Origin of the sequence: Shewanella sp. 10N.286.51.B8, from assembly GCF_041469325.1 — a bacterium.
GTDB lineage: Bacteria > Pseudomonadota > Gammaproteobacteria > Enterobacterales > Shewanellaceae > Shewanella.
In genome coordinates this window covers 1-115,343 of sequence record NZ_JBFRKG010000023.1, presented here as the reverse complement: position 1 = coordinate 115,343, position 115,343 = coordinate 1, and the positions used below count along the sequence as shown (strand labels likewise).

The following is a 115,343-nucleotide window of genomic DNA, read 5'->3' as shown; positions in this document are numbered from 1 at the left end:
AGAACTCAGACTTAATAGCATCTACATCTTCTGATTTAAATATACCACCTGAGATTAAATAAGCTTGAGATTGGCTATTGTTAACCATGAAATGCTTATCGTCTTTTTTATATAGTTTGAAGGCATAATGGTACTGGCTTGCATAATGGCCTTCTAATGAGAACACATTCTCTATGTTTTTCTCACCCATGAACTGAAAAATCGCTTGAGCAACATAATTGAGTCTGTCATCTCTGCCCATATTCATAGTAAACATTGAATATGAGTCTTGCTCATCAAAAGCTACAAATACTTCTATGATTTCATTGCTGTCCCTAAAAATAAAATTCACAACTCTACCATCTAGCTTAAGATCACCATCGTTATCAACTTGATAGAGCGAATCGGCATCATTATTTACATAAAGAACACTACCATTCTTTACGATAAACATAATATCAACCTCTGCTTCAGTTAAACGCATTCGACCTGAACTCGTTAACTTAGAGTATTCACTGTTAGTTCTACTAAATAGGTCTGAATCAATCCAAATATCATCCTCATCAAAATAACTTAGCCAATCTTTTTGTTTAGCTGTGAGCACTAGCTTTGGATTATCTGATAGGTTTATTTGCGTAAGGTTTTCTAGGTTAACTATTTCATCTGGCAACGAAGATAGGTCATTACCATGTAAATTTAAATACTCTAAGTGCTTAAGATTACATAAAGATCTAGGAATACATTTTAACTTATTATTCCCTAAGTCTAAACTATATAAGTTAGATAGGTTTCCAATTTCGGTTGGCAATTCAATCAAGCTATTTGTATGGAGATACAATACATGAATACCAACAAGGTCAAAAAACTCAGAAGGTAACTCCTTAATGTCTTTGTGAGTAAGATCTACCTCTAAAGAATAATTCTCCTCATAAAAACTGCCTTTAGCGAAACGATTAAAATTCTTCAAGTAAGTGATGGAATCAACATCTGAAGGGAAACCTACATATCGTTGACCGCCAAACATCCCTTCTACCAATTCTCTTTCTGGTAAGTCGTTTATCTTAGCCCATTTAATTAAATTTGAAATTCGGTCTGACTCAGTTTGTGTACTTTGACTGATAAGATTATGGAGTTTATCAAGAATTTTAGTTCTAACCTGAAACATTATGTCTGGATTTCTACTAAAACAACATAAAACACTCTTGAACATTATAAATGCTTTACCAGTGTCTTGCTCAGAACCTACATTTAAAAATTTCTTGTAATCCACACCACAATTCAGAGCATATTCTTGATGAATACCACCCATTTCTTCAAGCTCTTTAAGTTCTTCGTATATAAACTGTTGAGCTATACTAATATCGTTATCTAAAAACTGGCCAAATAAAACTTCACTCCATCTCATGGTGAAATGATCTTCGCCATCTGATGTTAATTGTTCCCTTACTACATCACCAGTTTTCTTCTCAAATTCTATGAAAGGTCGAATACGTTGAATGTTTTGAATTGCAGCAGGAGTGCAAGCTTCTGCATCTATTGATAAACCATTCTTTTCCATTTCTATTGCATAGGAAAAATCGTCAAATGATTCAAGATATCTTTCTTGAATCATAAAACACGCCCCCCTATTTATATAAACAGCAGAGTGGTTAGAGCTGACTTCTATTGATCTTGTGAAAAATTTAATGGCTTCTTGTTGATTACCAAGTTGAGAGTATTGAATCCCTTGACGAAATAGCTTTTCACCTTCAATCTCATTACTGTTGCTAATGCTTTTTTTGTTATCTTTCTTCTTTGAAAATAAATTAAAAAATGACATAAAAATCCCTTACGTTATAAAACCTTACTATTTAATGCGTATTCTCTATTTTGATAGTAAAAAGGATTTATAATTGGTTTTAGTGATAAACCTGCCAATTCATCTGTCTCCTGCTCTACTATGATCGATTGAATGTAATCGCTAGGTATATGACTATTAACCAAAACTTCAGCCTGTGAGTCATACGGGTAACACAACCTAGATTTATTAGTTTGTTGAAAAAACAACCTTTCAAGTGCCTGAAAGCCATACAAAGATTCATCACTAGCCGAAGATATTGAGGCATTTGCCGCATTGGTAGCACAAAATAGACATTCCAGCTCCCATAATACACTCGGTGATATACTCAAAACGGCCCATTTCTGACTAGTATCTATCTGTCGATATCTGTAAAACATTTTATCATTTGGATAAGAGACTGATAGTGAAATCATATAAGTTCTGTAGTCAAACCGCCCTGAATCATTGACTTTATGTTTTTTAGAAATCTCACAATTATAATCTTTACTATTAAGCCCAATGTCTAAAATGCTTCTAACATTTTGAACTTTGGTAAAATGAATCAGCTCAGTTATATCTCGCTCTAGGCAAATATCACGAATTCGCTCTTTGATGTCTTGATTTCCATATTTTCCCAATCCGTGATGTTTCATAACTTCTTCGATAAGCTGTAATCTTAATTCAATTGTTGACTGGAAAGCACCTAATGGTACAAGAAGATTAGAAAGCACTATATTTGGACTATCCAAATCAAGTAGCGGTGGTTCATCAACTACAGTTACCCCACTTGACTTAACAAAGTTTCGCACAACTAAAGAGCTTTTAGACGCAAATGATAGTTCATTAGTTACAAATTCAAGTGCTGTATTCTTATCTGACAACATCAAATTTATAACATTAAAAATTTTTTCAAAATTACGTTCCATAGTTATTAACCAAATAAATTTGCTTGTGCTGGTTCTATAAGTTCACTTGAAACCTTTCCTAATAACGATATAAAACTATCAGGGCTAGACAAACAATCCTCTAATTTTCCCATTTTGACTAACGACACATAAAGAGCGGCAGATCTTGCCTGACAATTGAAACTTTTGTTAGGGTTAAATTCGATATCCGTAAATGCATTAAAATCAACAATATAAGCAGATAAAGATGGGGTTAGTTTAATGGCGTTAAGGTATAGCCAATCGTAAAATATTGTCTTGGGCATTAAAGGCCATGTTTTACCATTGCTAAAAAAGCCTGTTAATTCGCCACTTTCTTTTAAGCGAATGTCAGACTTTGCCTCTCTTGCAGGCATAAAAAGCAAATCTTTAAACGGGCCTCCATTCTTAAAGACTTTTGCAGCATGAAAAATATTTTCCAACGGTACTTCTTTTTTATTTTTTAGCTGAACCATTAAATTAAAAGCACTTAATTGAACTCCCAAAGGGTTATCACTTTTAGTAGAGATCTCTAAGAGAGTCAAATCTTTAAATTGCTCAAGTGCTGCTGCATGCAAAGATTTTATCGATTTTTTCTTTTGAGTCACGGCTAAACCTTTGTGCCACTCAAAATCAATTAATTTCTCTTCAACGAAAGGATATTTATTACTCGATATAAAAACAGGTCTTTGTGCCACCTCTATGATTCCTTTCCCTAATAGCTGAAGGTTGAATAAATATCACTTTCTAAGCAAGCCGTCTTTGATCTCATGCACGCATCTTAAATTTGATACAATTCGCTACACCCCACTAGTGTTTGTTTTTTCAACAAGCATTAGATTGATTCATAGGCAGCACTGACTCTTTCTTTTAGATAGGTCTTTCTGTTTAATGCCTTTGAACCGACCATGATTGCCTTTTCGATAATCCTCTCGCTCCCCATTAATACTAGTATTTCACTTGGGCGAGTTGATGCAGTATAGAGCAATGTTTGATCTATCATTTTATCTGCTTCGTTAGGTAACATAACGAAGCAATTAGGCCACTGGGAACCTTGTGATTTATGGACTGTTATTGCATAGCCAAGATGCAGTTTTTCCAATAGTTCAGCAGTGACATTAATCAAAATATTGTTTACTTCAATAACGGCAACCACACCATCTTCATCAGGTTGTTCAAACACTTCAACAATAAGCCCTAAGTCACCATTTCTAAGGTCTGCGTCTTCATCGTAGTTGTTTGCAATAACTAATACAGGGTCGCCTTTCAATAACCGTGAACCAGTTGATGTAATCCAAGGAATCCAGCCTCTTAATGAATCTTGAAAGTAAATGGCTTGTCTATCATTACCTACAGCTCCTTGAAACTTTAAATTTAGGTTGTCTACACCAAATTCGCCTTTTTTAATGGGCGATAAAACAATGCTCTGTTCAATACCACCAGACTCTTGCCAAAGTGTTATGATCCTGTCGATAGTCGGCTTTGTTTCAATCGAGCAATCACTGCTTTCCCTTAGTGCGTTTTTAGTAAGCTCTGGAAGGTCAAGCAACCCATTTCTAACTGATGTCGAAAACCTGTGTATTCCGCTTTCCTCATTTTGCCGTTTAACCTGCGTTAAGTTAAAAAATGGTATCTGAGCATCCATTAAGGCGTGAAATACCAAGCCATTACCTACAGGTGGCAATTGAGCGGTATCACCAACAAAAATGACTCTAGCAGCGTCTGGCAATATGCCAACTAGTCGATACATAGACAGAAGATCCACCATTGATGATTCATCAATGACTAATAATATTTGTTCAGGTAATTTGGGCTTGTCATCACCTAGATGCTCACCAATGAACTTTGCAATGGTATAGGCTGGATTTTGTGTACTTTCCGCCATACGTTGTGCTGCACGGCCTGCTAGAGCCACTTGATAACATTCTATCCCCTCTGAAACTCGATCATAGACACCTAAAACGGCTTTAAGTATGGTTGTTTTACCAGTACCTGCACCACCTGATATACCGCACACAGGAGATAGCACTGCACCAATAATAGCGTCTCGCTGATCATCAGTTAGGTTAAACTCCAATGTGCTTTCATAATCAGTTAATGCGGCTTGCACTAAGCCCTTCGATAAGCCTATTTCCCAGCTAGCTAGTAAGCAACCATCACCAACTTCTCTTTGATGCGCATCGACAAGAAATTGAGCAACAGATGCCTCCATCAGTGCCTTTCCATAAACTTGATAGCCATCATCTACCTGAACTAGCAGTCCTTGTTCACAAGCTATATCACCAACATTTTCTGGCGCATTCGACTTCATGAGCTTGGCATATTCACTGTGAAGTTCATCATTTGAGATTACCGTTGAGCCTGTTTTGTTTGAATGGTTAATAGCTGCATATTGAGCTATACCAGCAACAACGACTTCATCTTCCAAGGTAAAACCTAGCTTTAACGCCAATTGTGATACCTGTTCGAATGACGCACCCATTGCCACTAACAGAAATGGGTGCTCTTTAACTTTATCTATGGCCTCTTCACCGAATATTGTTACTAGTTTTTCGCCAAAACCTAGTGGTAAGTTCTGTTCTTCAAGCCAGTTAATCGTATTAAAAAGCGCCTCGCTAGGCCAACTGTCGAGTAGGTCTTTAACACGGTTTTCTGTCATACCAGCGATGTTTAGTAGTGCTTCTGAGTCCTGCGTTTCAATAAGGTGCGCTAGTTTTTTAAGTCGAACAAGTCGGTTTGCAATAACACTGCCGATACCTTTGATGTTGTTGCTTATCCAGCGAGATAAAATTCTGCCTGATGGCCTTAAAAATTTAATGTTTCCCGCATCAATGGTGTATTCACTTAATGAAAAGTCATTTATGGTAAAATGATTAAGACGTTCTTTACCTGATACTTCCCATAAGCTACCTGCTGTAGCCGTATCTTTGGCGTGCTCTGGAAACTTAACAACTGTTGTTTTATCTCGCTTTTTGATCGAACCATCAGTATTGATAAGATCAACTGTTGTGTAAGAGTTTGCTCGTTGCTTTTTAACTTGAATAATTTGGCGTAGATGGACAACTTCATTCATAATTTGAATCCTGCTGCACCAGATTGAATTAACATTTGCTGCTTTTTAAACTTGGTCAGTTCACGTTGAAGTTGCCTATTTTCAGCTTCTAATTCTGCAATCCGTTGTGACAGTGCATTGTTGCTCACTGACACCATACCAGATTGCTTTTCAGCTCTTTCTCTTGCAGATTCATGAGATTTTTTATCCTCATCAATTTTGCGAAACCAATAACTATCTGCTTCTTCAATAAGCGATCTTACAGCCTTGTTTTGTGTACACACTGACTTAGCGAAGCCAAGTTCTTCAGCTAATACTCTACGGTTTATTTTTCCGCTATATTCGTACTCATGCCAATCTCTAGCTGCATTGCGCTCATCAACCCAAGCTTGTACTAACTTGATATTTTCTTGGGCAATCTGTTGTCCGTTTTTCCCTTTGATCATCTTCTATCAACCTCAGGTAAAGGCTTATCAAGCTGTTTATTTAAAAGCTTCATATCAACATTAGGCATCATATAAGCGTTATGTTGCCAACGGACAAACTGTTCTAGCAATTTTTCGTTTTGCTTTTCTAAACGTTCAACTTTAGCTTCAAGCGTTGCTATTTGTTGTTTAGCAAAATCAAGCGTTATGTCTTTTTCTTCATCTTTTACTGACTCTTTAAGGCTACCTTTTCTATCGTTGAATGCTTCTACTAAAGCAGGGTAGGAAAGCAGTGTATGCCTACTAATCTTTTCTTCTCCAAGCACCTTTGCAAGCTGCTCAGCAAAACTATTCCATGTTAACTTTCCTGACCATTTATCAAGTTCGTGAAGTGCTAGCGGAAGTGTTTTCTCAGTAATTATTTTTTTAGGCATTTTCGATCCCCAATAACATTGCTACTTCAGATTCTTCAACAAGATCTTGATTACTTGCGGTTATATCTAAATCATTTTGTTCAAGTGCTCTTTTTACAGGGCTAGGATCATGTTTTGGTGGAATCCATAAGATCGCACCTTCTGGTGTATCTTCGGATTCGAGCCGCCCACGTTGTGTGCGAATATGAGCCAGTTTCCAACCTAAATGAGAAACCCATCTATCTGCGCCAAAAACACTGTCAGCTTCATCTTCAGTTGCTTTGTTGAATTGAGATTCAACCTGTTTCTCAAGTCGAATTATACGCTCTAGTGTTTTAGGCATACCTTTAATGCACGCATGCTCTTTACATGTCATGCATTCCCCACCTTTTGTACAAGGTGACATTGCATAATCATGAACACACATACCATATTCGGTAACATCTGCTATACCAATTCGATTTACACCTAAATCTTTATAGCTAACAGGTAAATTCAGTTTAATTGCTTCTAACGCTGTTGGTCTTTCATTATATTCAAGGATGCTTCTAGCTTGTTGCTCACGTTCATCTTCTGTGCGTAAATCATAATGGCGATTATCATTAATACGACTACGGCCAGCCCATCTTGCTAGCTGCCACGCATCCATACCACCACGCTCAGCATTAGTCGATAACCAAACTCTTATCTGATGTGATGTTAAACGAATATCGTTGCCATCTTCATCGACATAGCCCATACGCTGGAATAATGTTTTAGGTGGATTTTTAAGCTTGTCTCGGATCGCTAATTGAGCATTAAGTTCATTAACACTTGGCAAACGCCATGAAAATTCCCTGACTTTAAAATCATTGTGAAACTCACGGTCTCTTATCAATACTAAAGATTCCCAAATCGGACGTTGAATAGAAGGTAGGTTAGGCCAGTCTTCAGTTTGATATTTCGAAGCAACAAATTTCGCTAGTTCTTCATAGGTAGGCTCCCCTTGAGCGCGAAGTTTTTGAACCCACTTAGTATTTTTTGCACCAACCATATTCCACGCAGTTACACCGCTGAATTGGCTCGTTTTATCTTTCATTCTAGTGATAGAGTCTTGCGTGAAACTCATTGCATGAGCAAATTGATAGGCATTTAATGGTTTATTTTCTGCAAAGTCATCAGATGTACAACACTCAGCATGGCGCATGAACATGCTGGGGTTATCGAATGCATGCTTTGCTGCTTCTCTTGCAGGTTTTCCTATCTCCATTAATCTGCTATGTGCTTCTATTACTGTTTGCTCTAGTGCTTCTGGAACCCATTTGATCGTGTGACCAAAACCTTTTTCTGCATACCACCTCACACCAAGCACACCATTTTCACCACGATGCAAACAATCAACAGTTAGTTCTACCAGCTCTCCAGCTCTACCAGGAGCAAACATCAATAATGTAATGACACTTGACCAATATTTATCTTCCAAGGTTTCTGCCTTAGCAAAGCAATCAGCTAAGGCAAGCATCTGGTGCATACTAGGGCAACGAGTGTCTTGCCATTTTCGTGACTCTTCATCTGTTCGCTCAGCTTTAGTTCCCACTTTAGGCCACGGGTTTGTCCACGATTGAAGGGCAGGTACAAATCGCTTTTTCCGAATAAACTCAAGCAAAATCTCTATTTGATATCCGACCTTATTTCTTCGATCTTTATTAGTAACTCTCTGCTTAGTAATTGTTTCTATTTCACTAATCACTAAACCATCAGTTTTCAAAACGTTTGCAACACCATGCACTTCAACTAAAGCATCATGTAACATACGCAGTGCAACCATTTTATTTGTTACACTCGATACTGCTTTAATACTTTGGTTATAACGAATGTAGGCTTTAGCAAAAGATAAAAATGGCTCATCCAACGGTTCAAAATTCGCAGGGTTCGACTTTTCTCTGTATTTAGAGAAAGTCATCGCTATTGAACGGTTTTTCTGTTTATGCTGCCAGTTGTTACTTTGCCACCCACCTTGTTCATCATAGAGTGTTAATTGGTTTTTACAGTGCTCAATAAAGCTATCTAAATTTTGCTTGGCGCTTATTTCATGCCTTGGTTGGAAATGAATAATATCAGCCATTTGCACACTCCTCTTCAGATAGATCTTGTTTGCACATTATTATTATCTGCTGAACGGCCAATAAAAGCCTGTCAGTGGATTGGATGACATTGTTTGATATACCAAGGTCTTTTTGTTTTTCTCTTTCAGCTAAGATTTCATTGAGAACCTCTTCATGAGGTGCTTCAATCCAAGGTTCAAAACTTGAGCAGGTATAACAAGCTCTATATCCAGAAGCACAAAAAGCATAAGTTCCGCAGCTACCTACGTTTTCAGACTTGCCATTCTTTACTCGGCTATTCGGGTCATTTGCTCTAACTGCATCACGCTCTGATGCAATCAATTTCCCTGAAAAAGCTTGAGCTAAAGGCGCAAGCATAGGAGCCATTACTTCATCAATTTGCTTTGCTGTTTCTTCAGTATTTTCTGTATACACACCAATGTTTTGCGTATCGGTGTGATCTAGCGCAGCAGCTAGTGCAACACCACTAATCCCTCTTCGAGCTAAATTCGTTCCCTTTGTATATCTAAAGCGAGAGGCTGTGAAGTTAATGTAATCACCCGTCCTTTCAGAGCAGGCTGTATTTTTAATCGCTACTCCACGTAATAATTCATATGCTGAGTCAGCAGCCATGTGCAAATAATCTGGCGTTTTAGAAAGCCTTGTTTCTAGGTCTTCTGCACTTGATAACCTCTTGACTCTTGCTTCTTCTATAAAAATAGGTATTTGCTCACGTTGTGAAGTTGATAGTTTTTCCCTCAATCGAGATTCAACATATTGAATTGATTGGTTGCGCTGGTTGTGAAGCAGAAGGTATAAATCTTCATTAATTGGCAGTGGTGTAAATTGCTCCCTAAAGCCTACACCACGCTGTTTAGCTCTAGGACAATTGATAACATAGTCGTTACCACTTGAATCTTCCCTAACAATTAAATCAACTGAACGTAAAGAGCGGATTTGAACATATCTGCGACCAGTTAAGACCAACGCCATAAAACAGCTATATTCTGTTAATTTAAGAGTTCCCTTAGTAAAGGCATTTGATGCCCAGTCAATCAAAGCTCCCAGCTCGTTATGCGTTAAAGGGCCTGAATATGGGCAAGCACCTTTAACAGCATTACCTTTTGGGTTTCCTTTTAATGTTAGCTCTTCTAAGTAATCAGCTACTTCCTTGCTGATACCGCTAACCCCCCATTCATGCCAAGCTAATAGAAACCCCTTGAGTGCTCCTAACTTGTACTCAGTATCTGAATCAAATGACGCTCGGTAATTTGTTAAGCCTTGTAATGTTAGCTTGCCTTCTTTTGTGGCCTTCATGTAGGCATTGAAGCGATTAAACATATTGAAAGTATGCATAGCCGAGAGTTCTTCAGCGTAACGACACAAAGCCTTCCTAAACCCTTCTTCCGTTTCTGGTTCAAGAGCGGTCAAACGCTGGAAGTTAATCACTGTTGAACCATCTAGCCTCCATTCAATATCCGAGAAATAAAATGGATAACCACTTTTCGTTGTATGTTGACTGGCTAATGCCTTGCTCTTTTTTAATTGCATACTAGTTATCCTTCTTAGCTCGGTTAGTCCAGTGATCCATATCCTCTCGCATAACCCGATCAGCTTCTTCTCGGATGTGTCTCAAGTTATATGTTTCGGCAGTTTTATCTGAACTCCAACCATTCAGCTCTTTACGGATCTGAATTTCTTTCTTTTCATTAATAGGCTTAATTTTAGGATTTTCCTTGGCGGCTTTATTAACTGCGTCAATCTTCTTTGAAAGCTTATAGTTGAAATTGTGGCGGAAGCCGTGACGGGTAATTTCTTCAAGCATTTCTGGATGGATTGCAACCGCAGGTTTTAGAACTCTATTAACAAAAGTGCTATTCGAGATGGGGCTACCGTGGTATTTGCCATGTTTATGCGTGACAAATACGTATGGGTGCTTTCTAGCCGCTGGTATTTTTGCTCTTCCACCCATGATGTACTCACGCAACCTATCTGTGATAGCTTTAAAAATAGGAATTGTGCGCTCATTGGTTTTCGCCACAGGCTGTTTCTTACGAGGATCTTCAATGGCATCATGCCTACGAACAACTGATAATTTTCCTTTTTGAAAATCAATATCTTGAATCTGCAAAGCCAGTATTTCTCCAGCACGCATCCCTGTAGCTTCCATCACCTCAAATATCACTGCGTTCCGAAACTTAACATCTTCACCTTTAAATGGATTATCAAGTGATGTCTCTTTAACAATACTTAAAATTCGTTCAAACGCTTTAGGAGGCGGGGCTTTAGTATTCGGATCAGCAGTCAGCCCTTTCCTACCACTACCTTTAGGCTTATTCGCTAACAGTAAGCTTTTCATGGCTTCAATATTATTTGAAACCTCTTCTTCAATTAATTTTGTCTTAAGAATTGTTCTTGCTAAAAACTCTAGGTAGGAAGAGACTTGGCTCATTCGGTTTGCTGCATGACCCTTAGATACCTTTTGTATCGGTGCTATGCTAGCTGTCGATGCTGAAGCGAACTTAACAACATTCTTCTCGGATGCTTTTAGCCACTTCTTCAAACTTCTCGTATCTAATGTGCAATGATCACGTATTGAATAAACATCTTTGTCAGTCAAAAAATGACCTAGTTCAAACTCAGAGATAAGATCTCGATCATTTATGTTTTCCCAAAGCTTTAAATGAATCAAATGACCGAGTGAATTGGATATTGCAGATTGTGTATGTGATGTTCTTAGCTTTTCCGTAACATATAATGTCACCCAATAATTAGGTGATCCATTTTCGTCCATTAAGATCGGATACCGCTCACCGTTACTAAAAATCAGATTTCTAATTTTCGACATTGAACACCTCTTTACCAACACTTTATTTATGTATAGTACCTAGCGTCATTATCGTCAACATAAAATATAAAGAAAATAAAAAAGGGCTTGCAAAAGCAAGCCCTTAATGATTTTAATCTACAGATTTTATTTATGTATTCCTCAAAACGGGATATCATCATCCCAATCACCGCCTAAATCAGGTGTAGTATTTTGTGGCTGTGGCGTTGGCGCTGGGCGCTGTGCTGGAGCTGGTTGTTGAAAACCACCTTGCTGCTGCGCAGGAGCAGCTTGCTGATATCCACCTTGTGCAGGTTGGTGAGCTGGCGCTTGTTGGAAGCCACCTTGTGCTTGTTGGGCAGGCTGCTGAGCTGGCGCTTGAGGCTTAGGCGTGTAAGCAGGCTTTTGCGCTTGAGCTGGTTGTTGGAAACCACCTTGAGCTTGTTGCTGCTGACCATAACCACCTTGAGCTTGCTGAGGAGCACTTTGTTGCGGCGCGTTACCGTAACCTTGGTTCATGCCACCTTGCTGACCACCACCTTGACCGCGGCTATCAAGCATTTGCATTTCCATCGCATTGATTTCAGTTTTATAGCGATCTTGACCTGTAGTCTGATCTTGCCATTTACTGGTTTGCAATTTGCCTTCTAAATAAACTTTAGAACCTTTCTTTAGGTATTCGCCAGCAACTTCAGCTAAACGACGGTACATGACGATATTGTGCCACTCGGTGCGCTCTTGCTGCTGACCCTGTTGGTCTTTCCAAGTTTCACTTGTAGCTACAGTAAAGTTGGCTACGGCATTACCGTTTGGCATGTAACGAACTTCAGGATCTTTACCTAAATTACCAACCAAAATTACTTTATTTACACCACGACTGGCCATCGAAAATCTCCTGCGATTTTATCTATTATCTAATCTAAATTACAAAACTGAGCGATCAAAACGATCTAATTGACAGAGCCTAACACAGCTCGCGCTTCACTCAAATCGAATTGATCATCAACTTTCAAATAAGCTGCTCTCTCTTCCATGACGACAATGGCTTCTGCTACCCCAGATAGCTGTGATAGCTGGGTTGCCATGTCTTTCGCCTGATTTCTATCTTTAACTTGTGCCTCAAGGGTATAGCTTTTTAGCAGTACGGGTTTTTCCATGCCTATGGTTAATAATAACCAAATAAACATCAGTCCAAGTGCCACATAAAATACCCCTGCAGCGCCAACCAGCTGATAAGCTCCGCCACCTAGCATACCGCCACAAAATGCCCCTAAAAATTGGCTAGTGGAATAAACGCCCATAGCTGAGCCTTTATCGCCCACCGGACAAAATTTAGCAATTAAACTAGGCAATGACGCCTCAAGATAATTAAAACCAGTGAAAAATAACACCACAGCGGCACTTAATACCCAGAGGTTATCAGCATAAGATCCCATAGCTGCCAATGCCAGCATCATGATCATTAGTGATATTTGGAACATGGTTTTAGTGTTGTTACGTTTAACACCAATAATAATTAACGGCACCATTAAGAAAAACGCGCCGATAAAGGCTGGGAAATACAGCATCCAGTGTTTTTCTTTTACTAAACCTGCATCCACTAAATCTAATGGCAAGGCCACAAATACGGCGGTAAGCACTAAATGCAAAATAAAAATCCCTGCATCGAGTCTGAACAGTTGCGGGTCCATTAACATACGCTTTAATTTAGTGGGCGTAGCAACAGTATCGCCTTTGGGCGCTTGTGAGACTGGGTTAGGTACCAACACCTGCACAATGATCATGCCCACTACCGCTAAGATCGCGGTTAAAAAGAATAGCCCTTCTAAACCTGCATATTGGGCCACTATCGGCCCTGCAAGCAATGACAATGCAAACGAGAAACCAATACACATGCCAATAATAGCCATCACTTTAGTGCGTTGCTCATCGCGGGTTAAATCGGCGGCCAGCGCTAACACTGCAGCGGCAATAGCACCCATCCCTTGAATGGCTCGGCCAAGCACAACCCCATAAATATGATCTGACATTGCAGCAACCACGCTACCTATAGCAAACACCACCAGCCCAGCCAAAATAATCGGCTTACGGCCATATTTATCTGACAACATGCCCATGGGAATTTGTAACACTGCTTGGGTCAAGCCATAAGCACCGATAGCGATACCCACCCATAGAGGTGAAAAACCCTCTAAATGTTGACCGTAAAGCGCGAATACGGGCATGATCATGAATAAGCCCATCATTCGTAAACCAAACACGCTGGCTAACGAAAATGCGACTTTCTTCTCAATGCCTGATAATCCATTGTTGGCCATTCAGTTGCCCTTAAATTGTGTATCTATAGAAAAATGCGAGTTGCGCATATTATCACAGCGTTCTAATTTAGCTCAAAAGGAATAATGAACCAACAGGCAACTGTTTGTCGTATTTGTTAATAAGGTTAAACAAACAGGTTATAATGTGTTTTATATCCCAGTCGTTTTTTTATGGTTTCAGCCGCCATTAGTCTGGCTCCCTGGGTACATTTAGTGTCACCAATACTGTATAAAACACTGTATAAGCTAGTTAATTAACGATACACTAACGGCTATTTACTAAGCTAACTCAAATTTTGCTACTTTGACAAGGTAGCTAAAACAACCTCTAGAGTGATGAATGGATACCATTGAAATTCGCGGTGCACGAACCCACAATCTTAAAAACTTTGATTTAACCATCCCCCGAGACAAACTTATTGTCATCACAGGTTTATCTGGCTCAGGTAAGTCATCGTTAGCCTTTGATACCTTATATGCCGAAGGCCAGCGCCGTTATGTTGAGTCACTATCAGCCTATGCGCGCCAGTTTTTAAGTTTGATGGAAAAGCCTGATGTGGATCATATCGAAGGCTTAAGTCCTGCAATTTCAATTGAGCAAAAATCCACATCCCATAATCCACGCTCAACCGTGGGTACCATCACTGAGATTTATGATTATCTTAGACTGCTGTTTGCCCGTGTTGGTGAGCCGCGCTGCCCAACCCACGGCCAAGCATTAACCGCGCAAACGGTCAGCCAAATGGTAGATAAAGTATTGGAACTGCCTGAAGGCAGTCGCCAAATGCTATTAGCTCCCGTGGTCAAAGCCCGTAAAGGTGAACATGTAAAATTACTCGAAAGTTTGGCTGTTCAAGGTTATGTGCGCGCCAGAATTGACGGTGAGGTTTGTGATTTATCCGATCCGCCAACCCTTGAGCTACATGTTAAACACACCATTGAAGTGGTGGTTGATCGCTTTAAAGTGCGTGATGATTTAAAGCAGCGCTTAGCAGAGTCTTTTGAAACGACGTTAGAGTTATCAGGCGGTATTGCTATTATTGCCGACATGGCCGGAGAAGCAGACGAGTTGATGTTCTCGGCTAACTTTGCCTGTCCATATTGTGGCTACTCCATGGCAGAGCTTGAGCCACGTATTTTCTCATTCAATAATCCCGCTGGCGCTTGTCAAACCTGTGATGGTTTAGGTGTGCAGCAGTACTTTGATGCAGAAAGAGTGATTGCCAATAGCGAGCTGTCATTAGCAGGCGGGGCGATTAGAGGCTGGGATAAACGTAATTTCTATTACTTTCAAATGCTCAGCTCCTTAGCTGAACATTATAAATTTGATGTCGAAACCCCCTTTGAGCAGTTAAGCGCTAAAGTACAAAAAATTATTCTATCTGGCTCAGGTAAGCAAAACATTGCCTTTAAGTACATTAACGATCGTGGTGATGTGGTTATTCGTAATCATCCATTTGAGGGGATCCTCAATAATATGGATCGCCGCTACCGCGAAACTGAAAGTAACTCGGTACGTGAAGAGCTATCAAAGTTTATTAATACCCAATCCTGTAAAAGCTGTGACGGCTCGCGTTTGCGTGAAGAAGCCCGTAACGTATTTATTGGCGAGTTAAACTTACCGCAGCTGACTCAGTGGTCCATCGGTGAAGCCATGAGCTATTTCACTGAGATTAAATTCGAAGGGCAAAAAGCGCAGATCGCTGAAAAAATTCTTAAAGAAGTTGGCGATCGTTTAGGCTTCTTGGTCAATGTCGGCCTTAACTACCTAAGCTTAGACCGCTCAGCAGATACTTTATCAGGGGGTGAAGCCCAGCGTATTCGCTTAGCCAGTCAAATTGGTGCCGGCCTTGTGGGCGTAATGTACGTGCTGGATGAACCTTCAATTGGCTTGCATCAGCGCGATAACGAACGTTTACTGCAAACGCTAATACACCTGCGTGATCTCGGTAATACCGTGATTGTGGTTGAGCATGATGAAGACGCAATTCGCATGGCTGATCATGTGATTGATATTGGCCCCGGCGCAGGCGTTCACGGCGGCGAAATCATTTGCTCTGGGCCTCTGCAGGCCATTCTCGACTGTAAAGAGTCTGTCACTGGCCAATATATTTCTGGCACCAAGCAAATCCACATTAGTGATAAACGCACCCCAATGGATCCGAAAAAAGTCATTGAGCTATGCGGCGCCACTGGTAATAACCTTAAAAATGTCGACTTAACCATTCCTATTGGTTTATTTACCTGTATTACTGGGGTATCAGGTTCGGGTAAATCAACCTTAATTAACGACACCTTTTATAAAATTGCCCACAGAATGCTAAACGGCGCTACCATTGATGAGCCAGCAGCCCATAAAAGCATTACCGGCATGGAGCAATGCGATAAGGTGGTTGATATTGATCAAAGCCCAATCGGGCGAACACCGCGTTCAAATCCTGCTACTTACACCGGCATATTTACCCCTATTCGTGAATTATTTGCTGCAACTCAAGAGTCTCGAAGCCGCGGTTACTTACCGGGTCGCTTCTCTTTTAACGTTAAAGGTGGCCGCTGTGAAGCCTGTCAGGGTGATGGCTTAATAAAGGTTGAGATGCACTTTTTACCAGATGTGTATGTGCCTTGTGATTCCTGTAAAGGTAAACGCTATAACCGCGAAACCTTAGATGTTAAATACAAGGGCAAAAATATTCACGAAGTGCTGCAAATGACCATTGAAGAAGCGCGTGTTTTCTTTGATCCAATCCCTGCGATCGCAAGAAAACTGCAAACCTTAGTGGATGTAGGCTTGGCGTATATTTGTTTAGGTCAAAGTGCGACAACACTGTCCGGTGGTGAAGCTCAACGAGTGAAGTTAGCAAAAGAGTTATCCAAACGTGATACCGGCAAAACCTTATACATTCTTGATGAGCCCACTACAGGCTTGCACTTTGCTGATATTCAGCTGCTACTAGATGTACTGCATCGCTTAAAAGCCAAAGGCAACACCATAGTGGTCATTGAGCATAATCTTGATGTGATTAAAACGGCAGATTGGCTAGTGGATCTAGGCCCTGAAGGCGGCTCCGGCGGCGGCACTATTTTGGCAAGCGGAACCCCTGAAGAGGTGGCAAAACATAAAACCTCCCATACTGCACGCTTTTTAAAGCCGCTATTGACCAAGAAGGCTGCGGCCCCAAAAGGTGTCGCTAATAAAGGTGTCACCAATAAAAGTAGCGTGAAGAAAACTCCAGCAAAGAAGGCCACTAAAGCCAAATAGCGATTACACTGTTAGTAATTGCACAGAATACACCTGCTGCGGTATGCGCACCATTGAGTTAGTTTACTCATCAAGCCAGAGGGATATAAATGGAATTTTACCAAAATACTCTGGCTTATTTATCCTCGGTATTAGCATCATTTCTGCAAAAATATCATGTTCAAAAACCACCCTGTTTCACTGTGTCGATTAGATTGACGCCAGTGGCATTGTGTTTTTTGCTAAGCGGCTGCGCTTCGCAAAACTGTGGAAATGACACTTCCAGTCAATGGGCTGATAAAAATCAACTCATCGAAGATATTCGCATATTAACCAGTGATGATTTGGCTGGCCGTAAAACCAATACCATAGGTGCAGAAAAAACCCGCCAATACCTAAGTGCGCGCTTTATTGAACTGGGGTTATCACCTTGGCAAAAAGAATTTATGCTGCCATTTGTTTATCGGCAAAACTTTGCTGATAAACAGGGTATTAACCTCATTGCCACGATTAAATCAAAGCAAGCATCCCAGCGCTGGCGCATTATTACCGCCCACTATGACCATTTAGGCAGTCGTGGCAGTAAAGTCTTTGCTGGGGCTGATGATAATGCTTCAGGCATTGCTGCAATGTTAGCGATTGCAAAGCAATGGCAGCAAGATGGCGATCCGGCGGTTAACTTAATGCTAGTTGCCACCGATGCTGAAGAGCCGGGGTTATTTGGCTCATACGCGCTAGTTCAGCAACTGTTAACACTGCCAGATATGCAGCTAGAAATGTCGCTAAACTTAGACATGATTGGCCACCCTTCTAGACCCAAAGCCATTTATATTGAAGGGGAGCAAAATGTATCTCAATTTAAGCAGATAAAACACCAGCTCCAAGACTATAATAATCTATGTGTGAGACAGAGTCGTTCAAGGCTAAATGATGGCAGTATGCTCAAAATTAATTGGCTGCGAGCATCAGATCATTACCCGTTCCACAAAGCTGGTATTCCTTGGCTCTATTTAGGCGTGCCAACCCATAAGCAATATCACACTGTTGAAGACACCTTAGATACTATCGATATTAACTTTTTAGCAGCAGTCACTGAAACGGCATTCACGCTACTTAAACTGGATAAACAGCGCATCATTGTAAAGCGCTAGAAATTGAGCACTAAGGCGATTACTGCAACTGCATTTGCGAAAAGGCTTGTTTATCCGCTATAAAAAATGGATTAAATGAATCACGGCCATAAAACAACCGTTTCTGATTTAATTACGTCAAAAGTTACTTAGTTAATCGCTCAGTAAGCGCTACAATAATCAGGCCAATTTTAGTTATTTGTTAAAATTAGATAGTCAACGAGGCCAAAGCTTGCTATAATATCGCCCCTTTGACGCGGGAAATCGACACGGGGTTGATTTTCTGTCTGTGAAACTCTAGTACGAATGCCAATAACTTCGTACGCATCCACAAGGCTACAACTCAATGTCATCCGATGAAAGAACTTTCCGCGAACTTGGTTTATCCGAGAATTTGCTTCGTGCCCTTGACGATCTAGGTTACGAAAAACCAACTCCAATTCAGTCTGCTAGTATCGATCCTTTAATGGAAGGTAAAGATATTTTAGGCCAAGCTCAAACAGGTACAGGTAAAACAGGTGCTTTCGCACTGCCTTTACTAAGTAATGTTGACCAAAAGCTGAATGCTCCTCAAATCCTAGTGCTTGCACCAACACGTGAACTTGCTGTTCAGGTTGCTGAAGCATTTGGTAGCTACGCTAAACACATGAAAGGCTTCCATGTACTACCTATTTATGGTGGTCAAAGCATGCATCAACAATTAAGTGCGCTACGTCGTGGCCCACAAGTTGTTGTTGGTACGCCAGGTCGTGTAATGGACCACATGCGTCGTGGCACTCTTAAACTTGATGCACTACAAGCACTTGTTCTTGATGAAGCTGATGAAATGCTAAAAATGGGCTTCATCGATGATATCGAATGGGTTCTTGAGCACAAACCAAAAGACAGTCAACTTGCCCTTTTCTCTGCGACTATGCCAGAGCAAATCAAGCGCGTTGCGAACAAGCACTTAAACAACCCTGTTCACATTAGTATTGCTGCTAGCCATACTACTGTTGAGTCAATTGATCAGCGTTATGTTCAAGTATCACAACACAACAAACTTGAAGCGTTAGTACGTGTTTTAGAAGTTGAAAATACTGAAGGTATTATCATCTTCGTACGTACCCGTAACAGCTGTGTTGAACTTGCTGAAAAACTTGAAGCGCGTGGCTATGCATCTTCACCATTACACGGTGATATGAACCAACAAGCTCGTGAACGTGCTGTTGACCAACTTAAACGCGGCAAGTTAGACATCCTAATTGCTACTGACGTTGCGGCCCGTGGTCTTGACGTTGAACGTATTGGTCACGTAGTTAACTACGATATCCCATATGATTCAGAAGCTTATGTACACCGTATTGGCCGTACAGGTCGTGCTGGTCGTACTGGTATGGCAATTCTTTTCGTTACCAACCGTGAAATGCGTATGCTTCGCACTATCGAGCGTGCAACGAACAGCCGTATCTCGCCAATGAAAGTACCTAGCCCTGAAACTGTTGCTGAGCGTCGTTTATCACGCTTAGGTGAGCAAATCCAAGAAACCGTTAACGGTGACTTAGATTTCATGAAAAATGCAGTGGCTCAGTTATGTCAGCAGCTTGAAATTGACACTGACTTACTCGCAGCAGCATTACTTCAACAAGTACAGGCTGAGCGTCCATTACAACTTCCTGCGATTCAAGAGCGTCAACGTGATTCACGTGACCGTGATGATCGTGGTCCTCGCGACGCTGGTCGTGAGCGTCCTCGTCGTGATTCACGCGGCAGCCGTCCATTGCCAACAAGCTTTGGTAGCGCTGAAGGCCTGAAAGATAAGCCTGATGTTAAAATGTGCCGTTACGTAATCGATGTAGGTCGTGATAACGGTGTTGGTGTAGGTAATATCGTTGGCGCCATCGCTAACGAAGCAAACATTGACAGCCAGTTCATTGGTCAAATTCAATTATTTGATCAAGTTACTTCAATTGACTTGCCAGACGGCATGCCAAAAGATGTACTAGGCCACTTAAGAAAAGTACGTGTTTGCGGTAAAGCATTAAACATTCGTGAAGCGAGTGATGCCTCTTTCCCAGCTGAAGCACCACGTCGTCCACGTAGTGACCGTCCTCGTAGCGACCGCCCTCGTGGTGATCGTCCACGTAGTGACCGCCCTCGTAGCGACCGTCCACGTAAGCCACGTGACAGCGAGTAAATACTTGCAGTCCAACTAACGTTGGTTTAACGCATAAAAATGGAGCCTTGTGGCTCCATTTTTTATGGCTGAAATAAAACTCATCCTACAAGCACTAATAACGCTAAAGTTATTGCGATAAACGCTTTGGTCTTAAACGCTTTCGCCTTCGACATGGGCTTGCCGCTTTTGCTTGTTGCCCACATACAAGGGCCATAGTTGCATGGTAAACACAGCGCCAACAATCAATACAATCCCCAGCAGCGACCACAGATCAATCACATCAACCTTAAACACCTCAGGCCACCAGCCTAAATACACCACTAAAGCGTTAACGCTAAAACTGAGCACTGGCGTCAGCGCGAGCATGGCACTCACTTGCGCCGTGGGCCAGTACTTCATCGCCTGACCAAAACAGCCATAAGCAATTAAGGTATTGATGGCACAAAAACCGACGATCAACCAATGGCTGCTATCCATAAGCCCAAAGTGACTAAACTCGCTAAAAGGCGCCATCACAAGGATCCCTAAGCCATAGATACATAGCAACACATTATTGGGTGTTAGCTTAGTAAACAATGACTTTTGCAGTAAGGCATAACTCGTCCACGACAACACTGAAAACTGCACAATCAGCACCCCAAATAGAATTTGACTGCTATTTTCTGCCGACACATCAAGGCTTGGGTGAAAGAACAGCAACACCCCTAATGCCAGAGCTGCAAAACAGCTTAGCTGCACCGCCGTGAGCCGCTCTTTAAAAAACAGTGCGCCACCAAAGGCTAAAAAGAACGGTGCAGTTTGAAAGTTAAGTTGCGCAGTACCTGGTGATAAGTAATCCAGTGAATACACAAAAGAGGTGTAATTGAGCATCAGTAAAATACCTGCAGCAGCAAGCTTTAGCCAATCACCCCCCTGTAGTTGACTAAATTGCTTCAAATTACCAAAGCGCCATAGCAGAATAAAGGTCACCACAAAGGCCACTAAAAACCTAAACCAAGTTAACGTAACCGGATCAATAAACCCTCCGGATAACTTAAGCGCTATGGGTAATATCCCCCAAAACACAACGGCAACGCTGACAAACATAAGACCTAAACGGGTATGGCTCACAAGATATTCGCTCTTTAATGGTAAAGCTGCAGAAAATTCATTCTAAAGAGCTATGCCAATAAAGCCAATGGCGAATAGCGAGTTTAATTTGCCTCAGTATTCGCTATACAGGATTAAGAGTTTAGCCGCCTGATAAGCATGGAAATCTGCCTTAATACAGGTAAAATAGCCGCCATAAAAATACCTAACTATCCTTATCAATAAAGGATATCTCCCTACACTCAATTTCTTAAGGAATACTGGCCATGAGTCTTGCTGATTCAGTTCTCGCTATCAATAACGATTTGCCGATCCGAACCGATAAGCCAGTACACAGCGGTAAAGTTCGCAGTGTATATTGGTTAACTGAGGCTGATAGCCGCCGCTTAATTGCCGATAAAGGCTATAACGTGCCAGCTGATACCCCATTAGCGATAATGGTGATCAGCGATCGCATTTCAGCATTTGATTGTATTTTTCATGGTGAAGGTAATTTACAGGGCATTCCAGGTAAAGGGGCGGCACTTAACGCTATCTCTAATCATTGGTTTAAGTTGTTTGCTGAAAATGGTTTAGCCGATAGCCATATTCTTGATATCCCACACCCATTTGTATGGATTGTGCAAAAAGCGCGTCCAATTAAAGTTGAAGCGATTTGTCGTCAATACATTACCGGTTCAATGTGGCGCGCTTATGCCAAAGGCGAACGCGAATTTTGCGGTATCACACTGCCTGAAGGGTTAACCAAAGATCAAAAACTACCAGAGTTATTGATAACCCCTTCAACCAAAGGCATTTTAACCGGTATTCCAGGTGTGCCTGAGCAAGATGATGTCAACATTAGCCGCGCCGATATTGAAGCCAACTACCAAGCCTTTGGCTTTGAAAAACCAGCCGATATCGACTTATATGAAGTATTATTAAAGCAAGGCTTTAAGGTCATCTCAGATGCGCTAGCCACCCACGACCAAATGTTTGTCGATACTAAATTTGAATTTGGCTACGTCAATGACAAAGACGGTAACTCCAAACTGATTTACATGGATGAAGTGGGCACACCAGACTCGTCACGTATTTGGGATGGCGCAGCGTATCGTGATAGCAAGATTGTTGAAAACTCCAAAGAAGGCTTTCGTCAATTTCTGCTCAATCATTTTGACGATGCCGATATTCTGCTTAACAAAGATAGAATGCCTGAGCGTGAAGCCCTCGCCCGTGATAACGACTTACCATTAGATGCGATGATGAATGTCTCTCGCACATACACTGGCGTGGCAGAAAAGGTAACCGGCACTAGCATCTCGCTACCTGACAACCCAAAAGCGGATATTATTAACGTTTTAGCCGAGCAATATGACTTAATCGACTAATCCTAAATCCACACATAAAACGAAAAAGGCGCTTAATGCGCCTTTTTACTATCTACTGATTAACCACAACATTTTGGTTAACGCCATTGTCTAGAAATACTTAATCCAGCCCTGTTTACTTTGATGCTTGTACTGACTAAACCACTTAGTTGGAAAGTACAACAGCAGCGCCAATATCACCGTCACCGCCCACACCCAGCTTATATCGGTAAAGCCATATAAATCGCCATAGTTAGGCCCAATGACATTAACGGCAAAGCGGTACATAAACAGTAATAAATATAAGTGCACAATATAGAAAAACATTGGCGCTGATCCAAAGGTTGATAACACTTTACCATAGCGCGGGTTCAGCTTTTCAAGCGTCCGTAAACACAATAATGTGCCGCCAAGAGTCACCAGTAAAAAGTCCAATGAAGGTGGATATTTGGTTAAGTTAAATACCGACTTTAATGTCATTACTAGGGTTTCACCTTGCTGCCAATCAAGTGTTTCGCCGTAAATATTAAAACCGCGTAAGACTGCAAAAATCGCAAAGCAGCTTAAGCCAAGCCCAATGAGCAGGTTATGACGTTTGTTATCATCAAAGCTTGCACTGTAAATCGGTGCTATCACATAGCCTAACAAAATCACCCCAATCCAAGGTAGTACCGGATAACTGGCTCTAATGCCGATAAAGTCATTGGTTAAGATATTGCCGCGGTCATGCAATATGGCCCATAACGTATAACCCCACTCCCCTGGCGAGAAGCTAATGGGCGTAAGCATGTTATGACCAAATACGATCACTAAGCCAATAAGCCCAAGCCAAAATCTTGGTAAGCCGATTAATAACGCTAGCGCCAACATACTGATGCCAATTGCCCACATGACTTGCAGCCAAATCATCTCGTAATTGCCCATCCACTGAAACGTAATCACTGTGCACTCTAATGCGATAATAAACAGGCCACGCTTGATTAAAAATGACCTTGCGGAGCGCTGTGGGCCAAATTGCGGATGGCTATATAACCACGCTGATACTCCGGTTAAAAACACAAAAGTAGGCGCACAAAAATGCGCAGCAAATCGGCTTATAAATAATCCGGTACTGGTGCTATCCAGTGTCATCGGATCGGTGACTTGCTCATGAAAGAAAAACCGCTCTCTAACATGATCCAGCAGCATGATAAGCATTACAATGCCGCGCATAATATCGATACTATCAATTCGCTTTTTTAACATTGGAGCGGTTACGGTATTCAACTTTTCGACTCTCTTTAACACTCAAAAAACACAGCCATTAAATGGTGCAATTACTAGCACAACACTATAACAGGCGTTTTTTTTATCACGGTGATTTAAAGTAAATTGCCTGTAAAGCAAGCACAAAGCGCAATAAAATACGCTCAAAAAATTTACAAACCACCACCGATTTTAAATGATAATAATTTCTATTAAATAATACATCGATTAGGCTTTAGGGCGAAAACCTAAAGCAGACAAGAGCAATAAGCCTAAGTAACCTAAGCTACCGCCATCATCTTTGGCTGTCATTATAGCATCTGCATCTTTAGTATCCTGTACTTCGGGATATGCCAGGGCGATGATCACCGGATCGTGATCTGATGATGAATAGCCATTGTCAGACTTAACTAAATCGCCGGTGTATTTGCTACTGTATTCAAACAAGCTCGATTCAACCGCATTGATATGCCAGTCTTCAATCGCCACTAGCCGAGCCGCTAAGCTTGTATTACCTAAAGCATGGTCTAAATTACCTAACTCACCACCATAACTGTACGAGTATGTAGCAGGCCCATGTGCTTGGGTGTTTAAGTTGATTAGCCCATAGCCCTTATCAATCACACGTCCTTGTGCATCATGCTCTGCGCCATTTAAGCTGGTGTGTGAGGCGGTTTTTATCACATGTTCAGTTAGGCTGGCATCATAGTCAGTGAGTACTGCTAACGGATCTTCTTTGCCATAGGCATTTAAATCGCCAATCACCAGCACATCACCGTCTAAGCCGGTTACCGACTCACCGATCACTTTAGCAGCAGAAACGCGAAAGGCATTACACTTGCCCTGTAAATCTACAGGCTCTGAATCTTCATTAAAGCTTAACCAATCTTCTAAACAGCCTGAGCCTTTAGATTTAAAATGATTAACCACAATCGTCAGCTTGTTACCATTAATGCTAAAGCTTTGCATTAGGCTGTGGCGCTGATATTTATGGTAGGCGGGATTTGTTTCTGTTACGCCCTCATTGATACGGGTTAGCGCTCCTTCTGCCACGTGTTGCTCAGGGGTCGCGATTATTTGAGCTGCGTCAGCTAAAGCAACAACGGCGGGTCGATATAATATGCCGACTGCGATAGCATCAGTGCCGATGAAACCGTCATTGTCAGTGACTTTAACAAATTGATAAGCCTGCTCAGGTGCCAGCTTGGCATTAAGGGCATCAACTAGATTTTGAATGGCACTTAACTTACCAAAGCCATTATTTTCAACTTCCATTAAGCCAATAATATCGGCATTCATCGCCGCCATCGCATTCACGATTTTTGTGCGCTGCAGCAGCATTTCAGACTCAAGCTTTGCCCCGCGATTGTGGCCTAATGGGTTTTTATCACCGCCAAACTCACTATTAAAGAAGTTCAGTACATTAAAACTTGCTACCCGTAAGTCACCTTGGGCCGCAATGGCTGGCGCTACGGTGCGATCATGATGGCGAATAAAATCACTGGCACTAATGTCATTGGTTGGCATAAAGCGATATTGCTCATAACTATAGCCAATCACACCTTCAATATTGGTCAACTGATCGCCAACCCGAATATAGCCGTTATCGGCATTAAAGCTTGGGAAATACGGCACCTCGCCATGTTCAGCTTTATAGTCTGACTCAACCACCAGCTGGTTGGCGATATTGGCGCGATTCAATGCTATCGCCTCTGCTGATAATGGTGCATAAACCTGCGTGGCTTTCATCAGTGGCGCTTTATGTGATAACACCATGTTGTTGCGATATGAGTCATAATCTAGGCTAAATGAACGGGTAACTTTCATGTCACTTGCAGTGTCTAATAGCACTTTCATGCCTTCAACACGCTCCAGCGCTTCGGCAAGTGATTGACCATCAGCAATATGTAACGGGGTCGCTGGCAACTCACCAACATAGTTACCTAAGTGAAATTGTTGCTGCTGTGCAATATTGATTTGGGTAAAGCCTGCATATTCTTGTACTTTACCAGTGACGCAAATCTGCATCCCCGGGACAATTTCTGCTGGCGCAGTGTCTCCCCAATGGACAAAAATACCATCAGATGTCAAAGGCGAGCCGTCACCTTGGGGATCTTGAATAAAAAAACCTTTATATAATCTTTCTGCCCGCGCAGTAACCACACCTTTAGTGATCACTTCATGAATGGATTCATCCGCGCCTGCAGCGATAAATGGACTCATCTCACCAGCGCCTTGGATCTCATAGATAGGAACAGTGGTTTTGCCTTCACATGAAAACTCATTCGCTGTCACGTCTTGTGTCGTTACGGCTTTGGCCTGTGCCTGCATACTCATAACCAATGTGATGGCTAACGATATTGCAGATAACTTGCTTACTCTCATTTAACACTCCAACTTATTATTCTTATGCTTATTGAAGCCATATTACAACGGACTATTTAATCGCTAATTGGTTAAATTACAATCTTAAAATGGCATTGTGCACACAGCTATTTATTCGCATTCATTTCGCTGAGTTTAATATCGAAAAAGGAGCCGAAGCTCCTCTTTAATCAATAGCTCAGCCACCTAAAATGAGTGCGACTTTGCTATTTTTAAACATTAGCAGTTAATATTTTGCTGCCGCATCTTCTTTTGGCAAACTGTTCTCAATAAACTCACGTAAGTCTTGATTTGATTGCTTTAAATCTTCGGCACGTAAATACATCATATGACCGCTGCGGTAGCCTTTAAAGCTAAGGCGTTGTTTCATTTTGCTGCTCGGATCTAATTGCCACATGCTATATTTGGCATCGAAGTAGTTCGTCGCGCCGTCATAGTAACCCGCTTGAAATAACACATTTAAATATGGGTTTTGCGCCATCGCCTGACGTAGGTTTTCACCGGTTTTATTTTCGGTGCGATCCCACGGGTGTACATCACCCAGCATGTAATATTTTACATCGGTTTTGTAATTTAGCTCTTCACGCATGTAAGCATTAATTGCAGGGGTAAAGGAGTGTAACCAAGACATAAGTTCAGCGTTAAAGTCTGGGCTATCACCGACATCTTGTTTATCTATGCCAATATAACGTGAGTCTAAACGGCCAATGGTTTGCCCACGCTCACGCAGTAACTCTTTCCAAAAGTATCGAGTTGACACATCAAGGTTTGATTTCAAAATAACATCAACACTGAGGCCTGAATACAGCGCCACTTTCTCTGCAATTTTTTGTTTATGATCTGGAGCGATAAAGCCGCCCATAGCTAGTGCAGGGATATATTCATTAATGGTAAAGGCTTCAACTTCAGGCAAAAAATCAGCAAGGTCGGCTTGTTGAAGTTCAGCAGTTAAGGCTTTGTGATACCAAGCCGCTGCTGCGAAATACGGTAAGCGGTTAGCTGATTTAACCGGGCCTTTGCGCTCAATACCCATGTCAGTCGGCGAGACTAAAATAACCCCATTCACATACATCCATTGGCGATTTTGTAACTCAAGTGCCAACCCAGCAACTCGGGTGGTGCCATAGCTTTCACCAATCAGATATTTAGGTGAGCGCCAGCGTTCAGTACGGCTAACAAAGGTATTGACCCATTCAGCTAAATATTTGATGTCAGTGTTAACCCCAAAGAACATCTCTTGCTGCTCATCTTTGCTCGGCATTTCGCCGTCTTTATTAGCTAGCACTCTTGAATAACCAGTATTAACCGGGTTTACATAAACAATGTCTGCAATATCTAAAATCGAGTATGGATTAGTTTTCACCCCATAAGGTTGTAATGGATAACCCTCATCATCGACATTAATCGCACGCGGGCCGGTATAGCCAATATCCATCCACACAGAAGCAGAACCAGGGCCACCGTTAAATGAAATCAGTAGTGGTCTTTTGGCAGTATTTTTTACATTATCTCTTTGATAATAGGTATAACTTAATGTCGCAACCGCCTCGCCTTTTTTATTCCATACTGGCTGTGTTCCAACCGTTGCAGTATAGGAGAAGCTATTACCGTTAACTTTGGTTTTATGGCTGGTGACAACACTACTGTCGACAGGAATGTGACGACTATAATCCTGCTTTTTAGCTGTAGCTTGCTCTTCAGCAAGCGTCATTGTAGATACAGAACATAACAATAAACTTGCTATGATGGCTGTAATCATCTGTGTTTTCATACCTTCTCTCTTATTATTGATATTGTCGATTGATAGTTGCTTGTGGCAATTAAAGATTCAATGATACATTTATGTAAATATATTTAATGTCTATATGATTAAAAGTGCAATACCAGTGTGTGGAGCGATAAAGAAAACCCTTAAAGTACTCATACTTATCAATTACTTAATCGTTAACATTAATCGTAAGCAAACGTATATTCACATTTTAGATATCGGTAAGGCTATGCTAAAAGCAACAATAACAACAATAGAATCCAAATAATGACTTCCCCCATAGCGCAAAAGCGTCTGCAACAGAATCAACAAACACCTCATCAACTCCCCTTGCAAACATGGCAAGCTTCAAGTTGGCCTAAAGCAGCAAACCTTTGGGTAACATCTGTATTGGCAGCTCATAATATTGAGCCAATAGGTGACCTTGTAGAAATAAAGTGCTGGTCTCTAGGGCAGGTTTTACAGCAAGCAACCACTCAAGGTGATGTGTATTTTAAAGCGACGGCTTATTTACCATTATTTTCAAATGAAGCGAAACTTTGTCAAAAGCTGGGTCAATTATTTCCGCAACAGTCGGCCAAAGTGATAGCGATTGATGAAGCAAAGCAATGGATGCTGACAGAGGATTTTGGCGTAGCCTATGAAGATACTGTGCAGCTCACCGCATGGGCTGAGGCTTTTGCTTCGTTTGCACAAATGCAAATACACAGTGCTGATCATATTGACGCAATAGCTCAATCAGGTTGTTTAACTCGCGATATACACAACTTACCGCTACAACTCAAAAGCATATTTGATGATGACAGTATTTTAACAAGGCTGCCAACGTCGATGGCGCTTACCCATCAACAATATCAGGCGATATTAATCTCACTTCAACACTCAATTACAGCCTTGGCGCAATTCAATTTACCCAATACGCTAGTGCATAGTGATTTACACATTGAGAACATCGCTAAGGTAAACGGTCGGCATATTTTCTTTGACTGGAGTGATGGCTGCATTAGTCACCCATTTATTGATGGCACTTACTTATATCGAATGAAAACCACTAATGAACAACAGGCTGTAGTTCATCAGTACTTATCACAATGGCGCCATTTACTCTCAATAGAGCAATTACATGACGCATGGAATATCGCTGAAGTCGTTTGCTATGCCCATCAAGCGGTGTCTTATGCACACATGATCAATCAACTACCGCCACAGGGTGTTGAGGATGTACAAACTGCTTTTAAAAATGCCTTTAAGCGATTGTTTAATACGGCGTTAACGGCAACTTGAATGACATAATTAATTGCTGTTAAAGCTCGCAGCGAGACTCAAATTTAAAAAAATGCCGATAATATTTATCGGCATTTTGATTGATTTACTGTTTTTATGACTCTCAATAACTAAAGCTGTACCAAGTTATACCCAAAAGAGCTGCTGCTATCTGGCATTAATACAAAGCTGTAATTACTTTCACCGTCAAAGCTAATAAAATCAGATTGATATAATAAGGTTTTAGTACCGTTATCTGACTCATAAACCACATTAACTTCATAATTATCATGGAGTAATACTAAGCTATCTTGATCGGTAAAATCCAAATCCGTGATGCTATATTCTGCCGACTCAATCGTCTCCGAGCTGCGAACAAAATACACGCTTAAATCATCATAATCCTGCGATAAATTCACGATATCAACGTTGTTTTCAAAGGCTCTTGGGCGCAAATCATGTTCAATGACCATGCCTTTAATTGTGTCATCTTGGTATAGCAATAAGGTACGGACATCATCTTGATTAAAGGTCACTAGTACATTGTCTAACAGTATTTCTGCAGTGGCTGAATCTGTGACACTGACGCCATAATCATTAAAACCGGTTTGTTGGTAATCGCTTACAGTAAAAGGAGCGATATCAAGTAAGTAATGCGACTCAGCTTTACTGATCACATCGACATCTAAACTACGTTGCTCTAGCCCGTTAAAGACCCGAAAATCTGCAGTAGCATCGATGTTAGTGTAAGACGTTGGCGTTGTGGTTGAATCGACACTGTCGATCACCACTTTTAAATCACCTGAACCAAAACTGTTTCTAATCATAAATTTATAAACAGTTTCTGTGGTTAAGCTCATACTGCTTGTGGTGTAGACCACATTATCTGTACCCTTGTCGGTGAGATAAACAATATAGTCATCAGTGTCGAGCATCAATTCTGAGGTGACCCCACGGTAATCGACACTACCAATCATAGTGGCATCGGCGTATGAGTCAGTGTCGAGGGAAATGTAAGCATCAAATGCCATTTCCTCTGCAGTAACATTGGCAACCAGCACCTGCATTTTACTGTATTCATTATCTTCATCGCTATTGAGGTCATCCATATCCGCGCGGTCATAAATAACCTTGAGTAGCTCCGGCGAGTGATAATCACCATAAAGGACAAATAAATGATTCTCTTCTTTATCTAGATCCATGTCCTCAGAATAAATACTGCTTGAATCACCATTTTCATCTGAACCATAGATCTCCATGGTGACACTACCAGTAGCGTAACTATAGCGGGGCATACTGTCGCTAAACGCCACCGAAGTGTATTCATACTCGTCCATCACCAATGATGTGGCTGTGCTGTTAGCCGACGCATTATAAAACTGGATATAAGCACTATCAGTTTCACTGTTATCATCACTATCAGAAGAATCACAGCCCATCAGAGTTAAGGAGCTCAGTCCCAACATCATTAATCCACACATTTTTTTATCAAACATAACAACTCCATTAACGATTTAACTACATATTAATGGATAGGACTAAGCTTGAGCGTAATCGATTGTCAAGAAGTGTAAAGCTCATAAAGACTATGTAAATTAGAGGGTTCCATTACTCTGACAAAAACAAAAAAACACCGACAAGTCGGTGTTTTAAAGGTTAAGACAGTAAACTTATTACTGCAGCGCAGCGCTTAGCTACCGGCTATTTTCATTTCACTCAGTAAGATACCGCCAGTGCGAATAGATGAACGTAAGTCTCTATCCTTAGCCACACCTTGAATGCCCATGAACATGTCTCTTAAATTGCCTGCAATGGTGATTTCTTCTACTGGGAACTGAATTTCACCGTTCTCAACATAAAATCCAGCAGCGCCGCGAGAGTAATCGCCTGTGACCATATTGACACCTTGGCCCATCACTTCTGTGACGATAAGACCTGTGCCCATGGCTTTTACTAATTCATCAAAGGTTTGGCCGCTATGACTTAAGGTCCAGTTATAAATGCCACCAGCATGACCTGTATTGACTAAATCTAACTTGCGCGCTGAATAACTGGTTAGCAGGTAAGTGGATAAATGGCCAGCATCGATAATATTACGCTGCTGGGTAGCCACACCTTCACTATCATAATTTGCACTGGCTAAAGCGCCAATAAGATGTGGGTTTTCCTCGATGTTAAACCATTCAGGAAACAGCTGCGTATTAATCGAATCTTGTAAAAAACTCGATTTACGGTACAGACTGCTACCACTTATCGCACCGATCAAATGACCCATTAAACCAGTGGCGATTTCAGGCGAAAATAGTACAGGCAGTTTAGCCGTGGGAATTTTACGGGCATTGAGACGACTAGCCGTTTTGTTAGCGGCTAAAATCCCCACTGACTCAGGCGTCATTAACTCATTATATTTACGTGCAATGGTGTAATCATAGTCACGCTGCATGTTGCCATCGTCTTCTTCACCGATCACCACACAACTTAAGCTATAGCGTGAGCTGCAATAGCCTTTTAAAAATCCGTGACTATTGCCATAGACCTTGGCTGCAGTATGAGCATTAGCGGTCGCGCCATCAGAATGCTGCACCCGACTGTCTACTGACAAACTGGCTTCTTCGGCGCGAATGGCTAATTGAGCTAGTTCATCAGGAGTAATATCTTGAGGATGGTATAAATCTAAATCGCGGATGGTTTGCGCCATTAACGCTTTATCAGCAAGGCCACTAAAAGGGTCTGATGAGGTATAACGGGCAATATCATCAGCGGCTTTAACGGCAACGGCAATGGCTTCAGGACTAAGGTCAGAAGTTGAAGAGCTGCCCTTACAACCATCACGATAAACCGTAATACCTAAAGCACCATCTTTATTAAATTCAACGGTTTCAACTTCTTTTTCACGGGTTGAAACCGACAAACCTTGTTGTTTGCTAATGGCAACTTCAGCCGCACTCGTGCCTAACTTTTTTGCATGCTCTAATGCGACAGCAACGGCATCTTGTAACGCCGTTAATTCAGTATCAATATTATTGGTAGACACAAATTTACTCTTTAGTTTCCATTGTTAGGCTTAGCATATCAAATTCAAAACTGTATTGATAACCATCAAAACAAGGATTTACCCACCACAATGGCGCTAAATAAACTAACCTTAAGTTAATCAGTGAGTATCATATTGAATTCTCGCAGATTGATTCTATGAAGCTGGTTGATAAATCGGTCTCTACAGGCTTGCTCTTTTGGCAAGCTGAAGACGATGGTAAGCATCAAAGATTGACCAGCCTTAACATATTTAAAAAATATTCATCGGCTTAAGCTTGAAAACCCGTTATACAGTGGCCTACACCACCCTGAAAGTGCTATTATTCGCCGATATTTATGAGAGGTTTATTACTATGAAAATTGTCGGCGATTCAGATCACTTTAAACAGCCATACGACAATGACGATGAATACGTCAGCAGAACAGAATTTAAAAAAGAAAGCGAAGAAGCTCAAGAGCTTGGCATGCGCTTAATTGCATTAAGTAAAACGCAGCTTGATAAAGTCGAGCTAGAAGAGTTTTTATACGATGCAGTATTAAAAGCCAAAAATATTAAGCAAAAAACAGAAGCCTATCGTCGTCATTTACAATACATTGGCAAACTAATGCGTGGCTATGATCATGAGCCAATCATTAAATCAATCGATAATGTATTGAATAAAAACAATAATGAATCTGCACAGGTTCATAAAATTGAGAAGTTACGTGCCCGCTTATTAGAAAATCCAAACGAAGAAGTTGAAGCTTTACTGGCTGAATACGCAAGTTTTGAGCGTCAAAAGTTACGTCAATTAATCAGACAAACCAATAAAGAACTCGCTAAAGGCCCTGAGTCAAAATCATTTATCGAGTTGTTTAAATATTTACGTGCTGGAATAACCGAATAAACACCACTTACAAGGATGTTGCTGATGCCACTAAATACAATAATACGTGCACTGCCTTTTTCTATTGCTTCACTATTTTTAATGACCGCTTGTAATGGGCCTTCTGATGATAACGATACTGGCAGTGGAGGCGAAGGCAGTTACAGCATTAGCCTAAGCTACCAAAGCGTTGTTAATGGTCAATGCGCTGAAACCACAGATGAATTACGCTTTGATGTCACTGAGCGCTTTTGCGCAGTAGCCCAGTTAAAGCAATCCAATAGTAATGTCAGTGGCGCCATTGTCAGCTTTACCCCAAGTTTTGGTCAAGCCAGTGTCGATAGCACACTAACAAACAGCAGTGGTATCGCCAGCGTATTCATCAGCACCACAGATAATACTGTCGGCGCAGGTACCTTAGTGGTGTCTCATACCCCTACAGATACTGAATCCGAAACTGATGACAGTGTTTCTGCCTCGCGTAATTTTGAATTTATTAATTCAACCACCACGCCAACACCTGAAACCATCACAATCAATGCCAGTATTACTCAGGCAGGGCAAACGGTAACCCGTTTTAAGATTGATCAAGCCGTATTGCTTACGGCAGCAGTTTTAGATGGCAGCAATCAACCAATAGCGGATCAATTAGTGAGCTTCCAGGCTGGCAGCGCCAGTTTATCGCCAAATACCGCCTTAACCTCTACTGATGGTATTGCTACTGTTAGCTACACCCCAAACAGCAGTGAACTTGGCGCTTATAGCTTAATTGCCAGCACTGACTTTGATGGCACCACTGTTTCAGGCAGCAGTGCCTATGAAGTGCTAAGTGGCGATGAAGTGATTCCTGAAGGCACGATTAAGTTTGGTTATATTGTTGACCCTGACACATTCATCGAAGATAAGCTAGGTTCAACCTTAATCGCTGATGACCCCGACGCAGATCCTCTAACCTACACCATCGGTGCAGGGGCAAGTTTTGGCGTTTATGCTGATGTGATTATTGAAGCGGCTGACGGTACATTCGAGCCATTACAGACCCCCGTAAGCGTATCGTTTAGTTCTGATTGTGTCGCCAATGGCGATGCGAGTCTTGATACCCCGGTTACGACATCCTCAGGCAGAGCCAACTCAACCTTTCAAGATACAAGTTGCAGTGGCAACAGTGTCCGCAGCCAACGAATTATCGCTGCAGCCGTTATTGGTAATGACACCTACAACGCCAGCTTTGATTTCTCTTTAGATCGCCAAACTTTAGGTAGCTTGAGCTTTATCTCTGCAGAGCCAAACCAAATTCGCATCAAAGGCGCTGGCGGTACTGGCTCCACTGAAAGCTCATTAGTGACTTTCTTAGTCAGTAGCGCTAATGGTCAACCTGCAGCGCAGCAAAAGGTAACCTTTGGTTTAGACACCGTTATCGGCGGCTTAGTTTTTGCCAATGATGAAACCACAGCAAAAGCGACCAGTAATGCCAACGGATTAGTTAGCGTTACAGTGCAATCTGGCACAGTGCCGACCCCAGTGAGAGTGTCAGCCTCTGCAGAAGATACAGATTCGGGCATCATCATTACCACCCAATCAGAACAGTTAACGGTTAATACAGGTCTACCTCAACAACTGGGCTTTAACATTTCTCCTTCTTTATTTAACCCTGAAGCTGCTGATGTTAATGGTGTTGAAGTCACCATGACCGCCTATGCCTCTGACAGCTTTGGTAATCCAGCGCCTGATGACACTACGGTTAATTTCACCACCGAGGGCGGCCAAATTCAGCCGTCATGTTTAACAGTAAATGGCAGCTGTTCAGTGGTTTGGACTTCAACCGACCCACGTCCTACAGATCATCGCGTGACCGTATTGGCTTATGCCTTAGGTCATGAGACCTTCTTTGATACCAATGGTAATAATATCTATGATGATGCCGATGGCGGCGCAATCGCAGAGGCATGTTTAGATACCGAAGGCGTAAAAACAGCATGTACCGGTAACGGTATGGACATTGAAACCTACCATCAAGGTGGTTTTAGTGACTTAGGTGATGCCTTTAGAGATGATGATGAGTCAGGTGTTCGCCGTGATGGTGAACCTTATTTCAATACCACAGGCAAGCCTTACAATGAACTCGGTGATACATTGTTTAACGGCCCACAATGTGAAGGCAGCAATTGCGGCACATCACAAGAGCAAAACAATAAAACTTACATTCGTGCCGCAACGGTATTAACGATGTCAGGTTCTAAAGCGACCATTATCACCACTGATACTGATCGCACACCAGTCACAGAACTCACCGTCTCACCAGAGAGCATGACTACGGTGAAAGTTGAACTGTATGACAGTGCCAATCAAATGATGCCAGCAGGTTCAACTTTAACGGTTGCTGCCGTCAATGGATCTATCACCTTTAGTGGCTACGCCGTACCCAATGCGACTTGTTTCAGTTACAAAAGCATTACGCCTCCATTGTCATGTGATGTAGAAGCGACTCAGTTTAGCTATACCGCAGCTGATGAAACTGGTGAAGACATCATTACTTTAACCGTTACCACTCCGCGTGGCATTAAGACAGAAGAATCGGTCAAGGTTACGGTGCAATAGCACTGCTAAAACCCCATTACGATCTGAAACTATTAAGGCCTGCTAATGCAGGCCTTAATTTTATGTGGCCTTACCTTATTCAGGAAAAGTCACCACATCAAGCTAATGCACCAAATAAGTGCTTAAAGAAGCACTATTGGTAACTGTGACTAATAATTAAACTTTTAAATATCTGTTTTATCTACAATATTTAGTTGGTCTAGTCTTTGCTTAGCCTGCATCGACTTTAGTAAAAAGGATTTTAAATGCTACCTTTACATACCTCATTACGAGGTTTGCGTTGTTTTTGTGTTGCAGCCGAATGTCTCAGTTTTAAAGAGACTGCTCAAAAATTATTTCTCACCCCTTCAGCGGTGAGCCATCAAATTAAACAGCTAGAAGAAAACCTACAACAGCAATTATTTATTCGCCAAACTCGCTCAATCACTTTGACAGAAACAGGGATGCGCTTTTATCAACAAATTACCCCGTTAATGTTGCAGTTGACCGAAACAGTCAATAACTTCAATAATGCCCACACCATGCATGAAGTCAGTATTTCCATGCCAGAATTTTTTGCCAGTGAGCTGTTTGTACCGCAACTGGTGGGTTGGTCAAACGAATACCCTAATATTAATTTAAAGCTCGAAACCGTTAAAACCCGCGCCAAACAAACGGCCAATACAGATCTGTCGATCGTGTTATCTGGTAGTCGCCAAGACCCTGATAAATCGTATGATTTATTTCCGCTTAATTATGTTCCAGCCTGTAACCCAGCACTGTTTAACAGGCTTGAACATAAAGGCTTTAGCGCCCTGTTAGAAGTCCCGTTAATCATGCATCAGGCAAGACCCTATGCCTGGCATCAATGGGCTGAAAGTGTTGGCCTTGATCATTTCAAACCCAAACAAATAATTCAATTAGATAGTATGTTTAGCGTCGCAAGAGCTGCTGAGCAAGGTTTAGGCATCGCATTAATCCCACTGCCTATCAGTAAATCATGGTTTGAAAACAATCAGTTAATTTCATTATTTGAGCAATCTTTAACCAGTCACGACCGCTACTATCTGATCAACCATAACAATGTCACCAAGCCTGAAGTGCAGTTACTTATTGATTGGGTTGTCGCCCGCTTCCATTTTTAAACCACCTCACCAGGGCTGACTAATAGGTTAACCACTTCATGAGTGAATAAATCTCACTTATCAAATTGATTTATCTCGTTTGTCAGCCTCAGACTTTTTTCCTAAATTAGCCCTGTAGCAACTAGCTACTACCTATAAAGGAATATAACCATGAAAAAATCAACACTCTCTATCATCACCGCAGCTGGTTTATTATTATCAAGCTCTGCTGTGATGGCCAATGCCATCGAAACGAGCAAATATAAAATGGTACTTATTGAAGACACACCTGGAGTTGATGCCATTCAATCTGGTGACATCAGTGAAGGCATCGCCCTAACAGAAGCTGCCACCGCCACTGTCATTGACAAATACACTCGCAGTTTGAGTCTTTGTGTTGGCTACACTAAGCTTTCAAAGTTTGATATTGCTGAAACAGCTTGTACTGAAGCGGTAGAAATGGCCAATAAGGCTGCTAAGTTACCCTCAATGCAAATGCGAGCTTATGCCTACAATAACCGTGGTGTTATGAAGTTAATGGCTAATGATAATCTAGGCGCACTGGCTGATTTTAAGAAAGCAGCAAAAGCCAACCATGAGCCAATTTACCAACATAACTTAAGTCGCTTAGAAGCGGAATTAAGTCGCTCTGAAACAGGAACGTTATAATTTGGAAGACGATCAACAGCGACAGCAAAGCTTAATGATTAAGCTCAAAGACATGAAAAACAAAATAGGTATATTTCATCTGAATATACCTATTTTTATTTATCAAAAAAATATCAATATCACGATCACTGGATAATTAAGCTCAATACGCCATAATTAACCAGCTAATTCACAGCCCTAAAGGCCGCCACTCAAAACTAAACACTGGCCCCTTCCTTACTAAATAATCGACGTCTTACGCCAATATAAGCCAGCAAGCTAAACAGTAAAAATAAGCCCCACATTTGCAGCCACATTGGCATGATGGCATCCCATGAGGCGCCCATTTGATTTAACTGCAACATACCCATAATGGCAGGTACAGCAGGGATAATTTGCGAAGCTTGCACTAACGGCTCAGGAATTAATGCCAGCGGCCACACAAAGCCTGAGACAAATAAAATCGGCATTGAGACCAATAATAATACTTGAGTGGGTAAGTCACGCCTGACAAACAAACAGCTTAATGCAACCCCGCACGCCGCAGTCGATAATATAAATGGCACCATAAACAGCAACACTTGGCCTAAACTCGCTTGCACACTAACGCCGTAAAAGTAGTAGCAATAGCCCAAATAAAAACATGAAAAAAAGCTATAAATTAAACTGAAAACGGCTATTCGTGCGGTGATCAACGCCAGTGGCGATACCTGCTGCCAATAGCCCTGTTTACGCCATTGGCCTGCGCCTAAAATACTGGCACCTATCAAGAGGGTTTGATGCAAGATCAGTAAAAATAATCCCGGCACCACATAAGGGGTATAGCCTAAACTTGGATTAAATGCCGGCACACTATTTAAATTGACTGAATTAAGATCTTGTTGAATTTGCTGCGGATTCTCGCCCCGCGCCAGTAAGCCTATCATTTGCACTTGTTTACTGGCATCCATGCCTGCTGCCACTAACCCTTCTGCTACCGCAGAATAAATTAAGAAGTAACTGGCATCACCACCGTAACTTAAGGTTGCCCCTTTACCCAGCAGTAGGTTACGCCTAAAGCCTTCTGGAATAACCAATAAACCAAAGGCATCGCCGTTTGAAATCCACTGCTGCGCCTCATTGATGCTGGCCACTTGGCTGACTATTTTGATTTTGGGGCTGGCATCGGCATGACGCACTAACTGTCTGCTCAATGAAGAGTTATCATGATCTACCACGACAATTTTTTGCTCGGTAGGGACTTGATGTAAATAAGGCAGAGGGTATAACACCGAGTAAAACAGTAAGCCGCCAAAAACCGTCAGTACAATATCTTTATCACTTAACAGCGCTTTAAAATCAGCGATAACAAGTTGCAACCAATTCATCGTGCCTCCTGCTGTTGGCTCACAACAGCTAACGACTCAGCACTATTTACCGGCGCTTGTTTTTGACGAATGATTTTTGCTAATAACCAAGCAATAGGCAATAACACGAGAAAATATAACAAGGAGCTAGATTGCAATAATACCTGCCCAGCCTCGGCGCCATAGCTAACCACAATAACATGGGTGTCCATATAATGACTTGAAGGCATTAACAATCGCCACCACTGCGCCAATTGCGGCATATCATTAACTGGAAATGTAATCCCCATAAAGGCAAATGCTGGCGCAAACATCGCCGAGCCCATACTGATACTGCCAGCAGGCTCGCGCATAACCACCACCACTAATATGACCAATAGCCACAAGGCCCCTAGCATCATGGCCTGAGTCAGTACTAACAAGCCTAAGCTGCCAGCAATGGGTAAGCCTAAATAGCCATATAACCAAACTAAAATAAAGCCGCCATGGAGCAACATGATTGGCGTGTAGAGCATGACTTTAGTGGCCACTAATTGCCAAAAATTATCAGGCAATAAGCATTTATCTTCACCTTTGATCAAACTAGCATTTAAGCTATTCACGAACACCATCATTGATAATAACTGCAGCAATGCAATTAATACTGGCGGCACTAAAAATCCGACGTAGTTATTATTTCGATTAAATAAAGCCGTGGTTTGACTGGTCACTGGGGATAAATTTACTGCAACAGATGCTTTATTGGCACCGCCTAAAAGTTGTTTTAGCCCCGCCACTTGCATTAACCCTGAGCCAAGGCTTAATTGTAATTGACTGGATAACAACTTACCGACTAATAAGAACTGGCTGTTATAACGAATATCTATGGTCGGGCTAACGCCTGTTAATAAGCCATGCTTAAACTGATGGGGGTACACTACCAGCGCATAGACCTCTGCAGTACTCATAGCTTCTTGAGCCAGTGCCAGATTAGGATAAGTTTTAGGGCTGATAACGGAGTTAGCACTGAGGTTGCGAGTCAATGTTCGCGTTAGCTGGCTGTTATCTAAATCAACCACTGCTACGGGTAATTGTCGTGGTAAACCTGCACTAAATAGCCACCATAAACACAACATGCTGATGATGGGAATGTAAGTCACCAAGGCTAATTGCCAAGGTGAGTTCCACAGTGTCTTGAGTTCTTTCTGTAATAAAGCTCCCATGAGCGCCTCTAGCCTCTACTGGCTTGTAAATGCTGAGATTAATCTAATGTCAGTAATACTGACATGCCCACTCTAAGATCATCAATGGCTTCATTGGGGCGCAGCTCGACTTGAAAAGTACGCATATCAAAGTCGTGACCACTTTCAGTGGAGCGCCAAGTCGCAAAACTGCCCATCACACTGATGTGCGCCACTGTAAAGTCCGTGGTCAGTTTTAATGCCGGAATGGTTAGCGACACAACATTGCCCACTTTAAACTCAGCCAATTGGTCTTCACGTAGTTGCAATACGGCCCAGGCATCCGACATATCAATTAAACTGACCACAGGAAAACCACTTGGGGCTAACTCACCCGCTTGCAATAACACGTCACTGACTTCAGCTACTTTAGGCGAGCGCATTTGGCTGTCGGCTAAAATGGCATTCACTTCTTTGACTGCACCTTCTGCCATACGGGCATTACCCGCCGCAGCAGCTTTAGTCTCGACTCGGGCGCCTTCATCGGCCATTTCATACATAGCTAACGCCGCTTGCTCAGTGTATTTAGCTGCTTGCCATTGGGTAAAGGCTTCATCGCGCTTTTGTCTGGCAACCACTCCTTCATTAAACAAGTTTTCAACTCGCTGATAGGTGGTTTGCATTAACTCTGTCGCCGCCTTAGCTTTGAGCCATTGCTCCTTTGCTGCGGTAACTTGCTGTTGTCTTGCGCCGTTATCCGCCTCTTGTTGCATGGCATTGGCGGCGTCACGACCGCCCTCCGCTTGCATTAATTTAGCGGCTAATTCCGGGCTATTAATGGCAAATAATAAGTCGCCAATGGCCACTTTGTCGCCGCGCCTAACCATGACTTGCTCAACGCGGCCGGGCACTTTAGAGGAGATATTGTATTCTCTGGCCTCTATTTGCCCCTGCAATACACTGGGTTTAGGCTCAAATGCCAATCTCAAGCCGTTAGCTAATATGCCCACCAAAAAAATAATGGCGATAACTGCAATAATCTTATTAGCCCGCATGCTGGCTCTCCTGTAATTGGGTTCGACCGATAAATTCATCCACTTGACCGCTGATGGCCATTAATCTGGCATATGCTTGTACATAGCGATATTGCGCCCCCAGTTGCTGGGTTTTAACAGCGCTGAGTTTAAGCTCTGCATCCACCCGATCGATTGAGGTTGATAGACCTTGATTAAAGGCAAGTTCACGTAATCTCAGGTTTTCGGTAGCGAGAGCTAAAGAGGCATTAAGGGCGTTAACTTCTTCATCTGCTTGCTGGAGTTGGCGATAGCTTTGATCCACCAGCAGGCTTAAGTCTTGCTGAGTTTGCGCCTTAGTATGCTTAGCTTGCAACAAGGCGCTTTGGGCGGCTTTGACTTTACCGCTGCGGCCAACACGGCTAAATATTGGCACATTTACGCCTAATCCAACCATCCAGTCGGGTTCAATTTGCGAAAATAAACTATCGTCCTCGTAAAGGGTGTAATTACCGTATAAAAATACGGTGGGATGATACTTACCCTTTTCGAGTTTAATTAGCCCATTCGCTTGGGTTTCTTTAGCCTCCAGCAGTTTTAGCGCAGGGTGCTGGCTGATGGTTAATTGGCTTAAGCGCGGCAATGATGGCGGCTGCGCCAGTGAGAATAACCCCGATGTAGGAGTAGTATTGCTCAGCTGCAACATTCTCGATAAAGCAATGGTCGACATTTCATATTGGCGTTGGGAGCTGCCTAAATTAACTTTGGCATTTTCTAGCGCCACTTGGGCATTTAAGCGCTCAACTTTGGCAATCTGCCCTTCGCGCTCTAATTTCTGCGCGTGTGACGCGTGCTCGGTTAACGAATCAACCAACTGTTGATTCGTTTGCACTAAGGTTTTGGTCAATGCTACTGCAAAGTAGCGATCGACAAGCTGGGTAAACAGCTCGCGGCTGACTAAGGCGTACTGATGCTTTTTTTCTTCCACTTGGGCGGCTTGAATACCTTGAGCCGCAGTAATTTGTCCACCAGTATAAATTGGCCACATGGCTTTTAAACTGGCTCGAAAAACGTCTTGCTCGGTAAACGGGGTCACAAACAGTGAGCCGGGGATCGCACCAATGATATTGCCAAGGGCTGGCGGCAGAGCGGCGGGATCTAATGATGCAATGGGATTAAGATCCCGTAAATCAAGTTCTACGGGTTTTTCTAAGCGGGTATAACTTCCTGATAGATCAAGCGAGGGCAAACTTAAGTCTTTGCCCGCATCTTGCTCCGCTTCAGCGCGGCTGACTTCTTGAGATTGCGCCTTTAACTTATCACTGACCGTTAGCAGTTGTTGCCAAGCCTGATTAAAAGCCAAGGGCTCAGCCTGAGCTGCGCTAATAACGCTGATCCCCACAACTAAAAATGCGGCAAAACGACAGCACATAATACGATTACAAATGACCAAATAGCCCATTACACCACCCTGATTAGATTTTTTACTCTATGTTATTAGCAAGTCGTGACTAACTTTACTTTTTACATCAACAACAGTTAGTTAAGTGTAGCTAAATATAAAGCAATGTCGATTAGAATGGCCTAAATAACTAAGGTGCTATTAAGGCACCTTGGTTTCATTGTTAAGCAGTGCCGCCAACGGTTAAACTGTCTAACTTCAAGGTAGGTTGCCCCACCCCAACTGGTACACTTTGACCATCTTTACCGCACACGCCGACACCTTGATCTAAGGCCAGATCATTACCCACCATAGATATTTGGCTCATGGCTTCTGGACCGTTGCCAATAAGCGTAGCCCCTTTAATTGCTTGGGTGACTTCGCCATTTTCAATCAGGTAGGCTTCTGAGGCTGAGAACACAAATTTGCCTGAGGTAATATCCACTTGGCCGCCACCAAAATTAGGCGCATAAATGCCTTTCTCTACTGACTTGATCATTTCTTCAGGCGTTGAAGTGCCAGCTTCCATATAGGTATTAGTCATACGTGGCATTGGCAGGTGCGCATAAGATTCACGGCGGCCGTTACCGGTTGTCGGCTCGCCCATTAGACGCGCATTAAGCTTATCTTGCATATAGCCCTTTAAAATACCATTTTCGATTAAGGTGGTCTTTTGGGTTGGCACCCCTTCATCATCAATACTTAATGAACCACGGCGATTAACAATGGTGCCATCATCCACTACGGTAACTAATTCTGAGGCCACTTGCTGACCGACTTTACCGCTAAAGGCACTGCTGCCTTTACGGTTAAAGTCACCTTCTAAACCGTGACCTACTGCTTCATGCAGCAATACGCCAGGCCAGCCGTTACCCAGTACTACGGCCATTTGACCTGCTGGGGCATCAATAGCATTGATATTCACTTGGGCTTGACGCACCGCTTCACGGGCAAAGTCAAAACACACAGGTAAACCGGCGTCATCAGTTGCCATAAATACGCTGTAATCATGACGACCGCCGCCACCGGCACTGCCGCGCTCACGCTTACCGTTATCTTCTAAAATAACACTACAATTAAAGCGCACTAACGGACGAATATCCGCCGCTAAGGTGCCATCACTGGCAGCCACTAAAATTTCTTCATGTACGCCAGACAAGCTCACTACCACTTGAATAATGCGGCTATCTAGGCTACGAATATAGGCATCAGTTTGCTTGAGCAAATTAATTTTTGGCGCTTCTTCCATGGCCGCTATGGGGTCATCACTACTGTAAAGCTTATGGGTGTCATGACGTTTAAAGGCATGTACTTTGTGCTCTTGGCCCGCCAAGGCAATGCCTCTTGCCGCTTCTGCTGCTGCGCGTAATGCTGCTGGATTAATTTCATCAGCATAAGCGAAACCGGTTTTCTCGCCAGTAATGGCACGAACACCGACTCCGCGCTCAATATGAAAGCTACCTTCTTTGATAATGCCATCTTCAAGCGCCCAGGTTTCATGGCGGCTGCCTTGAAAATATAAATCTGAAAAATCAATATTATGCTGATGAATAATGTTCAGATAATCTTGCAGCCCGTCAAGGGTGAGTGCGCCTTGTAATAAACTTTGTTCTACTTGAGCTAAAAATGGCATTAATTCTCTCTTTAAGCCCCATGGCCTGTATGTGGATTCTTGTCTCACCGAACTTAATTCATCGCTCGGTATGTTAGCTAATTCAGTATTTATTTTAACTGGGGCGCGATAAAGCGATTGTGCGCCGCCACTGGAATTTGTTGTCTTATGGTCGCTAAGGCGGTTACATCAAGCTGGGCTTGCACCCAACCTAGACCGGTCTTTTTCTCAGCGATAATCTTGCCCCAAGGGTCTACTATCATACTTTGGCCCCAGGTTTCTCGGCTACCTTGGTTATGCTGACCCCATTGATCGGCAGCCAGAAAATAACACTGGGTTTCAATCGCCCTTGCTTGGATCAAGGTTTGCCAATGGGCTGCGCCTGTTACCTTAGTAAATGCTGAGGGCAAGGCAATAATTTCAGCCCCTGCTAACCTTAATGCCCTGAATAAGTCAGCAAAACGTATATCGTAGCAAATGGCTAAGCCTATCTTACCAAATGGGGTGTCAATGACAGTGATACGATCCCCTGGGCAAAAAGTATCACTTTCTCGATAGGATTGCGTTTTATCGGCAACCTCAACATCAAATAAGTGTAACTTATCATAGCTGCCTAAGGTATTGCCTTCATCATCAAATAAGTAACTGCGACTATAGACCCTAGCTGCATCTGCAGAAATCGGGATAGTTCCGGCCACCATATAAACATGATGACGCTGAGCTAATGCGGCCAGTTGCTGTTTAAGTTTGCTGGATTCTTCCACAGCTGCTACGGCCAATTGCTGCTGCTCGTGGCCACCAAATAGCAAACTGCACTCAGGCAGTACTACCAGTTGCGGTTCATTAGCCTTTCGAGGTAATAGACTAAGCTGCGAGTCGATAAAGGCCAGATTGGCTTTGACATCTGTGCTGCTTTGACATTGCAATAAACTGACTTGCATTGGCGCCTCCTTGGCATTGTCGATGATACAGGCTAAAGGACACGATATTGGCTGCGGCCTCTGTGGCTGCTTCATCTGCTTTTAGGTTTATGTCAGTAGCATCTACTTCATTAACACCAGCGTCATTAACATTAGCTTTATTAACATTAGCTTTATTAACATCAGTTGCATTCGGCTGATTTTCAGAGCGGTTTAGTTCTACACTCTCAGCTTTAGAGCTAATAGCTTCCGAGCTTACCGTACCTGCCTCGACCTTATCAGGGCTGACTTGTGTTGCTGGCGTTCTTGGCAAAATTGATTCTGGGATTTCGATTTCTTTACTTTTTCGCTCAAGCTCTTCTAATTGTGGCTCGGTCATAGTACCACCAAGGCGAAAACGAATTTCAGAAATAACCTCAATCACAGGCTCTAATACCTTGGTCAAGGCAAAGGCACCTAAGCCTAAAGTCCATGCGCTGGTACTGAGCAATACCACTGTAGGCACACTTGATGCCAATTGCGGAATAAAGCGAATATCATAATTTAAACTTTGGGTGGTTAAATCAGTATAACCACGCACTTTCATATTACCGGCAATCGCATCCATTTCAGTGTCAGTGGTTTTAACCACACCGTTATCGATATTAAGTGAGCCCCCGAACGAGTCAAAGTGTAACCCTTTACCAAACACATCAGAAAAATCTAAAGATAACTTACGCACTATAGAATCTAGGCTAAATAGCGAGAATATCCGCGCACCTTTATCACTAATTTCAGATAAGTAACCTTTGCCCATATCAAAACGTAATTTACCGTTTAGGGTGTCTAATGAGAAACCATAAGGCGGGCCCTGCCATGAAAACTTACCAACTAAATCAAGGGGGGCGTCTTTTAAGCCGGGGTTAATCCCAAGGACTTCTGACAATGCATCAAATTTACTGGCTTTCAATTTAACATCAAACTTAGTCAGGTTTTTGCCATCTTTAAAGGTCCAATCGCCAGTAGCTTGCAAGCTAACAATGGGCCGGGTGAGGGTTAATGTTTGAAAGCGATAACCGTCTTCATAAGGAATACCCTGCAGCACTAAATGGCCCAGACGCCTATCGTAGATGCCAAAATCATCCACATCCACAGCTAATGGCGGTAAATTATCGAGCATATTATCTGGGCTGAACTCCGCTTCTTCAGCAGGTTTAACCCTGGGCGTTAAATGCAATTTACTGGCAACAACTTTTAAGCCTTGTTCACGCCAACTGGAATAAAAATCAATCCGCCCATCAAATTCTTGTGACAAAACATCAAAACGCCATACATGCTCTAACGGCTTGGCGCTAAAACTCAGTTGATTAAAGTCTTGGGCTAAAATATCTAATTTACCCACCTTGGCATCAATTAACGCTAGCGGCGGGAAGAAGCTAGCTTTTGGCCGCGTTAGGGTAGCTTCTGTGGTGCTAGGCTGGTTTTCAGTGGGCGCTGAGGTTTCCGCTGCATGGGCTGTCACAGTATCAACCACGGCTGACTCAGCTGCAGGCTTATTGGCAAAAATACTGGCCATTTCCTCTTCAGTATTTACCAGTGCCGCAGCCGTGGTATCTGGAAGATCGATACTTGAGCTTGCCTTATCGGTAAATTGACTGATGATCGGCAGCCACTGAGTCAGCACCGCATCAGGTAAATCAATAATGATATGACCTTGGTCTTTGGCAAGCTTGTCGCCTAACTTAAACTGACGCCCCAAGATCAGATCATAATGGGCTAAATTATCACCACTTTGTTGATTGAAGCCGCCCCAAAACTCAGCTTGTTTCGCTAGTTTAAGCCCCAATGAGGCCTGTTTATTATCGCCAATAAGCTCTGCACTTAATCGGGTAGGCGTAGCGGCTGCTTTTGTAAACGGCGCAGGTAAGGATAATTCAGCGCCAACTAAGTCTGAGTTAAGCTGTACTTGCAGGCTGTAACCTGTGGCATCAAATATCATAGTGACCCCGCCATCCCAATCCAGTTGACCGGAATAATAGTCAGATAACGGGTTATCAATATAATCAGGTAGATTGTCTAAATCCCACAATCCTTTTAAACCAACGCTTAAGGCTAAATCATCAGCTGAGGTTTTGTTGGTGCCAAAATCAAATGTCAGTGGCTGCTCAAATAAATCTGCGTTGATTTGATTGCCGTTAACTTCAGCATTAATAAATGCCACAGTGCCATTTACTTTTTCCAAGTTAAGCCCTGGTGTGGCGATAAACACCTGGTTATCGTTAAAATGAATTAAGCCTTTATTGTCAGCAACACCGCCCTCATACAGCGGAATGGTTAAATCTAAATCACTGATAATATCCCCTGAAATTTGTACCACATCCAAGGTCGTCCCCACAGATGATTGCAAAGGCGAGTTATCAATAAGCGTTTTTGCAGCCGCTGCTGTTGCCGCGATTTCAGCTTCAATTTTTAAGGTGGTATCTTTACCCATAAACGGAATATAAACATGGGCGCCAGCAGCATTTACGTCTAATAATTTGCCCTTATTAATCATGATATCCATGGCGGCATTTTCAAATAAGGCATATAAGCTCAAATCATCAACTTTGGGCCAATCAGGCTGAAACTCAAATGCGCCGTCATTAAGGTTAAACCCAGCTTGAAAAATACCTGAACTGTCTTGATAAGGAAAACCGCTTAGATCACCATGCCACACAACTTGCGCATCAGGAATATGACCTTTGAGAATAGCCTGGTTTAGATAACTGACTAAATCATCACTCATGGTTTTAAGAGGGAAATAACGCCCTGCATTGGCAGCATTGCTGATAGCCACATTAGCATTTAACGCCAAGTGCGCTTGCGCAGCCATATCCAGCTGCATTGATGCGGCGAGATCAATATCATCATTGTAAAAATGGACTTTGGGTAAGGTAAGCCGTGATTTAGCTAAACTATACTGCGCTTTAAATGCATCAGCCGATAATGTTAGCGGCGCTTCAAAACCATCTTGAAAATCTAGCTGATATTGCTGCGCAGGAAACTCGGCACTTAATAGATTATTAGCCCAAGAAAGGCTGCCATCAATGGGTTTACTGCCGGGAATATTCCCCGCAGCTTGCCATTGCAGTTGTTTAATATCAGTTTTAAACAATAGCGGTTTATCGGCAACTTTGAGTAATTGCAGTGGCCCAATACTGCCCTGTGGTTGCAATTTACCCCATTGCTCAACCCCTTTAAGGCCCATTGACGGGATTAACGGCAATAATGGTGTCAGCATTTCTGGGGCGATTTGATTAACGCTAACGGATAAGTCACGGTAGTTGGTTTTTAAAGACAGTTGTAATTCAGGCCAAGCTTGCTCATTCGATTTAAAATCAAGGTCATAGCTATTAATCTGCCAGCCGTTATCACTGGGCTGCCAAGTTAACGCGCCGCCACCAATTTCAAATTTCTGCGACTCAGTAGTCCCATGCCATTGTAGCCAACTTGGCTCAAAGACTAATAAACCAGTATTAATGGTGCGGTGCTCAAACCCGAGCCAAGCTTTTAAATTTACAATGCCTTCAAATTCAATACTATCAAGCTTTAACTCTTTCTCATGTTGTCTTGATGCCCATTCCCCCAAGTCCAACGACTCAGCCGAGATATACACTTGGCCCTTAAGATTATCGGGTTGATAACCATTGCCTTTTAAATCAACTCTTAAAGCCAGTAGCTCTTTTTCTGAAGCTTGCTCATCAAGATGTATAAAGCCTTTAGCTCTGTGCATGCCCGCCATATTATGCCAAGTTAAATTACTAATAAATATCGGCCGATAATCATGGCTGTTACTGAGTAATTGTAAGGTGCCATCACTGATTGAAAAAGTCTCTAGTTGCTCTAACAATAGCGCATAGAGCCAATCGAGATCTGTGGCAGCAGCTGAGGTGGCCTCAGAGCTTGCAAGCGCATCCATGTTCAATGCCACATGAATGCCATCAAACTTGACCGTTTCGATTTGCGGGCTAAGGCTAAGTAGCGTTTGCCAAAAATCCAGTTTTAGATGTACCTTGCTGGCAATTGCAGTCACTGGTATAGCTTGCTGCGGCGGGATCACGATATTACTGACGGTTAAAGCGGGGCCATAGGCCTGCCATTCAGCAGAAACCTCACCCACTTGAACCTCAAGCTGATATTGCTGATATAAATAATCAACAATTTCTGAACGCACTTCAGGTAAATGTGGCAGTAAACCGCGGATAAGACTGACCGCTAGCGCGAATAGTACCAAGACTACGGCTACTGATTGAAAGCATATTCTGCACGCAATTAAGGTTTTACTCTTGGGCACTACACCATCACCACGTCATACTTATTTTGGGTATATAAGGTTTCATTTTGCAGTCTAATACGTTTACCGATATACACTTCAAGCTCGGCTAATAAATGCCCTTCTTCATTGCTTAAGCTCTTATAAACCGCAGGCGAGCAATACAATAAAAACTCATCTGCTTGGTAAGCACGATTCAAGCGAATGATTTCTCTAAACACTTCATAAGAAACAGTTTCAACGGTTTTCATTGAGCCAGTACCTTGGCAAGCTGGGCACTCGCCGCAAACGACATGCTCTAAACTTTCACGGGTGCGCTTACGGGTCATTTCCACTAAACCTAAACCCGAAAAACCGCTGACACTGGTTTTAACTCTGTCGTTCGCTAAAGCGCTATTTAAGCTGTCTAGCACCCGCTTTTTATGTTCATCATTTAGCATATCAATAAAGTCGATAATGATAATGCCACCTAAATTACGTAACCGCAGCTGCCTAGCAATCGCTTGAGTGGCTTCAAGGTTAGTATTAAAAATGGTCTCGGCTAAGTTACGATGCCCCACAAAAGCGCCGGTATTAATATCGACTGTGGTCATAGCTTCAGTTTGATCAATAATTAAATAGCCGCCAGACTTTAATTCGACTTTACGCCCCAATGCGCGCTGAATTTCATTTTCAACGTCATAGAGTTCAAAAATGGGGGCTGGCCCTGAGTAATGTTCGAGCTTTTCAGCAATTTCAGGCATAAACTCTTGCGCAAAACCCTGCAGTTCTGCAAAAGTGCGTCGAGAATCCACTTGAATATGGTCAAGTTCGGCGCCAACAAAGTCACGAATAATCCGCACCTGTAGGGCTAAGTCTTGATACAACAAAGTCGCGCCTTTGCGCTTTCTACGCTCGCAGACTTTTTTCCATACCCGGCGCAAAAACGCCGCGTCTTGAGCCAGTTCATCATCGCCCACGCCTTCAGCAGCGGTGCGAATAATAAAACCACCATCTTCATCAACATAAGGTTCGGTAATCGCTTTTAAGCGAGCCCGCTCAGTCTCTTCTTCAATCCGCTGAGATACACCCACATGGCTTGAACCTGGCATAAAGACTAAGTAGCGTGAAGGCAAAGTAATATCTGTGGTGAGACGAGCACCTTTAGTACCAAGAGGATCTTTGACGACTTGCACTATGATGTCCTGACCTTGCCTGACTAATTCGGCAATATCACGCACCACAAAGTTGCCTTTTTCAACATCGGCAACACATTCGGTATGGGGAACAATATCTGAGGCATGTAAAAATGCAGCTTTTTCAAGACCGATATCCACAAAGGCAGCTTGCATACCAGGTAGCACCCGACTGATTTTACCTTTGTAGATATTACCCACTAAACCACGCTTCATACGTCGTTCAATATGGACTTCTTGCAGAACGCCATGCTCAACCAGTGCGACTCTCGCTTCTGTTGGCGTCACGTTAATCAGTAATTCAGAGCCTTTTTTACGCTGAGCTTTAGTTTGCATAAGCCACCTGTTTAACGTCTTGTTATACGATATGGGTTATCGAGCCAACTTCTGCAGCTCAGTGTCAAAGACAGATAACCTAAAGGAGTGTTATTTATTTAATCAGGTTCATTTCAATGAGTAGTTCGCGAGTCTCTACTAACGGTAACCCGACAACGGCAGAATAACTGCCTGTAATTGCCTGTACAAAACAGCCACCTAATCCTTGAATACCATAAGCGCCAGCTTTATCCATTGGCTCTTGGGTATCAATATAGGCATCAATAGTCTGGGCGGATAACTCACAAAAGGTTACCGCCGTTTGGCAAAGCCTTGTTAGGGTTGTAGTGCCATCAGTCACTGCAACAGCTGTCATGACTTGATGGGTTTGCCCCGACAATGACGCTAAAATAGCTTGAGCATCTTGTCTGTCTACTGGCTTACCTAAAATCTGTTCACCTAGCACCACTATCGTATCTGAGCCTAATACTTTGGCATCGTCGATTTCAGTACACAAGGCCAAGCCTGCAGCGGCTTTTTCTTTAGCTAATCGCAGCACGAAATCGGCGGCTGACTCACCAGCAATATGTGATTCATCAATATCAGGTGCTACCTGCTTAAAAGAAAATCCAGCATCTGAAAACCCAGCTTGGGCCAGTAACTCTTTGCGGCGTGGCGATGTTGAAGCAAGAACCCAACTCATACTTAGCGAACCTTATAACGTCGACGAATGTTGCGTAGCACCCAAAAAAACCACCACCACATGAAAATACTGGAGATCGCAGGTAAGAACATTGACCAATCGAAGCCAACACCGTTAATTACAAATTCGACCCAATAAATAATAAAATGATATAAACACACAAACAGCGCCACTAATATAGACTGCTGCCAGCGGGTAAAGTTACGTAACCTTTGGGATTGGATCACAATAAGATAAATGACAATCGAAAAGGCTAACGAGCGCACCCCTAAGGTCGCGCCAAGCAGCACATCAAGCAGCACGCCAACGACCCATGCGGTAAGTACGCTATAACGATGTGGCAGTGCCATCGCCCAATAAATCATTACCATTAACAACCAATCTGGTCGCCAAGCTTCAACAATGGGCGGCAGCGGCATGATTTGAAACATCATACTGACAAAAATGGTGATCAACACCACCATGCGGCCATTGGCAATATGCGCACTCATTGGCTCACCTCAGTATCGGTCACTAATTCAGCATCTGCCTCAAGGGGAGGAATATCGGAGACTAATGTTGGCTTGAGAGACTCAAGGTCTTCATCAGGCCAAATCAATAATACATAACGGATACGGTCTAAGGCCGCTAATGGCTGCGCAGAGATAATAGAATAGCTTTGGCCAGCATCACGAGAAATGTTCATCACACGTGCCACAGGATAACCTTCAGGAAAACGCTTACCAAGACCCGATGTCACCAGTAAATCACCGACTTGAACGTCGGTACTTTTGGCTACATGGCGCAATTCAATTTCATCAATATCACCGGTGCCTTGGGCTACGGCGCGTACGTCATTGCGGGTAATTCTTACCGGAATACCATGGGTGGTATCGGTCAGTAATAATACCCGACTAGTGAGCTCACTCACTTCAACCACTTGGCCAACAACGCCTTTGGCATCGACAACCGACTGGCCGACGAATACCCCTGTGCGAGCGCCGTGGTTAAGTACCACATAATGCCTGAAAGGATCGCTTGCCACTTCCATCACTTCTGCGACAACTTTACGCGAGTCCATGTGCACCGGTGAGCCGAGTAAGGCTCTAAGGCGCTCATTTTCTTGTCTCAAGTGTTCAAAACGTTGTAAACGCTCAGACATCAGTAATTGCTGGCGCATCAACTCTTTGTTTTGTATTGCCAACATATTACGGGTAGCAATAGAATCGGCAGACCAATCCAGCATCACACCAGGGACATTAGCTAAATATTGAAGCGGGCTTAAAACAGAAGAAATGGACTGACGAAGAGGTTCTAGGCGATCATTAGCGATAAGTAATACCACCGACAAGATAATTGCCAGTGTTAATCTAAATTGTTGCGATATACCACGAACAAAAATTGGTTTCATAATTATCAGGCGGTGACATTTTAGCTATAGAAGTCAAAATATACACCGCCATTGGTTCGCTCTTTAGTTCTCTTCAGAGAATAAGTCGCCACCGTGCATGTCGATCATCTCTAGCGCTTTACCGCCACCACGAGCAACACAGGTTAGCGGATCTTCAGCAACCATCACCGGGATACCGGTTTCTTGCATGAGCAAACGGTCAAGATCACGCAATAATGCGCCACCACCGGTTAATACCATGCCACGCTCAGAAATATCTGAAGCCAGCTCTGGTGGAGACTGCTCTAATGCAACCATTACCGCACTCACAATACCTGATAACGGCTCTTGTAGCGCTTCTAAGATTTCATTGCTATTTAGGGTAAAGCTTCTTGGTACACCTTCGGCAAGGTTACGACCACGTACTTCAATTTCAAGTACTTCGTCGCCAGGATATGCAGTACCAATAGTGTGCTTAATACGCTCAGCCGTTGCTTCACCGATTAAGCTACCGTAGTTACGGCGTACGTAGTTAATGATGGCATCGTCAAATTTGTCACCACCAATGCGTACTGATGACGAGTAAACCACACCGTTTAACGAGATAATCGCCACTTCAGTAGTACCACCACCAATATCAACAACCATTGAACCTGTAGCTTCTGATACTGGTAAACCAGCACCGATTGCAGCAGCCATTGGCTCTTCAATTAAGTAAACTTCACGCGCACCAGCGCCCATGGCTGATTCACGAATGGCACGACGCTCAACTTGTGTTGCGCCAACTGGCACACAAACAAGGACACGCGGGCTTGGACGGAAAAAGCTATTGTTATGCACTTGCTTAATGAAGTGCTGTAGCATTTTTTCAGTCACGTAAAAATCTGCAATCACACCATCTTTCATTGGGCGAATTGCTTGAATATTACCAGGAGTACGACCTAGCATTTGCTTAGCATCTGTACCCACAGCAGCCACTGATTTTTGTCCGCTGCTGCCACGCTCGCCACGAATAGCCACAACTGATGGTTCGTTTAACACGATACCCTCGTCACGAACGTAAATTAATGTATTTGCCGTACCTAAATCGATCGATAGGTCGTTTGAAAAAACGCCACGCAGCTTCTTGAACATGTACCTAGCCTGTATTCTGTAAAGTCAGAAGAAAGAAAAATCAGGTAACTTTATCAATGCCGCTGATATTGCACAAGACCGAACAGGTTAACAATCGCTAATCTAGGGCTTTTTTTTCTATATTAGGCAATTTAATTGATTATTCGCCAAAAACAACTCAACTGTGATTAAAATTCCACCAAAGCAATGCCAAATTTAATAACGATTAACTTTGGCTCTGCACAGCAAAGTAACAAATCATTGCCAATCTTATGAAGTAAAAAAATGATTGCTCAATATTCGTTGAAAATAGTGAATATCAAATGATGCTAATTAAATCGCAACTCTTAAACGACGCTAATTAAATGAATGAGACACTCGTTCAATAATTAACGTACTTCTCGCCAATAAATTATTCTGTCATGACCACGATAACGACCGAAAAAAGCACTCGCTCTAGGATCGTAAAGCGTGGTTGAAGACGTAGCATCCCAATCCCAATACCATTGCAACCAGGTAGGGACTGATAATGGCGCAGTCACTTGACCTCGGTAGTCTGTCGAGCCAGTAATGGCATTCCATAGCAAGGTAAATTCACCGTTAGCAAACTTACCATTTGGGTATTGGACTATATCATTAGCACGGGTAATTTGTTGCCCTGCAACCAATGCAGGCTCATATTTATAACCTAAAGTGGCATCATCAATCTGAGTCGCTAATGCAGGAGTTACCACACTGCAACTATCTTCAACATTTGTAGCCCAGTCACTGCCATTCCAATATTCAGCACGAATTGGCATTTTTAGGGTATCGTTTTCAGCACCATAGGTATTATCCATCACGATGCGTCCATGGCGAAAACGCTGAGTAGAAAGCAATTTAGCATCACAATTGCTGCCACAAATGCCCGAGGTGGCCGCATTCATATCAGGGTTGGCCACAAAGGCGAAATCACCATCGTTGTCATCGACAATAACCCCAATATCAAAACTGTCAAAAGGGCCATCTTTACCAGGAGCAGCAAGCCTGCTCAGTGTCGCCATATAGCTACTATCCACAGTTGCGACACCTGCAACCCAAGAGCTTGCGGATATTGGCAATGCGCTCAAGCGATTGCGTTTATCATCGCCATCATCACTGTCTTCACCCACTAATAACGCAGTGGCTTTAGAGAAATTGCCTTGATAATTTTTAGTTACCTCACTGCCAATATTAAAGGCACTGATATTCATCGCCATTTGAAAAGGCTGAGCCATGTAGTTAAAACTTGAACAAGCAGCAATGACACTGACATCGCTAATGGTAAATCTATCAGGGACAAAGCGGCCGATATTGCCTGAGCTTGCCAGTGGAATAGGGTAAAACGTTGAACCTTCATAAGTTGATGGCGGCTTAACCGTAAACTCAAACACCCCTACTTCACTGATAGATTGCGTAATAGTATTGGTATTATTAGTCGCAGCAATATGGTTGTAATTACCAATACTAAGACTGCCTTGCTCACCAGGTATTGGCGACACCAGTTCACTGCCCAAAGTCATCCCACTATGGATATAGTTAGGCGTAGTTAAGTTGTCACAAAAATCGCCATCATTATCAGACTGCCAAGCCATACCTTGTATCGTTAAATCAAACTCCTCACCGGCTTTTTTATATACATTGCAACTGCTATCGCCCGCTGCACAGCTAGCATTGGCATCAACAGGTTTAACGCATAAACCCACAGGAAAGCTGACAAACGAGTCAGCGCCCACCATCACTAATCCATCTTCCTCGCCAGTGCCATCGTATTGCGCATTTAATTGCATCTGACCCGCATCAGGGTAATTCACGCTAATATCGGCTTCGCCATTAGCATCAAAATCCAGCGATATCAGTGTGCGTGCGCCAACGGATGTCCCTATATCAGTTGCTGCGCCATTACCGGTTACTGCAACTTGCGCCCCAGATATAACTGAACTCGGCGAAACGTAATCGCTCCAAAAGCCCACATCTTTAGTCACATCAGCAAATTGCGGTACGCACGCTTGTGAGGCATCATCTTTTTTCACCGCAGAAACGCTAATACCAGAGGCAGGTTTATTAGCCAGCTTGTCCGGCACAGTAAAAATAAAGCCGCTGTCAGCAAAATTAAAAGTACATTGCGCCGCTGTGGGGGTATTACCGGCAATGCTACATAAAGTGGGGTTAATGGGGGTAGGCACTGAATTAATAATCCCAACGGTCACACTACCCGTAGTGTTGCGCCTTAAATCAACTTGAGTCGAGTCACTAAAGCTAACACTATTGCCGCCAACCCAGCCTCCGCCACCAGTAATAGTTGCTGGGCTTAAGTTCGCTGATACAGTATCTGAAACCGTGGTGCTACAACTGGCATCAGCGCAAGCTTTCAGGGTTAATGTTTCTGCTGTACAGGTTAACGCTGAGCCTGAGTGGGTATATTCAAAATGATCTATGGCTGCGGTTATCGCAATCGTTTCAAGAGCGACAAAGCTGTAATGTTCCCAAACATGACGGCGCTCGGTATTGCGATAAGTATCTTCATCAACCACCATACTGACTGTATCATTGGTCAACTGACAACGGCGCAGCCAGCCTCCATCACCGCCACGTCGACTGGTTTTTCCTGACACTAAGACTGGCGCATCGCTAAAGCCCGTTAAACTAGTGGTGAAGTTACACTGATAATCTAAGTCCTGAATATTTGCTGAAGTGAAAGTCTGCGCATTCCCAAAGTGAAAATTTGTACTTTCACCATTTAACTCAATAGTACCGTTACCTGCCTTTAACGACATATACGCTACGGTTTCGGCTGCAATCTCATCATTTTCCAATCTATCTTCCATGCACCGATTCGGGCTGGTAAGCCTGACCTCAGATGCTTCTAAAGCAACTTCAGCCCCAGTCGTTGTAAATTGCGAGGTAGTGGTAAGCCAACAATTATTAACCTGAGTTTGTATTTGGTGCAAAAAGATATCTTGGGTGTCGGGTAATATCACATCGGTATAAGGTGAGTTTGATCCAATTAGCGCATCATCTACAGCCACAGTTCCGGCGATCAATTCGGTGCCATTGGATAAGTCATGGGTGCCTTCTGTAACTGCAATCCAGTGCACCTCTACCATATTGTTAGAATCAACCTTTCGCCTTGCTGGTGAAGGCGGCTCTTGTTGCTGCCAGCTAAAGCCTGATGTGGTTACACTGCCTTGTTCTAAAAAGACTGAAGCGGGGCCATCACCATTTGCATCAGTTTCAGAAATGGTCGGCATTAAAAAGATTAGCGGTGTTGAACCTGCGGGGAAAGGCGTCTCAAAACTAACACTCCCTGTTGTAGCTCCAGTATTCGGATCAGTTATAGATATAGACTTACCGTATTGAATATGGAATGGAATGACAGGGTTGGATGATGCATCATTGATAGTCGATGATTTCATATTTAACACTCTAGCTGTCACACGACCATTAATAATTGACTGATTGGTCATTGACAAGGTCCCATCAACAAAAATCAACCCATTAACCGTAGTGCCACTGGCTAGTGTTAGTGAACTATAGGTAATTAATTGCAATTCAAAGTTATTACCATCATTCAGCTTTACTCGATCACTCCAACTTGCAGACTGGTTAACAAAAATTCTCACATCGCCAAGTAGCTCTATCACTGAGTCACTACCTAAAACCAACTCATCAATCCAATAATCTCCTGGAGCTAAAATCAAGGTACTGCGGTTTGTCGCCTCTAATTTTTTAAAACGATATTCGTTAAAATTATTCGAGACCGTCGCTGTACAAGTATTTAGCGTGATACTTGCATATTCATTTTGACCGCCATTACCTATATTTATTTGGCTATTATTACAAGAAGTAGCATTACCACTATTCGTTGATTTAAAAGCATTAGTGCCGCTCATCGCTAAGCCACGGATATCTCTACCGGTAATAGTACAAGTGCGATCACCGCCAGCAGCAGTATCGCAGCTTCTCCCATTACCATTTACAATGCTAATAGAACAAAACTGTAAATCATCTCCATTGGTACCATTAATTCGACTTTGATCACTTAACGATAACTGTGTGCCTGAAGCACATTTACCATTATTATTCCCGCGATGACCTTGGGCAACATCAGCCCAAATAACATTCTGATCAATAACTTCAAATGCATAAGCTGGCATTATCAAAAAACAACACATAACTAACGCTGTGACACTACTTTTTAGAAAACTAATCACCACGGGCTTCTACCTCTACCTGACGATTAACCCGCAGGCAATCTGTTGTAGCCGCATCGCCGCTACAATTACCGGTTTCACAAACTGCATAGCTAAGAATGCTATATTGGGTCACGCCGTTAGCCACCGTAGGGGTACAAATCACTGAAACTCTACAGCCGTGAAAACCAACGGTTGATGGCGCTATCCAATCGTGGCGAACTGAATTACAAACACCAACGCCACCAGCAACCGGAAATAAACTTGCTAATTCAGCATCTGCGCCGCTATTGGCGGCAAATAAGGCTCTGGCGCCCCACACTTCGAGGTTCACAGCATCATCGCTATCTTCCAGCATCCGAATTAATGTGCCAGCCAGTAAAAACATGACAATTAAGACAAAAATAGCAATCACCAAGGCGCTGCCTCGTTGACGTCTTGCTATTAAGCCACTAGCGCTTAGTGCCTTGTTTAAAGGGTTATGGAACATTCGTCACCTTAACTTGATGCTGATATTTGAACGTTTCGCCATTAACACTAAATCTGGGTTCAATATGGACTATGGCATTTCGCATTAGGTTTTGTTCAGTCAGTTTAATAGCAGGCTCTAGTAGCAGATTGTTACTAACATTTTCTGCCATCAATACCGCAGTGCCCATTTGCGATGGTGCGGGCTGACTCGCTATATAGCCATAGTCAGCGTAACGATAAAGTTTTACCTCACTATTGCCTATAGGGCTTTCAAAACAATAACTAATAGGCTGACTAGCAAAGTAAATTCGCTTAATTGGCGACTGCTCGGCAAATTGAGCTAGGCCAGTAAATGTTAGCGTAAGCACATTGGCTGAACTTGAACTTGATTGCAGTTCAAAGCGTTTGTTTCTGCTGGCTTGATATACATCGTTAACGCCGCTGCTATTGCTAGCGAGTGGGTAAACCAGCGCATATTGCCCTGCGTTAATGCTAATGCCATTATCAATCACTGTGCCGGTGACAAGGGCATCATCAGGGTAAATGGGCAGCTCAAGGTAACTGGTGCTGGAATCAATGGGCAATAATTCAATACATTGATAACTGCCACCTGTTGCAGTGCGTAATCTGACGCTATTTGGCACTGCATTACGAATATCACGGGTCATGCGTTCAACCGCAAAACGGCTTTGGCTAAGCACTTGATCAATTGAGCTTGATTCAACAAAAATACGGGTACCAAAAATAATAAAACCGCTAACCCCAACCACCAGTATGCCCAAAATCAAAATGACGGTGACCATTTCAATTAAGGTAAAACCGACCTGTTTAGCGCCTATATTTGATAAAGGTTTTGCCCGTTGCAGTATGCCCATTAGTAATTACTCCTTACCGCTTGGTAAGTGATCACTTCACCAGCAGGTGTAGTGACATCTACAGTAATTAATTTTTCGGCTTGGCCGTTAAGGTATGACACATCAACTTCTAACTCATAGCCCAAATACACCTCGGCGTAGGTCTGGTTTGAGTCAAGCATGAGACTGCTAATATTCAAGCCTTTGTAATCATCCACATCATTGAAATTATTACGGCTTTCACCGTTTGGCCCCAGCGTGGTTGAACAAGCTACCCCAGCAGCAGAATTACACGCTGGTATACCACCATTTGGATCGGTATTTTCATCAAAGCGCTTACCCCAAATCTCATTCATTACCGAATGGGCTAGCTCTGCTGAGCGAACCCGTGAAAGTGTTTCAACGGTGCGATCAGCTTGGGGTAACAGCATTGAGGTCATCAGTACAATGGATATGCTCAACACAAGCATACCCACCACTAGTTCAATCAAAGTAAAACCTGATTTTTTAGTTGTAAAAGCATTAAATGGGGATAATTTATAAGCCATGAATATAGCCCTCAGATTCCATTGCAATACCTAAGGTTTCATCGGCTACCGCATTAAAACACAAGCCTGAACAATTGATGTTTGAGCGGCCATAATTATCAAAATCTAAAAAGAAGGTCGTCGCGCTTGTACTGGCCAGCTCGATATAAGCGCCACCCTGAAAAGCTTGTTCCACTTCTGTTCTCAACAGGTTTGCCGTATTACAGCTTGCGGAGGCGGTGTTAATCGTTTGCGAATAGTGGCTAAGCTGATAACCCGTTGGCGACACACTAATACGATAACAACGATCGCTATTATTCATTGCTCTTAACTGCACCTGGCGCAGTTCACTGATAAATTCGTTTCGCAGAGAATACGCGCTATAGCTGGACTGGGGGATAAGCCTTGGGATCACAAACACAGCAATAATCCCCACGATAAGGATCGTAGTCACCAGCTCAACTAAGGTGAAGCCACAATGAACGCGTTTATGCTCAAGCCCAAGTGAAAAGATCATTAGCACCTATTAAAAAGCAAATCAGTTATTAGTATGACAAAATATAGCACAAACGTCCTGATATCATTTATTAAAATTGCCATTTAGCTGATTGATAATGTTAGCCAGTAATCAGCTTACATACTGGAATAATGCCAATAAAAAAGCCTGCGTAAGCAGGCTTTAGTTTTGAAGCGATTTCATACTAACAAGCACTTGCTGCAGGTATAGCTGAAAATTCTGGTAAAGCTCCCGGACCCTTAGCCGCTGTGTACGTGAGAGCACAATTAGCTGGCGCGCCTTCTTGTGTAATTTTCACAGGTCCAGCTCCAGTAATATTCCACTCTGAATCATCAAATGCAGTCGCATGCTGAATTGCAGCAGCCGTACCAGCTAAGTAACCATATGCTGTCGCAACTGAATTGCTAGGGTCAGTTTCATCGCCATCACTGATACCAATATCAACCGAAGAGGTCGGCTCTTTTTCTACGCCCGTTAATGCCGCTTTTGAATACACTAAGCTATTAGCAGCTTGAATCGCTGCTTTAGCACCTTGTAACGTTGATACACGAGCATCACCTTGCAAATTGATAAATTTAGGCGCTGCGGTAACCGCTAAAATACCTAAAATAATGATGACTACCACTAATTCAATTAGTGTAAAACCTTGTTGTTTTTGCATATATAAAAACCTTGAATAAAAATGAATAACTTCAGCTCAAAAATTACGAGCTTACCCCTTTATGGCAACAACTTTATCACTCCTTTATGAGTATCATGTGTTACCGAGGTTACACAGCAGAAAAAATATTCCCTTTAAAAACAAAAAAAGCCTGCATAAGCAGGCTTTTAATATCCAAAAATCTAATTTAACAAAGATCGGGATCTGTTACTGCTGTATAAACGGGCAATACACCGTCTCCAGCTTCCTCATAAACTAAATCACAAGTATCAGGAGCGCCTCTTTGATAAATAGTAGCTTCCCCATCAGTAGTATCATCGATAATCCAATCATTTGAACCTGTATCAATATCAGCTAAAGCATCGAAGGTCACATCTAAAGCTTCTTCCAAATCGTCTTGTTTTGCTTTTATGTAACCATATACAATATTTAAATCTTCTGCGCCGGAGCCAATATCTAGAGTATCTGCATCCTCAGATTCTTTACCAGCCAAAGCTGCTTTAGAATAGACTAATGTATTACCACCTTGGATAGCAGCTTTCATGCCAGCTAAAGCAGAAACTCTCGCATCACCCTGCAGATTAATAAATTTAGGCGCTGCGGTTACCGCTAAAATACCAAGAATGATAATAACTACTACTAGCTCAATTAATGTAAAACCATTTTGCTGTTTCATAAAGACTCCTATTAACAACCGTTATCAGTAATCACATAAGTAGGGATTGTATTAGCATCAGCAGCTTCGGTATAAACCAACTTACAAGCTGCTCCTGTCACTTCTGCAGGTGAACCATTCTGAGTGATGGTTAGAGTCGGTGTAGTTCCAGATGTACCAGCAACGACAATCCACTCTGAATCACTACCATCTGCACCAAACTCTGCATCAATGGCGTTATTAAATTCACCCATATCGGCTTGAAGGTAGCCAAAATTTGTCTCAGCAAGATCTTCTGCACCTATATCGACACCTTCGTCAGTACCCCAATCTGCTATTGCTTTTTTCTCATGACCATCAATCGCCGCTCTAGCAAACACTAACCCGTTAGCGCCTTGAATAGCACCTTTAACACCTTGCAGTGATGCTTGACGTGCATCTGACTGCAAATTAATAAATTTAGGCGCTGCGGTTACCGCTAAAATACCAAGAATGATAATAACTACTACTAGCTCAATTAATGTAAAACCTTGTTGCTTACGTTTGATTTGCATAATGTCGACCCTCTTTAAAAAATAAAATTTATGGCATTTACAACATTACTGAATAATCCTTATTCAGTAATTAACTATTACTTTCAGCGTGATTAAGGCTTTAGTTACCTTAATCAATAAATTAATCGTTACTAAAACTGAATACTTGGCCAGTACCTGGATTATAAGTCACACCTTTTGCTCCAGCGGTATTTAAGCTCGGTGTTGGCGCCGGAACACCTGTATTGGTATTCAAGGTTAATGAAGCAATTTGATGATAGACACAAACATCAATACTTTGAACCACTGAGCCATCGATACCGGTAGCCGTTCCGCCAATACCCTTTTCAACTTTTACTGTGTAGCGTAAATCACGCGCGTCTTCAGTATAGATGTCGTTACGAGGGGCACTTTGCAGCACACTATTAAACACTTCCTGACACGTTAGGTCAGTCATTGCTGTAACGTCAGTATTTGTACGACCTGTCGGAAAACCAAAGCGAGTATCTAAAGAAACAACCGTGCCATCTAAAATCACAGAGGTATTACGACGACCGTCCACTTCCCACTGGGCGCGAACAAAACCCACCGCAGTCGCTAAACCACCGGCAACACCTTCGACACTGGCGTTTTGCGCATCTTCAGTGACATTTAAAAAACGTGGAATTGCGGTTGCCGCTAACAAGCCTAGAATGACAATAACAATAACCAGTTCGATTAAAGAAAAGCCTTGTTGCTTCATTTTCATATAAAATACCTCTATTGAGACTGACACCTATTTGAGCTGCAGTCATATTGCCTATTGTTAACGAGCTAAAGCTTATATGTAAATAAATTTTAGCACTTAATGTAGATTAAACACCTGTATCGGTTAAAATTTAATCTAACCCGGTAAAAATAACCCGCCCCGATGAAACCTGATAACTAATGCTACCACTTTGCGCTGTTGCGAAATGACAAATCTCTAATTCGGTTTGGTAATTTACCTTAACTCCCATATCTAGCAAGTTGCTTGCCATCAATTGTTGCCATAACTCAACACAACCCTGTGCGGAGGCGGATTTTAGCATTGGCCAGCCAAAAGTCGACATCAAAATAATATTATCCTCCCCAGCCAGCTTATCATTTTTAAGTTGTTTGGCTGAACCTGACGCTAGGTTTTCCCAACTTAACTTCAAGCGCTGAGGCTTGCCCTGACTAAGCCACTGGCTTTTTACCATCGCCAGCACATACAGCAGCCGATTATGTTCTCGGTGGATACTTTGAGCGCCGATACTCTCGACGCTTGCAAAATGTTTCGCTCCGATAACAACCATAATCACGAGCACTAAGGTGATGCTGATAATACGGATATAGCTCTTAACCAAATTATTTTCTGATTGCTGTTGTTTTTGCATTATGCAATTAACTCAAACATTGTGGCGTTATGCATTGTTAGCCACCTTTGACCACATTGAGCATATCCCACATTGGCAGATAAATACCCAAGGCCAAAATTAATACAATGCCTGCTACAAAGCCAATTAAAATCGGCTCTAATTTGGCGGTTAAATTCTTTAAATCGTAATCCACTTCACCTTCATAAAAATCAGCAGCATCATTAAGTAATTTATCGATTTGACCGGTTTCTTCGCCTACTGCCACCATCTGCAGCACTAATGGTGTAAATAAACCACTGTGGTTTGACACCCTTAGCATTGATTCACCAGATTCAATTCCGCGGCGCATGGCAACAATACGGTCATGCATATAACTATTATCTACGGCATCTGCCACTAAACTGAGCGCTTGAGTCATAGGCACACCCGCTCCCAACATCATCGAGAAACTGCGGCAGTAGCGCGATAAGGTTGAGCGTTCAATGATTGAGCCCACCGCAGGAATATGTAATTTCCATTTGTCCCATTGTCGCTCACCTTTTTCGGTGTGATGCCAATATCGAATGCTGACAATAATGGCCACTAAAACCACTGTCATTACATGCCAATAATTAACAAATAAATTAGAGGTGTTAATTAAAATTTTAGTTGCCCACGGCAGTTCAGCGCCAAAACGGGAAAACATAGCTGCAAACTTTGGAATAACCATGATGTTCAACACCACCATGGCAATACCGATGGCTATCAGTACGAATATCGGATAACGCATAGCTGACTTTATTCGGCGGCGAGTCTCTTGCTCTCGTTCGATATAGCCAGATAACTGAATAAAAGCATCTTCCAATTTACCGGTGTTTTCACCCACATGAACCATAGAGATAAACAGCGAATCAAAAATATCTTGATGCTGATTCATGGCGGCAGATAAAGGGCGACCTGAGGTTAATTGCTCTGAAATATCATTAAGGGCATCTTTCATTCGTTGGGAATGCGTGGTTTCAGCCAAACCTGCAATAGCACGCAAAATTGGAATGCCAGAGCGAGTTAACGAATACATTTGCCGAGTAAAAATTTGTAGCTCTTCTAATGACACTTTTTGAGTAAAAATACCGCCAAGATTAAAAGGCTTGGTCGGTTTTACTTCACGCAGCTCAAGGGGAATAATGCCACGAGACATTAACGCATCTGCGGCGCTATTCTCGTTAGCTGACTCAATTAAGGCAGTAACGGCAGCGCCTTGGGAGTTTCGTCCTCGATACTGGAATGTCGGCATAATTAGACCCCTGAAGCAATATTATGCAGAGCGGGGGGCTCCATTCGCAGCTCACTGACATCTTCAACCAGTTTGGCTACCTCTTCTATGGTTGTCATGCCATTAAATAGATATTCAAATGCTGAGTCTGCCAGCGGCACAAAACTTGGGCTTTGCTTGGCGGCATGGGCAAAGTCTTGCGGGTTACCGGTGCGCATCGCATCCACCATGGCATCATCAAGCTCAAGAATTTCAAAAATACCTATACGACCACGGTAGCCGGAGCCATTACAGCTTTGACAACCTGTACCTACTTTAAAGTTGGCTTGGCTAGGATCTTTTTTGCTTACGGCGTTAATCCAAGCTAATTCGCCTGCTGTAGCTTGGTAATCAGTCGCACAGTTCGCACATACGCGGCGCACTAACCGCTGGGCAATAATCACCCTTAGCGCACTGGCAACTAGGTAACTGGCTGCACCCATATCGAGTAAACGTAGCGCACTGGTAATGGCATCATTGGTATGCAAGGTCGATAACACAAAGTGACCGGTTAATGCGCCTCGAAGGCCAATTTCGACGGTTTCTTGATCACGCATCTCACCCACCATGATGATATCGGGATCTTGACGTAAGGTGGTACGTAGTACATTGGAAAAATCTAAGCCTATCTTATGATTTACCTGTACTTGGTTAATCCGCGGCAATTGGTATTCCACCGGATCTTCAACGGTAATGATCTTAGTATCAGCTTTGTTCAACTCACTTAAAATGCCATACAAGGTGGTGGTTTTACCGCTACCAGTTGGCCCTGTCACTAACAGCATGCCGTGAGGTCGCTTAATCTGTTTACGAATGCGCTGCAGAATATGATCCGGCATACCGGTTTCATTCAACGTCAGTAAGCCTGCTGATTGATCCAATAAACGCATTACCACCGACTCACCATGATAAATCGGCATGGTAGACATACGTATATCAATTTTGTGGCCTTTTACCTCTATATTAAAACGGCCATCTTGTGGCATACGCTTTTCAGAGATATCAAGTCCAGCCATTAGCTTTAAACGCAGTACTAATGCTGAGGCAATATTGACTTCATCTAAGGTGTTTTCATGTAACTGACCATCGATACGCTGACGAATACGCAGTACTTTTTCACCGGGTTCAATATGAATATCCGAGGCACGCATTTGCACAGCATCTTCAAAAATCGACTGTAATAATTTAACCACTGTGGTTTCATTATCACTGTCACTGTTGGTGATACTGGCCAAGTCGAACATGTCATCTGCGGCATATTCTTCTTCTAATTCACCCGCGATTTTTGCAATTTCATCGGTGCGTCGATAGAGGTTATCGAAGGCATCCAGTAACTGTCGCTCTGGCGTCACCGCAATGGTCAATTTTTTCGGTGCTACAAACACTTCAAGGTGATCGATTGCTTGTAAATCAGCAGGATCGCTCATCGCCAAGGTCACGCTGTCAGCGGTGGCTTCAACGACTAAGGCGCGATACCGGCGCGCCTGTACTTCAGGGATCAAACTGACCACTTCAGCAGGAATAGAAAGACGACTGATATCTAAATAAGGCAGATTAAGCTGCTGGGATAAAAACTTCAGTAATTGATCTTCAGTAATACAGTTAAGATCAATTAAGGTACGACCGAGTTTTTTACCGGAATTACGCTGCTCCGCTAAAGCCTGCATTAACTGATCGTTTGAAATAATGTGTTCTTGAACTAGTAGATCGCCCAAACGCATTTTCAATTTAGGTTTCATTGGCTACCTCCTAGTTGAATTAAACGCTGCTCTATATAAGTCATAGCACCCGTTGATAAACCTCTATATGACATTGCCTTTCGATAAGCATCTGCCGCCTGAGGGTATTGTTGTTGTGAATCTAACGCATAAGCTAGGCCCATCCACCAGCGCGCTTGCGAGGGTTCAATGGAAAGTAATGAGCGATAAGCCGCTTCTGCCAGTGCAAATTGACCTTCTTGTTGTGCAATATCACTTTGTAACATCCACTTGTCTCTGGCCCATTCGCTGTTATCGTCTATCTCACTCAAGGTATTGAGCGCTTTATTGGGACTAAACGCGGCGATTTGCACTTTTGCCTTTAAGATGGCTAATTCAACCTCTTCAGGAAAAAGGCTCACCCCTTGGGCTAAAATTTGCTCGGCTCTGCCTAAGTTATTGACTGAGTAATACAGCGCGGCGAGTTGCTTTCTTGCTTGATGCATAGAAGGCTGCAGTACTAAAGCTTCATAATAATTTTTAATCGCTTGATCAATTTTTTGCTGCTGCTCAGCCACTTCTGCTGCGTCGAATTTTTTCTTCGCTAATTGTTCATTAGTTAAGGTCACTTCTTTAACCGCCATGTGACCTTTTTGATTTACATTGGCCACGGTTGCACTGCTGCTTGAACGGCGATGTTGGGCAAAATGCACTTTTACATCCGCCGTTTTATCAGCCACTTTGACGGCTTCAGGCTCAACCAGCGTTTGGTGTTGTGTTACTGCCTTAGCTTCTGCGCTGAGGCTTGCTGGCTCACTAACGACTATGTCTTGTTGCTCAGCTAACGCTACATTTACTAGCTCTACATTTGCTAGCTTTGATTGCTGGTTAGCATCAGTTTCATTTAGCTTACTTTTATTTAGATCACTTTCTTTTAGCTCAGCGCCTGCAAGCTGATCCGAGGCTTTAATCTCAGCCTCAGTAATATTATTCTCAGTCTCTTGCTGCGCTATGGTTACCTTCGCACTGGCATTGCTAGTATCAGCCTTAGACTGAAGATTATGCTCAGCCAAAGGCTGCAGGTTTTGTAATTGCTTACCTTGTTGATAAAGCATGAAGCCTAATATCAACATGGTAATTATCATCACCAGCGCGATGAATAAGCCTCGGTTCGCCCCCATTGCTGAGCCAGATGTTGATTCTGGTTGCAACTGACTGTGGAATTGCACTTTGGGAGTAACAAAAGCCTCAGTCGTATTGGCAGCGCCATTTTCATCTACTGCGGTTTGCTGGCGCTTATCTAAATCTTTTAAAACTTTATTTATTACGCTCATATTGACTCACTTAAAACAGCTAACCAGTCAACATCGACAATATATAAACATGTCAGTGATGCGCTAATAATTAATATAAAAAATACCCAAGCATTTATGGTATTGCTGGGTGATAGATGTGTGGCATCTTCAGTATCGGCAATGGCTGCGCGGCAATGTGATGTGCTTATTTGCGCTCGCCCTTCTGCATAACACAGCAACATGGCTTTATTAGCAATTACATTAACTAACCGTGGTATGCCTCTTGCCGCTTGGGCGATTAATTTAATGTCTTTATCACTAAACAAACCTTTGCCTTGGTAGCCTGCAACACTTAAGCGATAATTAAGGTACGCTTTAATTTCATCCCATACTAATGGCCTAAGGCTATAACTAAAGGTGATCCGCTGTTTTAGCTGCCGTATTGCTGGGTCTTGTAAGCGCTTATCTAGTTCTGGCTGACCAAACAACACCACTTGAATTAACTTGGCGCTTTCAGTTTCTAAATTGGTAAATAGCCGCAGCGTTTCTAAACTGTTATTAGGTAAGGCTTGAGCTTCATCGAGCACCAGAATCACTTTAAAGCCTTGGCTGTTGAGCTCAAGTAAACGGCTTTGAATTAAGCTGGTAAGTTGCTGCTGATTGAGGTTTTCAGTTAATAAAACCCCGAGCTCCGCCGCTAACGCCCAACGAAGCTCGTCAGGGGTTAAATAAGGGTTCGGTACATATGCGCAGTGATAATTAGTCGGTAAATCGTTCATCAGCTTACGACAAATCAGCGTTTTACCTGTCCCTACCTCACCAGTTACTTTAATAAAGCCTTCACCATTAGCGATGGCAGTTTGCAGCACTTGTAACGCCTCCACATGGGGCGTCAAACCAAAGAAAAACTGTGTATTTGGCGTAAGCGTAAACGGTAACTGACTCAGGCCAAAGTGCTGCTGATACATAATGTTTGCTCGTGCTTACATCGCTATTCTTGCTCTGGGTACCAACGATCTAACAGGTCTTTTGAACGTTTTAGCTCATTGGTCCAGGTGTCTGCGCCAACAACCGTAGGCTTAAGCATAATGATAAGCTCGGTTTTTTTGGTTGATTTACTGCGGTTGGTAAATGCTTCCCCTAAGAAAGGAATATCACCCAGTAGCGGCACTCTAGAGACAATTTCAATATTCTCGCTCTTCATTAGGCCACCGATCACCACCACATCACCTGATGACGCTTTTATCACAGTGTCAGATTCACGGATTTCACTTTGCGCTAATGGCAGCTCTAATGATGAGCCACTCACTTTAATTTCTTTGATTTGCTCAGACACATCAATCACTGATGGATGAACATGCAACAAGACATTGCCTTCACCATCAATTTGCGGGGTCACATCTAAGGCTATCCCCGAAAAGAATGGCGTGAGTTCAACTTGCGGCGTGGTCACTGGCGTTGTTCCTGCAACCGTGGTTGATGATACGTCAGTAACAAAGTACTCATCATTACCCACTTTGATCACTGCTTTTTGGTTGTTAGATGCGGTCACCCGAGGGCTTGAAAGTACATCTACATCCCCTTGGGTATCCAGCAGGCTTATCATGGTGCTAAAGTCGGTACCGGTTAAGCTGACAGAGGTCACCCCACCTATCACATTAGTAATTTGATCGCTTAAGCCATTACCCGGTGAAGTGCCAAAACTAATGTCTGTGCTACCTGCATGGCCTAATACGTTATCCCATTGAATACCTTGCTGATAACCATCAGATAAGGTCACTTCTAAAATCTTGGCTTCCAGAATAACCTGACGCTGTAAGTGGGTTTCTGCAATATTTAAAAAGGTGCTGACTTGGCGTAGCTCGTTTGGAAAAGCCCTCACAGTTACTAAGCCAGCTTGAGGGGTAATCACCACTTGGCGTCCACCACCGGTATCGCCAATAATTGATACTAAGGTTTTTTCTAGCTCACCCCAAAAATTTGACTTGGTGGTCGAGCGAATAAAGGTGCCGTTGGTATTATCGTTACCATCGTTATTGCTATTATTACTGCTGTTATTTGAGCTATTGCTATTACTGTTATTTGAACTATTGCTGTTTGAATTAGAGTTTGAGTTGTCATTACTATCTGAGATACGGCCAGAACTGACAGAGGTTAGTGATAAGCCTTCACGTTCCATATAAATATAATTTAACGGATAGGTTTCAGTGCGCATGCCCGCTGGGAAGATCCGTAAAATACGGCCATCTTGGCTAACTTCATAACCATAAATGTCTTCAATCACTTTAATCACTTCAGAAAGCGTCACGCCATTGAGCGATACAGAAATAGAGCCCGTCACATCAGGATGCACCGCCACACTTAAAGGGGTGCCTTGGACTAAACTTGGGAAAAACACTTTTGCATCAACATCGTTAGCAGACACATCAAAGCGGCGCTCAGTCGGTAAAGATGCACTGGTTCTGCCAAGGGAACTTGAACCATTTAATTCACGCTGCACATCTTCAGGCATTTGCGCTGGCGGCGGGACAATATTTTGCGCCGCTTGTGCTTGCTCAAGAGATTGACTCAGCTCACTTTTAGACGTGGTTGGATCGGGTCTGTCTGTGGTTTGACAACCTAGCAAACATAGAGATAGCAGAGGGGTTATATACTTAATTACATTCATTGTTATTGATTTCCTATCGCTCTGTTATCGATTGAAATAGCGTTAATTTTCTGCCATCAGCTAAATTAACGTATTGCTTTCCAATATATTCAATTCGTACCCCTTCGACGCGATCACCAACAAAAAATATTTTGTTGTTAATCACCGCATGGGGTTTATTACTATGCATTATGCTATTAAGTACTAATGAGCCCGGACGATTAACTTGAGTCGATGACACTGCGTAGCCTTTGCCTGGTAGTGTCGGATCTCTCAATGCTTTTGCAAAACTTAAGCTACTGAATAGCAGAAAGCTTAGGCTGATAGCACAGGTGATTATGAGTATCTGCTTATTGTGCAACACTAATAAACTCCTTATTAATACTTAAGGTATAAAGCTCTATTTCTACTGTGGCATTGGGGTGTTGCTCAACATGGTAATCGAGACGCTTCCAATATAATTTGTCTGGCATCGCTTCAATGGACTGAATAAATTTTAAAATAGCAAAATAGCGCCCTTCTAAGGTCAAGCGAATACCATGGCTATATAAGTTCATTTTGTCTTCTTCGCCCACCTCAATAAGTGGCTGCGGGGCGATAGAGGAAAATGACACTAACTTCACATCGTTAATATTACCCAGCAAAGTGGTTAATACTGTCGGCATATAATTGGCTGGCACCATGGAGATCATCTGGCTTTCTAAATTGGCATCCATCTGCTGATTTTGCTGCTCAATCATGGTCAATCTATTGCGATAATCGCTATTAGGATCCATGGCTAATCGCTGCTGATAAAGCGCAATTTGTTGCTCTGAAATATCATTTTCAGATTCAATTTGCGTGACTTGATGTGACAGCTTTAATCTTTCTTTCCAGATAGTTTCAACCGGAATATAAAGCAGCATTGCGACAACAATTATGCTGGCAAGGGCAATCAATACTCTTTCGCGCTGACTAAGCTCATTAAACTGAGTGGCGAGTTTTTGCCATGTTTGCTTCATTGCTTCGCCCCCTGTTCAGCAGTGCTCGCCAACTTAAACGCCAAAGGCTGGTTTTCGCCTCTATCCATTGTCATGGTGGCAAAGGCATAACCTTTAAGAGTTTCAGTGGTTTTTAATCGCTCAACCCATAGCGGAATGCTCTGGGGGTGAGAGCCAAAACCTTCAAATTCAAAATATTGCTGATTAATCACGATACGGTTTAGCCACACAGAACTATCAGATACAGAGGCAAGATCGGTGAGCAGGCCTGCGTAGCCATGACTTATCATGTTATCTCGTTGTTTTATTTCATCTGATAATAATTGCTTTAACTCTAGACGTTGCTGCTCAAGCTCGACTTTAGCAACTAAATCCGCATCCGGTTGACGGGTGGATAATTGCAGCTCTAACGCCGCTTTTTGGTTGTCTAATTGCAACTTTTGCTTTGATAATGCGCCGTGCTGACTGGCAAGAGTCGACTCCAACCAAAAACCAACACCCCAGGCGATAAGGCTGAGCACAACTACGGCGGCAACCGCCAGCATCATGCGCTCAAAAGATAGCCTTAACTTGGCGGGCAATAAGTCTACGCTAAACAGGTTAACCGTGGTTTTGATCACTTAACACCTCCAGCGAGTTGCGCATATGCCATGGCGGCAAAATGACCATTTACTGAGTCGTGTGAGATCACACTGACCGTTTGATTAAAGTTTTGTGCAACCAAAGGCACCAAGGCTTGGGATTCACCACTGATAAGTAAATTAATCGAATGAACTGGCGCTTGGCGTAATTGGCTCTCGAAGTAATCCATTGAGCGTTGGATTTCTAAACTCAAATTATCGGCTAATCCATATTGTAAGTCTTGGGCACTGGCGCTATCTATTTGACTGAAACCGCGCACTCGGCGCTGCATTAATAGCTCGCCTTGCTTAACCACGGTTAATAGCAACTCTTGCCCTGATACATGACTAACAATCATGTGGGCTGACTCATCGTCAAATAAGTGGGTCATGGCAAGTTCTTCAATGCTGATGCCGCTAATGACAAAACCATGATGCTCACAAGCTTGTGCCAATTGTGACAGCTGCGCTTTATTAGCTACCACCACATTAATTTTTCCGGATGTATTTAATGAAGACTCAAAGTAATCTAATTGAATGTTGCCAACAGGCTCTGAAACTAAATCTTTAACCGACCACAATAGCGCCTGAGTTAACTCTTGTGCTTGTACATTGGGTTTGTCGGCAGTGACTAACTGATAAAAGGCTTCGCTCAAAACAATTTGAAGCTTAGCTGCACCAAATTCTTGCTGTAGCATTTCAAAGGCTTTTGAGTAATTATCGCCATTAAAAGCGATTTGATGAATAACACTGTTTTTAGCCGAGTTTACAAAGGGTTTTGTTTTTGAATCAGTTTGTTGTTCAGCATTGCTGACAATATTAGTCTGAAAAACTGAAATCGTATCCGCGCCAAGGTATAAGCCTAACTCTGTAGTAGGCTGAGGCTTGCGCCAAAAAGCTAATGTGTTCAAAAAACCATTTTTCATTCAAAACCCTGTGCTTCAATGACTCGCAAATGTAATGACATAGAAAAGCAACTCTACGCAGCCAAAATCAAACCAATTATACAACATCAAAATAGCGCACTTACCGAGATGTCATAACGACTATAGCCAACTAAGACTAAAAAAGTGTCAAAAAAATAACGCCTGTCATTTTAACCTTTAGTCCCTTAATTTTATAGGGGAATATTTGGCTAATTTTCCATTATACATAAGATAGGTTGTTAAACGAAGATACACAAGTTTCACACTTGTTCATCAAACATGCTATCACTGTTAAATGTGCTAAAATCTGCTGAGTAAATGGCCAAAATCTATCATTGCTCCCAGAACGGCTACCGATAACGACCCACTATGAGTCGTTACTGATACAGTAAGATACAATTATTGTACCAATTTATAGCAAAACGCTTTTAAGCTAGCCCAAACAAGGTCAATACTAATGGTTAAAAAAGTCACCTTGGGCGGCACTAACACCGAGAATTTTTAAAGTTTGCCACTCTTCAAAACTGCTGACACCTTCAGCAAATACCTGCACTTCAGCGCGATATAAGCCACCAATTAAGCTACGAATAAACAATTGGTTTTCTGACTTTAAATGGATTTGGTGAATAATAGAGCGATGCAATTTTACTAAGTCAAAATGACACTCTTGAATATAGTGAGTGCCCACAACTTGCAAGCCCACATGGTCAACACACAACCTGGCTCCTATTTTGCGAAGCATTTCGAGCGTGGCTACCAAGTCTTGTTGATGTTTGACCACAATATTTTCAGCCACTTCAAAAGTAAGCCTTGATGCTAAAGGGCGATGCTCAAGTAATGTGGTTTGTAGCCAGCGCGTAAAAGCGCGACTGGTTAGCGAATCGAGGCTTAAATTAACACTAAAATGCTGTTGGTTATTAGCCATTAGCTCGAACAATACAGTTTCAATTAATTGCCGCTCAATTTGCGGCATCAAGCCACATTTGTTGGCCATAGGTATAAATAACGTCGCCCTAACCTCATTACCTTGATTATCAATAGCCCGGCTAAAGACTTCCTGATGACAAGTTGCGCCATCGCTATCAATCACTTTTTTAGTAACAGTCACAAAGCGGCGGTTAACTAAGGTGCTTTCTAAGAAACTGCGCCAACGCACCGATCCTTTGGCGATCTCTTTATCCACAGCGCCTTTGTCATACATAAACCAGTTATTATTTCGTTGCAATTGCGCTGCTTTCAAGGCCATTTCAACTTCTTCAACGATCTGCTGCTGCTGATCGCCAGCCTTATAAAAGGCCGCCCCCAAATGAATATAGTTATCTTGAGAGTCAGACTGATTTTGTAATTGGCTAATGCCAATTTTAAGCAGTTTGCCGGCTAAACTGTCCGCTTCAGCAAGGGAAAGTTGCGGCGCTACCACGACAAATTGATTAAAACTGTAGCGAGCAAAAATGGACTCTTCAAATCTCACCAGCAACCTTTGTACAGCTTGCACTAAGTCATTAAGCTGCTCATTCACTTCTTCAACACCATGTTGTTGCTGCAATAAATCTAAGTCGTCAAAGTTCATCAGCACCACTACTCCATGAGCAATCATGGTTTCTTGGTGCGTTAACGCCTCCAAACGGTTTTCAAAAAATATGCGGTTACCAATGCGGGTGCTGGGATCCAAAAAGGTATTCGAGCGAATAAACTGATCAAAACGGCCACGCTCTTTTTGGGCATCTTGCAGTTGCACAAGTAACTTTGTCATGGCACGGTTAATCAGTCGTGGTCTGGCCTTAGCCGCATATTGCAATGCTTGTTGATGCTCTCCATCCAAAATCAAATGACTACGCTGAGCAATATGTTCAATGCCGTCTAACTCTTCAGTAAACCAGCGCAATCCAAAACGGACAAACAGTCCAATGGCGCTTAAAGCAATAAACAAGCTGATATATTCATACCACCCCAATTGTTGTACTAGATAAGGCTGAGGCAAATTTAGCTCCATCGCTAAATTAGACGACTTATCAAGCGTATGCTTATATAGAGTGGGATATTGATCTGCCGTAGGGGAGTAATACTCAAATAAAATATCATCACCACGGGTCAACTTAAATGAATTGGCGTTAAAAGCCATCAGCATAGGCGGTAGCCATGCATGTAAATCCCACTGATACTTGGGTTGGCTCTTGGATTGGTTTGCGGATTGGCTCTTAGATTGATAGTGTTCAACTAACATCAACCCTAACTTATCGACTTTTTGCTGCTGAAATTTATAGGTCAGTTGCGTGAAACTGACCATAGCACCCACCAAAAAAATAAAGCCCACAGCCGTGAGCGATAACAGCCAAAAACTGATCAGCTTTTTGGTTAGCATTTTCGTTAATTTCATTTATCAGCATCCTGCTTAAACACAGCACTCAAGGGGAATTAGTTATTGTTATTTTATTGCGAGTACATTTTTATTATTAGAGAAATAGTTTAGAAAAATAATATTAAAATCACATGTTCAGTTTATGCTAAACGCGTTTACTTTATACTAATAGTCTCGCCTTATATTGAACGCGTCATACTATCACTTGTTTAATAAAAAAATGCTGTCGCAGTTTTAAAAAAGTGAGCTTAGGCTTAATAATCTTATTTAGCTATATTATCTGCTGCAATCTTGCAAAAATAATAGTGACATTTACTCAGCATCATTTAATTATAGCAGTCAAACTCGTTTATTATTAACGCCATTTTCAGCCAATAAAAAAGGGGCTAATGCCCCTTCTAACTAAGGTGAATATCTAACCATTAATAGATTAATAGTCAGTGGGTACCTTATCTAATACCGCGACACCTGAATCAATGGCCGCCTGAGATACCGCACTGGCGATATTTTTCAATAAACGAGGGTCCATTGGCTTAGGCAGCACGTACTCTGGGCCAAAGCTTAATGAATTAACATGTGGGTAGGCTGCTAATACTTCTGCGGGAACCGGTTCTTTAGCAATTGCCGCTAACGCTTTAACTGCAGCAATTTTCATTTCATCATTAATGACACTGGCTCGAACGTCTAATGCGCCCCTGAAAATGAAAGGAAAACACAATACGTTATTCACTTGGTTTGGGTAATCACTACGGCCGGTACCCATAATCAAATCTTGACGGATTGAGTGAGCCAACTCAGGTTTAATTTCAGGATCTGGGTTTGAACAAGCAAAAATAACCGGTTTTGGTGCCATTAGCGCAATGTCATCAGCAGTTAATAAATCAGCGCCAGAAAGCCCCAAGAATACGTCGGCATCCTTAATCACATCTTGTAAGGTACGCTTGTCTGTGTTGTTAGCAAACAAGGCTTTGTATTCGTTAATGTCTTCACGGCGAGTATGGATTACGCCTTGTCTGTCGAGCATGTAAACATTTTCACGCTGAGCGCCACACTTAACAATCATGGTCATACAAGCAATAGCCGCAGCACCTGCACCTAAACAAACAAATACTGCGTCTTCAATTTTTTTGCCTTGAATTTCAAGTGCGTTCAACATGCCTGCTGCAGTTACGATAGCCGTACCATGTTGATCATCATGAAACACAGGCACATTACAACGGGCAATAAGCTCTCTTTCAATTTCAAAACACTCAGGCGCTTTGATATCTTCTAAATTAATGCCGCCAAAGGTATCTGCAATCGACTCAACCGTATTAATAAAATCTGCCGTAGTTCTGTGCTTCACTTCAATATCAACTGAATCAATATTGGCGAAACGCTTAAACAGTAATGCCTTACCTTCCATTACAGGTTTTGATGCTAATGGGCCTAAGTTACCTAAGCCTAAAATTGCCGTACCGTTAGAAATCACCGCAACGGTATTACCTTTATTAGTATAACGATATGCGTCATCAGGGTTTGCCGCAATTTCTCTTACCGGCTCTGCCACACCAGGACTGTATGCCAGCGACAGATCATGACTGGTTTGCGCTGGTTTAGTGAGGGTTACAGCAGTTTTACCTGCAACTGGGAATTCATGGTAATCGAGAGCTTGTTGGCGAAAATCTGGCATTGTATTTTCCTGAGTGAGGCAAGTGATACGGCGAAGTAAAAGTAATTCTGCGAAAACGAGGCCAGTTAAAAATAACTTGAGATCAAACTAATCCGTCAGCGATCGCTTTCTGCTGGGATTATAAATCAAAAAATAACAAAAGTTACCTTTAATAATTAGAATTTGGTCAAGTTATATTTTTTAATCAAAAAATTAACCATCACATTAAGAATCAAGGACTTAAAAATGTAGAAAAATAACAAGATTTGCTAATAAAAACCGTAAAATGCTACTTAAACTTGTCAAAAGTTTGTCTAAATAACAATATTATTATCTCAGTTGAGTTTATATAATTTATAACCAAAAACTTTATTCAGCTGAAAATAAATTTGTGTAAAAAGTGACAGCTACAAAAAAAGACGCCGAAGCGTCTTTTTCTTAAAATAATTGCAAGAGCAATTATTTTTTACCAAGTGCACCAAAGCGCTTGTTGAATTTGTCGATACGACCACCAGTGTCTACAACTTTCTGAGTACCAGTGTAGAATGGGTGACATGCGCCACATACGTCCAAGTGCAAGTTTTTACCAGCAGTTGAATTTACTTTAATGATGTTACCACAAGTACAAGTTGCAGTAATTTCAGCGTAGTCTGGGTGGATACCTGTTTTCATTTGGATTACCTTTTAATAGAGGCCACGTCGCTCTCCCAACCCGAAGTTGAGCACCACATGCGTTAATAACAATAGTGTTTTAGGCGCGCAATAGTACAGTATGTGTCCAGACCAAACAAGTGCTATTTATTGGCTACGGTGTTTAGCTTCTATCGACTCAAATTCAAGCTTCGCATCAGCCTTTGTTATATATTGATTCAACTGAACTTTTGTCGGGCATCGCAATGGCACATCTTGTTTGATTAAGTGAATTTTCTGCTGAGAAAACGCCTGAGGATTGGCCTCATAAAGCGCTAACATCGCCCCATAAACATGGGTATTCCACGATGTAGCATAACGTGACGCAATCCCCCATAAGGTCTCAGTGTTATTACGCTCAACCATACAAGCTTGACTGTTATTACTGTTATTACTCGCCGTTACAATAATAGGATCCTTTTCGGCTGGTGTTGCAGCTAACGGGACTTTTTTGAGTGCTTTAGCGGCATCGATTTTAATATCACTGCGACCATTTGGCTTTATGTAAGGGGCATCAAATACCGACAATACCGCATACTGCTGCCAGCTATTGCCCTTATATTCACTGACAATCAGCTTAGCATTAGGGTCACTGACATCATCAACACCTATGGCATAGAGCATAAAGCGACTCACAGGTTGCAGCATTAACTCCTCAACAACCTCATTTGCTCCAACGGTTTGACGTAAGTGAAAACTCAGCCGTGAAAGATCATCGTTAGCGGCCACAATATTAAGCTTTAATTGCGGATGCTGATCTAGCTTAAAATGGCGGCTATTGATACTGATATGACTCAGCGCTGCTTGGGCACTAAACGAAAATAAAAACACAGACAGTGCTAGGGTATGTTTGCTAAATAATCCTTTTAACATCAATTTTCTCTTATCCTATTTATTTACGGTCTAGCTGGAGTAAACTAGAGCTTCACAATTCTGAATGATGATGACTTATGCCTGTGTTTGTTGAGGTTGCATTGCCCGTTCCCATGCGGCAAACCTTTAGTTACCAAATCCCTGAAGCCAACGTAGCACAAATAAAGCTTGGACTGCGGGTAAAAGTGCCTTTTGGTCGACAGCAACTAATTGGGCTTATTACTGCCATTAAAGATGACTGCGACGTGCCAGCAAACAAGATTAAAGCTATCACTGAACTGCTGGATGATAAACCGTTACTGCCTGAAAGTTTGTACAAATTAACACTTTGGGCGGCAAGATATTACTTTGCCAGCCAAGGGCAAATGCTCAGCCAAGCCTTACCGGTTGCCCTGCGTAAAGGGTCAAGTGCTCAACCGCAGACTGTGACTGTATTTGCGTTAAACGAGCAAGGCAAGCAAGTCGATATCAGCGTGCTCAAAAGAGCGCCAGCACAAAAGAAATTATTCGAATTACTGCAGCAGTCGGCCATCAGCCAAGATGAATTTACCACCCAAGAGCTCAGTAAAGTGGCCTTAAAAGCCCTTGAAGATAAAGGCTGGGTTGAGCGCCAACACATCACCAATGCCGCCGACTTAAGCTGGCGTCAACAATTGGTCATGACAGAAACCCCACTTAAACTTAATAAACAGCAAGCAGTGGCAGTATCTATCCTTAATCAGCAGCAAGGGTTTCATTGCAGTTTATTAGAGGGCATTACTGGATCTGGTAAAACCGAAGTCTATTTGTCAGTATTAGAAACTATCCTAAAGCAAGGTAAACAAGCGCTGATTTTGGTGCCTGAAATAGGCTTAACACCGCAAACCATTAACCGCTTTAAGCGCCGATTTGATGTCAATATTGCCGTTATTCACTCCGCATTAACTGACAACCAGCGTTTAGAGGCTTGGCGTCAGGCCCGTAGCGGTGAAGCCGCGATTATTATCGGCACTCGCTCGGCATTATTTACCCCAATGGCATATCCGGGGCTTATCATTCTTGATGAAGAACATGACAGCAGCTTTAAGCAGCAAGAAGGGGTGCGTTATCACGCCCGCGATTTAGCTGTTATGCGCGGCCACTTAGAAGATATTCAAGTGATTTTAGGTTCGGCAACGCCATCGCTAGAATCGCTACAGAATGCCATTTCAGGCCGTTATGCCCACTTAGAACTCGGCGAACGCGCAGGTGCAGCCCAAAAAGTGAAGCAAGGAATTATCGATATTCGCTCCCATCCGCTTAAGGCCGGCATGAGCGCCTCAATGATCAATGAAATGCGTATGCACCTAGATGCGGGCAACCAAGTATTACTATTTCTAAACCGCCGTGGCTTTTCGCCAGCCCTACTTTGTCATGAGTGCGGACATTTGCATGAATGCGATCGCTGCGATGCCTTTTTTACTGTTCATCAAGGTTTAAATGAAATCTGCTGTCACCATTGTGGCAATCAATATGCTATTCCTCATCAATGCCATGAGTGCGGCAGCACCATGTTAATGGGCCATGGCACCGGCACAGAGCAATTGGCACAAGCCTTAGCACAAGAGTTTCCCCAATATCCGGTAGTGAGGATCGATCGTGACACCACCCGCAGAAAAGGCTCATTAGAAAAACAGCTCAACGGCATTTTAAAAGGTGAATATAAAATTTTAGTGGGCACCCAAATGCTAGCTAAAGGGCATCATTTTCCAGATGTGACTTTAGTGGGATTAATGGATGTCGATGGCGCTTTATTCAGCGCTGACTTTCGAGCCCCAGAGCGCTTTGCGCAGCTTTATACCCAGGTTTCAGGCCGCGCCGGCCGTGCTGATAAGCCCGGTAAAGTATTACTACAAACCCATCAAAGTGATAACCCCATATTAAGGGATTTACTGCAGCACGGTTATGGTAAGTTTGCCCGCGGGCAATTACTTGAGCGCCAACAAGCCCTGTTACCACCCGCTTGGCACATGGTGCTGCTTAGAGCCGATGCCCATTTAGCAGAAGATGCCGATAGCTTTCTCAATCAGGTGGCCAGCTTATTACCCCAAGATAAAGAGTTTGAAGTCATTGGCCCAATGCCTGCTCCATTGGATCGTAAAGCGGGCAAATACCGCCGCCAGTTATTATTCCAAGCTAAAAATAGACAACGATTACAACAGGTTTTTGAGCAAGTATTGCCAACCATTGAGGCATTGCCTGAAAGTAAAAAATGCCGTTGGAGCATTGACCGCGACCCGCAAGATTTAATGTAATCAGCTTGGCTTATTCTGCTATAAAATTCGCTTTGCTGAAATTTAAAAAAAATCTCGAATAAAAACACTATCGAGATAGCATTCGAGTATCAAAAGCGGCTAAAATAGTCGGTTACTCCTGTCTTTTACTTTAAGTTAGTGCTGATAAACGCCCATGAAATCACATATTGCATCTTTACTAGAACAAACCGTCGACTCTTTTAAGCAACAAGGCATTGTCCCAGCTGATTTTCAGGCTCGCATTCAAGTTGAGCGCACTAAAGATAAAACTCATGGTGATTTAGCCACTAACTTAGCGATGATGCTAACCAAAGTTGCTAAAAAGAACCCGCGCGATATCGCTCAGCTAATCATCGACAACCTACCGGCATCTAGCCATGTGGCTAAAGTTGAAATTGCAGGCCCTGGTTTCATCAACTTCTTTATTGATGAAAATGCCTTAGCGAATCAACTGCAAGATGCATTAAACTGTGAGCATTTAGGGATCACCTTACCTGAATCACAAACCATTGTAGTTGATTACTCATCACCAAACCTTGCCAAAGAAATGCACGTAGGTCATCTACGTTCAACCATTATTGGTGACAGTGTAGTGCGCGCACTAGAATTTTTAGGCCATAAGGTCATTCGTCAAAACCATGTGGGTGACTGGGGCACTCAGTTCGGCATGTTACTGGCATATATGGAAGAGCTTCGCGCAGCTCATGGCGAACAAGCTGATCTTGAGCTATCTGATTTAGAAACCTTCTACCGTGAAGCAAAAGTACGTTTTGATGAATCAAGCGACTTTGCTACCCGCGCCCGTAACTTAGTCGTATCACTGCAATCAGGTGATGAATACTGCAACAAACTGTGGCGTGAATTTAATGATATTTCGTTAGCCCATTGTCATGAGGTATACAAACGTCTTGGGGTGACCTTAACCCGTGAAGATGTTCATGGCGAAAGTGCTTACAACGATGATTTAGCCCAAGTGGTTACAGACTTAGCAGCTAAAGGATTATTAAGCGAAAGTAATGGCGCTAAAGTGGTATTCCAAGAAGAGTTTCGCACCAAAGAAGGCGAGCCTCTACCGGTTATTATTCAAAAAGCAGATGGCGGTTATTTATATGCCACCTCTGATTTAGCGGCAATGCGTTACCGCTCAAATGTATTAAAAGCCGATCGCGCCCTGTACTTTGTCGACTTGCGCCAGGCACTGCATTTCCAACAAGTATTCAAACTGGCTAAAACTGCCGGTTTCGTCCGTGAAGGTTTATCGCTAGAGCACACAGGTTTCGGCACCATGAATGGCCCTGATGGTCGTCCATTTAAAACCCGTAGTGGTGGCGTCGTTAAGTTAGTGGATTTGCTAGATGAAGCAAACACTCGCGCCGTTGAATTAGTGCGTAGCAAAAACCCTGATATGGACGAAGAGACACTCCTTGAAGTGGCTCGCGTTGTGGGTATTAGCTCAGTTAAATATGCTGACCTTTCAAAAAACCGCGCCAGCGATTATATCTTTAGCTTTGAGCAAATGCTCAGCTTTGAAGGTAATACCGCTCCGTACCTACTTTATGCTTACACCCGTGTTGCAGGCATCTTTAAACGTGCAGCAGATGTTGACTTAAGTCAGGCTAAAATCGTGCTTGAACACGATAAAGAAAAGCAACTCGGCACTAAGCTTGCTCAGTTTGGCGAAGTATTAACTCGCATGACAGAAAAAGGCTTGCCACATGTTATGTGTGCCTATGTTTATGAGCTAGCCAGTGAATTCTCAAGTTTTTATGAAGCTTGCCCTGTGCTTGCCGCTGAAACTGAAGCGCAAAAACAAAGCCGTTTATTATTGGCGCAGTTAACTTCAAAAACCTTAAAAACCGGTTTGTCGCTGTTAGGCATCGAAACCTTAGAGCGTATGTAAATGAGCCGAGATTACGCTAATAAAAAGCCTAGTCCCAAAAAACGTTCGGCATCTAAAAAGAGAGGCGCAGCTCAGCAAAAGCGCTCTATTCCTTATTTGCCGACCTTGGTGGTCATTTTACTGTTAGGCGGTTTTGGTTATTTCTTGTGGTTTATCAGTGGTAGTTCTGATGATGCTACGCCTGAGTCAGCACCAGCAAGCCAAGTGGTTGAAAAGCCAACGCCAAAACCTGCGAAAAAAGACCCTAATGCCCTGCCGCCAAAGCCAACGGAGCAGTGGACTTATTTGGAAGAGCTAGAAAATAAAAGTATTGATATTGAAGTGCCAGAAGGTGCGATGAAGTCTCAAGGCCCTTACCAAATGCAATGCGCCTCATTTAGAAAGCTTGCTCAGGCTGAAGAAATGAAAGCCGTGATTGCCTTTCAAGGTCTAGAAGCCCAAGTGAGAGCGACCCAAGGCACGACTGGCGTGTGGCATAAAGTGATCTTAGGGCCATTTGAGTCAAAACGTGCCGCAGAGCGTGCCAGACATAAATTGCAGCGTGCTAGCATTAATGGCTGCCAAATTTGGCTATGGGAATACTAAACTTAGCGAAGTGAGAGTTCAGCCTCAGTAGCCAAGAACTTATAAACAACTCAAAAAAGACGCTAACATTGTTAGCGTCTTTTTTATTCCCTTGAATTTCTATTAACCACCCCCATATCTAGTTTATCAACCAGCAGCAGACTATTTTACGCTGCAGTCGTTAAGAGGATTTACCGTGACTACTATCGTTTCCGTTCGCCGCAATAATCAAGTTGTCATCGCAGGTGATGGCCAAGTATCCCTTGGCAATACCGTCATGAAAGGCAATGCACGTAAGGTGCGTCGCTTATACCAAAATAAAGTTATCGCAGGTTTTGCTGGCGGCACAGCCGATGCATTTACTCTTTTTGAGCGTTTTGAAACCAAGCTCGAAATGCATCAAGGCCATTTATTAAAATCAGCCGTTGAACTCGCCAAAGATTGGCGCACCGACAAAATGCTCCGCAACCTTGAAGCCATGCTTATTGTCGCCGACACCAAAGAATCATTAATCATTACCGGTAACGGCGATGTGGTTCAGCCTGAGCATGACCTAATTGCAATTGGTTCTGGTGGCAACTATGCCCACGCTTCTGCGCTAGCCTTATTACAAAATACCGATTTAAGTGCCCGTGACATTGCAGAAAAATCATTAACGATTGCCGGTGATATATGTGTATTCACCAACCAACATAAAACCGTTGAGCAAATCGACTACTAAATTAGCACGTAAGGAATTATCTATGTCTGAAATGACCCCACGCGAGATTGTCCATGAGCTAGACTCGCACATCATTGGTCAAAAAAATGCTAAACGTTCTGTAGCCGTTGCGCTTCGTAACCGTTGGAGACGCATGCAACTTGAAGCCTCATTTCGCCAAGAAGTGACGCCAAAGAACATTTTAATGATTGGCCCAACCGGTGTCGGTAAAACTGAAATTGCCCGCCGTTTAGCAAAACTAGCTAATGCGCCTTTCATTAAAGTAGAAGCCACTAAATTCACTGAAGTGGGTTATGTCGGTAAAGAAGTTGAGCAAATCATCCGTGATTTAACTGACTCAGCCGTGAAAATGACCCGCGAACAGCAAATGAAAAAAGGCCGTCATCGCGCTGAAGAGCTTGCAGAAGAGCGCATCCTTGATGCTCTATTGCCTAAGCCAAAAGAAGACTGGGATACTGAAAAGAAAGATGATTCAAATACCCGTCAAATCTTCCGTAAGAAATTACGTGAAGGCCAGCTAGACGATAAAGAAATTGATATCGACTTAGCCGCGCCGCAAGTGGGTGTTGAGATCATGTCACCTCCAGGCATGGAAGAGATGACTAATCAGCTTCAAAGTATGTTCCAAAACATGGGGCAAACTAAAGAAAACCGTAAAAAGGTTAAAATTAAAGAAGCCTTCAAGCTGCTTATCGAAGAAGAAGCTGCAAAACTTGTCAATCAAGAAGACATGAAAGAGCAAGCTATCGACTTGGTAGAGCAAAACGGTATCGTATTTTTAGATGAAATCGACAAGATTTGTAAGCGCGGCGAAAGCTCAGGCCCTGACGTATCACGTGAAGGGGTTCAACGTGACTTACTGCCATTAATCGAAGGTTGTACTGTGACCACTAAACACGGCATGGTCAAAACCGACCACATCTTGTTTATCGCCTCAGGTGCATTCCAGATGTCTAAGCCATCGGATTTAATCCCAGAGCTTCAAGGTCGTTTACCAATCCGTGTTGAGCTAAGTGCACTCACCGCTGATGACTTTAAACGCATCCTAACGGAACCACATGCATCATTAACTGAGCAATATGTGGCGTTAATGGGTACTGAAGGCGTGACCGTTGAGTTTAGCGAATGTGGTATTGAACGCATTGCAAAAGCCGCTTGGCAAGTCAACGAGACCACTGAAAACATCGGTGCTCGTCGCCTGCATACTGTGATGGAAAAGCTGATGGAAGAGATCTCTTACGACGCTTCTGAAAAATCAGGTAGCACCTTTGTGATTGATGCAGATTATGTCAATGATCACTTAGATGCCCTAGTAGAAGATGAAGACTTAAGTCGCTTTATTTTGTAGTATTTGCTTAAGCTTATCTCAACCTAGCTGTGATCTATTACTAATTTAGCCTCACAGATATTAGGAAATTAAAGGTGATTAGTGCCACAATGGACTATCACCTTTTTTATTGTCTATCATTGCCAGCCAAGAGTATCTTAACGTTGCTGACAGTATTTTAAAGAGAGCAATGCCATGAACCAGCAAGCCAATAGCCCCGTTGTAACCAATCTTAAATTAAAGCGTAAATCTAAGTTACTTGAAGTGAGCTTTGAAAGCGGTGAAGTGTTTAATATCAGCTGCGAAATGCTACGTGTTCACTCCCCTTCAGCTGAAGTGCAGCGCCACGGCAATCCAATTTTGGTCACCCACAAGAAAAACGTCAATATCACTGCCATTGAGCCTGTAGGCAATTATGCAGTAAAAATCATTTTTGATGATGGTCATGATACCGGCTTGTTTTCGTGGAAGATTTTATTTGAACTGGGTAATCAACAAGTGGAAATCTGGGAACGGTATTTAGCACGACTTCGTGCCGAAAAAGGTTCACGTGAACCCTTGATTGATATGAATATCAAATACTCTTAGTTTGGTATTTCCAAACTTGGTTTGGGCATTTTTAGTCATCAAAAAGTAATGGCTATCCGCTCAAAATCCCAATTCCAAGACACAAAAATGCCAGCTTAATCGCTGGCATTTTTTATATCGATTGTTACTTTTTAAAGATTACACTGCAGCTTGAAAAATCACGCTGTCAGCTTTCTTAGTGTAAGAATCAATTTGATCAAAGTTCAAGTAACGGTAAGTATCAGCTGCAGTTGCATCTAACTCTTTCGCGTATTCTTGGTACTCAGCAGGAGACGGTAAACGGCCTAACAATGCCGCTACTGCTGCTAACTCAGCTGAAGCTAAGTACACATTTGCACCTGTACCTAAACGGTTAGGGAAGTTACGCGTTGACGTTGAAACAACGGTCGCACCTTCAGCAACACGTGCTTGGTTACCCATACACAGTGAACAACCTGGGATTTCAATACGCGCACCAACACGGCCAAAGATCGCGTAGTAACCTTCTTCAGTTAACTGGTCTTTATCCATCTTAGTTGGCGGTGCAATCCATAAGCGAGTCGGCAAGGTCGTGGCAAACTTCTCTAGCATTTTACCGGTTGCGCGGAAATGACCAATGTTAGTCATACAAGAACCAACGAACACTTCGTCAATTTTTGTTTCTGCAACTGATGATAGTAATACCGCATCATCTGGATCGTTTGGCGCACAAAGAATTGGCTCTTTGATATCGTTCAAATCGATTTCAATAATTTCAGCATATTCAGCATCTGCATCTGCTTCCATTAGCTCTGGGTTTGCTAACCACTCTTGCATCGCTGTAATACGACGCTCGATGGTACGGCGGTCACCATAACCTTCAGAAATCATCCACTTCAACATCACGATGTTAGAGTTTAGGTATTCAATGATTGGCTCTTTATCTAGCTTAATCGTACAACCTGCAGCACTTCGTTCTGCTGATGCATCAGATAATTCGAATGCTTGTTCAACTTTAAGTTGCTCAAGACCTTCAATTTCTAATACGCGGCCAGAGAAAGCGTTAATTTTGCCTTTCTTCTCTACCGTTAACAGACCCATTTCAATGGCTTTAAGCGGGATAGAATGAACTAGGTCACGTAAGGTGATACCTGGTTGCATTTCACCTTTAAAGCGCACCAAAATTGATTCAGGCATATCAAGAGGCATAACACCTGTTGCAGCAGCAAATGCTACTAGGCCAGAACCGGCTGGGAATGAAATACCGATTGGGAAACGGGTATGTGAATCACCACCAGTACCAACGGTATCAGGTAGTAACATACGATTTAACCAAGAGTGAATAACCCCGTCACCTGGACGCAGTGCAACACCGCCACGATTCATGATGAAATCAGGTAAGGTGTGGTGAGTGTTCACATCGATAGGTTTAGGATAAGCCGCAGTGTGGCAGAAAGACTGCATGGTTAAATCGGCGCTAAAGCCTAAACATGCTAAATCTTTCAGTTCGTCACGGGTCATTGGGCCTGTGGTGTCTTGTGAACCAACTGAAGTCATTTTAGGTTCGCAGTATTGACCTGGGCGAATACCTTTAACACCACAAGCTTTACCAACCATTTTTTGTGCCAGCGTAAAGCCTTTATTGGTTGCAACCACATCTTGTGGGCGAACAAACACTTCAGAAGCCGCAAGGCCTAATGTTTCACGGGCACGGTCAGTTAACCCGCGGCCAATGATCAATGGAATACGGCCACCAGCACGTACTTCATCAAGCAGTACCTCGGTTTTTAGCTCGAACGTAGAGATAACTTCATCGCTACCGTTACGCTTAACGACGCCTTCGTATGGATAGATGTCGATAACATCGCCCATGTTCATCTTGTCGACGTTAAGCTCGATTGGTAGCGCGCCTGCATCTTCCATGGTGTTGAAAAAGATAGGGGCAATTTTACCACCTAAGCAGAAACCACCAGCACGCTTGTTTGGCGCATAAGGGATATCATCGCCCATGAACCATAGTACTGAGTTAGTCGCTGATTTACGTGAAGAACCGGTACCAACAACATCACCCACATAAACAAGCGGGTAACCTTTGCCTTTAAGGGCTTCGATTTCTTTAACTGGACCAACAGTGCCAGCAACATCAGGTACAATACCGTCACGGGCATTTTTCAGCATCGCTAAAGCATGTAATGGGATGTCTGGACGAGACCATGCATCAGGAGCCGGAGACAAGTCATCTGTGTTTGTCTCGCCTGATACTTTAAATACGGTCAAGGTGATCTTTTCAGCTAATTTAGGACGGTTTAAGAACCATTCTGCTTCGGCCCAAGACTCAACAACTTGCTTAGCAAAAGCATTACCTTTTTGCATTTTTTCTACCACGTCGTGGTAGGCATCAAACATCAACAAGGTGTTTGATAACGCAGTAACCGCGATTGGCGCAAGTGCATCATTATCTAATTGAGCGATAAGCGGTTCAATGTTGTAACCGCCCTGCATGGTACCTAATAGCTCGGTAGCACGCTCAGCTGAAAGGATGGGTGACGATACAGTGCCTTGAGCCACTGCATCTAAGAATGCTGCTTTTACGTAGGCAGCTTCATCAACACCTGGGGGAATACGATTCTCTAATAAGTCAAGAATCACGGCCTCTTCACCAGCAGGCGGCGTCTCAACTAACTTCACTAATTCAGCCACTTGTTGTGCATCTAATGGCTTAGGGACAACACCCTCTGCAGCACGTTCTGCGACGTGTTTACGATATGCTTCTAGCACGGCAACATTCCTCTTTGTTATTGCGCCTAACAGCGAAACTGAACGTCATTCAATATAGAGAATGACCATTCCACAGGTTCGGGCTTGAAATCCGACCCGTAGTATACTACAGGTTTGCAAAAGTATGAATTAGATCACACTCTATCGGAGGCGAAATCTATCTGAATTTTGAGTTCGATGGCTAATTTACAGCTCACTTTAAACAAATAAAATTAGACGATAGTTTAAAACATTATAAAAAATGATTTAATTCAATATATTAAATAATACATACAATTTAAACTTAACCGAGTCTACTTCAGCAAATTGTCGCTATTTTTTTGCAATTATTTTGACTGTTAGGCATAGTTATTTGGCTAATATTAATCACTTGCACCCACCAACATACTTATTCAACCCTATTGCTTAGATATTCAAAACAGTAAACAGGACTATTATGACATTGATAAAAATTAACGCGGTTATTTTTGATATGGATGGGGTCATTATTGATACCGAGCCCGCTTGGCAACGAGTCGAGGTGGCAGTATTAAGTCAATTGGGTGTGCCTATCACTCTTGCTGATGCCGAAAAAACCACCGGCATGAGAATTGATCTTCTGGTCCACTATTGGTATCAAAAATACCCTTGGCCTGAGTATGATAATCAAGCGGTTTCCCAACAAATTATTGATGGGGTTATTCACTTTATTGAAACTGAAGGCAAGCCGATGAAGGGGGTAGTGGCAGCATTACAAGCTTGTCAGCAGCAAGGGCTAAAAATTGGCTTAGCTACCTCATCGTCCAGTGACTTAATTGCTGCAGTAATGAATAAACTGGCTATTAGGGATTATTTTGAGGCCATAGCCTCTGCCGAAAAGCTGCAATATGGCAAACCCCACCCTGAGGTTTATTTAAATTGTGCCACGGCCTTAGGCGTTGAGCCCGCAACGTGCTTAGCTATTGAAGACTCATTTAATGGCCTGATCGCAGCAAGAGCGGCAAGCATGCAAACGGTGGCAATCCCTGCGACTGAATTCGCCGGTCAGTCTCGCTGGCAAGTGGCTCACCACCAGCTAGCACATTTAGATCAGCTTAAATCATTGATTGAAAATATCTAGTAGTAGTGTCTTGCTAACATCTGCCATAAAAAAAGCTGCCTTATCTAAAGATACGGCAGCTTTTTATATTCAAACTGAACAATTAAAAGTTTTTACCTAAAAATAAGTAAAACGATTGCTCGCCAGTATCTGTCAAACCAAAGCCAAGTGCGGCAGGACCCCAGCTGGTATCAGTGCCTAAATATAAGCTACCTGCATAGATAAGGTCATCAAAGTCCACTGCATCACGATTAGTCCACACATTACCCGCTTCAAAGCTAGTACCTATGTATAACGGCACATCACTGAGTAACACATCTCGGCCTAAATCATATTGATAAATCAAGGCGCCAAAGGCTTTATGGGCACCTGCCAATGCGCCTTTATGAAAACCTGACAGATTTAAAAAGCCACCGAGCTCTGCAACATGTAAAGTAAAATCACGGTCCACATCAACGGTGGCTAAAGCGACTTTACCTACAATGGCATGGTTACCTAGCTTAAGCGCCCCTTTCCAATCCGCTTCAAACTGCCAAGATAGTTCATCAGAGTCATTAATAACCGCGCCTTTATAATCTTCATTTCTTACCGAGGCCGTAAACGTTAACCGCTGCCCTTCTGTAGGGAAACTAATGCTATTTAAGGTGTCAAAACTAAAGGAAAAATAGCCGCCATAAGAGCCATATTCAAGATCTTGGGCAGAAACGGCTTTATTACTTAAATCACCTATTTCACCCACTGCGCCAATCTCAATTAATCCAGCGTGGGAATAGTTATAACCCACTCCAAATGCCAATTGATTTAGGGTGTTTTTAAGCTCAAAGACTCGGTTGTTATCATCATAATAATCCCAGTTTTTGATCTCAAATTCGTATTTAGAACGAATGTAGAAGTCTTGGTCTCTGTCTAATGGCTGATAAAATTCTGAGCTAACTCGCTTGTCGTAACCTAACTGAACTTCGTTACGCCACTCACCGCCATTATCAGTCAGCTCACCCATGGTATAAGCCAGACTAAGGGTAATGGCTGAATCTAAGGTAAAGTCATCTTCCCAGTTAAAACCGGCGTCAAAATAATTTGGTCCCCAGGATTTGGCATGGGTGGTCACTGTTAATATGCGTCCAGCTTCTGTGTCTTCAAACTCGGCATCAACACGCTGAAACTTATTAAGGGAATAAAGCCGTTTTATGCCCTCGTCTAAGGCTTCTTTGGTGATCACTGTGCCTTTTTTAAGAGCTAACTCTTCATCTAACAGACTTTCACTCACTCTAGATTGATTATCAAATACAATCTTAATCACTGGGCGGTTAACTTGATTAACTAGTAGTAATTTGGCGCGTTGTTTATTGTCTTGATAGGCCTGATATTCTTCAGCGCTGACACTTAAATGTGTCAACATTGGCAGCGCTGCTTCGCCCGCCACTGTGCCGGCAGCTAATGCGTCAGGCATGATATCAAAGTCAGTGGTGCTCATGTCATCAATCGCAGGACGGATCAGCACATCATCATCGGTTAATAATGTTTTTTGATGCTCTGTGGTGGCTTTGGTCAAAATGGTTGAAAGCTGCTCCAACACCGCAATCGTGCCATTAAGTTGCTCTTTGCTGGCCAATGGTGAGCCAATATCAATGGCAATGACCACATCTGCGCCCATGGCTTTAATGACATCGACAGGCATGTTATTTGAGATGCCACCATCAACCAGTAGCTTGCCGTCTATTTCAGCCGGTTGTAATGCCCCGGGTACCGTTGCAGAGGCTTGCATGGCTTTAACGATACTGCCTTGAGCTAATACCACTGCATGACTAGTAACTAGATCAGTTGCCACAGCGCGATAAGGAATAGCTAGATCATCAAAATCGCCAAATTGCTCTACCACATCAGTTGATGAACGTAATAGTTGCGACATGGTTTGGCCAAGTAATAAGCCACTGGGGACGGCTAAGCCGCCATCTTTATAACCTACGTTAATGGGGATATTAAATTTGTCGCGGTGTTGTTTATCGCGGTAAGTAAGTACTTCTCGAGGAATGGTATCTGAGTAGCCATCAGCCCAAGGGGAGTTAAGCATAATGTGTTCGATTTCTGCGGCGCTATAACCTAAGGCATACATGCCGCCGACGTAGGAGCCGATACTGGTACCAGTAATATAATCAACCGGAATGCGATGCTGCTCTAACACCTTAAGCACCCCAATATGCGCCGCGCCTTTTGCGCCGCCACCACTTAATACTAATCCCACTGACTGGCGTTCTTTAGCCATTAAGTTGTGTGAAAATAAACTGAGTAGTAACAGCAGTGCAATCTTACGGCCCATATAAAGCATCCTATCTTTAATCATGATCTACCGCGTCATTCTAACAGAGAAAACTCACATGAATAAAACCTTTATAACTTACTGTTAACCATGCGAACTTCGCTTTATTACAGCTTTTTCCCAATCCCGATAAACTTATCCAGCTCAGCCTTTGGCATAGGTTTGGCAAAGAAATACCCTTGGATGATATAACAACCTCGGCTAAAAACTTGCTCCATTTGTGCGTGAGACTCTATCCCTTCTGCGACCACCTGTAATTTTAGGTTTCTTGCCAGTTCAATAATACTGCTCACAATGGCTTGATCAGCTTCATTAGTAGCAATATCAATTAAGAAGGAGCGATCGATTTTTAAGGTATTCACCTCAAAGCTTCTTAAATACGCCAGTGATGAATAACCGGTGCCAAAATCATCGATGGCCACCTCAATACCAAGCTGCTTAAGCTGGGTTAAATGCGATCTTGCCACCTGCAGCTCTTTCATCAACACCCCTTCGGTAATTTCCATAGCAAGGCACTTTGCCGGCATACCAGTATCGGCTAAGGTCGCTTTTAAATTCTCAATAAAATCAACTTGTCTAAACTGCACTGCAGACACATTGACTGACAGCTGAAAAGGCTGGTCGTAAAGGGCATGCCATCTTGCACCATCGATACAGGCGTGGCGCAGCACCCAGCGATCTATATCAATAATTAATCCACAAGATTCAGCCACCTTGATAAAGATATCTGGCCGAATAAAGCCCTCGATAGGGTGACGCCAGCGGAGCAGCGCTTCCATCCCTACAAATTTATCACCTTGGAGTATGTCTACCTGAGGTTGGTAATAAAGCTCAAAGTCGTTATTTTCGATGGCGCTACGTAAGTCAGCTTCAATTTTCAAATGATATTGCGCTTCAGCATTGCGCTCAGCAGAGTAATATTGAAAGTTACCTCGGCCTTCTTCTTTGGCGTGATACATGGCTAAATCAGCATTTTTAATTAAGGTTTCAGAATCTTGGCTATCTTCAGGCCACATGCTGATACCAATACTGGTTGAAACAAAAAACTCACGGCCAAATAATTTAAACGGCGTAGCAAACCTTTGTAAAATTTGCTCAGCAATCAAATTTATCTGATCAATAGAATCAGCATTTCGAACCAATATGACAAACTCATCACCACCAAAACGGCAAACCAGATGATCATCACCAACACTATTTTTTAAGCGTTTAGCCGCTTCAACGAGTAAAGCATCCCCCATGCTATGACCATAAGAGTCATTGACGTGCTTAAAGCGATCTAAATCCAAAAACAATAATGCTAACTTTTCATTAGTGTGGCTAGCTTGCTCAATAATCTGTTGTAACTGACGAGTAAACATCGCTCGATTAGCAAGGCCTGTAAGCACGTCATTATTGGCTAAGTGCCGTAAATTAGACTCGTATTGTTTTCGCTGGGTAATATCTGAAAACACCACCACATAGTGCTGTGAGATATCGCGCTTATCAGACATTTTAGAGATATTAGCCCAAACAGGAAAATGTTCATTATTCCCCCGTTTAAAGCTTAACTCGCCATTCCATGAGCGGCTATTTTGCAATAAATAATCGATATTTTTGGAGCCATGATCCACATACAATAATGACTCAAACCCCCTTCCATCAAGTGCTTCATGCTTGCTGGTAAAGATAGTTGCAGCTGCGGTATTTAGTAATTTCACCCGCTTGCGACTATCAAGAATTAACATGCCTTCTGAGGTGTTTTCAAATGCCTTGGCAAACAAATCAATTTCATTTTGAAGCTCACGTTGCTCAGACACCTCAGTATAAATACCGGCAACTTGCTCTAATTGCCCTGTAGTCTGATTGCGGGTAACTGCGCGGCCTCTGATGCGCAGCCAACCAATAGCCTCTTCACCACGGTGATACCTAAATTCTACATCAATGGTTTCTTTATCGCCCTTTAACAAAGCTCGCCATTGCTGCTGGAGGTTATCTTTATCGGCGGCAACAATCGGTATATCAGGCACGAGATAAGATAACTTTCTTCTCTCACCCAACAGACCCGATTTATTATCAAATTGGATTTGGTTAGTGCTAGCTTGCCACTCCCATAAATCTGAATCGCTACCGCGCAGTGATTGACGTAATTTGTCTTCACTTTCCCTTAATGCCTGATTAATACCAATAACACGGTTTATTTGTTTTTTACGAAGCCATAAAGAGGTAAATACCCCAAAAAGAATGGCAAAAAGCACTAAGGCTTTAAACCACTGTGACGCCCACCAAAATTGTTCAACCTTAAAACTAAATTGAAACGGACTGCTTGCCCACACCCCATGCTGTTTATGCAATAGCTCTAGGGTATATTCACCCGCTTTTAAGTCAGCAATATTAATCTGAGTTTGGCCTTGCAGATAAATATACTGGCTATCTAAGCTATTATGCTCATGAAGCAAACGGTACTTTAAGCTGATTGGCGTTTCATTCACGTAGTCGAAAGTGGTTATTTGAAAACTGATTAAGTTAGCCCCAGGGCGCACTAAGTTAAAGGATTCAGGTATCAAGTGATACTCTGTATTGTCCTCATAGTAAATCGCAATGGACTCAAGGGCGATATCATCATTACTTACTCGAGGTGCAAGCTTATCAATATCAACTAACATCGCCCCATTAGGGCCGCCAATATATAAGCCTGCATTAGGGTCATAATAAGCTGCTGACTCATTAAACTCATTACCAATAAATCCATCGCTAGTAAAAAATACATCAATGGCTTTTGTCTGTTTATTTTGTCTAATGACCGAAGAGCTGCAGCCAACCAAATGATCTTTTTCAGTTTGCTCGATAAAGTAAATCGTCGGGCAATCAACATGCCAATAGTCACTCATGGATGAAATCTCATGGGTTTGGGTGTCAAAAACAATGACCCCATTTTGGCGAGTCCCTAACCACAGGGTTGTATTATCAACTTGGTGGATATTAGTAATCATAATATCCTTGTGGTTAATGCCTAACGCTGCGTTTAATGAAGTGACATTATTATTGCTATCTATATAGCCAAATAGACCTGCGCCACCGATCCACAGACGATCATGATTTTCACGGAAAAAACTTCGAATGTTCACTGAGTGGGATAGAAGAATATGCTCTGTCGGTGACACAGTGACGATATTGTCTAACCCTGGCTGCCAATAATAAACATCATTATCTGCTCCCCACCAAACCCTGCCGCTAAACAGTGGGTCTGCATAGGAGTTAAATAACAATTTACCTTTTAGCGAGTCACTTGATGCAGCAAAATGGCTAAAATCAACTTGCTGATCAGTTTGTTTATTAATGACAAACAGTCCACTGGTTGTTGTTACCACAATATGCTGATTATCAAGCTCATTAACGCCGTAAATTGAATCTCTCGCTTCAAAGCCTGCAGGGATAAGATATTTTGAAGTCTTGGTTAATTTATCAACAATGGTCAAGCCACCATCACCGCCGAGCCAAACTTTATCTTGCTCGGCATAAATACTCCAAATCATGTCATCTTCAATTTGATAAGTTGATGAACGAGTGAAACTTTCCAATAAAAATTCAGGAGCTATTGCCAGTAACGCTAAACCTTCGCCTGCGCCGCCAAGCCAAATTAAACCATCGTCATCAACAGCCATATCGTCGATATAATCAACGTCAGCATCATTTTTTAATTCCTCTTTATATGAAATTGCCTTCGATGATTGCTTATCCCATGAAAATAGCCCACTTCTGGTATAAAGCCACAAATGACCACGACTACCTTCAACCGCGCCACGAATATCAAAAGGAAGCGCAGTGGTAGCAGTCATCCGATAGCTTTGAAGGGTTAGCTCATATAAGCCTTTGTTACTTAAGATCCAAATACGCTGTTCAGCATCTACAAATAGCTTTTTAATCAACATATTATCTATAGGTCGCTTAACTTGTTTTATCAATTCGCCCCAGGCATTTTTTATCACAACTTCATAGGCGGATGAGTAAATATAGCGGCCATCACTTAGCTGATTAACACTATTCCATTGCAATGTCTTATCCAATTCTTGGGCTGTTAGCGCTGAGATTGACAATGAATTCACATCAAACTCAAGCACCTGACCTAAACGGGTAAGCAGAATTAAGTTACCATTATCTAGACGTGTTTCGTCAACAATAGAATCATCACTAGTTATGAGGCCGGCAATAATGTCATCTGAAAAACGATTGAGTTTAATATCGTAGAGGTAAAGCGATGTGCCAGAAGCGACTAGAAGGCGCTGAGAAGTCACCTTAGCGATAAGATGAATGTTTTCTGCAGCTAATGCATTATCACTATCAGGTTGATCAATGCGGCGGGTAACAGTATCGCTAACACGAAATACTCCCTGCTCAGTTGCCAGCCAAACATAGCCATAATCATCAAATGCAATGTCATTGATAGTGTAATTAACCAGGCCATCTTTGATATTAAATAAACGTTGGACAAGATCGTCAGCCACGCTTGGAAAGCTGCAACTAAGGGTAAGAACGACCAAGGTGAGAAACGATTTAATTCCTTTTATCATTATGACTGGGTTACTCTTTTATTGATTTTATTATGCTAAGCGCTTCTATGTGAACCTATATGGCTTTATGCCTGCAACAACAAAAACAATTAAATTTAATACAATATTTGAATATATCACCTAAAAGTAAATTTAGAGCAAAAAAAAGCACCTCGAAAGGTGCTTTGATACAAATTGCTACAAATAGCTACATGTTACTTTTTCTTTTTTGCCTTCGGGTTTGGCAAATCAGTAATTGAACCTTCATAAACTTCAGCCGCAAGACCTACAGATTCATGTAACGTTGGGTGAGCATGGATGGTTAAGGCTAAATCTTCAGCATCACAACCCATTTCAATTGCTAGGCCGATTTCGCCAAGTAATTCACCGCCATTAACACCAACGATAGCACCACCGATAACGCGATGAGTTTCTTTATCGAAGATGAGCTTGGTCATACCGTCACTTGCATCAGAAGCAATTGCGCGGCCACTTGCAGCCCATGGGAATGATGCAGTTTCATAGGCTACGCCCTGCTCTTTGGCTTCTTTCTCAGTAAGACCAACCCACGCGACTTCAGGGTCTGTGTATGCAATTGAAGGAATAACTTTAGGGTCAAAGAAGTGCTTAAGACCAGAAATAACTTCAGCAGCAACATGACCTTCATGCACACCTTTGTGCGCAAGCATTGGTTGGCCAACGATATCACCGATAGCGAAGATATTAGGTACGTTAGTACGCATTTGCTTATCAACATTGATAAAGCCACGCTCATCTACATTTACGCCAGCTTTTTCAGCGTCTAGGCCTTTTCCGTTTGGTGTACGACCAATAGCAACTAATACTGCGTCGTAACGAACTGGCTCAGATGGGGCTTTCTTACCTTCCATAGAAACATAAATGCCGTCTTCTTTCGCTTCAACTGCAGTTACTTTGGTTTCTAAGATTAAGTTAAACTTCTTCTTAATCTTTTTAGTATAAATTCGAACGATATCTTTATCAGCAGCAGGAATAACTTGGTCGAACATTTCAACTACGTCAATTTGGCTACCTAAAGACGAGTAAACCGTACCCATTTCTAGGCCGATAATACCGCCGCCCATCACTAATAACTTTTCAGGAACTTCTTTCAGTTCTAAAGCATCAGTTGAATCCCAAATACGTGGGTCTTCATGTGGGATAAATGGCAGTTTAATTGGACGAGAACCCGCTGCAATAATGGCATTGTCAAAGTTAACCACTGTTACAGTGCCATCTTCAGCTGTCACTTCCATTGTATTTGGGCTAGTGAATTTACCTAAACCATTTACCACATCAACTTTACGCATTTTAGACATTCCGCCTAAACCGCCAGTCAGTTGACCTACTACTTTTTCTTTAAAGCCGCGTAACTTGTCTAAATCAATTTTAGGCTCACCAAAAACAACACCGTGATCGGCAACGGCTTTAGCTTCTTCAATGACTTTAGAGACGTGTAAAAGTGCTTTTGATGGGATACAACCCACGTTCAAACATACACCACCAAGGGTGCTAAAACGTTCTACAATCACAGTCTCTAGACCTAAATCTGCAGCGCGGAAAGCTGCTGAATAACCTGCTGGGCCGGCACCTAGTACTACTACCTGAGTTTTGATTTCGTTACTCATGTTTTCCTCTATTTTATCTATCGTTGGCGGAAAAACCGTCCAAACTGCAAAATGTGGTCAAATCTTGTAAGGTGGCCGCATTTTACCCTTTGTTTGATACTGATCACAATCCTAGTGATAAGAATAAAAAGGCCGCTCAATATGAGCAGCCTTTTTGTTTACAAAATTAGCGTACGAATATCGCTAAGAATGCTTGATAATGTCACGCTAAATCTGGCAGCCATTGCCCCATCAATCACACGGTGGTCGTATGATAACGATAGTGGCAACATCAACTTAGGTTCAAAATCAGTGCCATTCCACTTCGGCTTCATTTCTGATTTTGATACCCCAAGAATAGCCACATCAGGATAGTTAACGATTGGGGTAAATGCTGTACCACCAATGCCACCTAAACTAGAGATAGTAAAACAGCTACCTTGCATGTCTGCTGACTTCAGCTTGCCATCACGGGCACGAATTGAAATATCCGTTAACTCACGAGAAAGCTCTACAATGCCTTTCTTATCGACATCACGAACCACTGGCACCATTAATCCGTTTGGCGTATCAACCGCTACACCAATATGGAAATATTTCTTCTGGATTAACGACTCGCCATCAGGGCTTAAACTTGAGTTAAATACAGGGAATTCAGCCAGTGTTTTCGCCACGGCTTTCATCATAAATACTAACGGAGTAATTTTGTAATCCGCTTTCTTCTTAGCTGCAAGTGTATTTTGTTGTTTACGGAATGCTTCTAATTCAGTGATATCAGCTTCATCAAATTGAGTCACATGTGGAATCGTCACCCAGTTACGATGCAAGTTAGGCCCAGAGATTTTCTGGATACGGCTTAATGGCACTTCTTCCACTTCACCAAACTTACTGAAATCAACTTTAGGCGCTGCAATCACATTCAAACCACCCGCGCCACCAGCAACCGCTGTGGCAGCACTCGCTTTAGGTCGGCTAAGTTCATATTTAATGAAGGCTTGAACGTCTTCTTTCAGAATACGTCCTTTACGGCCAGAGCCTTTCACTTGGGTTAAATCAGCGCCAAATTCGCGCGCTAAGCGGCGAACTGCAGGTGATGCATGTACAGCACCGGTTTTAGGTTGGCTACCAGCACTTGGATGATGCGGCACAGGCGGCTTACTTGCTGGCGCAGCGGTAACTGGTGCTGGTGTTGCTGCAGTAACTGCAGGAGCACTAGCTGCCGGAGCGGCTTGCAATGGAGCGGCTTGCAATGGAGCTGCAGGTGCGGTTGATTGCGTCTCAACCGTAGCAATAATGCTACCTTGAGATACTTTATCGCCAACATTAACCGTTAAACCAACCAGTTTTCCGGCAAATGGCGCTGGTACTTCCATGGTGGCTTTATCGGTTTCTAAGGTAATTAAACCTGTATCCACGTCAAGCATATCGCCAACAGCAACTAGCACTTCAATCACATCTACATCAGAGGCATCACCAATATCTGGTACTGCAACTTCTTTAACTTCAACAACCGATGTTGCAGGAGCAGAGCTTGCTGCAGGCGCTGATACTGCTTCAGCAACAGGCGCACTAGCACTAGTGCCTACTTCAAGCATCAGCACTAAAGAGCCTTGTGAAACCTTGTCGCCAACGTTCACTTTAAGTTCTTTCACCACACCTGCGGTTGGCGCAGGCACTTCCATGGTTGCTTTATCAGTTTCTAAGGTAATAAGCCCTGTGTCAGCTTCAATGGTTTCACCCACACTCACTAACACTTCGATAATATCAACATTATCAGCATCACCAATATCAGGCACATGCACTTCAATAACTTCAGTGCCACCCGCAACGGTTGCTGGCGCTTCTGCTACTGGAGCCGCGGTTTGAGCAGCAGCGGCTTGAACAGGCGCCGCTACCGGTGTAGCCACTTCAGCTGCAGGCGCTGGCGCATCGCCAGCCGCTTCTACAGAAAGTACCGCAATTAGCGAGCCTTCAGAAACGCTATCGCCCACAGCCACTTTCAGTTCAACTAATTTCCCAGCAAAGGGTGCTGGAATATCCATAGTCGCTTTATCCGTTTCAACTGTGATGATTGATGCTTCTTTTTCAAGCACTTCACCAATCTCAGCACAGATCTCAATAACCTGCACAGCATCAGTATCAAGGTTAGGAACCAAAACTTCTTGTAATTCAGCCATTTTGTTTCTCCCTATGCGAACTGTGGATTGATCTTATCAACGTCGATACCGTATTCAGTGATAGCTTTCGTTAGCACTTCTACAGGTAACTCTTTACGGTCAACAAGGGCTTTTAATGACGCGATGACAATGAACTTAGCGTCAACTTCAAAATGGTGACGTAAGTTTTCACGGCTATCACTGCGGCCAAAGCCGTCAGTACCTAGTACTTTATAATCAGTTGGAATGTAAGCACGTAATTGCTCACCATAAATCTTCATGTAATCCGTTGCTACAATAGCTGGCGCATCACTTGATAACACTTCAGAAATATAAGGCACTTTAGGCGTTTCAGTTGGGTGCAGCATGTTGTAACGCTCTGCAGCCTGACCATCACGGGTTAGCTCATTGAAGCTAGTCACGCTGTAAACGTCAGCAGTAATACCGAAGTCTTTCGATAATGCCACAGCCGCTTTGCGTACTTGCTCTAAAATCGTGCCGCTACCCATTAACTGTACAGAGCCTTTACCTGAACCTTTAAGAGTTTCAAGCTTATAAATACCTTTAACGATACCTTCTTCGCTGCCTTCTGGCATCGCAAGCTGCTCATAGTTTTCGTTCATGGTAGTCAAGTAGTAGAACACGTCTTCTTGCTCGCCATACATGCGGCGAATACCGTCTTGTACAATCACTGCGATTTCATAACCATAAGTCGGGTCATAAGAAATACAGTTAGGAATCGTGTTAGCTAATACATGGCTATGACCATCTTGATGCTGCAAGCCTTCACCGTTTAGGGTTGTGCGACCTGAAGTACCACCGACCATAAAGCCGCGAGCACGCATATCACCAGCAGCCCATGCCATGTCACCAATACGTTGGAAACCAAACATTGAGTAGTAGATGTAGAACGGGATCATTGGGGTATCGTTAACTGAGTAACTGGTTGCCGCAGCAACCCAAGATGACATTGCACCTAACTCGTTAATCCCTTCTTGCAATACTTGACCGGTTTTATCTTCACGGTAGTAAGCAACTTGATCAGAATCTTGTGGCTCGTATTTTTGCCCTTCATGAGCGTAAATACCCACTTGACGGAATAAACCTTCCATACCAAAGGTACGCGCTTCATCAGGAATGATCGGTACGATTTGCTTGCCGATTTTCTTGTCTTTAAGCAATGCCGTTAAAATACGCACAAATGACATAGTGCTTGAGATTTCACGACCATTTGAGCCTTTAAGTACTGAATCAAAGATCTTTAATGGCGGCACTTCAATATCTTTAGAGAACTTTTCAAGACGCTTTGGCATAGCACCATGAAGGGCAGCACGGCGCTCTTTTAAGTATTTAACTTCTTCAGAATCAGCACCAGGATGATAGTAAGGAATATCTTCTAACTGATCATCGCTAATCGGGATATTAAAACGATCACGGAAGTATTTAAGCGATTCAATGCCCATTTTCTTCACGTTGTGGGCAATATTTTTACCTTCGCCCGCATCGCCCATTCCGTAACCTTTAACTGTTTTAGCAAGGATTACTGTAGGACGGCCTTTAGTGTTTTTAGCATGTTGCAGCGCAGCATAAATCTTAACTGGATCATGGCCACCACGGTTTAAACGCCAAATGTCATCATCTGACATGTTAGCCACCATTTCAGCGGTTTCAGGGTATTTGCCAAAGAAATGCTCACGAGTGTACGCGCCACCTTTAGCTTTACAGTTCTGGTACTCACCATCTACGGTTTCTTCCATTAACTGTAATAACTTGCCGCTAGTATCACGTGCAAGTAATGGATCCCAGTAGCGCCCCCAAATCACTTTAACAGCTTCCCATCCTGCGCCGCGGAACTCGCCTTCAAGCTCTTGGATAATCTTACCGTTACCACGTACAGGGCCATCAAGACGCTGTAAGTTACAGTTAACAATAAAACATAAATTATCTAATTCTTCACGAGCTGCAAGCCCGATTGCACCTAATGTTTCAGGCTCATCACACTCACCATCACCTAAGAAACAGTAAACCGTTTGCTCAGAGCAATCTTTAATACCACGGTCAGTCAAATACTTAAGGAAACGTGCTTGATAAATCGCTTGAATAGGACCTAAGCCCATAGATACTGTCGGGAACTGCCAGTAATCAGGCATTAACTTGGGATGCGGGTATGAAGACAAACCTTTACCATCAACTTCTTGACGGAAATTATTCATTTGGTCTTCAGTGATGCGGCCTTCAAGGAAAGAACGAGAATAAATACCCGGTGCAATATGCCCTTGATAATAAACTAAATCGCCGCCGTCTTTTTCATTTGGAGCGCGGAAGAAGTGGTTAAAACACACATCATAAATAGTCGCACTAGAAGCAAAACTTGAAATGTGACCACCTAGCTCTAAATCTTTCTTAGAACCACGTAATACCATTGCAAGTGCATTCCAACGAACGATAGCACGAATGCGGCGTTCCATTTCCTGATTACCAGGCATATGTGGCTCTTGACCAGATGGAATCGTATTCAAATAAGCAGTGGTCGCTTTATATGGTAAATGTGTACCATTGCGGCGCGCTTTATCGATTAATTGTTCAAGTAGATAATGTGCACGTTCAGGGCCTTCTTGCTCTAATACGGCTTGCAGTGAATCTACCCATTCTTGAGTTTCTAATGGATCTAAGTCTTGTAGAATACCTTCAGACATGTCGCTGTCCTTTCTCTAGATACAGATAATTAATGTGTTTCGGTAAATTTATAATGCGTTTGATTATAAATCGGTATCAAACACCACTTTTTAAGCGGCGCAAGCTACGCTGTAACCGACTGTCTTCTTCCCTCACTGACAACATGACTTCCTCGATATAACTTAAATGTTCGTTCGAGGCTTCACGTGCCGCTTCAGGATCACGACGAATAATGGCAGCAAGCAGTGCTCGCCTATGTTCATTCGCCATGGTAGATGCTTCTTCGCGACGGCTTAAAAGCTCTAAATTTTGTGCCACGTTTTTGTGCAGCACAGGGGTTAAACTGAGTACAAGGTGTAACATCGCCACATTGTGTGACGCTTCGGCTACCGCACGGTAAAAACGCACAATGGCATCAGCCTGCGCTTCTACATCAACAGCCGCTTCAACTTCGTTAATTGAACGTTTAATGCTTTGCATATCGGCATCATTACCACGCAGCGCAGCAAAATAAGCCATCATGCCTTCAGTGGCATGACGAAACTCCAGTAAGTCGTACTGACTTTCTGAGTCGTTATGCATTAATTCAACGATAGGATCGGCAAGACTTTGCCAAAGTTGTTCTTTAACGTAGGTTCCGCCACCTTGGCGGCGCATTAGTAAGCCTTTGGCTTCTAACTTTTGAATCGCTTCACGTAATGAAGGGCGTGACACTTCAAATTGCAAAGCAAGCTCGCGCTCAGGCGGTAATTTTTGCCCAGGCTGTAAACTTCCTTCGAGGATCATGCGCTCTAATTGCTCCATGATCACATCTGAAATTTTAGGCTGAGTTATTTTGCTATAAGCCATTTGGGGCTCGGCTCCGTTGTCAATTGGTCTTACCAATTTATATGATATAGCGCACTTTATCAAATCAAACAATTGATGTCTAGTTAGACGAGCGTTGAATGGGTGTTAATTGAAGGTTTCAAACATCGCTACGCACTTTGAGCAAGAGCATAACGAAAAAAAACGTCTAAGAGGTTTGACCATCTCGGTGTTATCGCGCTAAAGCATTGATTGCCTTATTATCGCTATAACAAACTCATTTTAAGCTTAGATTGTAGCTATAAAAATCCGTTTTACACAGCACAATTTATAAAAACACTGTTTTAACTTATGATCATTATTTCGGCGGCTCAGGCCGCCCATCACCGCAATTAAAACTTATTAGCTAACCAAACCAAATATAGTCAGCACCGATAATACCGTAACCAGTAAAATAAAGTTTCTTTTGCTCAATGCAAGCAGTGCCAATGTGGGCTGTGCGCAAACAGGGGCATCACTTTGCTCAGGCATCACTTCAGCGGCTAAAGCAGTATAAGTGACAATGTTTTTAGCGCTATTATTAGGGTTAAAAACCTGCTTCCGCCACTGTGAAATACCTGCAGCAAAGTGACCACTTAATACAAACCCAAAGCTAAATACTCGGCTCGGTAACCAATCGAATAAAAATAATAATTGATCAATAAATGGCATATCCAATTGCTGCTGCTGATTGTATTGCTGATAAAAACGCACCGAACAATAAAGCACTGCGCCAACAGGGCCAAAACAAATCAGATATAATGCCACCGCGCCATAATAGCGATAATTAACCCAAGCCACGGTTTTACCAATCTGCTGACCTAAGTCTTTTTCATCAACCGCATCTAAACATTCACTGCAATCGAGCTTTTCTGCATGGTGATAACAGGCTTGAACATCGCCGCGACAAGCCGCCAGCATATATTTTTTAAATGCCGCCCGTAAGCTTTGGTGGCTAAAGCATACAATCGAAACCAGCATCCAGATCAATAAGGTGATCACATCGAAAAAAACACCATCTAGTAACAGCAGCACCAAAAACAGTGTCATTGCTGGCAGTAGCACCACAAAGGCAACCCAGCCAGCAGAATCTAATGCTTTATCTTTCCAAAATAATTGCTGGTATTTAGAAAGTAAATCATCAAATTGCCAATGTGCGGGTAACAGCTTTAAGCGCTCAACCATAATTGCAATTAACAATGAAAATAGTGCCATGGGACCTCTGCAAACAATCTAAAAAATATTGGGTTAAAGTAACACTAACATCATGACTTAGCCGTTAATGCAGTTAAATATTTTTGCCAATCAAAACTATCACCTGGATCGGTTTTGCGTCCAGGAGCAATATCACAATGTCCGACGATATTTGCTTGATTAAGCATAGGATATTGCGCAAACAACACCAAGGTTAATTGCACTAATTCGCGATATTGCGCATCGGTATAAGGGTCGCTATCTGTGCCTTCCATTTCAATGCCAATGGTAAAATCATTACAACCTTCTCGGCCATTAAAACACGAAACCCCAGCATGCCACGCTCGGTCATCACAGCTAACATACTGCACTAACTCACCATCGCGGCGAATTAAAAAGTGTGCCGACACTTCAAGCCCGGCAATATCAGCAAAACTTGGATCTGCATCCACTGCTAAACAGCCCTGAAATAAACCATCAATGTGCGGCAAGCCATAACAACCTGCAGGCAAACTAATATTATGAATAACTAAGCCGCTAACCTCATTATTAGGGCGCGGGTTAAAATGCGGTGATGGGCATAGCCGTGCACCTTGATGCCAGCCTGATTTCAATTGTGTATCCATAATTAATAATAAAATCTCAAGTAATGAATTAACCATGCCAGCGTGGCTGCAGTTTGCATTTCAACGAACCATCAGTAAGTCACCATTATCAGTGCCCAAAAAGCAAGCAACAAATACCTACGATAAAAGATAAAAAAGCACCAAGGTTCGTCGCTGTAAAACCTTAAAATAATATTGCCCTAGCAGCCAACACAGTAACAGTTTGACTGCTATATTTTAAATTAACAACTGTGATAAAGTAATAGGCATATTGTTTCTCATTTTTTAAACATTGAGTTGGCCCAAGCAACTCAATTTAGTTGTAATTTCAAGGACATTCACATGATTGAAAATGACATCCGTCATGCCGTTAAAGCTGCACTTGATGAAGACCTAGGCCATACGCCAGCCCAAACCCCGCAAGATATGCTTAATGCCGATATAACCGCGCAACTTATTCCAGCAGATAAACATGCTGAAGCGGTGTTAATCACCCGTGAAGAAGGCGTTTTTTGCGGAAAAGCATGGGCAGAACAAGTATTTAATCAGCTCGGCGGTGATGTAGCCTTGCATTGGCATGTGGATGATGGCGACTTATTGGTTCCCAACCAGGTGTTATGTGAATTATCAGGCCCAGCAAGAGCCATTTTAACCGGTGAGCGCACCGCGATGAACTTCATCCAAACCTTATCTGGTGTTGCCAGTCTCACTAAGCTTTATGTTAACAAGTTAGCTGATACCCACACTAAACTGCTCGATACCCGCAAAACCATTCCCGGCCTGCGCACCGCGCAAAAATATGCCGTCGCTTGTGGTGGCGGTAAAAACCATCGTATTGGTTTGTTTGATGCCTTCTTAATTAAAGAAAACCACATTATGGCTTGCGGCAATATCGAACTTGCAATAAAAACAGCCCGACAAGTAGCCGCTGACAAACCAGTTGAAGTGGAAGTAGAATCAATCGCCGAGCTAACCCAAGCGTTAGAAGCAGGTTCAGACATCATCATGCTCGATAATTTTGATGTCACCATGATGGTAGAAGCAGTAGCGCTTAATTCCAGCTATTTAGATCAAGGTAAAGGCGCAAAGCTGGAAGTATCCGGTAATGTCACCATCGACACCATTGCAGACTTTGCCAGAACCGGTGTTGACTACATCTCAGTTGGCGCACTCACTAAGCACGTTAAAGCCTTGGATTTATCCTTACGCTTTAAAAACTAATGTTAAGCTGAGCTTGATAAATCATTAGCCCAGTTACATGGCAAGATAAGTCAGTAATCGCTAATAACAATCAAAACCAGCTATTTATAGCTGGTTTTTTTGCTCGCACTAAAAGCTTCGCTAAATGGGGCTGACTAAATAGATAGCGCAATTTCTGCCTTACAACAATTGTAGCCTTACTATAAGCCCTGTAGCTTGAATCAATAGCCACAAAGATTAAACTGGTGCCCACCTTTGACCTTTTAACCATTTGTCCTTTAACCTTTGACAACTATCTCCCCCTAAGGGCTTAAATAACCTCCCTTAAAAGCTCAAATAACCTTACCACCAGGGCTTAAATACCTACATAAATCAAGCGCTATAACCTTACATTTTCTATGGTGTCATTTTTTTGACAAACAACAACCAAAGTCAAATTGACTAAATAACCGACTAAAAGTGTCAATAATGTGCTGCAAAATCATTACAAACAGCAGCTTAAAACAACCTTTTTATCTTTTTAGCTAAAAAACTCGCCACAAGCTATTCCATTTTCAGCAACTTTATACTAACGTTTAGCTTGGATGAATGAAGTATCAGATTTAACTTTTAATAATCAGCTTTTCAACATGTTACAAATGTAACATTGAGTGAGCGAAAAATGATTTTTAAAAGAACAATGATAAATCAAACATTTTGTTAACAAACTGACCTTGCAGCACTTTGTTGACCCTAGTTACAGATTAGATAGCAATTTGTTAATGACTAGCCTATTCTGCTTTCGAGGTATTTAGTTGGACATATTGGTTTTACTGATCCGTTTTACAAGAACGGCTTGATTGTTCTTGATGAAATCATTCATTTAAAACCCTTTGTAGTTTTTAACAGTTATCACAGTCAATTGGGCCAAGCTAGTTAAACCGTAAGTTAAACCGTAAGTTAAACCCTAAGTTCTGCCCAGCAGACTGTAATGCAAACAACACTAGTAAATTAATGCCGACAGGTTGTGGTGACTAGGACACCACTCATAACAATTAAGGGCCTTTAACTGTTATGAGATTCAAGGATGACAACAAACCCGACGCAACACTAAAGCATCATAAGAGAGAGATAAAAAATGAAAAGCATTAACCAAATCAAAAACGCTAAGGGTTTTACTCTTATTGAATTAATGATCGTAGTAGCGATTATCGGTATTCTTGCAGCAATCGCATTGCCTGCTTATCAAGATTACACAGCAAAAGCTAAAGCTTCTAATGCTGTTGCTTCTTTAGGTGGTCAAAAAATCAAAGTAGCGGAAGCTTATGCTGCTACCTCAACTTTAGGTTGTACTAGTGATGGCGTTACTATTCCTAATTGTGCTGCCGGTGTTTTGTCTTACACCTATGATGGTATAACCGCAACGTTAACTCCAACAGCGCCTACAACTATTGGGTTAAACATCACTTGGGCATGCGAAATATCTGGCACTGGCGCTGTTGCAATAAAGGGATGTACCATTTAAATATTTGTATATAGTATTAAGCGCTAATTAAAAGTTATTTAGCGCTTAATATTATTACAGGAAAACATATGACAAATTCAAACCTTCAACTAGGCCTTTCAAGCTTATTTATAAAAAAAAGGATATTAAGTGAAGGGGATTTATCATTAGCAATTTCAGAATCTAGAAAATTAAAACAAAATTTAGTCACCACTTTAATTTCATTGAAAAAAATATCAGCACGAGAAATCGCTGAGTTGTGCTATGAAGAGTATGGGGCACCTTTTTTAGACCTCGACGAGTTCGATGTTAAAAATATTAATGACGAATTAATTAATAAAAAACTTATCTCCAACCATCGCTGCATCCCATTATTTAAACGAAGCAACCGACTTTATATTGCAACTTCTGATCCTACGAATATTTCTGCTCTTGAGGACTTTCAATTTAGTCTTGGACTTCACGCCGAAGCAATTATCGTTGAAGATGACAAGCTAGGAGCTATAATTGATAAAGTCCTTGAGGATGACATTTCTAGCCTCAGCCTTGATGGCATGGATGAACAAGCTCTTGCCAGTATTGAAATAACCGATACCGATAAACAGCATCAAGAAAAAGAAGCTGAAAGCAGTGACGATGCCCCAATTGTCATTTACATCAATAAAATCCTTACTGATGCTATTCGTAAAGGCGCCTCTGATTTACATTTTGAGCCCTATGAAAAGCGCTATCGCATTCGTTTTCGCATCGACGGTATTTTGCACGAAGTATCTGAACCACCGGTTAATCTTTCTAACAGGCTATCCGCTCGCTTAAAGGTGATGTCAAAGCTTGATATTGCCGAGCGCCGCGTGCCCCAAGATGGCCGCATAAAAATGAAACTGTCACGCACCAAATCAATCGATTTTCGTGTCAGCACCCTGCCCACTATTTGGGGCGAAAAAATTGTAATGCGTATTTTGGACTCATCTTCAGCGCAATTAGGCATTGAAAAGCTCGGTTATGACGATGACCAACGTGAGCTTTATGAGCAAATGCTCGCCAAACCTCAGGGAATGATATTAGTAACAGGCCCAACGGGTTCTGGTAAAACCGTATCCCTATATACTGGCCTTAATATCCTCAATACTGAAGAACGTAATATCTCCACCGCTGAAGATCCGGTAGAGATTAACTTAGAAGGCGTTAATCAGGTTCACATTAATCTAAAAGCCGGCTTAACCTTCGCATCTGCATTACGCTCATTTTTACGTCAAGACCCTGATGTGGTCATGGTGGGTGAAATCCGTGATTTAGAAACCGCCGAAATTGCCATTAAAGCTGCCCAAACTGGTCACTTGGTGTTATCCACCTTGCATACTAACTCAGCTGCCGAAACCTTAACTCGCCTAATAAATATGGGCGTACCGGGTTACAACATCGCCAGTTCGGTGAACCTGATTATTGCTCAGCGCCTTGCCAGACGCCTATGCCCTGAATGCAAAGCACCTGAAGATGTGCCCGAGGCAGAATTAAAACGCCTAGGCTTTACTGACGAAAATATAAGTTCTAACTTTACGGTTTATAAACCTGTCGGCTGTGAGCATTGCTCTGGCGGTTATAAAGGCCGTGTGGGTATATATGAAGTGATGAAAATGACCGATGAGATTGCCAGAACCATTATGGAAGGCGGCAACTCACTGCAAATAGCCAAACAGGCCAAGGCCAATGGTATGCGTGATTTAAGACTCTCAGGCTTACTTAAAGTCACCCAAGGCATTACTAGCATTGCCGAAGTGAATCGTGTTACCAGTTTTAACTAAAGCAACCAAGCAGTTTTATAAAAAATTGCTTAACAACAGAATTGTCAAATAAAAACAAAAAGGATTTGCTTGATGGCAACTGCAACCCTAAGAAGAAAGCAAAAGAGCAAAAAAGATATCAAGCACCAACCTAAGGTGTTCACTTTTGAATGGAAAGGTGTCAATCGTGATGGTCAACGTACTTCAGGAGAATTACGTGGCAGTAGTATTGCTGAAATTCGCAGTGTTTTAAAAGCCCAAGGCGTCACCCCCAAAGGGGTCAGAAAAAAGTCAGCCTCTTTATTTAAGTCTGAGAAAAAGATCACTGCAATGGATATTGCAATGATCACCCGCCAAGTAGCAACAATGCTTGCAGCGGGTGTGCCACTGGTGACTACCTTTGAGCTGCTCGGTCGCGGTCATGAAAAAGCCAAGGTCCGTGAGTTACTCGGCACCATTATCACTGACGTTCAATCCGGTATCCCACTATCAGATGCGTTAAGACCCCATAGACTTTATTTTGATGATTTATATGTCGATCTCGTCGCTGCAGGTGAACACTCAGGTTCACTGGACGCGGTATTTGACCGGATTGCTACCTACCGTGAAAAGGCTGAGCAATTAAAATCAAAAATTAAGAAAGCCATGTTTTACCCTGCTGCTGTAGTCATAGTTGCTATAGCGGTAACAGCTTTATTACTGTTATTTGTAGTGCCGCAATTTGAAGACATATTTAACGGTTTTGGTGCTGAACTACCTGCATTTACACAATTAATTATTAATATTTCACGTTGGCTACAAGGCTCTTGGTATATATTTGCCATTGCTATTATTGTTGGAATATTTTTGTTTAGACGAACACATCGAAACTCCCAAGCATTTCGCGACCGTGTCGATGAATTGGTATTAAAAATCCCCGCTATTGGTAACATTTTACATAAAGCTGCCATGTCGCGTTTTGCCCGCACCTTAGCCACCACGTTTTCCGCAGGTGTGCCACTTATTGATGGCTTAGAGTCTGCAGCTGGCGCCTCTGGTAATGCGGTTTATAAAAAAGCTTTATTGAAAGTGCGTCAAGAAGTGATGGCAGGCATGCAAATGAATGTCGCTATGCGCACCACCGGCTTATTTCCTGATATGCTGATTCAAATGGTAATGATCGGTGAAGAATCTGGCGGCCTCGATGAAATGCTCAATAAAGTAGCCAATATCTATGAAATGCAAGTTGATGATGCCGTTGATGGTTTATCAAGTCTCATTGAGCCCGTTATGATGGTTGTAATAGGCACTCTCGTTGGTGGCTTGATTGTCGGTATGTATCTGCCAATCTTTGAAATGGGTAATGTTGTAGGTTAATATCACAATTTAATAATTGTTAAATTAAAATAAGAATAAAATGACCGAATTTATCGAAACCTTTACCACTAGCATGAGCCAAACTCCTTGGCTGTTTATGCTGATTAGCTTTATTTTTGCGGCCACCATTGGCAGCTTTTTAAATGTTGTTATCCATCGCTTTCCGGTAATGATGAAGCGCGAATGGCAAACTGAGTGTAATTATTACTTATCTGAATATCACCCTGACATCGTCAAAGAAGTCGGTGAAACAAGATTAACTAATCCCATTGACCACTTCCCTAAAAAATACAATTTAGTGGTACCAAATTCTGCCTGCCCCAAATGTAAAACTAACATTAAGGCTTGGCATAATTTACCGGTTTTAGGTTGGTTACTACTTAAAGGCAAGTGCGCCAGTTGTAACACGGCAATTAGCCCCCGCTATCCCATCATTGAATTTATTACCGGAGCCCTCATTGCCACCTTAGCTTGGCATTTTGGCCCAACATGGCAGTTTTTATTCGCCTCCATATTAACCTTTGTGCTAGTTGCCCTTACTGGTATCGACTTAGATGAAATGCTGCTGCCAGATCAACTTACACTACCCATTTTGTGGTTAGGCTTAATCATTAACCTCAATGGCGTATTTACCAGCCCTACCGATGCCATTATTGGCGCTGCGGCAGGTTATTTAAGTTTGTGGTCAGTTTTTTGGTTATTTAAGCTGGCAACAGGCAAAGAAGGCATGGGATATGGTGACTTCAAATTATTAGCCGTATTTGGCGCTTGGCTTGGCTGGCAGTATTTACCCCTTATCATCTTACTATCATCATTAGTCGGTGCTATTGTGGGTATCACCCTAATCATTTTTAAAAAGTTAGCCAAAGACAAACCAATTCCATTTGGGCCTTATATTGCCATTGCTGGCTGGGTAGCATTAATCTGGGGGCAAGACATCATAAATTGGTACCTCAGTACTTTATAGACCACCAAAAAATCCTGTGTGAGAAAAAATTATGAGTAACTTCATTGTGGGCCTAACGGGTGGTATTGGTTCAGGTAAAACCACCGTGGCAAACTTATTTGCAGATTTAGACATCGAACTCGTTGATGCCGATATCATTGCCCGGCAAGTGGTCGCCAAAGGCTCAGCAGGCTTACAACAAATACAGCAGCATTTTGGCGCCAGTGTATTACTCGACACTGGCGAACTTAATCGCCCTGCGCTGCGTGAAAAGGTATTCAATCAGCCCGAACAGAGATTGTGGCTCAATAATCTGTTACATCCCATGATACGCCAGCAAATGCTTCAAGCAGTAGCAGATGCTAAATCAATATATGTAATTATGGTTGTACCCTTGCTATTTGAGAATGGGTTAGATAGGTTAGTCAATACAACTTTAGTGGTGGATATTCCACCACACCAACAAATAGCAAGAACAGCTAAGCGAGATGGTGTTGATTCAACCCAAGTTGAACAAATAATTAATAGTCAGATAGATAGAGAGCAAAGATTACAAAAAGCTGACGCTATCATTGATAATACCCAGACACCTGAAGCACTTCGTCACACTGTTCAGTTATTACATCAGCAATATTTAGATAAAGCATCTCAAGATAATAATAATGAATGATGACCTGATTTATGAGCAACCATTAAACGAAAAAACTAGAAGCTACTTACGCCTTGAGTATTTAGCTGATCAGCTCGAGCTACACACAAAATCAGATCATCAACATCATTGTTTTTACCCATTATTTTCATTATCAGAACTAACAGATCGCTGTGACTATCGTTCCGACATCTTAAAAGATATCGACAAACAACTTATCTTGTTAGAAAAGTGGCATGCTTTACCTCATGTTAATAAAATTCAAATCCAACGTATTATTGATCAGCTGATTCAAGCAAAAGCACCGCTACAAACCAACGAAAGAATAGGTTGCCATTTAAAGCAAGACAGATTTATTGCCGCACTAAAACAACGATTTGGTATGCCAGGTGCTTGTTGTAATTTCGACTTACCGCAACTGCATTTCTGGTTATCAAAACCATGGGATGAAAGACAGCAAGATTTAAAAACATGGATAGCCCATTACCAGCCCATTTTAGAACCCATTAAAATACTCCTCGATTTAACAAGAAGTACTGCAGAATTTAGAAGCGCTGAAGCAGAACAAGGTTTCTTGCAAGGAAACAGTCCACACCCTCTGACACTTGTTCGAGTAAAAATCAAAAGCAAAGAAGGTTGTTACCCCACAATTAGTGGTCACAAAAATCGCTATGCCATTCATTTTGTCAATTTTGACAACCAAAAACATACTGACAAAAAAGTAAAATTCAAACTGGCTACTTGCAACTAAATTCTTTAATATCACCAAGAATTTTACAGCGAGGAATCTTATGTCTATTTCAGTTAAATGCCCAATCTGCCAGACTCAAGTAGAGTGGAGTCAAGAATCTAAATTCAAACCATTTTGCAGTGAACGTTGCAAATTAATCGACCTCGGCGATTGGGCCAGCGAAAAACATGCTATTCCCGTTAAGCCAGAGTTTGACCATGAAATGTTAGATTCTGAAGGTTTTGACGAAGGCGACTTCTTTAAACACTAATCACCTCCTCCACTCAAGCGAGCATTCTAATGAAAAGAGTCAATGTTGCCGTCGGCATAATCATCAATGACCAACAACAAGTTTTATTAGCTAAGAGGCACGCACACCTGCACCAAGGTGATAAGTGGGAATTCCCAGGTGGTAAGGTCGAAGTAAATGAAACGGTCTCACAAGCATTAATTAGAGAGCTAAAAGAAGAAGTAAACCTAACAGTTAATACAACTGAGCCTTTTATGGTCATTTCACATGATTACCCAGATAAGCAAGTGCTTCTTCAGATCCACCTAGTGAAAGACTTTACAGGCACTGCCAGTGGTGTTGAAGGCCAAAAAATTGAATGGGTTAATAAAACCAATCTAACTAGTTTTGATTTCCCTGAAGCCAATATCCCCATCCTTAAGAGGTTACTCGCGTAACAGCAACAGTTCCATCGCTATTAGAAAGTATATAAAGCACTATGTTAATGAGTGCTTTAATCAATTATTCTAAACAACAGTGAAACCACAATCCTTTAGCTGCTCTAGCGATGTAATTCACAGACACCACTAACAATTGTATATAGCAAAAAAATCATAATACATATCAGCCACTAACTCATGTTCACTATTATCCTAAAAGCGAACAACAATAGCCTTCTTAATCCAGATTAAGCGCTTGGCGCTATTTAGCTGCGGATAAGTATTTCGCGTTTCATGTTTGTATAAAGTGTTGCTTTATAACCACAGACATTACCCCCCTACTTTTACATGGGGATTCGTCCACACTCACCACTCACCACTCA

General features: G+C 42.5%; 86 protein-coding genes (1 of these 86 running past the window's edge). 25 read left to right on the top strand and 61 right to left on the bottom strand.

Annotation, left to right across the window (positions count from 1 at the left end; all coding sequences use genetic code 11):
* The 11 genes from AB4160_RS09655 to AB4160_RS09605 all read right to left on the bottom strand — a co-directional run.
* Positions 1 to 1,798: the 5' portion of a hypothetical protein gene (locus tag AB4160_RS09655; protein ID WP_372004385.1), read on the bottom strand. 8 nt of this gene lie to the left of the window's left edge; only the first 1,798 of its 1,806 coding nucleotides appear in the window; its start codon is at positions 1,796 to 1,798; its stop codon lies beyond the left edge, outside the window.
* Between the two features lie 14 nt (positions 1,799 to 1,812).
* Positions 1,813 to 2,724 carry a DarT ssDNA thymidine ADP-ribosyltransferase family protein gene (locus tag AB4160_RS09650; RefSeq protein WP_372004383.1) on the bottom strand — a complete coding sequence of 304 codons (912 nt, stop codon included), beginning with the start codon at positions 2,722 to 2,724 and terminating at the stop codon, positions 1,813 to 1,815.
* Between the two features lie 5 nt (positions 2,725 to 2,729).
* Complete coding sequence (locus AB4160_RS09645) at positions 2,730 to 3,419, bottom strand: DUF6977 family protein (RefSeq protein WP_372004381.1); 690 nt, start codon at positions 3,417 to 3,419, stop codon at positions 2,730 to 2,732.
* Positions 3,420 to 3,556: 137 nt separating this feature from the next.
* Positions 3,557 to 5,794, bottom strand: a complete 2,238-nt coding sequence (locus tag AB4160_RS09640; protein ID WP_372004378.1) for an AAA family ATPase — start codon at positions 5,792 to 5,794, stop codon at positions 3,557 to 3,559.
* The gene (locus AB4160_RS09635; RefSeq protein ID WP_343823843.1) at positions 5,791 to 6,219 is read right to left on the bottom strand and encodes a hypothetical protein; all 429 of its coding nucleotides are present in this window, start codon (positions 6,217 to 6,219) and stop codon (positions 5,791 to 5,793) included. The genes AB4160_RS09640 and AB4160_RS09635 overlap by 4 nt, the downstream gene beginning before the upstream one ends.
* Positions 6,216 to 6,632, bottom strand: coding sequence for a hypothetical protein (locus AB4160_RS09630; RefSeq protein ID WP_372004375.1), 417 nt, complete (start codon positions 6,630 to 6,632; stop codon positions 6,216 to 6,218). The genes AB4160_RS09635 and AB4160_RS09630 overlap by 4 nt, the downstream gene beginning before the upstream one ends.
* On the bottom strand, positions 6,625 to 8,715 hold the full coding sequence (locus AB4160_RS09625; RefSeq protein ID WP_372004373.1) for a hypothetical protein: 2,091 nt from the start codon (positions 8,713 to 8,715) through the stop codon (positions 6,625 to 6,627). Before AB4160_RS09625 ends, AB4160_RS09630 begins: the two co-directional genes overlap by 8 nt.
* The gene (locus tag AB4160_RS09620; protein WP_372004371.1) at positions 8,708 to 10,246 is read right to left on the bottom strand and encodes a site-specific integrase; all 1,539 of its coding nucleotides are present in this window, start codon (positions 10,244 to 10,246) and stop codon (positions 8,708 to 8,710) included. Before AB4160_RS09620 ends, AB4160_RS09625 begins: the two co-directional genes overlap by 8 nt.
* A gap of 1 nt (position 10,247) precedes the next feature.
* Positions 10,248 to 11,543, bottom strand: a complete 1,296-nt coding sequence (locus tag AB4160_RS09615; RefSeq protein WP_372004369.1) for a tyrosine-type recombinase/integrase — start codon at positions 11,541 to 11,543, stop codon at positions 10,248 to 10,250.
* A 141-nt stretch (positions 11,544 to 11,684) separates the two neighbouring features.
* Positions 11,685 to 12,407 carry a single-stranded DNA-binding protein gene (locus AB4160_RS09610; RefSeq protein ID WP_102439974.1) on the bottom strand — a complete coding sequence of 241 codons (723 nt, stop codon included), beginning with the start codon at positions 12,405 to 12,407 and terminating at the stop codon, positions 11,685 to 11,687.
* A 65-nt stretch (positions 12,408 to 12,472) separates the two neighbouring features.
* The gene (locus AB4160_RS09605; RefSeq protein ID WP_102439975.1) at positions 12,473 to 13,840 is read right to left on the bottom strand and encodes an MFS transporter; all 1,368 of its coding nucleotides are present in this window, start codon (positions 13,838 to 13,840) and stop codon (positions 12,473 to 12,475) included.
* A 340-nt stretch (positions 13,841 to 14,180) separates the two neighbouring features.
* On the opposite strand from AB4160_RS09605, the gene uvrA reads away from it, so the two are divergent.
* The 3 genes from uvrA to AB4160_RS09590 all read left to right on the top strand — a co-directional run bounded on the left by uvrA (position 14,181) and on the right by AB4160_RS09590 (position 20,384).
* Entirely contained in the window at positions 14,181 to 17,099 is a 2,919-nt protein-coding gene (gene uvrA / locus AB4160_RS09600) for an excinuclease ABC subunit UvrA (RefSeq protein WP_372004367.1), read from the top strand.
* Between the two features lie 89 nt (positions 17,100 to 17,188).
* A complete protein-coding gene (locus AB4160_RS09595) occupies positions 17,189 to 18,229 on the top strand; it encodes a M20/M25/M40 family metallo-hydrolase (protein WP_102475471.1) in 1,041 nt (346 codons plus the stop codon).
* Positions 18,230 to 18,554: 325 nt separating this feature from the next.
* Positions 18,555 to 20,384 carry a DEAD/DEAH box helicase gene (locus tag AB4160_RS09590; RefSeq protein WP_102439978.1) on the top strand — a complete coding sequence of 610 codons (1,830 nt, stop codon included), beginning with the start codon at positions 18,555 to 18,557 and terminating at the stop codon, positions 20,382 to 20,384.
* 132 nt (positions 20,385 to 20,516) lie between these two features.
* Here AB4160_RS09590 and AB4160_RS09585 read toward each other — a convergent pair whose 3' ends face one another.
* A complete protein-coding gene (locus AB4160_RS09585) occupies positions 20,517 to 21,452 on the bottom strand; it encodes a DMT family transporter (protein ID WP_102475503.1) in 936 nt (311 codons plus the stop codon).
* A gap of 269 nt (positions 21,453 to 21,721) precedes the next feature.
* On the opposite strand from AB4160_RS09585, the gene AB4160_RS09580 reads away from it, so the two are divergent.
* Positions 21,722 to 22,825 carry a phosphoribosylaminoimidazolesuccinocarboxamide synthase gene (locus AB4160_RS09580; RefSeq protein WP_102439979.1) on the top strand — a complete coding sequence of 368 codons (1,104 nt, stop codon included), beginning with the start codon at positions 21,722 to 21,724 and terminating at the stop codon, positions 22,823 to 22,825.
* A 90-nt stretch (positions 22,826 to 22,915) separates the two neighbouring features.
* Here the strand turns inward: AB4160_RS09580 and AB4160_RS09575 are convergent, their stop codons facing one another.
* The 3 genes from AB4160_RS09575 to AB4160_RS09565 form a co-directional block, all read right to left on the bottom strand.
* Positions 22,916 to 24,049 (bottom strand): DUF1624 domain-containing protein, encoded by a 1,134-nt coding sequence (locus tag AB4160_RS09575; protein WP_102439980.1) that lies wholly within the window; start codon positions 24,047 to 24,049, stop codon positions 22,916 to 22,918.
* 228 nt (positions 24,050 to 24,277) lie between these two features.
* A complete protein-coding gene (locus AB4160_RS09570) occupies positions 24,278 to 26,386 on the bottom strand; it encodes an ExeM/NucH family extracellular endonuclease (protein WP_372004423.1) in 2,109 nt (702 codons plus the stop codon).
* A 274-nt stretch (positions 26,387 to 26,660) separates the two neighbouring features.
* Positions 26,661 to 28,145: a S10 family peptidase gene (locus AB4160_RS09565; RefSeq protein WP_372004421.1), complete on the bottom strand. Its 1,485-nt coding sequence runs from the start codon at positions 28,143 to 28,145 to the stop codon at positions 26,661 to 26,663.
* 324 nt (positions 28,146 to 28,469) lie between these two features.
* Here AB4160_RS09565 and AB4160_RS09560 point away from each other — a divergent pair, with 324 nt between their 5' ends.
* The gene (locus AB4160_RS09560; RefSeq protein ID WP_372004365.1) at positions 28,470 to 29,486 is read left to right on the top strand and encodes a phosphotransferase; all 1,017 of its coding nucleotides are present in this window, start codon (positions 28,470 to 28,472) and stop codon (positions 29,484 to 29,486) included.
* A gap of 110 nt (positions 29,487 to 29,596) precedes the next feature.
* Here the strand turns inward: AB4160_RS09560 and AB4160_RS09555 are convergent, their stop codons facing one another.
* On the bottom strand, positions 29,597 to 30,961 hold the full coding sequence (locus AB4160_RS09555; RefSeq protein WP_102439984.1) for a hypothetical protein: 1,365 nt from the start codon (positions 30,959 to 30,961) through the stop codon (positions 29,597 to 29,599).
* 194 nt (positions 30,962 to 31,155) lie between these two features.
* The gene (gene pmbA, locus AB4160_RS09550) at positions 31,156 to 32,499 is read right to left on the bottom strand and encodes a metalloprotease PmbA (protein ID WP_102439985.1); all 1,344 of its coding nucleotides are present in this window, start codon (positions 32,497 to 32,499) and stop codon (positions 31,156 to 31,158) included.
* Between the two features lie 355 nt (positions 32,500 to 32,854).
* On the opposite strand from pmbA, the gene yjgA reads away from it, so the two are divergent.
* The 4 genes from yjgA (at position 32,855) to AB4160_RS09530 (ending at position 37,737) form a co-directional block, all read left to right on the top strand.
* Positions 32,855 to 33,388 (top strand): ribosome biogenesis factor YjgA, encoded by a 534-nt coding sequence (yjgA, locus tag AB4160_RS09545; RefSeq protein WP_102440045.1) that lies wholly within the window; start codon positions 32,855 to 32,857, stop codon positions 33,386 to 33,388.
* 24 nt (positions 33,389 to 33,412) lie between these two features.
* Positions 33,413 to 35,965 carry an Ig-like domain-containing protein gene (locus AB4160_RS09540; protein ID WP_372004363.1) on the top strand — a complete coding sequence of 851 codons (2,553 nt, stop codon included), beginning with the start codon at positions 33,413 to 33,415 and terminating at the stop codon, positions 35,963 to 35,965.
* A gap of 245 nt (positions 35,966 to 36,210) precedes the next feature.
* Complete coding sequence (locus AB4160_RS09535; RefSeq protein WP_102439987.1) at positions 36,211 to 37,089, top strand: LysR substrate-binding domain-containing protein; 879 nt, start codon at positions 36,211 to 36,213, stop codon at positions 37,087 to 37,089.
* Between the two features lie 150 nt (positions 37,090 to 37,239).
* Positions 37,240 to 37,737, top strand: a complete 498-nt coding sequence (locus AB4160_RS09530) for a hypothetical protein (RefSeq protein WP_102475466.1) — start codon at positions 37,240 to 37,242, stop codon at positions 37,735 to 37,737.
* A 197-nt stretch (positions 37,738 to 37,934) separates the two neighbouring features.
* Here AB4160_RS09530 and AB4160_RS09525 read toward each other — a convergent pair whose 3' ends face one another.
* From AB4160_RS09525 to AB4160_RS09355, 35 genes are all read right to left on the bottom strand, one after another.
* On the bottom strand, positions 37,935 to 39,083 hold the full coding sequence (locus AB4160_RS09525; RefSeq protein ID WP_372004361.1) for an ABC transporter permease: 1,149 nt from the start codon (positions 39,081 to 39,083) through the stop codon (positions 37,935 to 37,937).
* Entirely contained in the window at positions 39,080 to 40,264 is a 1,185-nt protein-coding gene (locus AB4160_RS09520; RefSeq protein ID WP_372004359.1) for an ABC transporter permease, read from the bottom strand. The genes AB4160_RS09525 and AB4160_RS09520 overlap by 4 nt, the downstream gene beginning before the upstream one ends.
* 38 nt (positions 40,265 to 40,302) lie before the next feature.
* Positions 40,303 to 41,277, bottom strand: coding sequence for an HlyD family secretion protein (locus AB4160_RS09515; RefSeq protein ID WP_102439991.1), 975 nt, complete (start codon positions 41,275 to 41,277; stop codon positions 40,303 to 40,305).
* Complete coding sequence (locus tag AB4160_RS09510; protein WP_372004418.1) at positions 41,267 to 42,667, bottom strand: TolC family protein; 1,401 nt, start codon at positions 42,665 to 42,667, stop codon at positions 41,267 to 41,269. The genes AB4160_RS09515 and AB4160_RS09510 overlap by 11 nt, the downstream gene beginning before the upstream one ends.
* Positions 42,668 to 42,860: 193 nt before the next feature.
* Positions 42,861 to 44,309 (bottom strand): metalloprotease TldD, encoded by a 1,449-nt coding sequence (tldD, locus tag AB4160_RS09505; RefSeq protein WP_372004357.1) that lies wholly within the window; start codon positions 44,307 to 44,309, stop codon positions 42,861 to 42,863.
* Between the two features lie 89 nt (positions 44,310 to 44,398).
* Positions 44,399 to 45,229: a carbon-nitrogen hydrolase family protein gene (locus AB4160_RS09500; protein ID WP_372004355.1), complete on the bottom strand. Its 831-nt coding sequence runs from the start codon at positions 45,227 to 45,229 to the stop codon at positions 44,399 to 44,401.
* Positions 45,153 to 49,520 (bottom strand): YhdP family protein, encoded by a 4,368-nt coding sequence (locus AB4160_RS09495; protein WP_372004353.1) that lies wholly within the window; start codon positions 49,518 to 49,520, stop codon positions 45,153 to 45,155. Before AB4160_RS09495 ends, AB4160_RS09500 begins: the two co-directional genes overlap by 77 nt.
* On the bottom strand, positions 49,520 to 51,010 hold the full coding sequence (rng, locus tag AB4160_RS09490; protein ID WP_102439994.1) for a ribonuclease G: 1,491 nt from the start codon (positions 51,008 to 51,010) through the stop codon (positions 49,520 to 49,522). The genes AB4160_RS09495 and rng overlap by 1 nt, the downstream gene beginning before the upstream one ends.
* Before the next feature lie 94 nt (positions 51,011 to 51,104).
* Positions 51,105 to 51,692: a nucleoside triphosphate pyrophosphatase gene (locus AB4160_RS09485; protein ID WP_102520456.1), complete on the bottom strand. Its 588-nt coding sequence runs from the start codon at positions 51,690 to 51,692 to the stop codon at positions 51,105 to 51,107.
* Between the two features lie 2 nt (positions 51,693 to 51,694).
* Complete coding sequence (gene mreD / locus AB4160_RS09480; RefSeq protein ID WP_102475458.1) at positions 51,695 to 52,183, bottom strand: rod shape-determining protein MreD; 489 nt, start codon at positions 52,181 to 52,183, stop codon at positions 51,695 to 51,697.
* Positions 52,180 to 53,082, bottom strand: coding sequence for a rod shape-determining protein MreC (gene mreC, locus AB4160_RS09475; protein ID WP_303460620.1), 903 nt, complete (start codon positions 53,080 to 53,082; stop codon positions 52,180 to 52,182). Before mreC ends, mreD begins: the two co-directional genes overlap by 4 nt.
* A gap of 63 nt (positions 53,083 to 53,145) precedes the next feature.
* Positions 53,146 to 54,195, bottom strand: a complete 1,050-nt coding sequence (locus AB4160_RS09470; protein WP_076538556.1) for a rod shape-determining protein — start codon at positions 54,193 to 54,195, stop codon at positions 53,146 to 53,148.
* Between the two features lie 368 nt (positions 54,196 to 54,563).
* Positions 54,564 to 58,349 (bottom strand): DUF6701 domain-containing protein, encoded by a 3,786-nt coding sequence (locus AB4160_RS09465; protein WP_372004350.1) that lies wholly within the window; start codon positions 58,347 to 58,349, stop codon positions 54,564 to 54,566.
* Positions 58,350 to 58,398: 49 nt separating this feature from the next.
* On the bottom strand, positions 58,399 to 58,875 hold the full coding sequence (locus tag AB4160_RS09460; RefSeq protein ID WP_102439999.1) for an MSHA biogenesis protein MshP: 477 nt from the start codon (positions 58,873 to 58,875) through the stop codon (positions 58,399 to 58,401).
* Positions 58,865 to 59,731 (bottom strand): PilW family protein, encoded by an 867-nt coding sequence (locus AB4160_RS09455; protein WP_372004348.1) that lies wholly within the window; start codon positions 59,729 to 59,731, stop codon positions 58,865 to 58,867. Before AB4160_RS09455 ends, AB4160_RS09460 begins: the two co-directional genes overlap by 11 nt.
* Complete coding sequence (locus AB4160_RS09450) at positions 59,731 to 60,258, bottom strand: prepilin-type N-terminal cleavage/methylation domain-containing protein (protein WP_372004346.1); 528 nt, start codon at positions 60,256 to 60,258, stop codon at positions 59,731 to 59,733. The genes AB4160_RS09455 and AB4160_RS09450 overlap by 1 nt, the downstream gene beginning before the upstream one ends.
* Complete coding sequence (locus AB4160_RS09445; protein ID WP_372004344.1) at positions 60,248 to 60,754, bottom strand: Tfp pilus assembly protein FimT/FimU; 507 nt, start codon at positions 60,752 to 60,754, stop codon at positions 60,248 to 60,250. The genes AB4160_RS09450 and AB4160_RS09445 overlap by 11 nt, the downstream gene beginning before the upstream one ends.
* Before the next feature lie 184 nt (positions 60,755 to 60,938).
* Positions 60,939 to 61,415: a type II secretion system protein gene (locus tag AB4160_RS09440; RefSeq protein WP_372004342.1), complete on the bottom strand. Its 477-nt coding sequence runs from the start codon at positions 61,413 to 61,415 to the stop codon at positions 60,939 to 60,941.
* Positions 61,416 to 61,602: 187 nt separating this feature from the next.
* Positions 61,603 to 62,091: a type II secretion system protein gene (locus AB4160_RS09435; protein WP_372004340.1), complete on the bottom strand. Its 489-nt coding sequence runs from the start codon at positions 62,089 to 62,091 to the stop codon at positions 61,603 to 61,605.
* A gap of 11 nt (positions 62,092 to 62,102) precedes the next feature.
* Positions 62,103 to 62,624 (bottom strand): type II secretion system protein, encoded by a 522-nt coding sequence (locus AB4160_RS09430; protein ID WP_372004338.1) that lies wholly within the window; start codon positions 62,622 to 62,624, stop codon positions 62,103 to 62,105.
* A gap of 121 nt (positions 62,625 to 62,745) precedes the next feature.
* Positions 62,746 to 63,351 (bottom strand): prepilin-type N-terminal cleavage/methylation domain-containing protein, encoded by a 606-nt coding sequence (locus AB4160_RS09425; RefSeq protein ID WP_102475453.1) that lies wholly within the window; start codon positions 63,349 to 63,351, stop codon positions 62,746 to 62,748.
* A 130-nt stretch (positions 63,352 to 63,481) separates the two neighbouring features.
* The gene (locus AB4160_RS09420) at positions 63,482 to 64,000 is read right to left on the bottom strand and encodes an MSHA biogenesis protein MshF (protein ID WP_102475452.1); all 519 of its coding nucleotides are present in this window, start codon (positions 63,998 to 64,000) and stop codon (positions 63,482 to 63,484) included.
* A gap of 37 nt (positions 64,001 to 64,037) precedes the next feature.
* Complete coding sequence (locus AB4160_RS09415) at positions 64,038 to 65,255, bottom strand: type II secretion system F family protein (RefSeq protein ID WP_102440006.1); 1,218 nt, start codon at positions 65,253 to 65,255, stop codon at positions 64,038 to 64,040.
* 2 nt (positions 65,256 to 65,257) lie between these two features.
* Positions 65,258 to 67,012, bottom strand: coding sequence for a GspE/PulE family protein (locus AB4160_RS09410; RefSeq protein WP_102440007.1), 1,755 nt, complete (start codon positions 67,010 to 67,012; stop codon positions 65,258 to 65,260).
* Positions 67,009 to 68,304: a lipopolysaccharide assembly protein LapB gene (locus AB4160_RS09405; RefSeq protein WP_102475450.1), complete on the bottom strand. Its 1,296-nt coding sequence runs from the start codon at positions 68,302 to 68,304 to the stop codon at positions 67,009 to 67,011. Before AB4160_RS09405 ends, AB4160_RS09410 begins: the two co-directional genes overlap by 4 nt.
* A complete protein-coding gene (locus AB4160_RS09400; RefSeq protein ID WP_102440009.1) occupies positions 68,301 to 69,233 on the bottom strand; it encodes an ExeA family protein in 933 nt (310 codons plus the stop codon). Before AB4160_RS09400 ends, AB4160_RS09405 begins: the two co-directional genes overlap by 4 nt.
* A 23-nt stretch (positions 69,234 to 69,256) precedes the next feature.
* Positions 69,257 to 70,933 carry a pilus (MSHA type) biogenesis protein MshL gene (gene mshL, locus AB4160_RS09395; RefSeq protein WP_102440010.1) on the bottom strand — a complete coding sequence of 559 codons (1,677 nt, stop codon included), beginning with the start codon at positions 70,931 to 70,933 and terminating at the stop codon, positions 69,257 to 69,259.
* Positions 70,934 to 70,946: 13 nt separating this feature from the next.
* Entirely contained in the window at positions 70,947 to 71,276 is a 330-nt protein-coding gene (locus tag AB4160_RS09390; RefSeq protein WP_372001113.1) for an MSHA biogenesis protein MshK, read from the bottom strand.
* Positions 71,263 to 71,913 carry an MSHA biogenesis protein MshJ gene (locus tag AB4160_RS09385; RefSeq protein WP_102440011.1) on the bottom strand — a complete coding sequence of 217 codons (651 nt, stop codon included), beginning with the start codon at positions 71,911 to 71,913 and terminating at the stop codon, positions 71,263 to 71,265. The genes AB4160_RS09390 and AB4160_RS09385 overlap by 14 nt, the downstream gene beginning before the upstream one ends.
* A complete protein-coding gene (locus AB4160_RS09380; protein WP_102475449.1) occupies positions 71,910 to 72,512 on the bottom strand; it encodes a fimbrial assembly protein in 603 nt (200 codons plus the stop codon). Before AB4160_RS09380 ends, AB4160_RS09385 begins: the two co-directional genes overlap by 4 nt.
* Positions 72,509 to 73,438, bottom strand: coding sequence for an MSHA biogenesis protein MshI (locus AB4160_RS09375; RefSeq protein WP_372004336.1), 930 nt, complete (start codon positions 73,436 to 73,438; stop codon positions 72,509 to 72,511). The genes AB4160_RS09380 and AB4160_RS09375 overlap by 4 nt, the downstream gene beginning before the upstream one ends.
* Positions 73,439 to 73,892: 454 nt before the next feature.
* The gene (gene csrD / locus AB4160_RS09370) at positions 73,893 to 75,815 is read right to left on the bottom strand and encodes an RNase E specificity factor CsrD (RefSeq protein WP_102440014.1); all 1,923 of its coding nucleotides are present in this window, start codon (positions 75,813 to 75,815) and stop codon (positions 73,893 to 73,895) included.
* A gap of 412 nt (positions 75,816 to 76,227) precedes the next feature.
* Positions 76,228 to 77,469 (bottom strand): malic enzyme-like NAD(P)-binding protein, encoded by a 1,242-nt coding sequence (locus AB4160_RS09365; protein WP_102440015.1) that lies wholly within the window; start codon positions 77,467 to 77,469, stop codon positions 76,228 to 76,230.
* Positions 77,470 to 77,907: 438 nt separating this feature from the next.
* Positions 77,908 to 78,120: a 50S ribosomal protein L31 gene (gene rpmE, locus AB4160_RS09360; protein WP_076538513.1), complete on the bottom strand. Its 213-nt coding sequence runs from the start codon at positions 78,118 to 78,120 to the stop codon at positions 77,908 to 77,910.
* A gap of 126 nt (positions 78,121 to 78,246) precedes the next feature.
* A complete protein-coding gene (locus AB4160_RS09355) occupies positions 78,247 to 79,011 on the bottom strand; it encodes a FimV/HubP family polar landmark protein (RefSeq protein ID WP_102440016.1) in 765 nt (254 codons plus the stop codon).
* A 77-nt stretch (positions 79,012 to 79,088) separates the two neighbouring features.
* On the opposite strand from AB4160_RS09355, the gene priA reads away from it, so the two are divergent.
* The 6 genes from priA to AB4160_RS09325 all read left to right on the top strand — a co-directional run bounded on the left by priA (position 79,089) and on the right by AB4160_RS09325 (position 86,384).
* Positions 79,089 to 81,284: a primosomal protein N' gene (gene priA / locus AB4160_RS09350; protein WP_372004334.1), complete on the top strand. Its 2,196-nt coding sequence runs from the start codon at positions 79,089 to 79,091 to the stop codon at positions 81,282 to 81,284.
* Between the two features lie 154 nt (positions 81,285 to 81,438).
* Positions 81,439 to 83,184 (top strand): arginine--tRNA ligase, encoded by a 1,746-nt coding sequence (gene argS, locus AB4160_RS09345; RefSeq protein WP_372004332.1) that lies wholly within the window; start codon positions 81,439 to 81,441, stop codon positions 83,182 to 83,184.
* Positions 83,185 to 83,769: an SPOR domain-containing protein gene (locus AB4160_RS09340; RefSeq protein ID WP_102440019.1), complete on the top strand. Its 585-nt coding sequence runs from the start codon at positions 83,185 to 83,187 to the stop codon at positions 83,767 to 83,769.
* A 175-nt stretch (positions 83,770 to 83,944) separates the two neighbouring features.
* Positions 83,945 to 84,469, top strand: a complete 525-nt coding sequence (hslV, locus tag AB4160_RS09335) for an ATP-dependent protease subunit HslV (RefSeq protein WP_076538501.1) — start codon at positions 83,945 to 83,947, stop codon at positions 84,467 to 84,469.
* 22 nt (positions 84,470 to 84,491) lie between these two features.
* Positions 84,492 to 85,817, top strand: coding sequence for an ATP-dependent protease ATPase subunit HslU (hslU, locus tag AB4160_RS09330; RefSeq protein ID WP_372004330.1), 1,326 nt, complete (start codon positions 84,492 to 84,494; stop codon positions 85,815 to 85,817).
* A gap of 174 nt (positions 85,818 to 85,991) precedes the next feature.
* Entirely contained in the window at positions 85,992 to 86,384 is a 393-nt protein-coding gene (locus tag AB4160_RS09325; protein ID WP_076538497.1) for a gamma-butyrobetaine hydroxylase-like domain-containing protein, read from the top strand.
* Between the two features lie 138 nt (positions 86,385 to 86,522).
* Here AB4160_RS09325 and acnB read toward each other — a convergent pair whose 3' ends face one another.
* Positions 86,523 to 89,120 (bottom strand): bifunctional aconitate hydratase 2/2-methylisocitrate dehydratase, encoded by a 2,598-nt coding sequence (gene acnB, locus AB4160_RS09320; RefSeq protein ID WP_102475445.1) that lies wholly within the window; start codon positions 89,118 to 89,120, stop codon positions 86,523 to 86,525.
* A gap of 436 nt (positions 89,121 to 89,556) precedes the next feature.
* Between acnB and hxpB the strand changes: the two genes are divergently transcribed.
* Entirely contained in the window at positions 89,557 to 90,219 is a 663-nt protein-coding gene (gene hxpB, locus AB4160_RS09315) for a hexitol phosphatase HxpB (protein ID WP_372004328.1), read from the top strand.
* Between the two features lie 82 nt (positions 90,220 to 90,301).
* Here hxpB and AB4160_RS09310 read toward each other — a convergent pair whose 3' ends face one another.
* The 8 genes from AB4160_RS09310 to ampD all read right to left on the bottom strand — a co-directional run bounded on the left by AB4160_RS09310 (position 90,302) and on the right by ampD (position 106,167).
* The gene (locus AB4160_RS09310; RefSeq protein WP_102440027.1) at positions 90,302 to 92,515 is read right to left on the bottom strand and encodes a patatin-like phospholipase family protein; all 2,214 of its coding nucleotides are present in this window, start codon (positions 92,513 to 92,515) and stop codon (positions 90,302 to 90,304) included.
* 107 nt (positions 92,516 to 92,622) lie between these two features.
* On the bottom strand, positions 92,623 to 97,065 hold the full coding sequence (locus AB4160_RS09305) for an EAL domain-containing protein (RefSeq protein ID WP_372004326.1): 4,443 nt from the start codon (positions 97,063 to 97,065) through the stop codon (positions 92,623 to 92,625).
* 194 nt (positions 97,066 to 97,259) lie between these two features.
* Positions 97,260 to 98,690, bottom strand: a complete 1,431-nt coding sequence (gene lpdA / locus AB4160_RS09300) for a dihydrolipoyl dehydrogenase (RefSeq protein WP_102440029.1) — start codon at positions 98,688 to 98,690, stop codon at positions 97,260 to 97,262.
* 158 nt (positions 98,691 to 98,848) lie between these two features.
* Positions 98,849 to 100,846 carry a dihydrolipoyllysine-residue acetyltransferase gene (gene aceF, locus AB4160_RS09295; RefSeq protein WP_372004324.1) on the bottom strand — a complete coding sequence of 666 codons (1,998 nt, stop codon included), beginning with the start codon at positions 100,844 to 100,846 and terminating at the stop codon, positions 98,849 to 98,851.
* Between the two features lie 11 nt (positions 100,847 to 100,857).
* Positions 100,858 to 103,521, bottom strand: a complete 2,664-nt coding sequence (gene aceE, locus AB4160_RS09290) for a pyruvate dehydrogenase (acetyl-transferring), homodimeric type (RefSeq protein WP_102440031.1) — start codon at positions 103,519 to 103,521, stop codon at positions 100,858 to 100,860.
* A 76-nt stretch (positions 103,522 to 103,597) separates the two neighbouring features.
* Entirely contained in the window at positions 103,598 to 104,350 is a 753-nt protein-coding gene (gene pdhR / locus AB4160_RS09285; protein WP_076538482.1) for a pyruvate dehydrogenase complex transcriptional repressor PdhR, read from the bottom strand.
* A gap of 360 nt (positions 104,351 to 104,710) precedes the next feature.
* Positions 104,711 to 105,562, bottom strand: a complete 852-nt coding sequence (ampE, locus tag AB4160_RS09280) for a beta-lactamase regulator AmpE (protein ID WP_102440032.1) — start codon at positions 105,560 to 105,562, stop codon at positions 104,711 to 104,713.
* A 50-nt stretch (positions 105,563 to 105,612) separates the two neighbouring features.
* Entirely contained in the window at positions 105,613 to 106,167 is a 555-nt protein-coding gene (gene ampD, locus AB4160_RS09275) for a 1,6-anhydro-N-acetylmuramyl-L-alanine amidase AmpD (RefSeq protein ID WP_372004322.1), read from the bottom strand.
* 321 nt (positions 106,168 to 106,488) lie between these two features.
* Here ampD and nadC point away from each other — a divergent pair, with 321 nt between their 5' ends.
* From nadC to mutT, 9 genes are all read left to right on the top strand, one after another.
* Positions 106,489 to 107,367: a carboxylating nicotinate-nucleotide diphosphorylase gene (gene nadC, locus AB4160_RS09270; protein ID WP_102440033.1), complete on the top strand. Its 879-nt coding sequence runs from the start codon at positions 106,489 to 106,491 to the stop codon at positions 107,365 to 107,367.
* Positions 107,368 to 108,463: 1,096 nt separating this feature from the next.
* Positions 108,464 to 108,850, top strand: a complete 387-nt coding sequence (locus AB4160_RS09265; RefSeq protein WP_372004320.1) for a prepilin-type N-terminal cleavage/methylation domain-containing protein — start codon at positions 108,464 to 108,466, stop codon at positions 108,848 to 108,850.
* A gap of 68 nt (positions 108,851 to 108,918) precedes the next feature.
* Positions 108,919 to 110,631, top strand: coding sequence for a type IV-A pilus assembly ATPase PilB (gene pilB, locus AB4160_RS09260; protein ID WP_372004318.1), 1,713 nt, complete (start codon positions 108,919 to 108,921; stop codon positions 110,629 to 110,631).
* Positions 110,632 to 110,703: 72 nt separating this feature from the next.
* Positions 110,704 to 111,966 carry a type II secretion system F family protein gene (locus AB4160_RS09255; protein WP_372004316.1) on the top strand — a complete coding sequence of 421 codons (1,263 nt, stop codon included), beginning with the start codon at positions 110,704 to 110,706 and terminating at the stop codon, positions 111,964 to 111,966.
* 40 nt (positions 111,967 to 112,006) lie between these two features.
* Positions 112,007 to 112,933, top strand: coding sequence for an A24 family peptidase (locus AB4160_RS09250; RefSeq protein ID WP_372004314.1), 927 nt, complete (start codon positions 112,007 to 112,009; stop codon positions 112,931 to 112,933).
* 31 nt (positions 112,934 to 112,964) lie between these two features.
* On the top strand, positions 112,965 to 113,582 hold the full coding sequence (gene coaE, locus AB4160_RS09245; RefSeq protein WP_102440039.1) for a dephospho-CoA kinase: 618 nt from the start codon (positions 112,965 to 112,967) through the stop codon (positions 113,580 to 113,582).
* Positions 113,575 to 114,312: a cell division protein ZapD gene (gene zapD, locus AB4160_RS09240; protein ID WP_372004312.1), complete on the top strand. Its 738-nt coding sequence runs from the start codon at positions 113,575 to 113,577 to the stop codon at positions 114,310 to 114,312. Before coaE ends, zapD begins: the two co-directional genes overlap by 8 nt.
* 40 nt (positions 114,313 to 114,352) lie before the next feature.
* Positions 114,353 to 114,562, top strand: coding sequence for a DNA gyrase inhibitor YacG (gene yacG / locus AB4160_RS09235; RefSeq protein WP_102440041.1), 210 nt, complete (start codon positions 114,353 to 114,355; stop codon positions 114,560 to 114,562).
* 29 nt (positions 114,563 to 114,591) lie between these two features.
* Complete coding sequence (gene mutT / locus AB4160_RS09230; protein ID WP_102440042.1) at positions 114,592 to 114,978, top strand: 8-oxo-dGTP diphosphatase MutT; 387 nt, start codon at positions 114,592 to 114,594, stop codon at positions 114,976 to 114,978.
* Positions 114,979 to 115,343: the final 365 nt, after the last annotated feature.

Bases quoted from the DNA above. Each gene is read 5' to 3' on its own strand.
- AB4160_RS09650 (WP_372004383.1), bottom strand. From the start codon at position 2,724: ATGGAACGTAATTTTGAAAAAATTTTTAATGTTATAAATTTGATGTTG.
- AB4160_RS09640 (WP_372004378.1), bottom strand. From the start codon at position 5,794: ATGAATGAAGTTGTCCATCTACGCCAAATTATTCAAGTTAAAAAGCAA.
- AB4160_RS09635 (WP_343823843.1), bottom strand. From the start codon at position 6,219: ATGATCAAAGGGAAAAACGGACAACAGATTGCCCAAGAAAATATCAAG.
- AB4160_RS09630 (WP_372004375.1), bottom strand. From the start codon at position 6,632: ATGCCTAAAAAAATAATTACTGAGAAAACACTTCCGCTAGCACTTCAC.
- AB4160_RS09625 (WP_372004373.1), bottom strand. From the start codon at position 8,715: ATGGCTGATATTATTCATTTCCAACCAAGGCATGAAATAAGCGCCAAG.
- AB4160_RS09620 (WP_372004371.1), bottom strand. From the start codon at position 10,246: ATGCAATTAAAAAAGAGCAAGGCATTAGCCAGTCAACATACAACGAAA.
- AB4160_RS09615 (WP_372004369.1), bottom strand. From the start codon at position 11,543: ATGTCGAAAATTAGAAATCTGATTTTTAGTAACGGTGAGCGGTATCCG.
- AB4160_RS09610 (WP_102439974.1), bottom strand. From the start codon at position 12,407: ATGGCCAGTCGTGGTGTAAATAAAGTAATTTTGGTTGGTAATTTAGGT.
- AB4160_RS09605 (WP_102439975.1), bottom strand. From the start codon at position 13,840: ATGGCCAACAATGGATTATCAGGCATTGAGAAGAAAGTCGCATTTTCG.
- uvrA (WP_372004367.1), top strand. From the start codon at position 14,181: ATGGATACCATTGAAATTCGCGGTGCACGAACCCACAATCTTAAAAAC.
- AB4160_RS09595 (WP_102475471.1), top strand. From the start codon at position 17,189: ATGGAATTTTACCAAAATACTCTGGCTTATTTATCCTCGGTATTAGCA.
- AB4160_RS09590 (WP_102439978.1), top strand. From the start codon at position 18,555: ATGTCATCCGATGAAAGAACTTTCCGCGAACTTGGTTTATCCGAGAAT.
- AB4160_RS09585 (WP_102475503.1), bottom strand. From the start codon at position 21,452: ATGTTTGTCAGCGTTGCCGTTGTGTTTTGGGGGATATTACCCATAGCG.
- AB4160_RS09580 (WP_102439979.1), top strand. From the start codon at position 21,722: ATGAGTCTTGCTGATTCAGTTCTCGCTATCAATAACGATTTGCCGATC.
- AB4160_RS09575 (WP_102439980.1), bottom strand. From the start codon at position 24,049: ATGTTAAAAAAGCGAATTGATAGTATCGATATTATGCGCGGCATTGTA.
- AB4160_RS09570 (WP_372004423.1), bottom strand. From the start codon at position 26,386: ATGAGTATGCAGGCACAGGCCAAAGCCGTAACGACACAAGACGTGACA.
- AB4160_RS09565 (WP_372004421.1), bottom strand. From the start codon at position 28,145: ATGACGCTTGCTGAAGAGCAAGCTACAGCTAAAAAGCAGGATTATAGT.
- AB4160_RS09560 (WP_372004365.1), top strand. From the start codon at position 28,470: ATGACTTCCCCCATAGCGCAAAAGCGTCTGCAACAGAATCAACAAACA.
- AB4160_RS09555 (WP_102439984.1), bottom strand. From the start codon at position 30,961: ATGTTTGATAAAAAAATGTGTGGATTAATGATGTTGGGACTGAGCTCC.
- yjgA (WP_102440045.1), top strand. From the start codon at position 32,855: ATGAAAATTGTCGGCGATTCAGATCACTTTAAACAGCCATACGACAAT.
- AB4160_RS09540 (WP_372004363.1), top strand. From the start codon at position 33,413: ATGCCACTAAATACAATAATACGTGCACTGCCTTTTTCTATTGCTTCA.
- AB4160_RS09535 (WP_102439987.1), top strand. From the start codon at position 36,211: ATGCTACCTTTACATACCTCATTACGAGGTTTGCGTTGTTTTTGTGTT.
- AB4160_RS09530 (WP_102475466.1), top strand. From the start codon at position 37,240: ATGAAAAAATCAACACTCTCTATCATCACCGCAGCTGGTTTATTATTA.
- AB4160_RS09525 (WP_372004361.1), bottom strand. From the start codon at position 39,083: ATGAATTGGTTGCAACTTGTTATCGCTGATTTTAAAGCGCTGTTAAGT.
- AB4160_RS09520 (WP_372004359.1), bottom strand. From the start codon at position 40,264: ATGGGAGCTTTATTACAGAAAGAACTCAAGACACTGTGGAACTCACCT.
- AB4160_RS09515 (WP_102439991.1), bottom strand. From the start codon at position 41,277: ATGCGGGCTAATAAGATTATTGCAGTTATCGCCATTATTTTTTTGGTG.
- AB4160_RS09510 (WP_372004418.1), bottom strand. From the start codon at position 42,667: ATGTGCTGTCGTTTTGCCGCATTTTTAGTTGTGGGGATCAGCGTTATT.
- tldD (WP_372004357.1), bottom strand. From the start codon at position 44,309: ATGCCATTTTTAGCTCAAGTAGAACAAAGTTTATTACAAGGCGCACTC.
- AB4160_RS09500 (WP_372004355.1), bottom strand. From the start codon at position 45,229: ATGCAAGTCAGTTTATTGCAATGTCAAAGCAGCACAGATGTCAAAGCC.
- rng (WP_102439994.1), bottom strand. From the start codon at position 51,010: ATGCAAACTAAAGCTCAGCGTAAAAAAGGCTCTGAATTACTGATTAAC.
- AB4160_RS09485 (WP_102520456.1), bottom strand. From the start codon at position 51,692: ATGAGTTGGGTTCTTGCTTCAACATCGCCACGCCGCAAAGAGTTACTG.
- mreD (WP_102475458.1), bottom strand. From the start codon at position 52,183: ATGAGTGCGCATATTGCCAATGGCCGCATGGTGGTGTTGATCACCATT.
- mreC (WP_303460620.1), bottom strand. From the start codon at position 53,082: ATGAAACCAATTTTTGTTCGTGGTATATCGCAACAATTTAGATTAACA.
- AB4160_RS09470 (WP_076538556.1), bottom strand. From the start codon at position 54,195: ATGTTCAAGAAGCTGCGTGGCGTTTTTTCAAACGACCTATCGATCGAT.
- AB4160_RS09465 (WP_372004350.1), bottom strand. From the start codon at position 58,349: ATGCCAGCTTATGCATTTGAAGTTATTGATCAGAATGTTATTTGGGCT.
- AB4160_RS09460 (WP_102439999.1), bottom strand. From the start codon at position 58,875: ATGTTCCATAACCCTTTAAACAAGGCACTAAGCGCTAGTGGCTTAATA.
- AB4160_RS09455 (WP_372004348.1), bottom strand. From the start codon at position 59,731: ATGGGCATACTGCAACGGGCAAAACCTTTATCAAATATAGGCGCTAAA.
- AB4160_RS09450 (WP_372004346.1), bottom strand. From the start codon at position 60,258: ATGGCTTATAAATTATCCCCATTTAATGCTTTTACAACTAAAAAATCA.
- AB4160_RS09445 (WP_372004344.1), bottom strand. From the start codon at position 60,754: ATGATCTTTTCACTTGGGCTTGAGCATAAACGCGTTCATTGTGGCTTC.
- AB4160_RS09440 (WP_372004342.1), bottom strand. From the start codon at position 61,415: ATGCAAAAACAACAAGGTTTTACACTAATTGAATTAGTGGTAGTCATC.
- AB4160_RS09435 (WP_372004340.1), bottom strand. From the start codon at position 62,091: ATGAAACAGCAAAATGGTTTTACATTAATTGAGCTAGTAGTAGTTATT.
- AB4160_RS09430 (WP_372004338.1), bottom strand. From the start codon at position 62,624: ATGCAAATCAAACGTAAGCAACAAGGTTTTACATTAATTGAGCTAGTA.
- AB4160_RS09425 (WP_102475453.1), bottom strand. From the start codon at position 63,351: ATGAAAATGAAGCAACAAGGCTTTTCTTTAATCGAACTGGTTATTGTT.
- AB4160_RS09420 (WP_102475452.1), bottom strand. From the start codon at position 64,000: ATGCAAAAACAACAGCAATCAGAAAATAATTTGGTTAAGAGCTATATC.
- AB4160_RS09415 (WP_102440006.1), bottom strand. From the start codon at position 65,255: ATGCCGACATTCCAGTATCGAGGACGAAACTCCCAAGGCGCTGCCGTT.
- AB4160_RS09410 (WP_102440007.1), bottom strand. From the start codon at position 67,012: ATGAAACCTAAATTGAAAATGCGTTTGGGCGATCTACTAGTTCAAGAA.
- AB4160_RS09405 (WP_102475450.1), bottom strand. From the start codon at position 68,304: ATGAGCGTAATAAATAAAGTTTTAAAAGATTTAGATAAGCGCCAGCAA.
- AB4160_RS09400 (WP_102440009.1), bottom strand. From the start codon at position 69,233: ATGTATCAGCAGCACTTTGGCCTGAGTCAGTTACCGTTTACGCTTACG.
- mshL (WP_102440010.1), bottom strand. From the start codon at position 70,933: ATGAATGTAATTAAGTATATAACCCCTCTGCTATCTCTATGTTTGCTA.
- AB4160_RS09385 (WP_102440011.1), bottom strand. From the start codon at position 71,913: ATGAAGCAAACATGGCAAAAACTCGCCACTCAGTTTAATGAGCTTAGT.
- AB4160_RS09375 (WP_372004336.1), bottom strand. From the start codon at position 73,438: ATGAAAAATGGTTTTTTGAACACATTAGCTTTTTGGCGCAAGCCTCAG.
- csrD (WP_102440014.1), bottom strand. From the start codon at position 75,815: ATGAAATTAACGAAAATGCTAACCAAAAAGCTGATCAGTTTTTGGCTG.
- AB4160_RS09365 (WP_102440015.1), bottom strand. From the start codon at position 77,469: ATGCCAGATTTTCGCCAACAAGCTCTCGATTACCATGAATTCCCAGTT.
- rpmE (WP_076538513.1), bottom strand. From the start codon at position 78,120: ATGAAAACAGGTATCCACCCAGACTACGCTGAAATTACTGCAACTTGT.
- AB4160_RS09355 (WP_102440016.1), bottom strand. From the start codon at position 79,011: ATGTTAAAAGGATTATTTAGCAAACATACCCTAGCACTGTCTGTGTTT.
- priA (WP_372004334.1), top strand. From the start codon at position 79,089: ATGCCTGTGTTTGTTGAGGTTGCATTGCCCGTTCCCATGCGGCAAACC.
- argS (WP_372004332.1), top strand. From the start codon at position 81,439: ATGAAATCACATATTGCATCTTTACTAGAACAAACCGTCGACTCTTTT.
- AB4160_RS09340 (WP_102440019.1), top strand. From the start codon at position 83,185: ATGAGCCGAGATTACGCTAATAAAAAGCCTAGTCCCAAAAAACGTTCG.
- hslU (WP_372004330.1), top strand. From the start codon at position 84,492: ATGTCTGAAATGACCCCACGCGAGATTGTCCATGAGCTAGACTCGCAC.
- AB4160_RS09325 (WP_076538497.1), top strand. From the start codon at position 85,992: ATGAACCAGCAAGCCAATAGCCCCGTTGTAACCAATCTTAAATTAAAG.
- hxpB (WP_372004328.1), top strand. From the start codon at position 89,557: ATGACATTGATAAAAATTAACGCGGTTATTTTTGATATGGATGGGGTC.
- AB4160_RS09310 (WP_102440027.1), bottom strand. From the start codon at position 92,515: ATGGGCCGTAAGATTGCACTGCTGTTACTACTCAGTTTATTTTCACAC.
- AB4160_RS09305 (WP_372004326.1), bottom strand. From the start codon at position 97,065: ATGATAAAAGGAATTAAATCGTTTCTCACCTTGGTCGTTCTTACCCTT.
- lpdA (WP_102440029.1), bottom strand. From the start codon at position 98,690: ATGAGTAACGAAATCAAAACTCAGGTAGTAGTACTAGGTGCCGGCCCA.
- aceF (WP_372004324.1), bottom strand. From the start codon at position 100,846: ATGGCTGAATTACAAGAAGTTTTGGTTCCTAACCTTGATACTGATGCT.
- aceE (WP_102440031.1), bottom strand. From the start codon at position 103,521: ATGTCTGAAGGTATTCTACAAGACTTAGATCCATTAGAAACTCAAGAA.
- pdhR (WP_076538482.1), bottom strand. From the start codon at position 104,350: ATGGCTTATAGCAAAATAACTCAGCCTAAAATTTCAGATGTGATCATG.
- ampE (WP_102440032.1), bottom strand. From the start codon at position 105,562: ATGGCACTATTTTCATTGTTAATTGCAATTATGGTTGAGCGCTTAAAG.
- ampD (WP_372004322.1), bottom strand. From the start codon at position 106,167: ATGGATACACAATTGAAATCAGGCTGGCATCAAGGTGCACGGCTATGC.
- nadC (WP_102440033.1), top strand. From the start codon at position 106,489: ATGATTGAAAATGACATCCGTCATGCCGTTAAAGCTGCACTTGATGAA.
- AB4160_RS09265 (WP_372004320.1), top strand. From the start codon at position 108,464: ATGAAAAGCATTAACCAAATCAAAAACGCTAAGGGTTTTACTCTTATT.
- pilB (WP_372004318.1), top strand. From the start codon at position 108,919: ATGACAAATTCAAACCTTCAACTAGGCCTTTCAAGCTTATTTATAAAA.
- AB4160_RS09255 (WP_372004316.1), top strand. From the start codon at position 110,704: ATGGCAACTGCAACCCTAAGAAGAAAGCAAAAGAGCAAAAAAGATATC.
- AB4160_RS09250 (WP_372004314.1), top strand. From the start codon at position 112,007: ATGACCGAATTTATCGAAACCTTTACCACTAGCATGAGCCAAACTCCT.
- coaE (WP_102440039.1), top strand. From the start codon at position 112,965: ATGAGTAACTTCATTGTGGGCCTAACGGGTGGTATTGGTTCAGGTAAA.
- zapD (WP_372004312.1), top strand. From the start codon at position 113,575: ATGAATGATGACCTGATTTATGAGCAACCATTAAACGAAAAAACTAGA.
- yacG (WP_102440041.1), top strand. From the start codon at position 114,353: ATGTCTATTTCAGTTAAATGCCCAATCTGCCAGACTCAAGTAGAGTGG.
- mutT (WP_102440042.1), top strand. From the start codon at position 114,592: ATGAAAAGAGTCAATGTTGCCGTCGGCATAATCATCAATGACCAACAA.